This window comes from Hydrogenophaga sp. OTU3427, assembly GCF_038440225.1.
In the GTDB taxonomy this organism is placed as follows: Bacteria; Pseudomonadota; Gammaproteobacteria; order Burkholderiales; family Burkholderiaceae_C; genus Hydrogenophaga.
Genome location: NZ_JASATI010000004.1, coordinates 55,949 through 167,762 on the forward strand (window position 1 = coordinate 55,949; position 111,814 = coordinate 167,762).

Genomic DNA, 111,814 nt, shown 5'->3' on the forward strand with positions numbered 1-111,814 from the left:
GCACCGGCCTGTGGAAGGGCGGCGACCAGGGCCTGATCGAAACCGGCGTGGTCAACGCCAGCTGGAAGATCGTGGGCGCGGTGTCGGCCGTCGTGCGCAAGGTGCAGAGTGGCTACATCTACCACTACGCCATGGCCATGATCCTCGGCGTGTTCGTGCTGATGACGTATTTCGTGTGGCTCGCCAAGTAAGGAGAACAAGAACATGGGTTTGCTGAGCCTTGCGATTTGGACCCCCATCGTTTTCGGGGGTGTGCTGCTGGCACTGGGACGTGATGAACAGGCGGGCATGGTCCGCTGGATCGCGCTGGTGGGCGCGCTGGCCGGCCTGGCCGTGACGCTGCCGATCTACGGAGGCTTCGAGCTGGGCACGTCGGCGATGCAGTTCGTCGAGAAGTCGCCGTGGATCGAACGCTTCCACATCCACTACCATCTCGGCGTGGACGGCATCTCGCTGTGGCTGGTGCCGCTCACCGCCTTCATCACCGTCATCGTGGTGCTGGCCAGCTGGGAAGCGATCACCGAACGCGTCCACCAGTACATGGGCGCCTTCCTGATCCTGTCGGGCCTGATGATCGGCGTCTTCGCCTCGCTGGACGCGATGCTGTTTTACGTTTTCTTCGAAGCCACGCTGATTCCGATGTACCTGATCATCGGCATCTGGGGCGGACCGAACAAGATCTACGCCGCCTTCAAGTTCTTCCTCTACACGCTGCTGGGCTCGCTGCTCATGCTGGTGGCGCTGATCTACCTGTACAACCAGGCGGGTGGCAGCTTCGACCTGCTGACCTGGCACAAGCTGCCGTTGGGCGCCACCGCGCAGACGCTGCTGTTCTTCGCCTTCTTCGCGGCCTTTGCGGTCAAGGTGCCGATGTGGCCGGTCCACACCTGGCTGCCCGACGTGCACGTCGAGGCGCCCACCGGCGGTTCCGCCGTGCTGGCCGCCATCATGCTCAAGCTGGGCGCCTACGGCTTTCTGCGTTTTTCCATGCCCATCGCGCCCGATGCGTCGCACGAGTGGGCCTGGCTGATGATCGCGCTGTCGCTCATCGCCGTGGTCTACGTGGGCTTGGTGGCCATGGTCCAGCAGGACATGAAGAAGCTGGTGGCCTACTCGTCGGTGGCCCACATGGGCTTCGTGACGCTGGGCTTCTTCATCTTCAACGACCTCGGCATGGCCGGCGCCATCGTGCAGATGATCGCCCACGGTTTCGTGTCGGCGGCGATGTTCCTGGGCATCGGCGTGTTGTACGACCGCGTGCATTCGCGCCAGATCGCCGACTACGGCGGCGTGGTCAACACCATGCCCAAGTTCGCCGCCTTCGCGCTGCTGTTTGTCATGGCCAACTGCGGCCTGCCGGGCACGGCCGGTTTTGTCGGTGAGTGGATGGTGATCCTGGCGGCGGTCAAGGCCAACTTCTGGATCGGCCTGGCAGCGGCCTCGGCCCTGATCTTTGGCGCGGCCTATTCGCTGTGGATGTTCAAGCGGGTCTACCTGGGCGCGCCGGGCAACGACCACGTCAAAGCGCTGCTCGACATCAACGCCCGCGAATTCCTGGTGATGGCGCTGCTGGCGGTGGCCGTGCTCTACATGGGCGTGCATCCCAAGCCCTTCACCGACGTGATGGATGGATCGGTGGCGGAGTTGCTGCGTCATGTGGCCATCTCCAAACTGAAATGACGACACCCGATCGAAAGACAAAAAGCGATGATTGACAACCTGAGCTGGGTGACGGCCTACCCCGAACTGCTGCTGCTGGCCATGGCGTGTGTGATCACGCTGCTGGACCTTTCCGTCAAGACACCCCAGCGCGGCGCCACCTATGTGCTGACCCTGCTGACGCTGGGTGCGGTCGCCTGGCTGCACGCGGTGTACGCCCTGGGCGGCGAATCCATCATGGGCTTCGGCGGCATGATCGTGAGCGACCCCATGGGCCACTGGCTCAAGTGCTTCGCCGCGCTGGCCGTGATGGTCACCCTGGTCTACGGCCGCAGCTACGGTGCGCAGCGCGACATGCTGCGTGGTGGCGAATGGTTCTCGTTGTCGCTGTTCGCGCTGCTGGGCATGTTCGTCATGATCTCGGGCCACAACTTCCTGGTCATCTACCTGGGCCTGGAGCTGCTGACCCTCTCCAGCTACGCGCTGGTGGCCCTCAAGCGCGACGATGGCACGGCCACCGAGGCCGCCATGAAGTACTTCGTGCTGGGTGCGCTGGCCAGCGGCTTCCTGCTCTATGGCCTGTCCATGCTCTACGGCGCCACCGGGTCGCTGGACATCGCCGAGGTCGTCAAGGCCGTGGCGGCCGGCACCGAACGCCACCAGGTGCTGGTGTTCGGCCTGGTCTTCATCGTCGCCGGCCTGGCCTTCAAGCTCGGTGTGGTGCCCTTCCACATGTGGGTGCCCGACGTCTACCACGGTGCGCCCACCTCCATCACCCTGATGATCGGTGGCGCGCCCAAGCTGGCCGCCTTCGCCATCGTGATCCGCCTGCTGGTCGAAGGCCTGCTGCCGCTGGCGGTGGACTGGCAACAGATGCTGGCCGTGCTGTCGGTGGTGTCGCTGCTGGTGGGCAACCTGGCCGCCATCGCGCAGACCAACCTCAAGCGCATGCTGGCCTTCTCCACCATTGCCCAGATGGGTTTCATGCTGCTGGGCCTGCTGGCCGGTGTGGTCGATGGCCAGGGCGGCAACATGGCCAACGCCTACAGCGCGTCCATGTTCTACATCATCACCTACGTGCTGACCACGCTGGGCACCTTCGGTGTCATCCTGCTGCTGGCGCGCAAGGGCTTTGAATCCGAAGAGATCACCGACCTGGCCGGGCTCAACGCCCGCAGCCCGCTGTATGCCGGTGTCATGGCCATCTGCATGTTCTCGCTGGCCGGCGTGCCGCCGCTGGTGGGTTTCTACGCCAAGCTCTCGGTGCTGCAGGCGCTGATCGCGTCCTCGCACGCCGGCTACATCGGCCTGGCCGTGTTCGCCGTGATGATGTCGCTGATCGGCGCCTTCTACTACCTGCGCGTGGTCAAGGTCATGTATTTCGACGCACCGGCACAGACCGCTGCCATCGAAGCCGGCGCGGACGTGCGCGCGGTGCTTTCCGTCAACGGCGCCCTGGTGCTGGTGCTGGGCATCGTGCCCGGTGGCCTGATGGCCCTGTGCGGTCAGGCCATCGCCGTGTTGCTGCGTTGACGGCCGCTGGCTCGACGTGAACGCTTCGACGTCTGTCTGGTTGATCGTGTTGTTGGCGGTGGTGGGTGCCAACCTGCCATTTGTCAACGAGCGCTGGCTGGCGGTGTGGCCCCACGCGGGTCGCAAGGCCTGGTGGCAGCGCCTGTTCGAACTGGTGTTGTTGTACCTGTTGGTGGGCGGTGTCGGCCTGGCGCTGGAGCAGCACGAGGGTCAGATCTATCCCCAAGGCTGGGCTTTCTACGCCACCACCGGGGCCTTGTTCCTCACGCTGGCCTTTCCTGGTTTTGTCTGGCGCTACCTGATGCGCCGGCGCTGAGCCGTTCGCAGCGGACGGCCATGGACACGTTCGAGGGCAAGGACGCCCACCTGAGCGAACACACCCTGCACAGCGAAGACCTGCTGCACGGGCATTTCCTGCACATCAAACGCGACACCGTGCGCCTGCCTGGCGGCGAGCAGGCCACGCGCGAATACGTGGTCCATCCCGGCGCCGTGATGGTCATCGCGCTGTTCGACGACGGCAGGGTGCTCCTGGAGCGCCAGTACCGCTATCCCATGCAGCGGGTGATGATCGAGTTTCCCGCCGGCAAGCTGGACGCCGGCGAAACCTCACTGCGTTGCGCCCAGCGCGAACTTCAGGAAGAAACCGGTTACCGTGCCAGCGAATGGGCGCGCGCGGGGGTCTTGCACCCTGTTATCTCCTACGCCACCGAGTTCATCGACATCTGGTTCGCCCGCGGCTTGAGCGCCGGCGAGCGGCACCTGGACGCCGGCGAGTACCTCGACGTTTTCACCGCCGCCCCGGCCGAGTTGCTGGCCTGGTGCCGCGACGGCCAGGTGACCGATGCCAAGACCCTCACCGGCGCCTTGTGGCTGCAGAACGTGTTGCGCGGCGACTGGACGCTGGACTGGCAAAGCCCGACTTGACACCGTGGTGGGGGCCGAGGCGGATAATCGGGGCATGAAAGTTCTGAACCTGCGCTGCAACGCGCAGCATCCGTTTGAAGGCTGGTTCGGCTCCGAGGCCGACTTCCAGGACCAGCTCGCGCGTGGCCTGGTGGCCTGCCCGATGTGTGGCGACACCCGGATCGAGAAACTGCTGTCCGCGCCCCGCATCAACCTGGGCGCGGCTCAGCCGCCTCAAGCCAAGGGCACTGCGAACGTGGCCGCCGCGCCATCGGCACCCGTGGCCATGGACCCCGGCATGGACACCGCCGCCCATGCGCGTTTTCTGCGCGCGCTGCGCGAGGTGGTGGCCCGGGCCGAGGACGTGGGCGAACGGTTCGCCGACGAGGCCCGCCGCATGCACCACGGCGACACCGAAGCCCGCCAGATCCGCGGCCAGGCCAGCCTGGCCGAAACCCTGGAACTGCTGGAAGAGGGCGTGCCCGTCCTGCCCCTGCCGGCCGCTCTCAAGGAAACGCTGCAGTAGGCCAGTGCCAGAACCCCATCCGCGTCCGGCGCGCCAGGTGTTGGACCGGGAGACACCGCCGGGCCGGCTTTGCCGGACGGCTGGTGTCGCCCCCTTGAGGGGGGATTCGCGCTACACGCAGTGAGCGAGAAACGGGTGTGGTCAGGGATACAAGCCGCGCAGGTCGCGCGAGTGCAGGATGCGTTTGCAGGCGACGATGAAGGTGGCGGTGCGCAGGCTCACCTTGTGGTCTTCGGCCACCTGCCAGACGGCGGCGAAGGCCTCGCGCATCACCTTGACCAGGCGGGCGTTGATCTCGTCCTCGGTCCAGAAGAAGCTGGAGAAGTCTTGCACCCACTCGAAATAGCTGACCGTCACGCCGCCGGCGTTGGCGATCACGTCGGGCAGCACCAGCACGCCGCGGTCGTGCAGGATGTCGTCGGCCTGGGGCGTGGTCGGGCCGTTGGCGCCCTCGATCACCAAACGCGCGGTGATGCGACCGGCGTTGGCTTCCGTGATCTGGCCTTCCAGCGCAGCCGGGATCAGGATGTCGCAGGGCACGTCCCAGAACTTGTTTTTGTCCAGCACTTCGGCCGGTGCGAAGCCGGCCACGCCGCCGGTTTCGGCCACGTGGGCCATCAGCGCCGGCACATCTAGCCCGGCTTCGCGGTAGATGGCGCCGGTGTGGTCCTGGACCGCCACCACGCGGGCACCGGCCTCGGCAAACAGCTTGCCGGCCACGCCGCCCACGTTGCCGAAGCCTTGCACGGCCACACGCGCGCCTTTGATTTCAAGGCCGATGCGGCGGGCGGCTTCCGCGCCCACGGTGTAGACACCTCGGCCGGTGGCTTCGCGCCGGCCCAGCGATCCGCCCAGGTCGATCGGCTTGCCGGTCACCACGCCGGTGGACGTGGCACCCTCGTTCATCGAGTAGGTGTCCATCATCCAGGCCATGATCTGCTCGTTGGTGTTCACGTCCGGCGCCGGGATGTCCTTGGTCGGGCCGATGATGATGCCGATCTCGCTGGTGTAGCGGCGCGTCATGCGCTCCAGCTCGCCGCGCGACAGGGTCTTGGGGTCGACACGGATGCCACCCTTGGCGCCGCCGTAGGGCACGTTGACGGCCGCGTTCTTGATCGACATCCAGGCCGACAGCGCCATCACCTCTGACAGGGTCACGTCCTGGTGGAAACGCACGCCGCCCTTGCCCGGGCCGCGCGAGGTGTTGTGCTGCACGCGGTAGCCTTCGAAGTGGGCCACGGTGCCGTTGTCCAGGTGGATGGGCACGTCGACGATCAGGGCGCGCTTGGGGCGCTTGAGGGTCTCGACCCAGCGGGCCAGGTTGCCCAGGTAGGGCGTGACGCGGTCGACCTGCTGCAGGTAGATGCCCCAGGGGCCGAGGTGGTCGGCCTGCAGGTAGGAGGGCAGGGCGTGGACGGGAAGCACGGGGCTGGGTGCGGTCATGGGGGCTCCAGAAGTGTCGGTCTCGATGCCTTTGCATCGGGTGACGGGAGCTTAGGCTTCTGCCCGGACGCTGTCCAAGGCCAAGTTGCCATCTGGTTATGCAATAAATTTATAGTTTTGATTCAACTGTTGAACTGCAGCGCCGCCAGACCGGCGTACAGGCCTCCGAGGGCCACCAGCTCGGCGTGGCTGCCTTGCTCGACCACGCGGCCATGGTCCAGCACCACGATGCGGTCGGCCCGCTGCACGGTGGCCAGCCGGTGGGCGATGACCAGCGTGGTGCGGCCCGCCATGGCCGCTTCCAGCGCCGCCTGCACCGCCTGTTCGCTCTGCGCGTCCAGGGCGCTGGTGGCCTCGTCCAGCAGCAGCAGCGGGGCGTTCTTGAGCATGGCCCGCGCGATGGCGATGCGCTGGCGCTGTCCGCCCGACAGGCGCACGCCCCGTTCGCCCAGGAAGGTGGCGTAGCCCTCGGGCAGTTGGCGGATGAAGCCGTCGGCGTGGGCCGCCCGCGCGGCCGCCACCACCTCTTCGTCGCTGGCGTCGCGGCGGCCGTAGCGAATGTTCTCCAGAGCACTGGAGGAAAAGATCACCGGCTCCTGCGGCACGATGGCGATGCGGTCGCGCAGGCGCTGCAGGTCGACCTCGTCGATGGGCACACCGTCGAGCAGGATGCGCCCGGCCTGCGGGTCGTAGAAGCGCAGCAGCAGCGACAGCACCGTGCTCTTGCCGGCGCCGCTGGGCCCCACCAGGGCCACGGTCTGGCCCGAGGCCACGTCCAGCTCAAAGCCTTGCAGCGAGGGGTGCTGGGGGCGCGAGGGGTAGCGGAAATCGATGGCCTCGAAACGCACCGTGCTGCCTGCGGCCACCTCGGGCAGGGCGCGTGGCTGTGCCGGCGAGCGGACCGGCGACTCGTGGTGCAGCAGCTCCATCAGGCGCTCGGTGGCGCCGGCCGCGCGCAGCCAGTCGCCATAGACCTCGCCCAGGATGGCCACCGCGCTGGCCAGCAGGATCACGTAGACCACCGCCTGGCCGAGCTGGCCGGCCGTCATCTGCCCGGCCAGCACCGCCTGGGTGCCTTGGTACATGCCCCACAGCAGGAAGGCGGCGTTGGCGATGATGATGAAGGCCACCAGCACGGCCCGCGCGCGGCTGCGCCGCACGGCGCTGCTGAAGGCGCGTTGGTTCGCGTCGGCAAAACGCCGGGCCTCGTGTTGCTCGGCACTGTGGCTTTGCACCACCGGCATGGCGTTGAGGACCTCGGCCGCGATGGCGCTGGAGTCGGCCATGCGGTCCTGGCTGGCGCGCGACAGCCGGCGCACCCGGCGGCCAAACCACAGGGTGGGCAGCACCACGCCCAGCACCACCGCCACCACCTGCAGCATCACATAGGGGTGCGACCACACCAGCATGGCCAGCGCGCCGGTGCCCATGACCAGGTTGCGCAGGCCCATGGACAGGGACGAGCCCACCAGGGTCTGCACCAGGGTGGTGTCGGTGCCCAGGCGCGACAGCACCTCACCGGTCTGGGTGGTTTCAAAAAAGGCCGGGCTCTGGCGCAGCACATGGCTGTAGACGGCTTGGCGCAGGTCGGTCATCACCCGCTCGCCCAGCCAGCTCACCATGTAGAAGCGCAGGGCCGAGAACAGGCCCAGGGCCGCCGCGATGCCGAACAGCAGCGCGAAGTGCTGGCCCAGCAAGGCCTGGCCCAGCGCCTGCGGGTCGCCCGACAGGCTGCCGTCGATCAGCTGGCGCAGCGCGATCGGAAACAGCAGGGTGGTGACCGCGGCGCCGATCAGGAACACACCGGCCCAGGCGATGCGGCCCCGGTAGGGCCGCATGAAGGGCAGCAGGCCGGACAGGCTGCGTCTGGCAGGTTGGCCGGCCGGGGAGGGGAGCGTGGTGTCGGAGCGGGGGCTGTCGCGCATGAATCCAGTATCGCTCAGACCCCCGGTCCCCTGGCCCGGTCAGGGCTTGCGCGCGGCGGTGTCCTTGGTGGGCGTGGCCAGGGGCTTGGGCGCCTTGTCGCCGGCGGCGGCCGCCTTGCCGGCTGTCGTGCCAACATAGGTCGCGCCATTGACCGTGAGCCCATTGGCGGACAGTTTGGTGGCGCTGCCGGGGCCGATGCCGCTGACGCGATCGATCAGGTCGTTCCAGTCCTTGAACGGGCCGCTCTTGCGTGCGTCCATGATCTTGGATGAGGTGCCGGGTCCGACGCCCTTGACGCTGTCGAGGTCGGCCGCCGACGCGGTGTTGGCGTCGACCGCGGCCAGGCTGACCGCCCCCCAAGCCAGCAGGCCCGCGGCCATGAAGGTCCGCGCGGCATGTCGCAATGTCTTGTGCATGTTCTTCCTCCCCAGATGGTGGCGCACGGCGCGTGCGCCGAGCAGGCAAAATCGCCTGCAACCAATGTACGGCGCCGGGCGTTCGTGCGCTTGGCCTGAAAACGCGAGAATTGTCTCGATGGCCGGTGGCAACCCGCCATTGCCACGGCCCATTCAAGAAAGTTGGACATTCCCCATGGCCTTGCCCATCAACCCCCGTGACGTGCCTGTCTCGGGCATCGACTCCCACCTGGCGGCGGTGCAGGCCGAACGTCTGACCGCGCAGGGCCTGCGGGCCATTTTTGCCCGGCCGCCGTTGTGGCAGCCCGAGGTGGTGCGCGAGCCCAAGTTCGCGCAGCGCGAGGTCGCCGAAGCCGCGGTGCTGGTGCCGCTGGTGCTGCGCGAGCGCACCACGCTGCTGCTGACCCAGCGCACTGCACACCTGTCCACCCACTCGGGCCAGGTGGCCTTTCCGGGCGGGCGGGTCGATGCCGGCGATGCCGATGCCGTGGCCGCGGCCCTGCGCGAGGCCGAGGAAGAGGTGGGCCTGACGGCCGACCACATCGAGGTCCTGGGCACCCTGCCCATTTACGTGACCGGCACCTCCTTCGTGATCACACCGGTGGTGGCGCTGGTGCGCCCGGGCTTCGTGCTCAAACCCAATCCGCACGAGGTGGCGGCGGCCTTCGAGGTGCCGCTGGACTTCGTCATGAACCCGGCCCATCACCGCCGCCACGTGGCCGATTGGGAAGGTCAGCGCCGCGAATGGTTCTCCATGCCCTACGACGACGGCGGGCAGGAGCGCTACATCTGGGGCGCGACGGCGGGGATGCTGCGCAACTTCTACCGCATGCTCAGTGCCTGGGAACCCGCGAATGCCGCGGCACAGGCGCCGCGCGCCGCTATCATGCCGCCATGACATTTTTCGCGATTCTTCTCGCCCTGCTGGTCGAGCAGGCGCGTCCGCTGGCCTTTGACAACGCGGTGCAGAGCGGGCTGCGCGGCTGGGCGCGCTGGGCGCGCCGCAGTTTCGACACCGGCCAGCACCGCCACGGCAGCGTCGCCTGGGCGGTGGCCGCGGGCGGCCCGGCGCTGCTGGTCGCCGCCGTCCACCTGTTGCTGTGGCAGTTCAGCGTCGTGCTGGCTTTTGTGTGGATGGTGCTGGTGCTCTACCACACCGTCGGTTTCCGGCAGTTCAGTCACCACTTCACCGAGATCCGCGATGCGCTGGAAGCGGGCGACGAGGCCGGCGCGCGCCAGGCGCTGGCGCGCTGGCAGCGGGTCGACGTGCAGGGTGTGGCGCGCGACGAGTTGCTGCGCCACGTGATCGAACATTCGGTGCTGGCCGCCCACCGCCACGTGTTTGGCGTGCTGGTGTGGTTTCTGGCGTTGGCGCTGCTGGGCCTGGGGCCGGCCGGTGCCGTGCTCTACCGCATGGCCGAGTACCTGTCGCGCAACTGGCAGGCCCGCCCCGACGGCACGCCCAGCCCCTCGCTGCAGCGTGCCGCGCAGGCCGCCTGGCGTGTCATCGACCACGTGCCGGTGCGGCTGACCGCGCTGGCCTTCGCGGTGGTGGGCAACTTCGAGGACGCGGTCGCGAGCTGGCGCCAGGACGCGGCGCGTTTCCCTCAGCCCAACGACGGTGTCGTGTTGGCCGCCACCGCCGGTGCGATCAATGTGCGCCTGGGCGGCCGCGCCCTGGGCGAGCCGCCGCGCCTGCCGTCGGCCACGCCCGGTGCCGCCACCGCGGAAGAAGCCCCGGTGTCCACCGACGGCCGCGAGCCGCAGCTGGCCCACCTGGGCAGCGTGGTGGGCCTGGTGTGGCGCAGTGTGGTGATGTGGATGCTGCTGCTGGCGCTGCTGACCCTCGCGCGGCTGCCCTGAACCTGCACACCTCCGCGCCGCCTGCGGCGTCCCCGAAGTGGCCCCCGCCCACCGTTGCGGGTTCCGCGCCGAGACAACCACCTCAGTATCGGCTTGCGGACAACTCTTCAAACAGCATCTGGTAGATCGCGTGGCGCTGGGCGCTGATGCGTGGTGCGGCGGCCGCGCCCACCACGTCGCGTACCGCGCAGCCGGGCTCGTGCAGGTGGGTGCAGTTGTAGAAGCGGCACTGTCCCAGCAGCGGCGCGAAGTCACGCATCAGGCCGGCGAGCTTGGGCGCTTCGATGTGGCGCAGGCCGAACTCCTGGAAACCGGGTGAATCGATCAGGGCGGTCGTGCGGGCTTCGTCCACCCAGTACCAGGTGGTGCTGGTGGTCGTGTGCTTGCCGGAGTTGAGGGCGCGCGAGACCTCGCCGGTCTGCGCGCCCGCGCTGGGCACCAGGCGGTTGATCAGGGTGCTTTTGCCGGCGCCCGATGGCCCCAGCACCAGCGTGGTCCGGCCCTGCAGCCGGGCCTGCAGCGTGGCCAGCGAGGCGTCGGGCGCGTCGCCGCCCTTGAGCCCGAGCTGCAGCACCTGATGGCCCATCTCGCGGTAGGGCGCCAGCCGTTCCCAGGCGCGGGCGTAGGCCTCGCCCAGGTCCATCTTGTTGAGCACCACCAGCGGTTCGATGCCTTCTGCGTCGGCTGCGATCAGGGCCCGGCTCAGCTGGCTTTCCGAGAACTCCGGATCGGCCGCCAGCAGCACCAGCACCTGGTCGAGGTTGGCGGCGAAGGACTTGGTGCGCACCTCGTCCTGGCGGTAGAACAGGTTGCGCCGCGGATCGACTTTCTCCACCGTGCCTTCGTCCTGTGTGCCCAGCCAGCGCACGCGGTCACCCACCACCACCTGGCTCTTCTTGCCGCGCGGGTGGCAGATCAGCCGGCTGCCGTCGGGCGATTCCACCAGGCAGTGCCGCCCGTGGGCGGCGACCACCAGGCCGGGGCGCAGCGCGGGCGCGTTCAAGCGAGCAGGGCGTCTACGCGCGCCGCACAGTCGAAGTCGCTCACCGAGATGCCGTTCACGTCGTGGGTGTTGAAGCGCACGGTGCAGCGGCCGTAGCTCACCGCCAGGTCGGGGTGGTGGTCGGCGCGGTGGGCGATGTGGGCCAGCGCGTTGACGAAGGCCATGGTCTCGTGGAAGTTGGGGAAGCTGTAGCTTTTTTCGATCGCTCCATCGATCAGCTTCCAGCCGTGGGCGCTGTCGCCGTTGAGCTGGGTCAGCCGGGTGACAACTTCGGTGGCGCTGAGCGCGCGGCGGGTGGTGTTCATGGTCGTTGGGTCAGTGCGCGCCCAGGCGGGCCAGGCGTTCGCTGGCGGGCGGGTGCGAATAGTAGAAACGCGCGAACAGCGGGTCGGGGGTCAGCGTGCTCGCATTGTCCTTGTAGAGCTTGAGCAGGGCGTGGCCCAGGTCGGCGCCGCTGGTCTGGGCCACGGCGTAGGCATCGGCCTCGAACTCGTGCTTGCGCGAGAGTTGCGCGCCCAGCGGCGACAGGAAGTAGCTCAGCAGTGGCACCACCAGCATGAAGAGCAGCAGGGCCAGGGCATCGTTGGGTGCGTCCATGGACGGCACCACGCCCAGGCCGAAGTAGAACCAGGCCTGCTGGCTGAGCCAGCCCAGCGCTGCGAAGCCCAGCAGGCTGATGGCGAACAGCGTCACGATGCGTTTGAGCACGTGGCGGTGCTTGTAGTGGCCCAGCTCGTGCGCCAGCACCGCGTCCACCTCGGCCGGGCTGAGCTGCTGCAGCAGGGTGTCGAAGAACACCACCCGCTTGGCGGCGCCAAAGCCGGTGAAGTAAGCGTTGGCGTGGGCGCTGCGCCGGCTCCCGTCCATCACGAACAAGCCCTTGGCGGCAAAGCCGCAGCGCTGCATCAGCGCCGTCACGCGGGCCTTCAGGGTCTCGTCTTCCAGCGGCTTGAACTGGTTGAACAGGGGCGCGATCAGGGTCGGGTAGAGCACCAGCATCAGCAGGTTGAAACCCATCCACACCCCCCAGGCCCACAGCCACCACAAGGGGCCGGCCGCCGCCATCAGCCACAGCACCAGGGCGGCGATCGGCAGGCCGACCGCGGCGCCGATCAGGGTCGATTTGACCAGGTCGCTGAGCCACAGCGCGGGCGTGTTCTTGTTGAAGCCAAAACCCTGTTCGAGCCGGAAGGTGCTGTACCAGGACAGCGGCAATCCGATCAGCCCGCCGATCAGCGCGAAGGCGGCCAGCAGGGCCAGCTGCTGCAGCATGCCACCGCCCAGCCAGTCCAGCAGCCCGTGGTTGAGGGCGTTGAGGCCTCCCAGCAGCGTCCAGCCCAGGGCCACGGCCGCGCTCAATGCCACGTCGATCAGGCCCAGGCGGGTCTTGGCGATGGTGTAGTCGGCGGCCTTCTGGTGCGCGCTCAGCGGCACCTGGGCGGCAAAGGCCTCGGGCACGGCGTTGCGGTGCTGGGCCACGTGGCGCACCTGGCGGCCGGCCAGCCAGAAACGCACGCCCACCTGCAGCAGCAGCAGGGCACAAAAAGCCAGGGTGAACACGAGCGAGGGGGATTGCATGAGGGCAAGTCTAGCGAAACCGCGGCTGGCGGCCCCGGCATCGGCGAAAATCCACGCCATGAACATGCAATCTTCCCCTGCGGCCGTGGCCGCCGCCGCTCCGGACACCCCGCCCACGCTGGCGCGCAATGACCAGAACCTGGTCTGGATCGACTGCGAGATGACGGGCCTGGATCCCGAGGTCGAACGGCTGATCGAAATCGCCGTCGTGGTGACCGGGCCCAACCTGGAGCCGCGCATCGAAGGCCCGGTGCTGGTGATCCACCAGAGCGACGCCGTGCTCGACGCCATGGACGCCTGGAACAAGGGCACCCACGGGCGCAGCGGCCTGATCGACAAGGTCAAGGCCAGCACGGTGACCGAGGCGCAGGCCGAGGCCGAGCTGATCGCCTTCATTTCCCAGTACGTGCCCAAGGGCAAGTCGCCCATGTGTGGCAACACCATCGGACAGGACCGGCGCTTCCTGGTCAAGTACATGCCCAAGCTGGAGGACTTCCTGCACTACCGCAACCTGGACGTGAGCACCTTGAAGGAGCTGGCCAAGCGCTGGCGCCCCGAGGCCTATGCCAGCTTCAAGAAGAAGCAGCTGCACACCGCCTTGGCCGACGTGCACGAGTCCATCGACGAACTCGAACACTACCGCGAACACCTGCTGAAATGAACAACGGGGCCATCGGCCCCGTTTTCGTTTCAGCACCACAAGGCGTCAGAACAAGGTGAAGCTGATCCAGTAGGCCACGGCCGCCACAAAAGCCGATGCCGGAATCGTCAGTACCCAGGCCCAGACGATGTTGCCGGCCACGCCCCAGCGCACGGCGCTGGCGCGTTGCACCGAGCCCACGCCGACGATGGCGCCGGTGATGGTGTGGGTGGTGGAGACCGGCACCCCCAGCATGGTGGCGAGGAACAGGGTCATCGCGCCGCCCGTTTCGGCGCAGAAGCCACCCACCGGTTTGAGCTTGGTGATCTTCTGGCCCATGGTCTTGACGATGCGCCAGCCGCCGAACATGGTGCCCAGGCCGATGGCGGCGTAGCAGCTCACGATGGTCCAGGTGGGAGGCGAGGCGTCGGTCTTGGAGGCGTAGCCGGTGGCGATCAGCAGCATCCAGATGATGCCGATGGTCTTCTGGGCGTCGTTGCCGCCGTGGCCCAGGCTGTAGGCCCCGGCCGACACCAGTTGCAGGCGGCGGAACCAGCCATCGACCTTGGACGGACGCGTGCGGCGGCACAGCCAGGCCACGATCACCATCATCAGCGAACCCAGCGTGAAGCCCAGCAGGGGCGACACGAAGATGAAGGCGACGGTGCGCATGATGCCGCTGGCCACCAGCGCACTGGCACCGGCCTTGGCGATCACCGCGCCGACGATGCCGCCGATCAGCGCGTGCGACGAGCTGCTGGGGATGCCGTAGTACCAGGTGATGACGTTCCAGGTGATGGCGCCGATGAGGGCGCCGAACACCACGTGCACGTCGATCACGCTCGGGTCGGCGATGCCCTTGCCCACCGTGGCGGCCACGCTGAGGTGGAAGATGAAGATGGCTACGAAGTTGAAGAAGGCCGCGAAGACCACCGCCTGGCCTGGCTTGAGCACACCGGTGGACACCACCGTGGCGATGGAGTTCGCCGCGTCATGAAAGCCGTTCATGAAGTCGAACAACAGCGCGAGCGCCACCAGCAACACCACGACCCACAGGGCCGCCTGAACCGTCGTCATGGTCGGTGCTCCGGCTTCAGGAGTTCTCGAGGACGATGCCCTCGATCTCGTTGGCCACGTCCTCGCACTTGTCGGTGATGGTTTCCAGCAGCTCGTAGATGGCCTTGAGCTTGATCACCTCGCGCACGTCGGGCTCCTCGCGGAACAGCTTGCTCATGGCGGTGCGCATCACGCGGTCGGCGTCCGATTCGAGGCGGTCGATCTCCTCGCAGGTCTTGAGCGCGGCCTCGGCGGTCTTCTGGTCAGCGATCTTGCCCAGCATGCCCACCACGTCCTTGAGCCGCTCGCAGCACTTGACGCTGAGTTCGGTCAAGCGGGTGATCTCGGTCGTCATGTGGCGAACGTCGTACAGCGCCATGGTCTCGGCCGAGTCCTGGATCAGGTCGGCCACGTCGTCCATGGTGTTGATCAGCGAGTGGATCTGCTCGCGGTCGATGGGCGTGATGAAGGTCGTGTGGATCAGGCGGTTGACCTCGGCCGTCACCTTGTCGGCGGCACGTTCCGCGTGGTCCACTTCCTGGTTGTATTTCTCGCGCAGCTCCGCGTCGCCGTAGTTGGCCACCAGCTTCGCAAACGCGTGGGCGGCCTCGACGATGTGCGTCGCATGCTGGTCGAACATCTCGAAAAAATTGCCCTCACGGGGCAACAGCTTGCCAAACAGCATGGCTTCTCCAGAGCGTGGGAATGAAAAAAAGTCCGCATCGGCAACACGGACAGATGGGCGAATTTTACCCGGCGCTCCCGGCCGACTGGCGGAAATGTGAAGATGAATTTGGGGAAAACCCGCATTCGTGCCATAATCGTGGGCTGCCTTGCATTTGGCACGGCAGAAACTGTACATCTCCTTCATGCACCTGGCCCAAGCGCCGCAACGGGTGTCGTTCCCACAGCAACAGGGAACGGCCCGGCGACGCCACACAAGGGCCCACGCATCCCAGCAGCTGCAGTGACACGGTCGACAGGACCGCTCACCGATGAAGCTGCCGGCGCGTTGACCGTTTGATGGTTGATGTTTTGTAACCACGAACGGATCAGCGCCCGAAGGCCATACCCACAGCGGGTTGTCGGCCGGGGTGACTGCTTTCGATCAATTGCGCCCCAGGCGCATGGACGAACATGAGCGACTTTGAAGTGCGCGGCGATATCACGCCCGAAACCCTTTCCGACAACCTGGTCGAGCACACGCTGGAAGCGGCTGTCGAGACCCCGGCCGAGCCCAATGGCTTCGAGCTGCTGGGCCTGGCCCCCGAGCTGGTGCGCGCGGTGGCCGACCTCGGCTACGTGCAGCCCACGGCCGTGCAGAACGCCGTCATTCCTGACGCGATGAACCCGGGCCTGGCCGGTGGCCGCTACACCGACCTGATGGTGTCCAGCCAGACCGGCAGTGGCAAGACCGCTGCCTTCCTGCTGCCCGTGCTGCACACCCTGCTGCAACAACAGGCCGAGGCAGAAGCCGCCGAGCGTGCCGAATTCGAGCGCCTGAGCGCCGAAGCCGCTGCCCGTGGCGAGGCCGCTCCGAAGCGCCCCAAGCGCAAGAGCCCGCTGGACCCGCGCCATTTCAAGGCCGCCACCCCGGGGGCACTGATCGTCTGCCCGACCCGCGAACTGGCCCAGCAGGTGGCCCACGACGCCATCGAACTGGTGACGCATTGCCGTGGCCTGCGCGTGGCCAACGTGGTCGGCGGCATGCCCTACCAGCTGCAGATCGCCAAGCTGCAGAACGCCGACCTCGTGGTGGCCACCCCTGGCCGCCTGCTCGACCTGCAGCGCTCGCAGCAGATCAAGCTGGAAAAAGTGCAGTTCCTGGTGGTCGACGAAGCCGACCGCATGCTCGACCTGGGCTTCTCGGACGACCTGGCCGAGATCAACGAACTGACCAGCCAGCGCCGCCAGACCATGATGTTCAGCGCCACCTTCGCGCCGCGCATCCAGCAGCTGGCCTTGCGCGTGATGCACGAGGGCGGCAAACACGTCAAGCGCGTGCAGATCGACACCCCGCAGGAAAAACACGCCAACATCAAGCAGGTGCTGTTCTGGGCCGACAACGCCCAGCACAAGCGCGCGCTGCTCGACCACTGGCTGCGTGACACCTCGATCAACCAGGCCATCGTGTTCGCCAGCACCCAGGTGGAGTGCGACGGCCTCGCCAACGACCTGCAGCAGGCCGGCTTCGACGCCGTCGCCCTGCACGGCGCCCTGAGCCAGGGCCTGCGCAACCGCCGCCTGATGGCGCTGCGCGACGGCCGTGTGCAGATCCTGGTCGCCACCGACGTCGCCGCCCGCGGCATCGACGTGCCCACCATCACCCACGTGTTCAACTTCGGCCTGCCCATGAAGGCCGAGGACTACACCCACCGCATCGGCCGCACCGGCCGCGCCGGCCGCGATGGCCTGGCCGTGACCTTTGCCGAATTCCGCGACCGCCGCCGCATCGGCGACATCGAGGCCTACAGCCAGCAGCGCTTCAAGGCCGAGGTCATTCCCGGCATGGAGCCGAAGGAGCGCCCGCCCGCACCGGCCCGCGCCGAGCGCGGTGGCCGCCCCGGCGGTGACCGTGGTGGCCGTTTTGGCGGCCGTGGCGACAGCCGCGATGGCCGTGGCTTTGGCGGTTTCGGCCGCACCGACAAGGGCCGCTTCGAGGGCGGCCGCCCCGAGGGTCGCTTTGAAGGCCGCCCGGAAGGCCGTTTCGACCAGCAGCGTCCCGAAGGCCGTTTTGACAACCAGCGTCCGGAAGGCCGTTTCGAAGGCCGTGGCGACCCGCGTTTCGCGGACCGTGGCCAGCCGTCGCCTTTCGAGCGTGGCGGTGACCGTGGTGGCGAGCGCAACTTCGACCGTGGTGCCGCGCGTGGCAACGACCGCCCCGTGGCCGCCCCGCGTTTCGACGACCGTGGCCCGCGTGGCGCGGCTCCCCGCTCCTTCGCACCCGCCGGTCACCGTGGTGACCGCGGTCCCGGCGCACCCGCCGGCAAGGGCTTTGGCGGCCCGCGTGGCAACGACCGCCGCTTCGCGCGCTGAGCACTGTTCTGGCTGAATTGTCCGCCTCGGCGGGCGGTTCACCGGGACACGAACCGCCCCTGGCCCATGGCCGCGGGCGGTTTTTTTGCGCCCCTGGGGCGCAGGCCGTGTCGGTGCCGCCTCAAGGGGTCAGCAGCAAGGGCGTCGCCGACGCGGCTTGCTGCCGCAGCCAGGCCTCGAAGCGATCGGCCGGCATGGGCCGCGCGATGCGGTAGCCCTGCACCTCGGAGCAGCCGCCCTGGCGCAGTTGCGCCAGCTGCTCGTCGGTTTCCACACCCTCGGCGATGGTCTTGAGGCCCAGGCTTTGCGCGAGGTTGATGATGGCGCCGACGATCAGCGCGTCTTCCGGGTCCACGCACATGTCGCGCACGAAGGACATGTCGATCTTGAGCTTGTACACACGGAAGCGCTTGAGGTAGCTCAGCGAGGAGTAGCCGGTGCCGAAGTCGTCCACCGACATCAGGATGCCCTTGTCGTGCAGCCGGTTCATGGTGGCCACGGCGCCTTGTGGGTCGTGCATGGCCACGCTTTCGGTCAGCTCCAGCTCCAGGCAGTCGGGCGGCAGCTGGGCCTCGTCCAGGATGTCCATCACCAGCTCGGGCAGGCGTGGCAGGCGGAACTGCACCGCCGACAGGTTGACCGCCATCACCATCGCCGGCAGGCCGGCATCGCGCCAGGCCTTGAGCTGGCGGCATGCGTTGCGCAGCACCCATTCGCCGATCTGCAGGATCTGGCCGCTGCTTTCGGCCACCGGCACGAATTCGGCGGGCGACACCGGGCCCCATTCGGGGTGGTTCCAGCGCAGCAGGGCTTCGACACCGATCACCTGGCCGGTGTCCAGCGACACCTGGGGCTGGTAGTGCAGGCTCAGTTGCTCGCGTTCCAGCGCCCGGCGCAGCGCGTTGTCCAGCTGCAGGGTTCGGATGGAGCTGGCCTGCATCTCGGCCGTGAAGAAGCTGTAGCCGTTGCGGCCTTGCTGCTTGGCGCGGTACATGGCGGTGTCGGCGCAGCGGTACAGGGTCTGGTAGTCGGCGCCGTCCTCGGGGTAGAGCGCCAGGCCGATGGAGGGCGTGATGTTGAGCTCGTGCTGTTCCAGCTGGTAGGGCTGGGAGATGTGTTCCAGCAACCGCCGCGCGATGTGGGTCGCGTCGTGCGCGCCGGTGGATGGCAGCACCGCCACGAACTCGTCGCCGCCGAGGCGGGCCACGGTGTCCTGCTCGCGCACCACCGCCGTGATGCGTCGCGCCACTTCCTCGAGCAGCAGGTCGCCGATGTGGTGGCCCAGCGAATCGTTGATGTTCTTGAAGTGGTCCAGGTCCAGGAACATCAGCGTCAGCGGCTCCCGGTTGCGCTTGGCCTGGCTCAGGTCGTGGTCCACCCGGTCCTTGAGCAGGGTGCGGTTGGCCAGGCCGGTCAGCGGGTCGAAGTGGGCCAGCGAGCGGATCTGCGCCTCATGTGCCTTGCGTTGGCTGGTGTCGCTGAAGATGGCGATGTAGTGCCGCGTCAGGCCTTCGTCGTCGAGCACGCGGGTGATGGACAGCCACTCGGGGTAGACCTGCCCGTCCTTGCGCCGGTTCCACACCTCGCCCTGCCACTGGCCGGTGGTGTTGAGTTCGTGCCACATGTCGGCATAGAACTCGCGGCTCTGGTGGCCCGACGCCAGGTAGCTGGGCAGCTTGCCCATGATCTCCTCGGCCTCGTAGCCAGTGATCTGGGTGAAGGCCGGGTTGACCTTGATGATGTGCTGCTGGGCGTCGGTGATCAGGAAACCTTCGCTGCTCTTGTCGAACACGGCGGCCGAGAGCTGCAGCGCCGCTTCGTCCTGTTTGCGTTCGATGGCGATGGCCACGAAGCGGGCCGCTTCTTCGAGCAGTTGCGCGTCTTCGGGCTGCGGCATCTGCGGCGTGCGGTGGTAGACGGCGAAGGTACCGGCCACCTGACCATCGCGGGTGATCACCGGCTGCGACCAGCAGGCCGCCAGCCCCGCCGCGGTGGCCAGGTCCAGGTAGGGCGCCCAGTTGGGATGGGTGGTGATGTCGCCGACGTAGATGGGCTGCCGGGCCGACGCCGCCGCGCCACAGGAGCCCACCTCCGGGCCGATCGGCAGGCCCCGAAAAGCCTGCACGTAGGCCGGCGGCAGGCTGGGACCGTAGCCTTCGCCAAAGTGCTGGTGGCTGTCGTCCAGCAGCAGGATGGTGCACAGGCTGCCCGGCAGGCTGTCCTCGAGCTGGCGCACGGAGCGGTTCAGCAGTTCCGGCAGCGTCAGCTCCTGGGCCAGCAGGTTGAGCAGGAAGGTGCGCAGCAGCGCGCGGCGCTGGGCGCGGCGGATTTCGGTCAGGTCCTGGTGGGTGCCCGAGACCCGCACCGGGCGGCCCTTCTCGTCGTAGTGGACCAGCGCCCGGGCGAGCACCGGGATGGCATGGCCGTCGCGGTGCCGCAGGCGAAATTCCAGCGAGTAATGGGAGCGGCCCTGCGCCACGATCTCGCGGAAGTAGTCCACGCCGCGCTGGAAATCGTCCGGGTGGGTGTAGCTGTGCCAGAAGTGGGCGTCGGCCTGGATGGTGCCACGGTCGGGTTCGCCCACCATGCGCCACCATTGCGGCGACAGGTAGAGTTCACCCGTGCCGGGGCTCCAGTCCCAGGGGGCGTCGTTGGAGGCCTCGAAGGCCAGCGCCAGCCGCTCGCGGGCGGCCTCCAGCGCGACCTCGGTGCGTTTGCGCTCGGTGATGTCGCGCGCGATCATGATGAAGCGGGCAGGGCCGTCGGTGGCGCCGGGCTTGTTGGCCACCGACAGCTCGAACCAGGCCCCTCCGGGCTGGCCCGGCACCGCCAGTGGGTACTGGCGGCCGACGGAATGCCCTTGGCTGCGCGCCTCCTGCAGGGCGTCGCGCACCGCCTGCAGCGCCTCGGGCGGCAGGAATTCGTCCACCCGGCGGCCCAGGATCTCATGGGCCGGCAGCATCAGCAGTTCAGGCTGCTGGGTGTGCACATGGTGCAGACGCAGCTCGTCGTCGATCTCGAACAGCAGGTCGGGAATGGCGTCCAGCGTGGCGGCCAACTGCAACTGGCTGGTGGCGATGGTGGCGGTGCGCTCCTGCACCGTCTGCTCCAGTTGCGCCCGGTGTCGTGCCAGTGCCAGGCCCAGCTGGGTCAGGTAGGCCAGCAGGGCACTCAGCAGCAGCCCCGCGAAGGCGCCGGCGCCCAGGCGGGGCGCGCTGTACCAGCCGTCCTGCGGTGCCAGGCTCAGGGTCCATTCGGCGTTGGGCACGCGCAGCGTCTTGTCCACCGGCGACAAGGCCGCGACGGAGGCCGAGGCCGCGATGGTCTGGCGCTGGCCGGTCTCGGGGTGGTTGCGCCAGAGTTCATAGCGGTAGCCCAGTTCCTGCAGCGATTCCAGGCCCGTGGCATCCAGCGCGTCGGGGAAACGGATGGTGACGTTGACAAAACCCCAGAAGCGCCGCTCTCCCTGTTTGTCGTTGAAATAGACCGGCAGCCGACCGACCACGCCCTGGCCGCCCTGCACCAGATTGAGCGGTCCGGCCAGGGTCAACTGGCCGGTGTCGCGGGCCAGGAAGGCCTCGGGGCTTTGTTTGGGGTCCTTGAGCTGGTCGAAGCCGACGACGCTGCGGTTGGACTCCAGCGGCACGATGTGGCGGATGACCCCGCCGGGCGACAGCGACAGCGCCGTGATGCCGGGGTAGAAGGGCAGGATTTCGTGGGCGATGGACTCGAAGTCGATCACCACGCCGCGGTCCTTGCGCAGGGCGGCGGCCAGCAGGTAGGTGGTCGAAAGCAGGCGGTCGATGCGGCTTTCAATGGCCCGCGCCTGATCGGTCGCGAGGCCCAGCAGCACCGTGCGCTGCGAGGCCACGCGCTGGCGCTCCAGGTGCCAGACCAGACCGCCCGACAAGGTGGCGACCAGCACGAAGACCAGCAAGGGCAGGCTGCGGCTGGAGGCCCACGCGGTGCGGTGCGGCGTGCTCATGTCATGCCGTTGCGCTGCGCCAGCGCCACGAACAGGCCGGAATGGTCCAGTTCGCTCAGGCCGTCCTGCACCGCCTGGGCATACAGCGACTCGAACAGCTGCGTGACAGGGGCATCGAAGCCCATGGACTGGGCGGTGGCCATGGCGTTGCGCATGTCCTTGAGCTGCACCGTCATGGCGGCGCGCTTGGCGAAGTCGCGCTCCACCATGCGCTGGCCATGCAGCTGCATGATGCGGCTGTCCGCGAAGCCACCCATCAGGGCCTCGCGCACCTTGCCCATGTCGGCCCCGCCCTTGGCGGCGAGCAGCAAGGCTTCGGCCACCGCGCCGATGGTGATGCCCACGATCATCTGGTTGGCCAGCTTGGCGAGCTGGCCCGCGCCGTGGGGACCCACGTGGGTGACACGGCCCAGGGCCGCCAGCACAGGTGCGACAGCCGCCACGTCGGCCTCGTCGCCGCCCGCCATGATGGCCAGCGTGCCTTGTTCGGCGCCGACGGTCCCGCCCGACACCGGCGCGTCCACATGGCGCGCGCCGTGTTCGGCCAGGCGGGCCGCGTGGGCCCGCGCCTCGTCGGGCTTGATGGAGGACATGTCGACCACACAGGCGCCCGGGCGCAGCGCGGCCAGCAGGGCGTCGTCCAGCAGCACGGCGGCCACCGCCGGCCCGTCGGTCAGCAGGCAGATCACCACATCGGCATCCCGCACCGCTTGCGCCGGGGTGTCGGCCACCCGGCCGCCGAAGGGCAGCAGGCGCTCGGCCTTGTCGCGCGAGCGGTTCCATCCCGTGACTGTGTGGCCGGCTTCGCACAGGCGCCTGGCCATCGGGAAACCCATGAGGCCGATGCCCAGAACGGCGACCTTGGACAGAGGCGTGGGAGCGGCGGCGTGTTCGGTGGTGGGCATGGTGCGCAATGGGGCTACGACTGGATTCTATTGAGAATGTCAATTGGCTTGCGAAATCCGCGGCTTGGCTGCCTCGGGTGGCGCGGCGCGTTGTGCCAAGATGGCGTTTTCACCACGATTTCCGTCCATGGCAACCCTGCAAGCCCCCGACGCCGACTGGCTGGACCGCATGTACAACAACCGCGCCCGCGTGCCGGACCACATGCGCTATTTCGAACGCTGGGCCGCCGCCTCGGCTGCCACGCGCGCCAGCCTGCCCTGCGCGCTGGACCTGCCCTATGGCCCCTCGGCCACGGAGACGCTGGACGTGTTCCACCCGGCCAGCGCGCCACGTGGCGGGGCGCCGGTGCTGGTGTTCGTGCACGGCGGCTACTGGCGTTCGCTGGACAAGGCCGACCATTCCTTCATCGCCGCGCCCTTTGTGGCGGCCGGGGTCTGTGTGGTGATGACCAACTACACGCTGTGCCCGGCGGTGCGCGTGAGCGACATCACCCAGCAGACCGCCCAGGCGCTGGCCTGGACCTGGCGCCACATCGCCGCCCATGGCGGCGACCCCAGGCGCATCACGGTGGCCGGGCACTCGGCCGGGGGCCAGCTGGCGGCCATGATGCTGACTTGCCGCTGGCCCGAACTGGGTGCCGACCTGCCGCCGCGCCTGGTGCGCAACGCGCTGTCGGTCTCGGGTCTGTTCGACCTGGAGCCGCTGCGCCACACGCCGTCGCTGCAGCCGGCGCTGCGGCTCACCCCCGAGGAAGTGCAGCGCGTCAGCCCGGCCGGCCTGCCCGTGCCGCCGCCTTCGCGTGGCCGGGGCCGGCTCTACAGCGTGGTGGGCGGCGACGAAAGCGAGGCCTTTCTGCAGCAGAATGCGCTGATCCAGCAGGCCTGGGGCCATGCGGTGGTGCCGGTGTGCGAGGTCTTGCCGGGACTCAACCACTTCAGCGTCGTTGATGCGCTGGCCACCCCTGGTCACCGCCTGCATGGCCTGGCACGCGAACTCCTGAGTTGAAAGGGCATCTTCGATGGCTTCCTTGTTCCGACCCGGTACCGCCCTCATGGTGCAGTACGCCCATTACCACCGCGACCGCCGCAACATCGCCAGCCACTTCATCGGCATCCCGATGATCGTGTTCGCCGTGGGTGTGCTGCTCAACCGGCCTCTGTTCGAGGTCGGCGGTGGGGTCTTCCTCACGCCCGCCGTCGTGCTGTGGGCCGTCAGCACCCTGTGGTACCTGAGCCGGGGCCTGGGCCTGGTGGGCCTGAGCACCGTGGTGCTCAACCTGTGGCTGTTCTGGGCCGCCCATTTGCTGATGGACGCCAGCACGCCCGTGTGGCTGGCCTGGGGCCTGGGCGCCTTCGTGCTGGGCTGGGTCATCCAGTTCGTGGGGCATCACTGGGAAGGCCGCAAGCCCGCCTTTGCCGACGACCTGGTCGGCCTGCTGGTGGGCCCGGCCTTCGTGGTGGGCGAGGCCTTGTTCGCCGTCGGGCTGTGCAAGCCTATGGCCGAGGCGATTGAACGCGAGGCAGGGCCGCTGCGCAGCCAGCGCGCCTGACGCACCGCGCAGCGGCGGAGCCCCGGGCCGAACCCGCAGGGCGCGGAACGCAAGGGGGCTCAAGCTCACATAAAGAGGTGCTCGCCGGCGTTGTCGCCGCCCAGGACCACGTAGTTCACCTTGCGCACGTCCATCAGCCGGGTGCCGCCAGCGTAGCTGATGGAGCTTTGCACGTCCTGCTCCATCTCCACCAGGGTCTCGGCCAGCTTGCCCTTGATGGGCTCCAGGATGCGCTTGCCTTCCACGTGTTTGTACTCGCCCTTGTTGAAGTCGCTGGCCGAGCCGTAGTACTCCTTGAACAGCTCGCCGTCGACCTCGACCGTCTTGCCGGGCGACTCCTCGTGGCCGGCGAACAGCGAGCCGATCATCACCATGGTGGCGCCGAAACGCACGCTCTTGGCGATGTCGCCGTGGCTGCGGATGCCGCCGTCGGCGATGATGGGCTTGGTGGCCACGCGGGCGCACCACTTGAGCGCGCTGAGCTGCCAGCCGCCGGTGCCAAAACCGGTCTTGAGCTTGGTGATGCAGACCTTGCCCGGACCCACGCCTACCTTGGTGGCGTCGGCGCCCCAGTTCTCCAGATCGATCACCGCCTCGGGCGTGGCCACGTTGCCCGCGATCACGAAACTGGCCGGCAGTCGGGCCTTGATGTAGCCGATCATGTCGCGCACGCTGTCGGCGTGGCCGTGGGCGATGTCGATGGTGATGTATTCGGGCACCAGGCCTTGCGCCGCCAGGGTGTCCACCGTGGCGCGGTCGGGCGCCTTCACCCCCAGCGAGATGGAGGCAAACACGCCCGCCGCGCGCATGTCGCGCACGAACTGCACGTTGTCCAGGTCGAAGCGGTGCATCACGTAGAAATAGCCGTTGCGGGCCAGCCAGAGGCAGATGGCTTCATCCACCACGGTCTTCATGTTGGCCGGCACCACCGGCAGCTTGAAGCGGCGACCGCCGAGTTCCACGCTGGTGTCGCACTCCGAGCGGCTTTCCACGCGGCATTTGCGCGGCAGCAGCAGGATGTTGTCGTAGTCAAAAATTTCCATGGCGCTCAAACTCCGTGTCATTGAAGAAGAGGGCGCTTGGCTTGGACACCGGCGTTTTTGCCGCGTGTGGGCAAAAAAAACCGGGCGCCAAAAAACTTGGGCCCGGTGCTTGATTCTACTCGGGCACGCCCGTGAACCCGGATACGGCGGCGCGGATGGCCCTTATATGAAATGGGCCATGTCGCCGGCGGGGCGCCAGCGGGCTTCCTAAAATCACCCCATGACCTTGTTCCAAGACCACGCGGCGCCATCGCCCTCGCTTTCGCCCCTGCTCCAGCACCTCAACCCCGAGCAGCTCCAGGCGGTGACGCTGCCGGCCGAGCACGCCCTCATCCTCGCCGGGGCCGGTTCGGGCAAGACGCGCGTGCTCACCACCCGCATCGCCTGGCTGCTGCAGACCGGCCAGGTGTCGCCCGGTGGCCTGTTGGCGGTGACCTTCACCAACAAGGCGGCCAAGGAGATGATGACGCGCCTGACGGCCATGCTGCCGGTGAATGTGCGCGGCATGTGGATAGGCACCTTCCATGGCCTGTGCAACCGCCTGCTGCGCGCGCACTGGAAGATGGCCAACCTGCCGCAGAATTTCCAGATCCTGGACACGCAGGACCAGCTCAGTGCCGTCAAGCGCCTGTGCAAGCAGTTCAACGTCGACGAGGACCGTTTTCCACCCAAGCAACTGCAATGGTTCATCTCGGGCCACAAGGAAGACGGCCAGCGCCCGCGCGACGTGGTGGCGCGCGACGAGGAAACCCGCAAGAAGGTGGAGCTCTACCAGCTCTACGAGGAGCAGTGCCAGCGCGAGGGCGTGGTCGACTTTGGCGAGCTGATGCTGCGCAGCTACGAGCTGCTGCGCGACAACGACCCGCTGCGCGAGCACTACCAGCGGCGCTTCCGCCACATCCTGGTGGACGAGTTCCAGGACACCAACCGCCTGCAGTATGCCTGGCTCAAGCAGCTGGCCGGGCACGAGGAGAACGGCCGCTTCGTGAGCGGCGGCAACGCCGTGCTGGCGGTGGGCGACGACGACCAGAGCATCTACGCCTTCCGTGGCGCGCGCGTGGGCAACATGAGCGACTTCGTGCGCGAGTTCGATGTCCAGCACCAGATCAAGCTGGAGGAAAACTACCGCAGCCACAGCAACATCCTGGACAGCGCCAACGCCCTGATCAGCCACAACAGCGAACGCCTGGGCAAGAACCTGCGCACCGCGCAAGGCCCGGGCGAGCCAGTGCGCGTGATGGAGACCGCCACCGACTTCGAGGAGGCGCAGTGGATGGTGGACGAGATGCGCCAGCTGATCCGCAACGACGGCTACGCCCGCACCGAGATCGCCGTGCTCTACCGCAGCAACGCGCAGAGCCGGGTGATCGAAACCGCCTTGTTCAACGCCGCGGTGCCCTACCGCGTGTACGGCGGCCTGCGTTTTTTCGAACGCGCCGAGATCAAACACGCGCTGGCCTACCTGCGTCTGCTGGAGAACCCGCACGACGACACCAGCTTCATGCGCGTGGTGAACTTCCCGCCGCGTGGCATCGGCGCGCGCAGCGTGGAGATGCTGCAGGACGTGGCGCGCACGGCCAACGTGTCCCTGCAGGCGGCGGTGCTGAGCCTGGACGGTGCCGCGCGCACCAAGCTCAATGCCTTCACCGCCCGCATGGATGTGATGCGCGAAGCCACCGAGGGCAAGACCCTGCGTCAGATCGTGGAACTGGTGCTGGACCACAGTGGCCTGCTGGAACACTTCCGCGCCGACCGCGACGGCGCCGACCGGGTGGAGAACCTGGAGGAACTGGTCAACGCGGCCGAGAGCTTCGTCACCCAGGAAGGGTTCGGCCGCGACGCCGTGGCCCTGCCGGTGGACGAGACCGGTGCGCCGGTGCTGAGCCAAAGCCCGGCCAGCCAGGGCCTGGACCCCAGCCTGCCCGATCTCACCGGCCTGGCGACCACCGGCATCACGCCCGATGGCGAGACCCTGAGTCCGCTGGCGGCCTTCCTCACCCACGCCGCGCTGGAGTCGGGCGACAACCAGGCGCAGGCGGGCCAGGACGCGGTGCAGCTCATGACGGTGCACGCGGCCAAGGGCCTGGAGTTCGACGCGGTTTTCATCACCGGCCTGGAAGAGGGCCTGTTCCCCCACGAGAACTCGCTGTCCGACCGCGCCGGGCTGGAGGAGGAGCGCCGCCTGATGTACGTGGCCATCACCCGTGCGCGCAAGCGCCTGTACCTGAGCCACTCGCAGACACGCATGCTGCACGGCCAGACCCGCTACAACCTCAAGAGCCGCTTCTTCGACGAACTGCCCGAGGACAACCTCAAGTGGATCGCGCCGCGCGCGCCGGCCGGCGGCGGCCTGTCCGGTGGGTTCAAGGGGGGCGGTTCGGGCTGGAAGGCCGCGTCATCGCGTGGCACCGGCGCCACCGCGCCCTGGGCCGCGTCCGCCCCCGTGCCCCCGCGCAAGGACGACGGCAACACCGTCCGCGCCGGCATGCAGGTGTTCCACAACAAGTTCGGCGAAGGCAAGGTGGTCACGGTCGAAGGCAGCGGCGCCGACGCCCGCGCCCAGATCAACTTCCCGCGCCACGGCACCAAGTGGCTGGCGTTGAGCGTGGCGAAGTTGACGCCAGTCGAGTAAAGAATCGGGACCCCCTCGCTCCACCGCTGCGCGGGTCGCTGCCCCCCAGGGTGGGCGCGCTCCTCGCCTTGGGGCGGCCCGGCGGCGGGCCCATCGTTGTCCCGCTCCGGCGCACGGGTGGGCCTATTCCGTGAAGCTGTCTCGGAACGTGAAGTAGAACGAGCTGAAGAACATGGCCGCCATCAGCAGGGCAGCAGGGAACAGGGCCACCTGCATGGCGCCGCCGCCCAGCATCGAGGCGGCCAGGCTGACCAGCACGCCGCAGAGCACGAACACACCCATCCAGGCCAGCAGGTAGACCAGCATGGCGCCCTTGTTCTGCCAGCAGGCCATGAAGCTGAAGAACAGGCTCTTGACCGGCGAGACGCCGTGCCAATGCACCAGCGCCGGCGCATGCCAGAACAGCAGGGCCAGCGGCAGGTAGAGCGACATGCCCACCCACATGGCGGTCTGGAACTCGCTGCTCTGCACCGTCTCGGCCGTCACGTTGCCGCCGCCCAGGTACATCTGTGCGAACTGGCCGCCGTCGAACAGGGCCGAGACACCCATCACCAGCAGGAAGCCGGCGGCATAGAAGGCACCCAGCTGCAGCATGGCGTTGAGCCGTTCTTTGCCGGCGCGAAAAGCGCTGGCCAGCACCGTGGGCATGGGAAACTTGCCTTCCGAGGCCTCGCGGCTGGCGGCCATCAGGCCCAGCGTGGCGGCTGGCAGCAGGGCCAGGGCCACGGCCGTGCCCACCAGCGGCAGCACCGAGACCACCGACACCACGGCCATGAACAGGAAGAACAGGCCCGACATGGCCAGGGGCTGGCGCCAGAATGTCTTGATGCCTTCGCGTACCCACACCAGGCCGGTGCGGGCGCTCACGGGATGGAGTCTCATGCGGTGGCCGTGGTGTGGGTCGCCAGATCGGGCGCGGCCCGGTCCGCCGTGTCCAGGCCGTCCATGCCCAGCGGGTGTGCGATGCGCTGGCGCAGGACACGCTCGAAATGGGCCGGGTCGTGGGCCTTGAGCACGCTGGCTTCGCGCGGCAGGTGGAAATCCCACAGGCGCGACACCCAGAAGCGCAAGGCGCCGGCGCGCAGCATGGCGGGCAGCAGTCGGCGCTCGGCGGCCTCCAGCGGGCGCACCGACTGGTAGGCGGCCACGAATGCGCGAGCGCGGGCACCGTCGTGGGCGCCGCTGGGCAGGTCCACACACCAATCGTTGAGGCAGACCGCGAGGTCGAACAGCCAGGTGTCGACGCCGGCGAAGTAGAAGTCGAAGAAGCCGCTGAGCCGGCCGCCGTCGAACATCACGTTGTCGCGGAACAGATCGGCGTGCACCGGGCCACGCGGCAGGGCGGCGTAGGCGGGGCTGGCGGCCACGTGGTTCTGGTAGGCCAGCTCGCTGCGCAGCAGCTGGGCCTGTGCCGCGTCGACATGGGGCAGCACCACCGGCACGGTGTCGTTCCACCACGACAGGCCACGCAGGTTGGGCTGCTGGCGCGTGTAGTCTCGCCCGGCCAGGTGCATGCGGGCCAGCATGGCGCCGACCTGGGCGCAGTGGTCGGCGGTGGGGGCCAGTTCGCTGTGGCCGCGCAGCCGGTTGACCAGCGCGGCCGGCTTGCCCTTGACCTTGTGCAGGATCTCGCCCTGGGCATCGGCCACCGGGTCGGGCACCGGGATGCCGTGCGCCGCCAGGTGCCGCATCAGGTGGAGGTAGAAGGGCAACTGCTCGAAGCTCAGGCGCTCGAACAGGGTCAGCACATGCTGGTGCTGTTCGCCGTCGCGCTCCGAGGTGACGAAATAATTGGTGTTCTCGATGCCGCCGCTGATGCCCTTGAGTTCGATCAGTTCGCCCAGGTTCAGGGCTTGGAGCAGGGCGGTGGCGTCGGATGGGGTGACTTCGGTGAATACGGCCATGGCGCGCAGCTCGTGGTCGGTCTGATCGCGGGCGCGATCAGAAGTTGAACATGCGCCAGCTGGTCCGGCCGGCGCTGCCGGTGCGCTGGCCGCCCGAGGCCGGGGCCTCGTTGGCGCTCTGGGGCGCCACCTGGTAGGCGGGCACGTCGGTCTGGGTGCTGACATCGATGCGGCGGGTTTCGCCGCCCACGCGCAGCTCGTCGATCTGGCTGCCGGCGTCCTTGTGCTGGATGCGCTCGGTTTTCTGCTCCACGCCCTGTGGCGCGGTGGTGGTGGCGGGGGCAGACTGGGCCAGGGTGCCGGTGGCGGCGCAGGCGGACAGCAGCAGGGCGGAGATCGTGATTCGGCGCATGGTCCGATTGTAGGCCGGTGGCCCGTGGGCGGCCCATGGGCCCTTGGGGCGAATACCGCGACAATGGCGCGATGAACGAGAACAAGCCCACCCTGGTCCTGATTGACGGCTCCAGCTACCTGTATCGCGCCTTTTTTGCCGGTGGTGAAACCATGTCCATCACCCTGCCCGATGGGACGGTGCAGAAGACCGGCGCCATCCGCATCCTGATCAACATGGTGCAGGCGCTGCGCAAGGAGTACCCGGCGCAATACATCGCCTGCGTGTTCGATGCCAAGGGGCCGACCTTCCGCGACGCGATCTACCCCGAATACAAGGCCCACCGCGACCCGATGCCGGACGATCTGCGCAGCCAGATCGCACCCATCCATGAGGTGGTGCGGCACCTGGGCTGGACGGTGCTGGACGTGCCTGGCGTCGAGGCCGACGACGTGATCGGCACGTTGGCCGTGACGGCGGCGCGCCAGGGCGTGGAGGTGATCATCTCCAGCGGCGACAAGGACCTGGCCCAGCTCGTCAACGAGCACATCACCATCATCGACACCATGTCCGGCAAGACGCGTGACCTGGCGGGCGTGGAGGCCGAATTCGGCGTGCCGGCCCGCCTGATGCTGGACTACCAGACCTTGGTGGGCGACGCGGTGGACAACGTGCCCGGCGTGCCCAAGGTGGGCCCCAAGACGGCCGTGAAGTTGCTCAAGGAGTACGGCTCGCTGCAAGGCGTGGTGGACAATGCGGCGAACATCAAGGGCGTGGTGGGCGAAAACCTGCGCAACACGCTGGACTGGCTGCCCACAGGCCGCAGCCTGCTGACCATCAAGACCGACTGTGACCTGACCGGCTGGGTGGGCAGCCTGCCGGCGCTGGACGCGCTGGCCGGGCGCCCGAACGACGTCGGGCCGCTGCGCGAGTTTTACCTCAAGTACGGCTTCAAGGGGCTGGCCAAGGCGCTGGGCGAAGGGGAGGCCGCCGCCTCCCCGGCGGCCCCCGCCGCGTCGATGCCCCCCTCCACCCCCGGCCTGTTCGATGAACCCGCCGAGGCGGCCCCCGTCGCGCCAGCCAGCCAGCTGGCCTACGACACCGTCCTGACCTGGGAGGCATTCGACACTTGGCTGGCCAGGCTGCAGGCGGCCGATCTGGTGGCGCTGGACACCGAGACCACCTCGATCGACGAGATGGTGGCCGAGATCGTCGGGATTTCCTTCAGCGTGGCGCCGGGCGCGGCGGCGTACATCCCGCTCGCGCACCGCTACCCCGATGCCCCTGAACAACTGCCGCGCGACGAGGTGCTGGCCCGCATGAAGTCCTGGCTGGAAAATCCCGAGGCGAAGAAGCTCGGCCAGCACATCAAGTACGACCGCCACGTGTTCGCCAACCACGGCATCGAGGTGCGGGGCTACGCGCACGACACCATGCTGCAGAGCTACGTGCTCGAAGCCCACATGCCCCACGGGCTGGAGAGTCTGGCGCAGCGCCACCTGGGCCGCAGCGGCATCAGCTACGAGGACCTCTGCGGCAAGGGCGCCAACCAGATTGGTTTTGACCAGGTGGACATCGCCCGCGCTGCCGAGTATTCGTGCGAAGACTCGGACCAGACCCTGGACGTGCACCTGGCCCTGTGGCCTCGGATCGAGGCGGACGACAAGCTGCGCTTTGTCTACGAGCTGGAAATCGCCAGCAGCGAGACCCTCTACCGCATCGAACGCAACGGCGTGCTGATCGACGCGTCCACCCTGGCCAGGCAGAGCCACGAACTGGGCCAGCGCATCCTGCAGCTGGAGGCCGAGGCCTACGAGATCGCCGGCCAGCCCTTCAACCTCAGCAGCCCCAAGCAGCTCGGCGAGATCTTCTTCGACAAACTGGGCATGCCGGTCGTGAAGAAGACGGCCACCGGCGCGCGCAGCACCGACGAGGAGGTGCTGGAAAAACTCGCCGCGGACTACCCGCTGCCGGCCAAGCTGCTGGAGCACCGTGGCCTGGCCAAGCTCAAGGGCACCTACACCGACAAGCTGGCCCAGCTGGCGCTGCCGCGCACCGGCCGCGTGCACACCCATTACGCGCAGGCGGTGGCCGTGACCGGGCGCCTGTCCAGCAACGACCCCAACCTGCAGAACATCCCCATTCGCACGCCCGAGGGCCGGCGCGTGCGCGAGGCCTTTGTGGCCGCGCCCGGCCACGTGATCGCCAGCGCCGACTACAGCCAGATCGAGCTGCGCATCATGGCCCACATCAGCAACGACGCGGCCCTGCTCAAGGCCTTCCACGAAGGCCTGGACGTGCACCGCGCCACGGCGGCCGAGGTGTTCGGCGTGCCGCTAGACCAGGTCAGCAGCGAGCAGCGCCGCTACGCCAAGGTCATCAACTTCGGGCTGATCTACGGCATGAGCGCCTTCGGCCTGGCGCGCAACCTGGGGCTGGACAACACGGCGGCCAAGAACTACATCACGCGCTACTTCGAGCGCTACCCAGGGGTGAAGTCGTACATGGAGTCCACGCGCGAAACGGCGAAAAAACAGGGCTATGTCGAAACCGTGTTCGGCCGCCGCCTGCAGTTGGCCGGCATCCAGAGCGCCAAGGGCGCGCAGCTCGCGGGCCTGGAGCGCGCCGCCATCAACGCCCCCATGCAGGGCACGGCGGCCGACCTCATCAAGATGAGCATGAACGCCGTGCAGCGCGTGCTCGACGCCGAGAAGCCCGCCATCAAGATGATCATGCAGGTGCACGACGAACTGGTGTTCGAGTGCCCCGAGGCCGAGATCGACTGGCTGAAAACCGAGGTGCCGCGCCTGATGGCCGGCGTGGCCCAGTTGCGGGTGCCGCTGCTGGCCGAGGTGGGCGTGGGCGCCAACTGGGACCAGGCGCATTGAGCGCCTGCCGGGGCGCCGTCAGCGCCCCAGCAAGCCGCGCAGCATGTTGAGCGGATTGGGCAGGGCCGGCGCGGCAGGGGCGGGCGACGCGGGGGTGCCGGTGTCGCCACGTTCGCCAGCCCGCGCCGCCGGGCTGCCACCACCCGTGGATTCACCCAGCATGGCCATGGTCTGGGACTTGACGCGCACGCGCACGGCCCAGTCGGGCTCCCACGGGGCCTTGGGGTCGGCCGGGCGCGGCGGGTGGGCCAGGTGGCTTTCGTGGCCGTAGGCGATCATGCGTGCCATCGCGCCTTCCGATCCCTGGAAGATGCCGGCCGGCACCGCACACTGCTGGGTGTCGGCGGGCAGCAGCAGCTTGTCCTTGATCCAGCGGTCCACGGTGGCGTTGGGCAGGTAGTCGAACAGGCCCATGCCGCTGTCGCGCGTTTCGGCGCTGGACCACAGCACCATGTCCTCGCCCGTCTTGCCCATGGCATGCAGGTAGTAGGCCCGGGCCTGGGCCAGCGGTGTCCAGCGCAGCTGCATGGCCTGGCTCAGGGTGCCCGAGGTTGACAGGTCGATGGCCGGCAGCAGGTCTTGCTGCGCCCCCAGGCTGAAGCGCACGTTGGCCGGGATGCCATCGCCCGTCACCTGGTGTTCGCCTTGCAGCGAGCTGTCGCGCTTGAGCGTCACGGTGTTGCGCTCGTTGGGGTAGACGGCGTGGCCGGGGCCGACCCGCGCGCTGCGGTCGGGCACGTAGCGGCCGGCGAAGGCGGTGCCGAAGTCGCTGGCCTGCGCGGTCGCCAGGTTGATGACCAGCGGCTGGCCCGGGCGCACCGTGTCGCCGCAGCCCCAGTAGATCAGCACCCGACCGCGCGGGCGCTCCAGGTCGGGTGGTGTGTCGCCGGGCTCGCTCTCATGCGTGCCCGGGGGCGTGGGTTTCAGGGGCAGCAGCGGCAGGCTGGCGCCCATCAACATGCCGGCGGGAATGGCCTGGCTGGCTTCCTGGCCGGGCTTGAGGCGGTTGTAGAGAGCGATGTCCAGCAGGCGCGGCGGCGAAATGCCCATGCCGCGCGCCATGCCGTAGGTGGTGGGGGCGCCACCCATGGCGCCGCCGCGCGCACCGCCGCCCATGAGGCCGCCCAGCAGCCCGCCGATGGGGTTGCCCATGTCCATCTCGGGCATGCCGGCCATGGTGCCGGTGGACAGGTCCAGCCACAGCTGCACCTTGGGCGGCTTGACGTTCTGCGCCTGCAGCGGCGATGCCGCACACAGGGCCAGGAACACCAGGGTGGCGGCGCCGCTCAGGCGCACACGTTGGGGGCGAACTTGCATGGGACACCTCGCTGACTTGCTGGATCGCCACGTGGCCTCAACGGGGCTGGATGGCCCGGTTATTCTAGGCCTTGGGCAGCTGCCGGCGGCCCTCTGACGGCCGCCGTGCACCGTTTTCCACCATCCCTCAGGAGTCTTCATGTCCCCCCTGCATCCCGCCCCCATCCGCCCCGCGCTGCGCATCGGCATCCTGGGCTGCGCCAGGATCGCGGCCCAGTTCGCGCGCGATGTCGCGGGCAGCCCGGAGGTCGAGATCGTGGCCGTCGCCAGCCGGCAACTGGACACCGCGCGCGCCTTCGCCGCCGCCCACGGCATCGCGCGTTGCCACGGCAGCTACGAAGCGCTCCTCGCCGACCAGGCGGTGGACGCGGTCTACATTCCCCTGCCCAACAGCCTGCATGCCGAATGGGCGATCCGGGCCTGCGCCGCCGGCAAACACGTGTTGTGCGAAAAACCGCTGTCGCTGGGGCGCGCCGAGGCCCAGGCCATGTTTGACGCCGCCCGCCAGCACCGCGTGATGCTGCTCGAAGCCTATCCCTATTACTTCCAGCCCCAGACCGGCGCGATGCTGGACCTGCTGCACGGCGGCGCCATCGGCGCGGTGCGTTCGGTGCAGGCGTGTTTCGGCTTCACGGTGGGGCAGCCCACGACCAACATCCGCATGAAGCCCGAGCTGGGCGGCGGCGCGCTGCTGGACGCCGGCAGCTACCCGCTGAGCCTGATCCGGCTGGTCATGGGCGTGGCCCCAGCGCGGGTGCGTGCCGACGCCACCTGGGCCGACAGCGGGGTTGACATCAGCATGAGCGCCACCCTGTTCTATGCCGACGGCCGGCGTGCCCAGCTGTCGTGTGCGATGGACGCGGCCAACCACCGCCGAGCGGTCATCGTGGGCAGCGAGGGCACCCTGGAGACCGAATACCTGAACCACACCAGCGCCGACCCGGCCGGCGATGCCCGGGGCTACCTGCCCAGCGCGCTGCGGGTGCGGCGCGGCATCTCCAACGCCTTGCCCTTCGAGCCCGTCGAGGCCGGCACCGGCAGCGGCTTCCGCTTTGCCGCCCAGGCCTTCGCGCGTGTCTGGGCGCAGGGCGACTTCGCCGCCATCGAGCGCGCCGCCCAGGCCAGCCTGGACAACATGGCGACGCTGGAAGCACTGGCCCTGAGCGCGCGCGAGGCACGCACGGTCGAGCTGGCCTGAGAACGTGTTTACGATCTACAAGGGGTCGCGTTGGAACGCAATCTCGTTCCAACCCGCAGGGCAAGTGCCTTTTCGGGCGCTCTGCGGAGTTGCAAAGCCTCGGCGGGCCACCGGCCCGTCTGCGTTTTGCGCCTGGCAGCCCATCCCGAAAAGGCGCTTGCGCGACCTCTTGTAGATCGCAAACACGTTCTGAGAACGTCAACCCGTTCTGAGAAGGGCTCAGGTGTAGCGGCGGTGGTGCAGGTGGGACTTCATGTCCTTGAGCTGGGGCAACAGCGTGTCCACGCCGATGCGCAACGCCAGCGCGGTGGCCAGGATGTCGATCACCATCAGGTGCAGCAGCCGCGAGGTCATGGGGCTGTAGCGGTCGTAGTGTTCCGGGTGGTCGGCCGCCAGGTGGATGTCGCCGGCGCTGGCCAGCGGTGAGCCGCTGGCGGTGAGCACCAGCACCGTGGCGCCGCGCTGGCGCGCGATGTCGGCCGCGTCCATCAGGTCGCGGGTGCGACCCGAATTCGAGATCACCAGCACCACGTCGCCCGGGCGGCGCAGCGAGGCGCTCATGACCTGCATGTGGCCGTCGCTGTAGGCGATGGTGTTGACGCCCAAGCGGAAGAACTTGTGCTGCGCGTCCTGGGCCACGATGCCCGAATTGCCCACGCCGTAGAACTCGATGCGGTGGTTCTCCCGGTAGGCGCGCTCCAACGCGTCGGTGGCCCGTTCCAGCGCGCGGCCCGAGGCCTCGTTGCGGTAGCGCAGGAAGGTCGCCATGGTGTTGTCGATGACCTTGACCATCACATCGCCCATCTTGTCGTCCGGGTCGACGCTGCGGTGGATGAAGGGCACGCCCTCGCTGACGCTGCCGGCCAGCTTGAGCTTGAAGTCGCTCAGGCCGTCGTAGCCGACGCTGCGGCAGAAACGCACCACCGTCGGCTTGCTCACGTGTGAGCGCTCGGCGATGTCGGTGATGGCCAGGTTGACGAAGCGCCGGGGATCGGCGATCAGCAGCTTGCCCACCCGCTGTTCGGCGGGGGGCAGGGCGGACAGGGAGGCCTGGATTCGGTCGAGCATGGCGGGTGTCCTGGTGGAGCGGGGAGACCGGCCGACAGCACCCCTAAGTACCGGCGCACTGCGCCAGCAGCAGGCGCGCGCTGGCGAGGTTGGTGGCGCAGGGCACGTCGTGCACGTCGCAGGCGCGCACCAGTGCGTTGATGTCGGGCTCGTGGGGCTGGGGCGTCATCGGGTCGCGCAGGAAGATCACCACATCGATCTCGCCCACCGCCAGGCGGGCGCCGATCTGCAGGTCGCCGCCCAGCGGGCCGCTGAGCAGGCGCTCCACCGGCAGGCCCACCTCGTCGCGCAGGCGGCCCCCGGTGGTGCCGGTGCCACACAGGGTGCAGGTGCTCAAGAATGTCTTGAACGACTGCGCCAGCCGCACCATGTCGGCCTTTTTGCCATCGTGGGCGATCAGGGCGATGCGCAGGCTCATGGTCGGTCAGCCCGTGTTGCGCAGCCCGGCCGCGATGCCGTTGATGGAGATGTGGATGCCCTGCTTGACCAGGTCCTCGCGGCTGCCGGCGCGGTAGCGCCCGATCAGCTCGACCTGCAGGTGATGCAGCGGGTCGATGTAGGGAAAACGGTGTTCGATGGAGCGGGCCAGCGCGCGGTTGGTGGCCAGGCGCACGGTGTGCCCGGTGATGTCGGTGAGGGCGCGTTGCGTGCGTTGCCATTCGGCCTCGATCTGGCCAAACACCTTCTTGCGCAGGCGGCCATCGGGCACCAGGTCGGCGTAGCGCGAGGCCAGCGACAGGTCGCTCTTGGCCAGCACCATGTCCATGTTGGACAGCAGGGTGCTGAAGAAGGGCCACTTCTGGTGCATCTTGCGCAGCAGCGCCAGGGCCTCTGTCTCGCCCATTTCCGCGCACAGCGAGGCCACGGCACTGCCGAAGCCGAACCAGCCCGGCAGCGTCAGGCGGCATTGGCCCCAGCTGAAGCCCCAGGGGATGGCGCGCAGGTCCTCGATGCGCTGGGTGGCCTTGCGCGAGGCCGGCCGCGAGCCGATGTTGAGTTCGGCGATCTCGCGGATGGGCGTGGCGTTGAAGAAGTAGTCGGTGAAGCCGGCCGTGCCATAGACCAGGGCGCGGTAGGCCGTCATGCTGGCCTGCGACAGGCGCGCTGCGGCGTCCAGGTACCTGGCCGGCACCGTCTGGGGTGGCGGCAGCAGCGTGGCCTCCAGCGTGGCCGCCACCAGGGTCTCCAGGTTGCGCCGGCCGATCTCGGGGTTGGCGTATTTGGAGCCGATGACCTCGCCCTGTTCGGTCAGGCGGATCTGGCCACGCACCGTGCCCGGCGGCTGGGCCAGGATGGCCTGGTAGCTCGGGCCGCCGCCGCGGCCGACGGTACCGCCCCGGCCGTGGAACATGCGCAGGCGGATCGGATTCTGCGCCGAGAGCTTGTCGAACAGCGCGACCAGCGCGAGTTCGGCGCGGTACAGCTCCCAGTTGCTGGTGAAGATGCCGCCGTCCTTGTTGCTGTCCGAGTAGCCCAGCATGATGTCCTGCTCGCCGCCGCTGCGCTGCACCATGGCGGCGATGCCGGGCAGGGCGTAGAAGGCCTCCATGATGGGGGCCGACTGCTTGAGGTCTTCGATGGTCTCGAACAGCGGCACCACGATCAGCTCGTTGACCGCGCCGTCGTTCAGCGTGCCCTTGAGCAAGCCCACTTCCTTTTGCAGCACCAGCACCTCGAGCAGGTCGCTCACGGTCTCGGTGTGGCTGATGATGGCGTGGCGTATGGCCGCGCGACCGTAGCGCTGCCGCATTTCGCGGGCGGTGCGGAACACACCCAGTTCGCTGTGTGTGTGGGGCTGGTAAGGCGCGTCGGGCACGCTCAGCGGGCGGGCGTCGTTGAGCAGGCGCAGCAGCAGTTGCTGCTTGGCCGCTTCGTCCAGGGCGCTGTAGTCGGTTTCGATGCGGGCCTGGGCCAGCAGGTCGGCCAGGGCCAGCTCGTGCTGGTCCGAGCTCTGGCGCAGGTCCACCGTGGCGAGGTGGAAACCGAACACCTCGACCGCGCGCATCAGCGGGCGCAGGCGGTGGGTGGTCAGTGCCTCGCAGCGCTGGAACACCAGCGCGGCGTCGAGCACGCGCAGATCGGCCAGGAATTCGTCGGCATCGGCGTAGGCGTTTTGCGGCGCCACGGCGTGGCGCGCGGCCTCGCCGCCCGACAGGTCCTTGAGCGTGGCCGCCAGCCGGGCGTACATGCCGGTCAGGGCGCGGCGGTAGGGCTCGTCGGAGCGGTGTTCGTTGGTGTCGGGCGAGCGGTCGGCCAGGGCCTTGAGCTCGGGCGTCATCTCCACCCGCAGCGTGGACAGCGACAGCTCGGCGCCCAGGTGGTGCACCTCGGTCAGGTGGTGGCGCAGCACGATGTCGGACTGGCTTTGCAGGGCCAGGCGCAGGGTGTCGGCGTTGACGTTGGGGTTGCCGTCGCGGTCGCCGCCTATCCACTGGCCCATGCGCAGGAAAGGCGCCACCGGCTGGCCGTCCAGCGCCTGTTCGATGTCCTGGTAGATGCGCGGGATCTCGGGCAGGAAGGTGCTCTGGTAGTAGGCCAGCGAGTTCTCGATCTCGTCGGCTACCGTGAGCTTGGAAAAACGCAGCAGCCGGGTGTGCCAGAGCTGGGTGATGCGGGCGCGCATGTGGGCCTCGTTCTCGGCCAGCTCGCGTGTCAGCACCGGGTCGGCGCTCAGGCGCGGCGAGCCCGCCGCCACGCCATGGCGCTGCAGGATGTCGTCGCGCTGGCTCAGGCAGCGGGCGATGTCGCGCTCGGCGTCAAGGATGCTCTTGCGCTGCACCTCGGTCGGGTGGGCGGTCAGCACCGGCGACACGTGGCCATGCGCCAGCGATTCGGCCAGGGCGCTGGCGCCCACGCCGGCGCGCTTCATGCGTGTCCAGGTGTGGGCCAGGCTGCCTTCCTGCACGTTGCCGGCGCGCTCGTGCACCGCGCGGCGCCGGATGTGGTGGCGGTCCTCGGCCAGGTTGGCCAGGTGGCTGAAATAAGTGAAGGCGCGGATCACGCTGACCGCCTGGCTGTCGCTCAAGGTCCGCAGCAGCTTCTTGAGTGCCTTGTCGGCGGCCTGGTCGGCCTGGCGCCGGAACGCCACCGACAGCTTGCGAATCTGTTCGATCAGCGCGAAGCTGTCTTCGCCCTCGTGTTCGCGGATCACGTCGCCGAGCAAACGCCCCAGCAGGCGGATGTCGTCGATCAGCGGCTTGTCCTTGGCGGGGTCGTCTCGGCGGGTGGATTTCATGCGGACTGCTTTTTTTCCATCTGTTTGGCCATGGTCTTGCCGAGCTCCACGCCCCATTGGTCGTAGGCGTGTATGCCCCACAGGGCGGCCTGGCAGAAGACCTTGTGTTCGTACAACGCCACCATGGCCCCCAGCGAGTGGGGGGTCAGTGCCTGCAGCCAGAGACTGGAGTTGGGCACGTTGCCACGGAAAGTGCGGTGCGGCAGGAGTGTAAGGGCCTGTGCATCGGACAGGCCGGCGGCGCGCAGTTCCACGGCCGTGGCGGCGGCGTCGCGGCCCAGCGCCAGCGCGTTGGCCTGGGCGTTGAGGTTGAGCAGGGCGACACGGTGGTGTTCGGCCGCCAGCGGCAGCGGCGCGTCCTCGGTCTCGACGCCGATGAAATCGACCGGTACCCGGTGCTGGCCCTGGTGCAGCAGCTGGAAGTAGGCGTGCTGGCCCTCGATGCCCAGGCCGCCCCAGACGATGGGGCCGGTGCCGATCTCGACCGGCGAGCCATCGACGTGGGTGCTCTTGCCGTTGGACTCCATGTCGAGCTGCTGCAGGAAACGCGCGAAGTGGAACATGCGGCTGGCGTAGGCCGCGATCAGGTGGGTGGGGCAGCCGAGGAAGTTGCGGTTCCACACCCCCAGCAGCGCCATCACCAGGGGCATGTTCTGAGCCGGCGCGGCGTGCCAGAAATGCTGGTCCATGGCGTGGCCGCCGGCCAGGAATTCGCGGAAGCGGTCGGTGCCGATGGCGATGGCCAGCGGCAGGCCGATGGCCGACCAGACCGAGTAGCGCCCGCCCACCCAGTCCCAGAAGCCGAAGGTGTTGTCGGCTGCGTAGCCTTGGGCCGCCGAGACCCGGGGCGATGCGGTCACCGCGATCAGATGGGGCGCCTGCTGCGCCTCGGAGGCCAGGCCGTGGTCGGCCAGCCAGCGCTTGACCGAGGCCGCCAGCGTCAGGGTTTCCTGCGTGGTGAAGGTCTTGCTCTGGACGATGAAGATGGTCTGGTCGGGGTTGAGCCAGCGCAGGATGGCGTGCAGGGACCAGGCGTCGGGGTTGGAGATGAAGTGCACCCGCACGTCCGGGTCGCAGTAGGCGTCCAGCGCCTGCACCGCCATGCGCGGGCCGAGGTCGGAGCCGCCGATGCCGATGTTGACCACGTTGGTGATGCGCCGGCCACGGAAGCCGCGCCAGCTGCCATTGCGGATGCGTTCGGCGGCGTCCAGGAAGCGCTCCAGCTCGGTCCGCACTTCGCCGGAGATGGCGTCGCCCCAGGGCGGCTGGGCCATGTTCGAGCCGCGCAGGGCCACGTGCAGCACGGCGCGGTCTTCGGTGGTGTTGATGGCCGCGCCCCGGGCCTGGGCCCGGGCCTGGGCCATCACGCCCGATTCCTCGGCCAGCGCCAGCAGGGCTGACAGCACCTGTGGCGTGACCTGCTGGCGGCTGGCGTCCAGGCGCAGGCCGGCGACCTCGAACTGCAGGCTGGCGTGGCGGGCATCGGCGCCCGGTGCGAGCAGTTCGCGCAAGTGGGGCAGCGGCTCACGGGCGAGCTGTTGCAGGTGTTGCCAGGCGGCGCGCTGCTGCGGAGGGACAAAGGCTGATGTCATGGGACAGGACACAAATCGGTGGGTCGGGAGCGGGGCGTGTCAGGCGATGGCCTGTGCGGCCAGCGTGGCCTCGCGGGCCAGGCGGGTGATCTGGGCCCAGTCGCCGGCCTGGACGGCAGCGGCCGGCGTGAGCCAGGAGCCGCCCACCATGGCCACGTTGGGCAGGGCGAGGAACTGGCCCATGTTGGCCAGCGAGACACCACCGGTGGGGCAGAAGCGCAGGTCGGGCAGTGGGCCGCCCCAGGCCTTGAGCACCTCCACGCCGCCGAGCTGGGCGGCCGGGAAACACTTCATGAGTGTGAAGCCGGCGTCGCGCGCGGACATGGCCTCGCCGGGCGTGGCCACGCCGGGAATGAAAGGCAGGCCGGCGGCGGTCACGGCATCGAGCAGGGCCGGCGTGGCCCCGGGCGAGAGCGCAAAACGCGCCCCGGCGGCGATGACCTGGGCCACCTCGCTGGCGCGGGTCACGGTGCCGGCGCCGACCTGCATGGCCGGCACCGCGCGGGCCACGGCCTCGATGGCGGCCAGCGCGGCGCTGCTGCGCAGGGTGATCTCGATCACGTCGACGCCGCCGGCGAGCAGGGCCTCGGCCATGGGCACGGCCTGGGCGGGGTCGGTGACGACCACCACGGGCACGACGCGGGAGTGGAAGGTGGGCAGGGGGGCGGGTGTTTTCATGGTGTGCGGGTGGGAGTGTGCCAGTTGTGGTGGGCGGCTCAGTCGTTGCCAAAGAGGGCGGACGCGCCGTTTTCGGCCAGGCCCGCCTGGCGGCGGAACAGGCCGAACAGTTCGCGGCCATGGCCGGCGCCGTTGGCGCTGAGGTCGACCTCGGCCAGCGGGCGACTGGCCAGTTCGGCGTCGTCGATCTGGACCGTCAACGTGCCGCTCTCGCAGTCCAGCAGCACCATGTCGCCGTCGCGCACGCGGGCGATGTTGCCGCCGCAGACGGCTTCCGGCGTCACGTGGATGGCGGCCGGCACCTTGCCCGAGGCGCCCGACATGCGGCCGTCGGTGACCAGGGCGACCTGGAAGCCCTTGTCCTGCAGGATGCCGAGGATGGGCGTGAGCTTGTGCAGTTCGGGCATGCCGTTGGCCTGTGGGCCCTGGTGGCGCACGATGGCGACGAAGTCGCGTTCGAGCTTGCCCTGCTTGAACAGCTCGCTCAGGGCCTGCTGGCTGTCGACCACCACGGCCGGCGCCAGCACGCGCTGGTGCTCGGGCTTGACGGCCGAGGACTTGACGACCGCGCGGCCCAGGTTGCCCTGCAGGCGCTTGAGGCCGCCATCGGGCGTGAAGGGCTTGCCGACCGGGCGCAGCACCGCTTCGTCGCCCGAGGTGGCGGGCGCGGCGCGCCAGGCCAGCCGGCCGCCGTCCAGCCAGGGCTCGGCGGCGTAGCGGCGCAGGCCTTCGCCGAGCAAGGTGCTGACGTCCTCGTGCAGCAGTCCCACCGACAGCAGCTGGTCGATCAGGAAGCCCATGCCACCGGCGGCGTGGAAGTGGTTGACGTCGGCCTTGCCATTCGGATAGACCTTGGCCAGCAGCGGCACGGCGGCCGAGAGTTCCGAGAAGTCGTCCCAGTCGATGCGGATGCCGGCGGCGCGTGCCATGGCCACCAGGTGCATGGTGTGGTTGGTCGAGCCGCCGGTGGCCAGCAGGCCGACGATGGCGTTGACGATGCTTTTCTCGTTGACGATCTGGCCCATGGCCGGCCCCTGCAGGGCGCGCGCCACGGCGTGTTCGGTCAGCGCGCTGCGCAGCGGTGTGCCGGGGTTGACGAAGGACGAACCCGGCAGCTGCAGGCCCATGATCTCCATCAGCATCTGGTTGGAGTTGGCCGTGCCGTAGAAGGTGCAGGTGCCGGCGCCGTGGTAGGCGGCCTCCTCGGCGGCCAGCAGGGTGGAGCGGTCGACCAGGCCCTGTGCGTACTGCTGGCGCACCTTGGACTTGTCGTCGTTGGACAGGCCCGAGGTCATGGGGCCGGCCGGCACCATGACCACCGGCAGGTGGCCGAACTGCAGCGCGCCGATCACCAGGCCGGGCACGATCTTGTCGCAGATGCCCAGGCACAACACGCCATCGAACACGTTGTGCGAGAGCGCCACCGCCGTGGCCAGGGCGATGACGTCGCGCGAGAACAGCGACAGCTCCATGCCTTCGTAGCCCTGGGTGACGCCGTCGCACATGGCCGGCACGCCGCCGGCGACCTGGGCCGTGGCGCCCAGGCTGCGCGCCACAGCGCGGATCTGCTCGGGGTAGTGCTCGTAGGGCTGGTGGGCCGAGAGCATGTCGTTGTAGGCGGTGACGATGCCCAGGTTGGGCTGGCGCTCCTGGCGCAGCACCAGCTTGTCGTCGCCCGGCATGGCGGCGAAGGCGTGGGCCATGTTGGCGCAGCCCAGGCCGGCGCGGTAGGGGCCGGGCTTGCGCAGCCCCGCCAGGGTGGCCAGGTAGCGGCCACGCGATTCGCGGCTGCGCTCGACGATGCGTTCGGTCACGCGCCGCAGCGTGGCGTTCAGGGGGACGGAGGGGGTGGCGATGTCGGACATGGACGGCTTTCGGGAATCAGGGGGCTTGCCACACGTGGACAGGCCGGGGGGCCTGGTGCAGCACCAGGGAGATGGGCAGGTCGGCGGTGGGCGCGGCGCAGGCCTGCCGGAACACCGCGTGTTTGTTGGCCCCCGCCAGCGGCAGCACCAGGCAGCGCGCGGCCAGCAGGGTGGGCAGGGTCAGGGTCAGGCGGGCATGGGGCGCGGTGGCGGGCACGGTCCAGGCCAGCGGCCGTTCGGACAGCAGCGCCTGTGCCAGGCCGGCGGCGCCGAGAAAGAGGGACGCCGTGTGGCCGTCTTCGCCCATGCCCAGCACGGCCACGTCCAGTGGCCAGGGCAGGGCCGACAGACGCTGCTGGGCGGCATCGGTCAGGGCCAGCAGCGCGGCGCGCGCCAGACCCTGTCGGGCATCGAAGCCGGGCAGGGTGTCGAAAAACGGCAGCCAGTGCGCGGCGGCGGCCGGCCCTTGCAGCAGGTGCTGGCGCACCAGGGCGCTGTTGCTGTCGGCGTGGCCGGGGGGCACGCAGCGTTCGTCCACCAGCAGCACGGTCACCCGCGCCCAGGGCAGGGCCTGCCGGGCCAGTTGCTGGAACAGCGGCACCGGCGACCTGCCACCCGAGACCGCCAGCAAGGCCTGGCCGCGTTCGGCCACGGCTGCCCGCAAACGGCCGGCGATGTCGGCGGCGAGTGCCTGCGCCAGGGTGTCGCCATCGGGGCAGGGGTGGAGGTCGCAGCGGGCCAGGCTCATGGGTTCACTGCGCCTCGAACCACACCGCGTCCTCGCGCGCGACCAGCGCCGACGAGGCGGCCGGTCCCCAGCTGCCGGCGGGGTAGGTCTTGGGGCGGTCGTTGAGCTGCTTCCAGCCGTTCAGGATGGGGTCGGCCCAGCGCCAGGCGGCTTCGAGTTCGTCGCGGCGCATGAAGTGGGTCAGGCGGCCCTTGATGACGTCGATCAGCAGGCGTTCGTAGGCCTCGGCCCGGCGCTCGGTGAAGGCCGACTGCAGGTCCAGGTTGAGGAAGACCGGGCGCATCTTCATGCCCGAGCCCGGCTCCTTGGCCATCATCTGCAGCCGGATGGATTCCTCGGGCTGCAGGGTGATGATGAGCCGGTTGGGGTGGGCGCTGGCCGCCTGGTCCGCGAAGATGGAGAAGGGCGGATCGGAGAACTCGATGATGATTTCCGACTGGCGCTTTTGCATGCGCTTGCCGGTGCGCAGGAAAAAGGGCACGCCGGCCCAGCGGATGTTGTTGATCTGGGCCTTGATGGCGACAAAGGTCTCGGTCTGGCTGAGGGCCGGCACGTCGGCCTCTTCCAGGTAGCCCTGGGCCGGTTTGCCGTCGACCACGCCGGCGCCGTACTGCCCGCGCACGGTGTCGCGCAGCACGTCGGCCAGCTCGAACTTGCGCAGCGAGCGCAGCACCTTGAGCTTTTCGTCGCGCACGTCGTCCGGGTCGAGCGAGATGGGCGCTTCCATGGCCACGATGCACAGCAGCTGCAGCAGGTGGTTCTGCACCATGTCGCGCATGGCGCCGGTGTGGTCGTAGAAACCGGCGCGGGTGCCCACGCCCACGGTTTCGGCCACGGTGATCTGCACGCTCTTGATGGTGGGCGCGCGCCACAGGGGCTCCAGGATGGCGTTGCCGAAGCGCAGCACCATCAGGTTCTGCACCGTCTCCTTGCCCAGGTAGTGGTCGATGCGGTAGATCTGGCGCTCCTGGAAGTGCCGCGCCACCGCTTCGTTGATGGCCTGGGCCGAGGGCAGGTCGTGGCCCAGGGGCTTCTCCAGCACCACGCGCGCGTCGGCGTCGATCAGGCCGGCGTCGTCCAGGTGGCGGCAGATGTCGGTGAACAGGCTGGGCGCGGTGGCGAGGTAGAAGACCTTGGTTGCGCCTGGGCGGCAGCTGGCGTTCAGGCGCTGGTAACCGTCGGCCACGGTGGCGTCCAGGCTGACGAAGTCCAGCCGCTCCAGGAAGCTGGTCCAGGCGGTCGCCTTCAGGGCCTCGGCGTCGACGTGGGGGCGCGAGGTCTTGTCGATGAAGGCGACGTAATCCTCACGGCTCCAGTCGTGGCGGCCGACGCCGACGATGCGGCAGTCGCCGGGCAGGCGCTCGTGCAGGTGCGCCATGTAGAGCGCCGGCAGCAGCTTGCGCCAGGCGAGATCGCCGGCGCCGCCGAAGATGACCATGTCCAGGGGAGGAGTGAGAGCAGCGTTCATGAAGGGTGTGGGGCTGTGTATGTAATAAGGTTACATCAAAAAAGGCCAAAAAACAGGAAACAAGTTACATCCTGGTTTCAGGATGCCGTCCGTGCCGGTGCACACCTTCTCAGTTTTCCATCGCGCCGGAGCGCGACCCGCGACCCATGAAACGGTCGAACCGGGGGACACCGCCGGGCCGGCTTGACCGGACGGCTGGTGTCGCCCCTTGAGGGGGATGCGGCCACGCGCAGCGGGCCAGCGACGGGGCGGTCTGTTTCACTTCAGTCCGCGCGCAGTGTCAGGGATTCCAGGCCCCGCAGGTTGATCAGCGGCCGCCACCGGGGGCTGTCCTCGGCCAGCACGAGCCGGGGGTAGCGCTGCAGCAGCCGGCTGAACACCACCTCGGCCTCCAGCCGCGCCAGTGGCGCGCCCAGGCAGTAGTGGATGCCGGCGCCAAATCCCATGTGTGGGTTGGGGCTGCGCCCGATGTCGAAGCGGCCCGGGTCCGCGAACACGGCCGGGTCGCGGTTGGCGGCGCCGAGCATGAAGAACAGGGTCTGGTCGGGCGGGATCACCGTGTCCGCGACCGGGTACGGCCCGATGGTGTGGCGCGCCACCGTGGTGACCGACCCTTCGAAGCGCAGCATTTCATCGATGGCCGACGGCATCAGGTCCGGCGCCGCGCGCAGGCGGGCGAGTTCCTGCGGGTGGCGCAGCAGGCTCAGCATGCCGTTGCCGATCAGGTTGGTGGTGGTCTCGTGGCCGGCGATGAACAGCAGGATCAGGTTGCCCAGCAATTCGTCGTCGCTCATGGCGGTGTCCTCGTCGTGGGCGGCGATCAGCAGGGCCAGCAGGTCGTCGCGGCGCGGGCCGCGCCGGTGGGCCGCGATGTGCGCCAGCAGGTAACCGGCCATGGCATCGGCGGCGTCGGCCGCGGCCAGCCGTTGTGTCTTGCGCACCACCGGCTCGACGACCCAGGCCAGCGTGTCCGACCACAGCTTGGTCTGCTGGAAGTCCTGCGCCGGCAGGCCCAGCACGTCGCAGATCACGCGCACCGGCAGCGCCTGCGCCACGCTGGCCATGAGGTCGAATTCGCCCCGCGCCGGCAGCGTCGCCAGCAACTCGTCGGTGATGGCGGCGATGCGTTCGCGCAGCGCCATCACCACCGGCGGTTTGAAGGCGCCCTGGACGAGGCGCCGCAGGCGCGTGTGTTTGGGCGGGTCGTTGAACAACATCCACTGCTCTGTGGTGCGCTCCAGTGTCGACTCCGCGACGAAGGGTCGCAGCTGGGCATAGACCGGTGCGCGCCAGGGCTCGCGGCTCAACTGGCTGTTGCGCAGGCCGTGGCTGGTGTCGGCGTGGCCGAAGATGAGCCAGATGCCCAGCACGTCCCGGGCGACGGGGCCACGCTCGCGCAGCGCGCGCAGCAGTGGGTGGGGGTTGTCGCGAAAGGCCGGGTCACGCATGTCCACGGCGGGCGTGCCACTGCCGGCGGAGGTGAACGTTGTGTTCATGGCAGGCTCCAGTTCAAGCGCTGACCCGGGGCCGGCGCAGCGTGTGTGGGTCTGTGCTGGCGTCGGCGCCCAGCGCGGCCCAGCCCCGTGGGCCATGAGTATTGTGAAATTGTTTTTGTCGCATTTCACATTGGACGGTTTGCCTGCTCCCTCCTACCATTCACTCACCCCGACACGACCCGGCAAGAGGACCGGTCAGGGAACCACAAAAAAAATGGCGTGGCGGCAGGGAGTGGAGACAGGGAGAGGTCGCCGCCAGTTGGAAGGAAGAAGAAAGAGAAGAGCAGGGAGAACAGGGGAGGTGCTGGTCGAACAGCCGGGGCAAACAACCGGGCGGGCCAGCGGAAAAGCACAGGCATGCGCCTGTGCTTTTCTTTTTTGGGGCGCCCATCCGTCACGCTACACTTTCAAACAATTTCTAACATTTACAGGAGTTGGCATGCGCATGAGCACCCGGTTGGCCTGGTTGGGCACCTTGTGGACCGGAGCCGCATGGGCGCAGGTGGATCCCTGCGCCCAGGGGCAGAACAACGTCTGCGTGAGCTTCAGCACCGCACAAGGCGTGCCGCTGTCGCCCCAGGCCATGGTCTTGCTGGCCGCCATACTGGGCGTGCTGGCCTACGTGAAGCTGCGCAAGAACGCCTCCGGCCTGTGGGGCCTGGGTCTGTCGCTGGCCTTCGGCGCCTGGCTGACCCTGCAGCCCGGCGGCGCCGGCTGGGCCAATGGCTTTCACCGCGAGAATTTCAGCACCGGCAACCCGGTGGTGTCGTCCGCGAACATTTCCCCGCTGGTGGTGGTCAACAACCTGGCGCGCAACGCCACGATCACCGCCATCACCATCGACGGCTACCCGTTCAACCCGGCGCCGGGCACCTACGGCGGCTACGAGCGCTGCCACGTCGGCAAGGTGCTGGTGCCCTGGGTGGTGGGGAGCGACCCGATCGGCACCTGCGTGATCCAGTTCGTCTGAACCGGGGCGCGCGGGGCGGCCACGCATAATGGGCGGCGGTGGGGCGGTGCATGCCGCCCTTGTTACATTTCACGACAAGCATTGCCATGAGTTCCAACACCGCCCCGCTGGCCCAGATTGCTCCGCGCGACAAGGCCGAGATCCTGGCCCAGGCCCTGCCCTACATCCGCAAGTACCACGGCAAGACCATGGTCATCAAGTACGGCGGCAACGCCATGACCGACCCCGCCCTGCAGGCCGCCTTTGCCGAGGACGTGGTCATGCTCAAGCTGGTGGGCATCAACCCGGTGGTGGTGCACGGCGGCGGCCCGCAGATCGAGACCCTGCTGCAGCGCCTGGGCAAGAAGGGCGAGTTCATCCAGGGCATGCGCGTGACCGACCCCGAAACCATGGAAGTGGTGGAGTGGGTGCTGGCCGGCGAGGTGCAGCAGGACATCGTGGGCCTGATCAACCGCGCCGGCGGCAAGGCCGTGGGCCTGACCGGGCGCGACGGCGGCATGATCCGCGCGCGCAAGCTGCGCATGCTGGACCAGAAGGACCCCAGCGTCGAACACGACGTTGGCCAGGTGGGCGACATCGTGTCCATCGACCCCAGCGTGGTCAAGGCGCTGCAGGACGATGCCTTCATCCCCGTGGTCAGCCCCATCGGATTTGGCGAGCACAACGAGAGCTACAACATCAACGCCGACGTGGTGGCCGCCAAGCTCGCGACCACGCTGCAGGCCGAGAAGCTGCTGATGTTGACCAACATCCCGGGCGTGCTTGACAAGCAGGGCAAGCTGTTCACCGAACTCAGCATGCGCCGCATCGACGAGCTGTGCCAGGACGGCACCATCAGCGGCGGCATGATCCCCAAGATCGCCGGCGCGCTCGACGCCGCCAAGAGCGGCGTCAACGCGGTGCACATCATCGACGGCCGCGTGCCCCACGCGCTGCTGCTCGAAATCCTGGGCGACCAGCCCTTCGGCACCATGATCCGTTCGCACTGACGGGCCACCGCCATGCACAGCGCCGCCCTCGACACCGACGACACCCCGGCCACGGCGCCGGTGGGTCCGGAAACGACCGGGCGCAAGCGCCCCAAGCCGGGTGAACGCCGGGTGCAGATCCTGCAGACCCTGGCCGCCATGCTGGAGCAGCCGGGGGCCGAGCGCGTCACCACCGCGGCGCTGGCCGCGCGCCTGCAGGTGAGCGAGGCGGCGCTCTACCGCCATTTCGCCAGCAAGGCGCAGATGTTCGAGGGCCTGATCGATTTCATCGAGAACAGCGTGTTCGGCCTGGTGCAGCAGATCACCCAGCGCGAGACCGACCCGCGCCAGTGCGCGACGCGCCTGGTGGCCATGTTGCTGCAGTTCGGCGAGAAGAACCCCGGCATGGTGCGGGTGATGGTGGGCGACGCCCTGGTGTTCGAACACGAGCGCCTCCAGCAACGCATGAACCTGCTGTTCGACAAGTTCGACGCCGCCCTGCGCCAGACCCTGCGCGAAGGCACGCCGGGATCGGACACCCCCACGGTCGACGCCAGCGTGCTCGCGGGCGTGTTGACCGCCTTCGTCGTCGGGCGCCTGCAGCGCTTTGCCCGCAGCGGCTTCAAGCGGCTGCCGACCGAGCAGCTTGACGCCAGCCTGCGGCTGGTGCTGGCCACCGCAGGCTGAACGCTCAGTCGGCCGAAAAGCCCGAGGCCTTGACCACCGGCGTCCAGGTTTTGAGGTCGTTGCTGATGCTGCTGGTCAGGGTGTGGCCGGGCGCGGCGTCGGGCTGGGTGCCCATCTTCTGCAGGGCTTCTCGCACGTCGGGCAGGGTGACCACCTTGAGGGTCGCGGCCTCGAGCTGCTTCACCGTGGCGTCTGGGGTGCTCGCGGGCACGAACAGGCCGGTCCATTCGAGCTGGTCGAACTGCGGGTAGCCCAGTTCCTTGAGGGTGGGCACGTCCGGCAGCTGTTCGGCGCGCCGGGTGCCGTTCACCGCCAGGATCTTCACCCGCTTGCCCTGGTGCTGCACCATGTCGGCGATGGGGATGATGCCGGCGGCGAGCTGGCCGCCCAGCAGGTCCTGGGTCACGGGCGCGGCGCCCCGGTAAGGCACCGACAGCAGCTTGGTGCCGGTCAGCTCGCCGAGCTGGTAGCCGATGAACTGCGGCAGGCTGCCCGGCGCGGGCACGCCGTAGCTGGCGTGTTTCTGGTCGCCACGGGCCAGCTCCAGCCACTGCGCGACGGTGTTGGCCGGTGAGCCGATGGGCACGGTCACCGACTCGTAGAAGCTGGACAGGCGGGCCACGGGCTTGAAGTCGCGGTTGCCGTCATAGCGCACGATCTTGGTGGTCAGTTGGGCCATCACCATCATGTGGGTGGTGCCCAGCAGAACGGTCAGGCCGTCGCCCGGTTGTCCCTTCACGTAGTCGGCGGCGATGGTGCCGCCGGCGCCCACGCGGTTGTCCACCACCACCGGCACGCCGAGTTCGTCCTTGAGTTTGTCGGCGATGGTGCGGGCCAGCACGTCGGCCGAGCCGCCGGCCGGGAAGCCGACCACCAGGCGCAGGGCGCCCCGGTCCTTGGGCACCTGGGCGCTGGCCAGGCCGGCCACACAGAGCGCGGCCGGCAGCAGGGCCAGGGCGAGAAAACGACGGAGTTGCATGGGAGGCCTTTCGGGTCGGACGGGGGAGGGATGTGGTGTCACAGGGGCGCGGTGCGGTGGAACCAGGGCGCGGCGGCTTCGAGCTGCGCGGCCAGCTGCAGCAGCAGCGTGTCCTTGGCGAAGCGGCCCACCAGCTGCACCCCGATGGGCAGGCCGGTGGCAGACCAGTGCAGCGGCAGGCTGATGGCGGGCTGGCCGGTGGCGTTGAAGGCGCCGGTGAAAGGGCAGAAGCCGGCCATGGCCTGCTGGAATGCGTCCAGCGACAGCGTCTGGGTGGACAACCGCCCCAGCGGCACGGGCGGCTGGGCCAGGGTCGGTGTCAGCAGCACGTCGACGGTGTCGAAGAAGCGCGCGATCTGGCGCACTTCGCGGTTGATGACGGCAAAACGCGAGGCGTAGTGCACTCCGGTGACCTGTCGCCCCAGGGCGATGGCGGCGCGGGTCACGGCTTCGAGCTCGTCGTCCCGCGCGGCGCGCCCCAGCTGGGCTTCGCGGGCGTCGACGCTGGCGGCCAGGCCGGTGAGCAGCAGGGTGCCGCAGGCGGCGCTGAGCGCGGCCGCATCGAAGCGGGGCGCGCCTTCCTCGACCTCGTGTCCCAGGTCTTGCAGCAGGCGGGCCGTGTGTTCGACGGCGGCGCGGCATTCGGGGTCGATGGCGCGGCCCGAGAACGTGGTGGTGGTGAAGGCGATCCGCAGCCGCCCGGGGGCTTGCTGGATGGCCTGCGTGAACGGCGTGGCCGGCGGCGCGGTGAAGTAGGGCGCGCCCAGGTCCGGCCCGGCCGTGGCCTGCAGCAGGGCGGCGCAGTCGCGCACCGAACGCGTGACGGCGTGTTCGTGGCTCAGGCCGTGCGAGGCCTCGCCCCGGTGTGGCCCGGTGGGCAGCAGGCCACGCGTGGGCTTGAGGCCGACCAGACCGTTGCAGGCGGCTGGGATGCGGATGGAGCCGCCGCTGTCGGTGGCGTGGCAGGCCGGCAGGATGCCGCTGGCCACGGCCGCCGCCGCGCCGCCGCTGGAGCCACCGGCCGTGTGGTCCAGGTTCCAGGGGTTGCGGGTCGGGCCGGTCAGGGCCGGTTCGGTGGAGGCACTCATGCCGAATTCGGGCGAGGCCGTGCGGCCCAGGATCAGCAGGCCGGCGCGGCGCAGCCGGGCCACGGTCTCGCTGTCGAAGCCGTGCACGTCGTCGGCGAACAGGCGGCTGCCGTGGGTCAGCGGCATGCCGGCCACGGGGGCATGCAGGTCCTTGATGAAGTAGGGCACGCCGGCCAGCGGGCCTTGCGTGTGGGCCGCGTGCGGGGCGGCGGCCAGGGCCCGCGCTTCGGCCACGGCCGCCTCGTTCAGGTGGGTGACGGCATTGACCCGGGGGTTGACGTCGGCCAGCCGCTGCAGGGCCGCGTCCAGCACTTCCTGGCGCGACACATCGCCATGGCGGATCGCCTCGGCCAGGCCGGTGGCGTCGAATTGGCGGTAGTCGTGGAAAGGCAATCCCATGGTCAGGACCTCGCCACGGCGATGGCTTCGATTTCGAGCCGGCTGCCCAGCGCTAGCCCGCTGCTGCCAAAGGCGCTGCGCGCCGGATAGGGCGGCTGGAAGAAGCGGGTGTAGACCTCGTTGAACTGGGGCCAGTCGTTCATGTCGGCCAGCATCACCGTGCACTTGACGACTTGGCCGAGCTCGAAGCCATGGGCTTCCAGCGAAGCCTGCAGGTTGCGCAAGGCCTGCTCGGCTTCGGCCTTGAGCCCGCCGGGCGCCAGTTTCAGACCACCGGGCAGGGTGCCCATCTGACCCGACAGGTAGAGCGTGTCGCCCACCCGCACGATTTCGGAAAACGGCAGCCCCAGGGCCGAGAACGCGGGTGAGTTCAGGTGTTCGATGTCAGGCATGGGCCCACTGTAGGTGGGTGAAGGCATTCGCACAAATACAATATTTCATCGTAAGCCATACAATTTTGATATGCATTTCGACGGCAAAAGACTCCACTACTTCGTCACCGTGGCCGACACGGGCAGCCTGGGGCGGGCCGCCGAGGTGCTGCACGTGGCGCAGCCCGCCTTGTCGCGCCAGATGCGGCTGCTGGAAGACGAGGTGGGCGCCCCGCTGATGGAGCGCACCCCGCGCGGCATGGTGCTGACCGCCGCGGGCCAGGCCTTCTACCTGAGTGCGCGCCGGCTGCTGGACGACGGCCACGCCGCCGTGCACCGTGCGCGCCTGGCGGCCAGCGGCAACCTGGGCCACCTGCGGGTGGGGTTTTCCGAGATCTACCTGTGGCATCCCCAGGTGCTGGCGGCGCTGCAGGCCTATCGCAGCCAGAGCCCGGGCGTGACCTTCACGGTGGAGGCCATGCTGTCGGGCGCCATCGCCGAGCGCGTGCGCGACGGTCAACTGGACCTGGCGCTGGCCTACCGCAACCAGGCCGACGACGACAGCAGCTTGCACAGCCGGCCCTGGCTGGTGGACGAGTACCGGCTGGTGGTGCACCGGGATTCGGCCCTGGCCCGGCGCCCGCCGCGCCGGCTGGCCGACCTCAACGGCGAGGACTTCATCCTGTTCCGGCGCGACCAGTCGCCGCGCATGCACGACACCATCATCCACCACTTCCACCAGCGCGGCTTCTCGCCCCACATCGTGCAGGAAGGCACGACCCACTACACCGTGCTGGCCCTGGTGGCCGCCGGCCTGGGCTGCAGTGTCATGCCGGTCAGCGCCGCCGCGCGCATGCCGGCCGGCGTGAAGATGCTGCCGGTGCCCGACATGCAACTGCTGACCCCCATCCACGCGGTCTGGCACCGCGACAACTTCACCCCGGTGGTGCAGCGGTTCGTGGATCTGTTGTGTGAGCCCGGTCAAGTAGAGACCACCCTCTAGAAAAAAGGCCCCATGGCGACTGGGGGCCTCTGGACAACCGAGGATTTCCGTTCAGAATAGCACGATCGTTCGTTTTATTTTGAACAAGGTTCCATCGATGTCCGCCAGCACCGCACTCAAGTCGGCCGACGAGGCCCGCCAGCAGAAGGCCATGCACAAGGGCCAGCAGACCAAGGCGGCGATCGTGGACGCCGCGCTGGGCATGGCCACCCACGTGGGTGTCGAGGGTTTGAGCATCGGCGCCCTGGCCGAGGCCATGCACATGAGCAAATCGGGCGTGTTCGCCCATTTCGGCTCGCGCGAGGAGCTGCAGATCTCGGTGGTGCGCGAGTACCACAACCGTTTCGAGGACGAGGTGTTCAAGCCCGCGCTGAAGAAGGCCCGTGGCCTGCCACGCCTGCGTGCGCTGTTCGACAACTGGATGAAGCGCACCTCGGTCGAGATCGATTCCGGCTGCATTTACATCAGCGGCGCGGTCGAGTTCGACGACCGGCCCGGCCCGGTGCGCGACGCCCTGGTCGACACCGTGCTGACCTGGCACGGCGCCATGAAACGCGCCATCGCGCAGGCCAAACACGAAGGCCACCTGAACGCGGAGGTGGACGAGGACCAGACCCTGTTCGAGATCCACGGCCTGATCCTGGCGCTGCACTACGAGGCGCGATTCCTCAAGACACCCGAATCCATCGCCCGCGCGCACCGCGGCTTCGACCACATCCTGGCGCGCTGCGGCGCCCGGGTCTGACCCCCGTTTTCGTTTCCTTCATCTCACGAACCCCTAGGAGTCCCGCCATGCCCGTCTACAACCCGCCCCTGCGCGACATGCAGTTCGTGATGCACGAGGTGCTGAACGTCTGCGACGACTTCCGCGCCATGCCCGCGCACGCCGAGGTGGATGCCGACACCATCAACGCCGTGCTGGAAGAGGGCGGCAAGTTCGCCGCCCAGGTGGTGTTCCCGCTCAACATCGGCGGCGACACCGAAGGCTGCCAGCTCGACCAGGCCACCCACGAGGTCAAGACCCCAACCGGCTTCAAGCAGGCCTACAAGCAGTATGTCGAGGCCGGCTGGGCGGCGCTCAGCTGCGACCCGGCTTTTGGCGGCCAGGGCCTGCCGCTGGTGGTGAACCAGTGCATGTACGAAATGCTGAACTCGGCCAACCAGGCCTGGACCATGTACCCCGGCCTGACGCACGGCGCCTACGCCGCGCTGCACACCCACGGCACCGACGAACAGAAGGCCACCTACCTGCACAAGATGAGCAGCGGCGAGTGGACTGGCTCCATGTGCCTGACCGAACCCCACTGCGGCACCGACCTGGGCCTGATGCGCACCAAGGCCGAACCCCAGCCCGACGGCACCTACAGGATCACCGGCAACAAGATCTTCATCAGCGCCGGTGAACACGACATGGCCGAGAACATCATCCACCTGGTGCTGGCCCGCCTGCCCGACGCGCCGCCCGGCATCAAGGGCGTGAGCCTGTTCATCGTGCCCAAGTTCCACGTCAAGGCCGATGGCTCGCTGGGCGAGCGCAACGGCATCTACTGCGCCGGCCTGGAGCACAAGATGGGCATCCACGGCAACGCCACCGCGCAGCTGGTGCTGGAGGGTGCCGTGGGCACCCTGGTGGGTCAGCCGAACAAGGGCATGCAGGGCATGTTCGTGATGATGAACGCCGCCCGCCTGGGCGTGGGCAACCAGTCGCTGGGCCTGACCGAGGTGGCCTACCAGAATGCGCTGGCCTACGCGAAGGACCGCATCCAGATGCGCAGCCTCAGCGGCGCCAAGGACAAGAGCCAGCCGGCCGACCCCATCATCGTGCACCCCGACGTGCGCAAGATGCTGCTGACCGCCAAGGCCTATGCCGAAGGTGGCCGCGCGCTGGCGGTGTTCTGCTCGGTGCTGCTGGAGAAGGTGCACCACCACCCCGACGAGAAGGTGCGCAAGGACAGCGACGACATGCTCTCGCTGCTGACACCCATCGTGAAGGCCTTCCTGACCGACAACGCCTGGACCGCCACCACGATGTGTCAGCAGGTGTTTGGTGGCCACGGCTACATCAAGGAATGGGGCATGGAGCAGTTCGTGCGCGATGCCCGCATCAACATGATCTACGAGGGCACCAACACCATCCAGAGCCTGGACCTGCTGGGCCGCAAGGTGCTGGGCAACAACGGCGCCACGCTCAAGAAGTTCGGCCGCCTGGTGGCCGCGCTGGTGGAGGAAGAAGGCGTCAACGAGAAGATGGCCGAGTTCATCAACCCGCTGGCCGTGCTGGGCGAGCAGATCAACAAGTTCACCACCGAGATCGGCTTCAAGGGCTTGCAGAACCCCGACGAGGTGGGCGCCGCCGCGGTGGACTACCTGCGCGTGGCCGGCCACCTGGTGCTGGGCTACTTCTGGGCCCGCATGGCGCAGACCGCGCAACGCGCCATCGCCAGCGGCAACACCGACCCCTTCTACCCGGCCAAGCTGCAGACCGCGCGTTTCTACTTCGCCAAGCTCTTCCCCGAGACCGCCACGCTGATGCGCACCGCTCGCGCCGGCGCCAAGGTCCTGATGGACACCGACCTGGCGCTGGCCTGACCCGTTTTTTCAACAGAGAGGAGACCGCGATGAAGAACACCCTGACCCTCATGGCATTGAGCCTGTGCGCCGCTGGCGCGATGGCACAGATGAGCCCGGTGGGCACCTGGCACACCTTCGACGAGAAGACCAAGGAGGTCAAGTCGGAAATCGTGGTCTCTGAAACCAACGGGGCCGTGCATGGCCGCATCAGCAAGCTGCTGCGCAAGGAGGCCAAGCAGGACGCGGTGTGCGACCAGTGCACCGACGAGCGCAAGGACAAGCCCATGCTGGGCCTGGAGATCATCCGCGGCGCCAGGAAAGCCGAGGGCAAGGACGTCTGGGAAGGCGGCAAGATCCTCGACCCTGAAAACGGCAAGGAATACACCCTGCGCCTGACCCCCAACGAAGGCGGCGCCAAGCTCGATGTGCGCGGCTCCTTCGGCCCCTTTGGCCGCACCCAGACCTGGGTCCGTGTGAAGTAAACCCACCCCCGCCGCGCTGCGCGCAAGCCCCTCAAGGGGGCGTTGCCAGCAGGCCGGCGGAGCCGGTCCTGCGGCCACCCCGGCTTCTACCCGGGCACGCGCAGGAGCCCATCCTCAACGTGGAATATCTATGTCTCGATTTCAAGTGAAAAAAGTCGCCGTGCTCGGCGCGGGCGTGATGGGGGCGCAGATTGCTGCGCACCTGGTCAACGTCAAGGTGCCGGTGGTGCTGTTCGATTTGCCGGCGAAAGAAGGCCCGGCCAGCGGCATCGCGTTGCGCGCCATCGACAACCTCAAGAAGCTCAAGCCGGCGCCGCTGGGCGACGTGCGCGACGCCGAGCTGATCCAGCCCGCCAACTACGGCGAGCACATGGAGCTGCTGCGCGGCTGCGACCTCATCATCGAGGCCATCGCCGAGCGCATGGACTGGAAGACGGACCTGTACCACAAGATCGCGCCCTTCGTGAGCGAAGGCGCCATCGTCGCCTCCAACACCTCGGGCCTGTCGATCACCCAGCTCAGCGAGGCGCTGCCTGCCGCCATCCAGCCGCGTTTTTGTGGCATCCATTTCTTCAACCCGCCGCGCTACATGACGCTGGTGGAGCTGATCGCCACGCCCGGCACGCAGCCGCACATCCTCGACCAGCTCGAAGCCTTCGTCACATCGGGCCTGGGCAAGGGCGTGGTGCGCGCCAAGGACACGCCCAACTTCATCGCCAACCGCATCGGCATCGCCGGCATGTTGTCCACCATGAGGGAGGTCGAGCGCTATGGCCTGAGCTACGACGTGGTCGACGACCTGACCGGCAAACGCCTGGGCCGCGCCAGCAGCGGCACCTTCCGCACCGCCGACGTGGTGGGTCTGGACACGATGGCCCACGTGGTCAAGACGCTGCAGGACAACCTGAGCCTGGACACCGATCCGTTCTACGGCAGCTTCGGCACGCCCGAGGTGCTGCAGACCCTGATCGCCATGGGCCACCTGGGCCAGAAGGCCAAGGCCGGCTTCTTCAAGAAAGTCGGGCGCGACGTGCTGCGCTTCGACCTCGCGAGCAAGGACTACGTGGCCGCCGGCCAGAAGGCCGACGAGGTGTATGGCCGCATGCTCAAGAAGCCGGCCGGCGAGCGCCTCCGCTTGCTGCGCAACAGCGAGGGCCCGCAAGGCCAATTCCTGTGGGCCATCCTGCGCAACAGCTTTCACTACGCCGCCATCCACCTGGCGTCGATTGCCGACACCGCCCGCGACGTCGACCAGGCCATGCGCTGGGGCTTTGGCATGAAGCAGGGCCCTTTCGAGCTGTGGCAGGAGGCCGGCTGGCTTGAAGTCGCCAAGATGGTTCAGGAGGACATCGACGCCGGCAAGGCGTTGTGCCAGGCGCCACTGCCGGATTGGGTGTTCAAGGGGCCCGTGGCCGAGGCCGGCGGGGTGCACACCGCGCAAGGTTCGTGGAACCCTGCCAAGGGCGTGTTTGAAGCCCGCCGCAGCCTGCCCGTGTACCAGCGCCAGCACTTCCCCGAGCTGTTGCTGGGCGAGGCCGGCCCGCAGTTCGAGACCGCCGGCACCACCCTCGCCGAAGACGCCAGCCAGCGCACCTGGACCCTGGACGGCGACGTGCTGATCTTCAGCATCAAGACCAAGATGCACGCCATCAGCCCCGAGGTGTGCGAAGGTTTGATGGCTGCCATCGAGCTGGCCGAGACCGACTACCAGGGCCTGGTGATCTGGTCGGGCGACGAGCCCTTCAGCGCCGGTGCCGACCTGCAGGCCATGCTGCCCGCCTTCATGGCGGTGGGCGTGAGCGCGATCGAGGACGCCGAAGGCTTCATGCAGCAGACCATGCTGCGCCTGCGCTACGCCAGCGTGCCGGTGGTCAGCGCCGTGCGTGGCCTGGCTTTGGGTGGCGGCTGCGAGCTGGCGGTGCACAGCGCCCGCCGCGTGGTGCACATGGAAAGCTACATCGGCCTGGTGGAAGTGGGCGTGGGCCTGGTGCCTGGCGCCGGCGGCCTGACCTATATCGCCCGCCGCGCGGCCGAAAACGCCGAGGCCAGCACCGGCAAGGACCTGCTGCCCTTCCTGACCGAAGGCTTCTCCGCCGCCGCCATGGCCAAGGTGGGCACCAGCGCGCTCGAATCGCGCCAGCTGGGCTACGTGCTGCATTCCGACGTGATCGTGCCGCACAAGGACGAGCTGCTGTTCGTGGCGCTCAACGAAGCCAGGGCGATGTTCCTGGGTGGCTACCGCGCGCCACACAAGCGCCTGTTCCCGGTGGCCGGCCGCTCGGGCAAGGCCACCATCCTCGGCAGCCTGGTCAACATGCGCGACGGTGGCTTCATCAGCCAGCACGACTTCCACATCGCCAGCCTGATCGCGAACGTGGTGACCGGCGGCGACGTCGAGCCCGGCACCCTGGTGAGCGAGGACTACCTGATGACGCTGGAACGCCGCGCTTTCTGCGCGCTGATCGTCCACCCCAAGACCCAGGAACGCATCCTCGGGATGCTCAACACCGGCAAGCCCGTGCGCAACTGAGGACCCGACCATGAAACAGATTCAAGACGCCTACATCGTTGCCGCCACGCGCACCCCCATCGGCCGCTCGCACAAGGGCGCCTTCAAGCACCTGCGACCCGACGACCTGCTGGCCCACGCCCTGCGTTCGGCACTGGCCCAGGCCCCGGGCCTGGACCCGGCCGCCATCGAAGACGTGATCTGCGGCTGCGCCATCCCGGAAGCGCAGCAGGGCCTGAACGTGGCGCGCATCGGCGCCATCCTGGCCGGACTGCCCCACAGCGTGGGTGGCATCACCGTCAATCGCTTCTGCGCCTCGGGCCTGTCGGCGGTGCAGATGGCGGCCGACCGCATCCGCGTGGGCGAGGCCGAGGTCATGATCGCCGCCGGCGTGGAGAGCATGAGCATGGTGCCCATGATGGGCAACACGCCCAGCCTCTCACCCAGCATCTTCAGCAACACCGACGACGTCGAGAACTACGGCATCGCCTACGGCATGGGCCTGACGGCCGAGAAGGTGGCGCAGCAGTGGAAGGTCTCGCGCGACGCGCAGGACGCGTTCGCGCTGCAATCGCACCAGCGCGCCGTGATCGCGATGAAAAACGGCGAATTCAGCGCCGAGATCACACCGGTGGAGGTGACCGAGCGCAGCGTCGACCTCGACAGCGCCGAGGTCAGCACCAGCACCCGCACCATCAGCCTGGACGAAGGCGCGCGCCCCGACACCACGCTCGAAGGCCTGGCCAAGCTGCGCACCGTGTTCGCGGCGCGCGGCTCGGTCACGGCCGGCAACAGCTCGCAGACCAGCGACGGCGCGGGCGCGCTGATCCTGGCCAGCGGCGCGGCCGTGCAACGCTTCGGCCTCCAGCCGCTGGCGCGGTTTGTCGGCTACGCCTCGCGGGGTGTGCCGCCGCACATCATGGGCATTGGTCCGATCGAGGCGATTCCGGCGGCGCTCAAACACGCCGGCCTGAAGCAGGACGACATCGACTGGTTCGAACTCAACGAGGCCTTTGCCGCGCAGTCGCTGGCGGTGATGAACACCCTGGGCCTGGACCCGGCCAAGGTCAACCCCATGGGTGGTGCCATCGCCCTGGGTCACCCGCTGGGCGCCACCGGCGCCATCCGCTCGGCCACCGTGGTGCATGCCCTGAAGCGCCACAACAAGAAGTACGGCATGGTGGCCATGTGTGTGGGCATGGGGCAGGGCGCCGCGGGCATTTTCGAGCGCGTGTGACAGACCGGGGGGCCGCCTTGCTGGCACACTGGCGCCATGAGCAAGCCACTCCCCCACGCACATCCGTTTGACACCGCCCTGGCGTTGTCGCAGGACCCGTCAGGTCATTTTTCGGGCCACACCAACCAAGCCTACTGGAACATGGTCGGCCCCTTCGGCGGCATCACCGCCGCTGCCGTGCTGCGGGCCATCATGTTGCACCCGCAGCGTCTGGGCGAGCCACTGTCCCTGACCGTCAACTACGCCGGTGCGCTGACCGACGGCCCGTTCGAGCTGCAGGTCACGCCGGTGCGCACCAACCGCTCCACCCAGCACTGGACGGTCACGCTGCTGCAGAACGACGCGGACGGCGCGCCGGTGGTGTCGACCACCGCCACCGCCGTGACCGCCGCGCGGCGCGAGACCTGGAGTCTGAGCGATACGCCCATGCCGCCGGTGCCCGCGCCGCAGACGCTGGAGCGGCGCGTGATGTTCAAGGGCGTGGAGTGGCTCAACCGCTACGACATGCGCCCCATCACCGGTCCAGTGCCCCAGACCTGGGACGGTGGTGGCCACAGCAGCCTGTCGCAGCTGTGGATGCGCGACGAGCCGGCGCGCCCGCTGGACTTCTGCTCGCTGGCCGCCATGTGCGACGTGTTCTTTCCCCGCGTGTGGCTGCGCCGCGCCTCGCAGGTGCCGGCCGGCACCGTGGCCATCACTGTCTATTTCCACGCCGGCAGCCGCGAACTGGCCGCCGCCGGCACCGACTTCCTGCTGGGCCAGGCCCAGGCGCAGGAATTCCGCAACGGTTTCTTCGACCAGACCGCGCAGGTCTGGAGCCAGGCCGGCCTGATGCTGGCCACCTCGCACCAGGTGGTCTACTTCAAGGAGTGAGGCTGGCCTATTCGGGCTGGATGCCCGCCGTCTTGATGATGCGGCCCCAGCGCTCCGAGATTGTCACCGGCCGACCGGCTGCTGCGTGAAACCTGACGCGGTTGACATCGGGACCACGCTCCATGGAAACCCCGGGTTGTTCCATTGAGTGAAATGGACGACGGATTTGAATGGATGGGACCGGTATGCCCACGAAGAATGGGTGCTCCAGCGACCGCCATTCCATCAGGAGCCACCATGTATCTCACCCGACGCGCGTTGTTGTGTGCCGCCGCTTTGGCCGCAGGCGCCCACACCGCTCATGCACAAGTACCGGCCGACCGGTTTCCATCCGGACCCATCAAGCTGGTGGTCAATTTTCCCGCCGGCGGCAATGCCGATCTCATTGGTCGCGTGTATGCCCGCAAGCTCAGCGAAATGCTCAACGTCCCGGTGGTGGTGGACAACCGCGGGGGCGCTGCAGGCACCTTGGGCGCCGATGCCGTGGCGAAAGCGCCCGCCGATGGGCAGACGCTGCTGATCACGCCGTATTCGGTGTTCACCAACCGCAACCCTGCGATCCGGACCGCCTACAACGCGCTCGACGACTTCACGCCTGTCGCGCCCCTCACCGTGGCGCCCTTGGTCTTGGCCACTTCGGCCACCAGCCAGGTGACCGACATGCGCGACCTGGCCACTTTTGCCCAGGGCAAGCGCCTGTCCTATGGCACCTATGGCCCCATGACGACCACCCACATCGGGCAACACCGCATTGCCCGGCAGCTCAAGGCAATGGATGCCGTGGCCGTTGCCTACCGGGGCGAGGCGCCGATGCTGGCCGACCTGCTGGGCGGGCAAATCCAGATGGGGGTGTTGTCGCTGGCGACCGCACGTGAAAACGAGAAGGCGGGAAAAATCCGCCTTCTGGGCTTGATCAGCCCGCAACGCAGCGAGTTCATGCCGCAGCTGCCCACCCTGCGCGAGCTGGGCTTTCCAGGTGTGGACTGGACGGACGGCGTGGTCGTCTTTGCTTCATCCAAAGTCCCGGCGTCGACCCTGGTGCCACTGCAGGACAGTTCGCGCAAGGTGCTGCTGGACGACGACATGCTGCGCACCTTGCGCGCTCAACCCAACCAGCCTTGGCTGGACATGACGCCCCAGGCGCTCAAGGCCCAGATGGCGGCCGATACGGCCTTCTGGGACAAGGCACAGGCTGAAATGGGGTCCACACAATGAGCGCGCCCGCCATGTCCTCCTTGCCTTCGTTTGTGCCAGAGCCCGCTCGCCGCATGGTGGTGGTGGGCGGTTGTGGTGGCATAGGCCGCGCGCTGGTGAGCGCGGCACGTGCCCTGTCCATCGAGGTCAAGGTGATGGACACCGCCCGCGCCATCGACGCCACGCCGGCCCAGCCAGGGGTGGACCAGATCGCCTGCGATGTGTCGCAGGAAGATCAGGTTCAGGCGGCCTTTGACGCCATTGGGGCCACCTGGGGGCGCATCGATGCCCTGGTCAACCTGGCGGGCTACACCGGTGAACGCATTCCCGTGGCCGAGATGCCCACCCGCGAATGGGACGACATCGTCAACACCGACCTGCGGGGCATGTTCCTGGTCGCGCGCGCCAGTGCCCCCTGGCTCAGGGCCTCGGCACAACAGGGCATGGCCCCCGCCGTGGTCCTGGTGTCCTCGACCTTTGGCGTGATGGTGCCGCTTGTGGGCTACGCGCCCTACGCCACCTCCAAGGCCGGCGTGATCAACCTGGTGCGGGCCCTCGCCACCGAATGGGCGCCCGCCATCCGGGTCAACGGGCTGGCGCCAGGGGTGATCGAAACCCCCTTTCTGCAGGGCGGTACTGGGCGGGCGCAAAAAAAATCCGGACTGGACGTGAAGCACTTCCTCGGCGGCGTTCCCTTGCAGAGGCTGGGGCAACCCGAGGACATCGCGGCCCCGCTGCTCTACCTGCTCAGCCCGGCGGCGAGTTACCTCACGGGCCAGACCTTGCATGTCAACGGTGGGAGTCACATGGCATGAACACCCGCTACCCTTTTCCCACGACGCTCACCAGCTACATCGACGGGCAGTGGCAGCCACCCGGTGCCACCCTGCTGCCGGTGATCAACCCAGCCACCGGACAGACCATTGCCCAGGTGGCCCAGGCCGACGCCCAGGAGACCGCACAGGCCGTTGAAGCCGCGCGTCTGGCCCATGAACGTGGGCAGTGGGCCGGCCTGGCCACCGCAGACCGGCAGGCGGTGTTTCGCCACATCGCCGAGCTGGCGCGGCGCCACGGCGAGGAGCTGGCGTGGCTGGAGACGCTGAACAGCGGCCTGCCGCTGCGCTACGTGACCCACGGACAGATGCCCCGGGTGGCCCGCAATTTCGAGTTCTTCGCCGACTGGATGTCCCAGAACGTGGAGAAGGCCGGTACCCAGGACGCTGCCTACTTGCGCTATGTGGTCCGCGAGCCCGCGGGGGTGGCGGCGCTGATCTCGCCCTGGAACGCGCCGCTGGCGCTGGCGTCCACCAAAATCGCGGCCGCGCTGGCGTTTGGCAACACCTGTGTCGTCAAAACCGCCGAGACGACGCCATTGGCCGTGTCCCGGTTCATGGAGCTGTTGACACAAGCCGGGGTGCCGGCGGGCGTGGTCAACCTGGTCCATGGCAGCGGCGCCGTCACGGGTGACGCCCTGGTTCGCCACCCGGCCGTGCGTGTGGTGTCGTTCACCGGGGGCACGGAAACAGGCCGGGCGATTGCCACGGCCGCCGGCCCCGGCCTCAAACGGGTGGATCTGGAACTGGGTGGCAAGTCCGCCAACATCGTGACCGCTTCCGCCGACCTTGACCTCGCCCTGGACGGCGCGCTGGCCGGCATCTACTCCAACAACGGCCAGCAGTGTTTCGCCGGCTCGCGCATCCTGCTGCAGCGGGGCATCGCCGACCAGTTCGTCAGCCGCTTCGTGGCGCGGGCCCGGCGCATCCGGGTGGGCGACCCGATGGACGCGCGCACCGACATCGGCCCCTTGGCCAACGCTGCCCATCACCGGCGGGTGAGTGCCCACGTGGCCGCCGCGGTGGCCGACGGCGCCGAACTGCTCACCGGCGGTGGGTGCCCTGCCGGTTGCGAGGCCGGCTACTTCATCGAGCCGACCGCCGTGCTCGTGCCCCACAACCAGTTGCGGGTCTGCCAAGAGGAGATATTTGGCCCGGTGGCGGCCATTCAGGTGTTTGACGACTTCGACCAGGCGATCGCCCTTGCCAACGATTCCGCGTTCGGCCTGGTGTCCTACCTGTGGACGCAGAACCTCAACCAAGCCATGGCAGGCGCGCAGCGGCTGCAGGCCGGCGTGGTGTTGACCAACACCACGATGACACTGGACACACGTTTCCCCTTCGGTGGTTACAAGCAGTCGGGCGTGGGGCGCGAAGGCATCGACGGCATGCGCCACTTCTACACCGAGGAAAAAACAGTGACGGTGGCCTTGCGCCCGCCACCGATGGAGCGTTTGGGTGCGGGTGGCTGAAGGCTCAGTTCACGCTCGATGGCCTGAACCATCGAGCGCAGCGCCTGCCCGGCGCGCAACAGCTGCTGCGCGATGCCGTGTTGATTGGACGTGGTGGCGCAGTTGAAGGCAATCCGCCCGTGCGCCCCCGGCAACAACACCGACGCACCCACCCCGCTCACGCTGTCTTCGCACGAGCGCACGCGGACCACAAAACCGTCGCGCTGGTATTCGGTGATGGCCCGCTCGATACGATCCCGGACGGCGGGCCAGCCCACACCGTAGGCGCTGCGCAACTGCTGCAGGAGGGCGATGCGTTCGACCGGCTGGGCATGGGACAGGTAGGCCAGGCCCAGGGCCGTTTCGGCCATGGGCACGACCGAGCCGACCGATGTCGTGCCGACACGCGGGCCAGCGCCACGTGCGGCGTCGAGAAACACCATGCCGAGGCGGTCACGCGCGGCCATGCCGACCGTCATGCCTGTGCTGGCCGCCAGTGCCAGCATGTGCGGCTTGGCCACCACCAACAGGCCCGAGTGGTGTTGCACACAAGCCCCCAGCGCCAGCAGGCGCCCGCCCATCGCGTACTTGCGTGTGCGCTCGTCCAGACGGAGGTAGCCCAGGGCCAGCAGCGTCGCGCACAAACGCGACACGGTGGCTTTGCTCAGGCCGGTGCGCGAGGCGATGTCCAGGTTGCCCAGCAGCTCGCCGTACGCAAACACGGCCAGGACATCCAGCCCTCTGGCAAGCGTGGTGACCAGACGCTGCGACCCCAGGTCGCTGCGGTCAAGGTTGTCGACGCTGGAGATGTCGCTCGGCGACGCGGGCATGGTGGTCAGGGCAGCACGCGGACCGCACCCCTTTGCTGCAGCGCCTGCACCTGAGTCGCCGATTTGCCCAGCAAGTTGTGCAAGACCTGCGCGGTGTGTTGGCCCAGCATGGGCGGCGCCACATACGCCACGGGCGCCTGAGGCAGGCGCAGCGGGCTGCGCAGCGTGGGCACCTCCTGGCCGCTGCCATGGGGCAGGCTGAGGTGCAGGTCGCGGTGCCGGACCTGCGGGTCTTCAAAGACCTGACGCATGTCGTTGATGGCGGCACAGGGCACGGTGCGAGCCGACAGCCTATCGATCCACTCGGCCACCGGCCGGGTGAGGGTGACGGCTTCCAGGTGCTCGTGCAGCGCCTGGCGGTGGGCCAGCCGATCGATGTTGGTGGCGAAGCGCGGGTCGGTCAGCAGCTCGACGGGCAGCTCCAACACCTCCAGCAGCGCGGCGAACTGCCCGTTGTTGCCCGCCGACATCGAGAAAAATCCATCGCTGGCGCGGAAGACCTCGGACGGTGCGGTGATCGGGTTGTTGTTGCCCTGGCGTTGTGGCACCTCGCCCGTCATCAGGTAGCCCAGGGCCAGGTGGCCCATGATGGCGGTGGTCGCGTCCACCATGGCCATGTCGATGAACTGGCCCGCGCCGCTGCTGCGGCGGTGCATCAGCGCGGCGAGGATGGCAATCGCCGCATACAGCCCAGTGAAGATGTCGGCCACCGGCACGCCCGCGCGCATGGGTCCACCACCGGGCTGGTCATCGGGTTGTCCGCAGGTGCTCATGAGTCCGCACATCGCCTGCAGGACGGAGTCGTAGGCGGGGCGGCTCGCGTACGGACCGTCCTGACCAAAACCCGTGACGCTGCAATAGATCAGTCCCGGGTGTCGGGCGCACAGGGTGGCGTGATCGAGCCCGTAGCGCTTGAGATCGCCGACCTTGAAGTTCTCGACCACCACGTCGCATTGCGCCACCAACTCGTGCATCAGTGCCTGTCCATCGGGGTGGCTGATGTCCACCGCCATGGACTGTTTGCCGCGGTTGGTCCCCATGAAAAAGGCCGAGTCGCCCCGGCTGGCGGGACCGACAAACGGCCCCACGCGGCGGGTGTCGTCGCCGCCTTCAGGTTTCTCGATCTTGATCACTTCCGCGCCAAGGTCGGCCAGTGTCTGGGTGCACCATGGACCCGCCACCACACGGGTGAGGTCCAGCACCCGGATTCCATCCAGTACGCCTGCCATGTGTCGCTCCTCAGCCGATCTGCACGCGGCCAGATCTCAGCAAAACGCGGTACCCGGTCATGTCCTGCACGATCGCGTCGCGCATCTGCTGAGGACTGCCCACGACCACTCGGTAGCCCAGTTTGTTCAAGGCGGAAGCCGCTTCGGGTGAGCGCAGGGCGTTGCTCAGGGCGCGTTGCAGGCGGTCCACCACGTCAGACGGCGTGCCTGCCGCGGCGGAAAATCCCAGCCAGGGTTCGTAGCTGTATTGGGCCAGTTGCAGAACGCCTGAACGGTTGGCGGGCTTGACCTGTGGCAGCACGTCCCAGGTGTCCTGCGAGGTCGTGGCCAGCGCCACCAGCTTGCCAGCTTCGATGTGCGGTTTCGCGGCCCCTGACACCATCATCACCTGCACCTGGTTGCCCAGCAAAGCAGTGACACCTTCGCTCTCGCCCTTGTAGGGCACGTGGGTGAGCTGGATGTCCAGTCGGCGGAAAAAGTCCTCCTGCGCCAGGTGGGATGAGCTGTTGGTGCCAAAACTGGCGTAGTTCAGCACGCCCGGACCGGCCTTGGCGCGGGCGATCAGTTGCTGCAGCGACTGGATGCCCAGCGACGGATGGACACACCACACCGCCGGGGTGCGAACCGCCAGTGTCAAGGGGGCGAAGTCCTCGGGGGATTGGTAGCCCACGTTGGGGTCGAACACTGGCAGCGCCGAGAGTGCCGTGACGGAGGTGACCGCAATGGTGTGGCCGTCGCGCGGTGCGCGCAGCAGGGTCTGGACGCCGATCTTGCCTGCCGCGCCCGGCTTGTTGTCGACGGTCACTGTCGTCCCGAGTTCCTTGGACATGGACTGGGTGACGACGCGGGCCAGCGTGTCTGCCGGGCCGCCAGGGGCGTTGGGCGCGATGATGCTGATGTTGCGTGTCGGCCAGGGCGCCTGTGCGCGTGCGCTGGACCAGAGTGGCAGCGAGCTGCCAGCGAGCGCGAGTTGCAGGACGCGACGGCGGCCGATGCGTGGGGGGGTCATGACGGGTCTCCTTGAGGTGCAATGGGGGCGGCAAAGCCGTTGTTCTGCAGGAAATCGAGCAACACGGCGTTGAACCGGGTGGGGTTCTCCGCCCATCCGAAGTGGCCCAGTCCGTCCAGCGAGGCGAATTGCGCCTGAGGCATCTTGGTGGCCATTTTCTGCATCACTTCGGCGGGGGCGGTGCGGTCCAGCGCACCCGCCACGCAGAGGGCGGGTACGTTCATGGTGGGCAGCAGCGCCCGGCCTTCGTAGGTCGCGATCGCCGCCACCGCCGCGCGAAAGGTTTCTTCACGCATCTGGCTCACGGTCGCGATCAGCAGGTCCACCACGGTGCCACCGCTGCCTGGTGCCATCATGTGACGCAACATCTCTGGTGCGTAGTCGGGAATGCTGCGACCCGCATCCAGCGGCGCCACGCGCTGGCGAACGAATTCCCGCTGCCAATCGCCATCCGACTGACCGAAGGCCGCGCTCGTGGCCGACAGGACGTAACCTTGAATCAAGGGCGCCGCATAGGCCCATGCGCGCTGGGCGATCATTCCGCCCATGCTGTGGCCCATCACGACGTTGCGGACACCGCCTTCGCGCTGCAACAAGGTCGCCAGCGCCTGCGCGCAGTGGTCGATGCCGAAACCATCGGGCAACACCGACAGACCGTAGCCGGGCGCATCCCAGGCGACCACGCGGTAGCCGTGGCGGACCAGCGCCTCGACCTGTGCGCGCCAGTATTCCTTGGCACCAAAAGCCCCGTGCAACAGGAAAACCGTGGTGCCGTTGGGCTGGCCATGGGCTTGGGTGACCGCGTGGTCGGGCAGGGGGACGCTGAAGCTCATTGCACACCTCCGGCGTCCGACATGGGCATCCAGTAAGCGTGTGCACCCAACGGGATGTAGCCAGGCAGAACGACGCGGCAGACCGGACCGCGCGTGATGTCCTTGGCATCGAGCACCACACATTCGGCGCGCCGGTTCACGGTATCGGTCATGTAGGTGATCAGGTAGCCATCGTCCTCGTCCTTGGCGCCCAGCCGCGGCGCGAACGGTGCTTCGCTCACATAACATCCCGCCGGTGCACGCCAGCTCTGCGTGGCACCGGTCTTGAGGTCGTATTTCTTGAGTCCATCAAGGTGCCAGAAGCCCGGCACCATGTGGGCGTTGTACGAATACCGGTTGGGGCGGCCCTTGTAGCGACCGTTGACCATGGGGAACTCGGTGACCTCGTCGTCCAGGTCTTCCTCGTGGGTCTGGCCCGTCTTGAGGTTGAAGCGCCAGCGGTGCATGCGGGTCTCCTGCTTGTGCATGTCCAGCAGGGCGAGCATGCGCGCATACCCTTCCTTCGGGTAAGCGCTCAAGTCGGGTACCGGGTTGGTCTGGATGCAGCCTTCCATCACGATCTCGTCGCCGAGCTCGTAGCTGTTGGACAGGTGCAGGATGTAGCAGGGTTGCCCCTCGAACCAGCGCACGTCGCGGTTGCTGCCCAGGCGTGGGATGATGCCGAAGCGGGCCGGCACGTCGCGGTGGAATTTCAGACGGTGCTGCCCCTTGGCCAGGCTTTGCTGGTCAAAGAACATTGGCAGGTCGTGCAGGATGCAATGGTGTTCGGTCATGCCCATGTCGTGGGGCCAGCGTGGCCCTGGCAGGTCGATGGGCTCGTAGTGCACCAGCTCGTTGGCGGCGTTCACCACACCGTAGTTGAACAGCGGCGCCTTCTCGTGGTAGTTGAAGAACATCATCTCGCCGCTGTGTTCATCGACCTGGAAATGGGAGGAAATGCCGCGGTCGCCCAAGGCGTGGGCCCAGGCGGGGTCCGGCCCAAGGGTTTCCAGGGTAAAGGGGTCCAGGCGGTAGGGCTCGCTGCATTGGCTCATCGCCACGATGGCCTTGCCCGCGTGCACGATGATGTCGGTGCCCGCGTTGTCCTTCATCGCCCCGATCGAGCCCCAGCCCCGGCGGGTCGCGCGGCGGGGCTCGATGATGCCGGGCCACAGCGAAGCACCGGCCGCCTGTTCGGCGAGGAAACCAGTGGTGCGCACCCAGCGGTTGCGGTAGCTGAAACGGCCGTCTTCGAAACGCGCCGCGTGCACCATGCCGTCACCGTCGAATGGGTGGTATTTGCCCATGGGTGCGTGGACCTGGTTGTGGCCGTTGCGCATGTAGACGCCGTGGAGGTCGCGCGGGATCTCGCCGATGACCTGCAGGTCGGCGCCGTCGGCCGTCCATTCGGTGTCCGTGGGTTCCCAGGCGCCGTTCAGGTAGGGGTTGTCGGACGGCAGACAGGTGCGTTGAGCGCGGCTGTGGATGTCGATCATGGATGTGCCTCGTAGGGGATGTTCAATGGGGGATGCGTTCGATGACGCTGGCGGTGGCGACGCCCGCGGCGCCCGCGATGGCAACAACGCCGTAACGCAGATCGCAGCGGTCCATCTCGTCGAGCAGGCAGCTCACCAGCATGGCGCCTGTCGCGCCCATGGGGTGGCCCAGTGCGATGGCGCTGCCGTTGACGTTGAAGCGCTCCAGCGGTACGTCCAGGGCCTGCATGTAATGCAGCGTGATCGCCGCGAAGGAATCGCGCACTTCCCACAGATCGATGTCACGTGTGCCCAGTCCGGCCTGGGCCAGGGCTCGGCGTGTGGCGTCGACAGCGCCTGTCTGGGTCAGGGCCACACAGGCGTCGGCCATGGCCAGAATGCGTGCACGCGGCCGCAGGCCGGCGCGGGCCGCGGCGCTGGCGGAGCCCAGCAGCACGGCGGCGGCACCGTCGGCCATGCAGGGTGCGTTGCCGGCCGTGTGCACATGCTGGATCTGCCCCAGCCCCGGCTCTCTGGCCAGCCCCCACGCATCCAGTCCGCCGGCGCCGGCCTCGTAGACCGGCTTCAGCGTCGCCAGGCGTTCCGCCGTGCTGCTCTCGCGCGGGGTTTCGTCTCGTGCCAGCAACAAGCCACCGTCGGCGCCGTGCACCGGGCACAACGAGGGCATGGGCAGGTTGCGTCCCGCGGCCACGGCGCGCTGTTGCGACAACGCAGCGTAGCGGTCGCAGGCTTCGCGCGTGATGCCATGCCGCGTGGCCACCAGGTCTGAGGTCCAGGGAGGCGGCATGAAACCCACCGAATGGGCCAGCGCCTTGTCCGAGTAATGGGGAGCCTCGTCGCCAAACATGGGCACCCGCGACATCGTCTCGACACCTCCGCCCAGTGTCAATGCGTCCATCTGCTGCGCCTGCAGCGCGGCCCAGTGCACGGCACTCAGACCCGAGGCGCAATAGCGGTTGATCGTCACCGCCGACATCCTGGCGCTCCAGCCACCGAGCAAGCTTGCGACCTTGCCGACGTTGCCGCCTTGTTCGCCGGTCTGCGTGACACAGCCGAACACGGCGTCGATCACCTGATCGGGATCCACGTCGACCTGTTCCTTCAGGGTCCGCAGGTGGCTGCCAAGCAACTGCGCGGCGGGCAGCCTGTGCAAGGCCCCGCTGGGTTTGGCGGCGCCGCGTGGCGTGCGCAGCGCCTCGATAATGACCGGATGATCCATGCGTCTCCTTGTGAATGATGGAGGCAATCGCCTTGGTTAAACTACTTTAGACAGACCAATTGTGGGTGTTCACGCCCAGATCCGCATTGGAATAACTACTATAGACAGACAATGTCATCTGTGTTAACTCATGTGCCCATGACGATCGCTGCGCCACCGACACTGAATGCCAGCGGGGCTTCACGTGCCATCGAAGTTCTGGGCGATGCCTGGGTGTTGCGCATCCTGCGCACCAGCTTCCGGGGCGAGCGCCGTTTCAGCGACTACATGCGTGCGCTGGGCGTGTCGCGGGCCGTCCTGAGCGAACGCCTGGAGCGCATGTGCCACGACCTGTTGTTGGAAAAGGTGGAGCACCTGGGTGGCCACCCCGAATATCGGCTGACGGACAGAGGCCTCGACCTGTGGGGTGTGCTGATCGCCATGTGGCAGTGGGAGCGGCATTGGGGGACCGGTGTCGACGACCAGGCGCCGGTCCACGACCGACCGCGCAGCCGTCTGGTTCATCTGGGCTGCGGCAAGGCCATTGACCCTGTCTATGCCTGTGGACATTGCCGCGAGCCGGTCACGCCGTTTGACACCTTCGCGGCGGTGTCAATCGAGGCGGTGCCCGCCGACGCCGATGCAGCGTCACGGTCAGCCCGCAAACGCTACCGCAAATCGCGCAGCGACGATCGTGGCAGCCTGCCCACGCTCATGCGGGCCTATGGAGATCGCTGGAACAGCGCCTTGATTGCTGCCGCCCTTCAAGGCAAGCGGACGTTCTCTGAACTCTCTGAGGCCACGGGTATCTGGCCAGCCCCATTGAGCGACCGGCTTGAGGAGCTGCAGGCGATGGGGTTGATGCGGGCGAAGTCCTATGCCGGGTCGCGCCAGGAATACCGGCTCACCCGGGCCGCCATCGCCACCTATCCGATCACGGTTGAACTTCTCCAGTGGGGGGACCGTTGGTTGTGGGAGAACCGGCCGCCCATGCGGATCACACACCGCACTTGTGGCCATGCGTTGCACGCCCACTGGCTGTGCCCGGAATGCGGCGAAGCCTTGTCCCGGACCAGCGTCAAAATCGAGTAAGTCAGGCGGATGGGGGCGCGAAGCTGCTCACCCGGTTGCGGCCGTCTCTCTTGGCTTGGTACAGGGCCTGGTCCGCGCACACCAGCCAGTGGTCCGGGTGCTGGAAGTCCGTGCTGGTTTCGGCCACGCCGATGCTGATGGTGAAGCGGATGTGGCCGTGGTCCGTTTCGATGTCCAGGGCCTCGATTTTTTTCCGCAGGCTTTCCGCGTAGGCGCTCGCGCCTGGCTGGCGCGTGTCGGGCAGGATGATGGAAAACTCTTCGCCACCGTAGCGTGCGCAGACGTCGGTCTGCCGGGAGTGTTCACGCAAGGTCTGGGCGACCCGGCAGATCACCTGGTCGCCGGCCGGGTGGCCGTAGCGGTCGTTGATGGCCTTGAAGTGGTCGATGTCCATGATCAGCAGGGACGCATCCGCGCCCGAGCGCCTGTGGCGTTCAAACGCTTCTTGCAGGCGTTCCTGCCAATGGCCCCGGTTCCACAGCTGGGTCAGCCGGTCCGTGCGGCTCAGGAGCAGCAGCTTGTTCTGGGCCTCCTCCAGCTCCTCCGAGCTGAGCTGCAGGCTGCGTTCGCGCAGCGCCAGGTCACGCTCATGGTGGTCGTAGCTCGCGCTGATCCGTTGCAGCAATTCATCGAGGCCGTTCAGGAGCCTGGCGGAGCCCGGCGACAGGCCGCCGGTGCCGGACAACGCCTGCAGCTCGGCCAGGGCCTGTGTGGTGTCGGCCTCGTCGCCCAGGCGGGCCACGCGGCGGAGCTGTTGCCGCAGCAGGCGGTTCATGGGGCCGCATCCTCGCTCAGCAGCACGATGCTCATGGTCTGGTTGTGCAGCTTGCAAGCGGCTTGTCCGTCCAGGGTGCCGATCTCGCCATTCGAGTAGAAGCCGGCGACCCCGACCTCGTCGCCCAGCTGGTCGACCACCGCCAGCACCTCCTCGTCGATGCGCGCGCCCATGACCAGCTTGCGGCCCACGCAGCTCACGCACAGGGCCAGTGCCGGCCGCCCGCCATGCTGGGCCAGGCTGTCGGCGGCGGCACGCTCCGCGCCGGCGGTGAGCGCGTCGGGGCTGGCGTGCATCAGGCGCATGTAGCGCCCCTCGTTGACCGACCCGGCGAGCTGGATGCTCTGGTGCTGTTCGTCGACGCCGAGGATGGTCCGCAGGATGCCGGTCGACTGTCCCTGGCTGTCCAGGATCTCGAGCGGGAACAGCAGGCCCGCCGCCGGCAGGTCGCGCGCGTATTCGCCCAGGTACTTCTTGTAGAGCGCCAGCGCCGGCTGGTCGTCCAGGGTGTAGAGCAGGCTGTCCTGGCAGCGCGTGACCTTGCGCGTGGGGCCGAAGGCCTTCCAGCCGCCACGGCTGGACGCGCCCAGGCGCAGCTGGGGCCCATACAGCCCGAGCACCACCACGCGGTCGGTGCCCAGCCCATCGGGGCCCAGCACATGGGTGGTCTCGAAGTGGCCGTTGTCGCTGGCCAGGCCGCCCGCGATCAGGGTGCCGTGTGGCAATCGGGCGGTGAGGCCTTCCACCAGCGCGCTGCCATCGATGCCCACGCCGGGCGCCAACACCAGGACGGCACGCAGCCCGGCGGGTGGCAAGGCATGGGCCAGGCGCTGCCCGGCCGCCATGGAATCGGCCAGGCCGCCGAGCGCGGTTTCGGCCAACTGAACGTGGGTGGTGCCGGCCTCGAACCGGAGGGCCGTGAGCACCCAGGAGGCGTCGTGCACGCCATCGGCACGGATGTCACCCGAGCTGGAACAACCCAGCAAGACGGCGTCCGGGACGCTGCGCCGCAGGTCGGCCAGGAAGGGCGGTCGTGCCAGCGGCTCCCGGCCCCAGAAGGCCAGCACCACATGGGGTGCGGCAGCAGTGAGTGCCGCCATCTGGTCCGACGCCAAGGACCCGTCCCCACCAACGAATTGGACAACACGCACGCCGAGCCTCCCTGTGAGCTTGTTATGGTGCAAGTCCGGCTGCGGCCCGCCGGCTTGCTTGTGACCGTATGGTGCCATCGCAGGCCCGCCTGTCAAGCCAAGCGCCCGGCACGCCTTACCATCGGCGCATGAAAACAAGCTACATCCTCGGCGCCATCCTGGTCTGCAGCCTCCTCGGCGCGGTGGTGTCCGGTCGATCGGTCAAGACCGCCTGCCTGCTGTTGTCCGGGGCGCTGTCCCTCTACGGCCTCGCCCGCATGCTGGCTTGAGTGGGGCACCGCACATGAACCGACTGCAAGCCGAACTGCGGCGCCTGTACCTGCCCGACCCGTCCACGGCGTCGGCGTCGGCGCCGGCGCCGCACATCCCCTGGGTGATCGGTGCCGACGGCCAGGTGCGGGCCATGGTGCTGGGGCTGGCGCGACCCGCCGACTGGGGTGGCTTGGCCACCGTGTGGCAGGGCGTTCAGGCCGACCTGGAACTGCCGGCCCCCGCGATCGCGGTGACCGGTGTCGATGGCTACCAGCTCTGGTTCTCGCTCGCGGTGCCGGTGCCGGCGGCACAGGCCTTCGGCTTCCTCGATGCCCTGCGCCGGCGTTATCTGGGCCAGGTGAAGCCGCAGCGCCTGACGCTGGTGCCGGGCGAGGGCGGGCCGCAGGACACACAGGCCCTGCCCGTGCCCGGGCTGCAGGAGGCCGGTGGCCAGTGGTCGGCTTTTGTGGCGCCAGACCTCGCGTCGCTGTTCGCAGACGAACCCTGGCTGGACCTCGAACCCAGTCCGGATGCCCAGGCGGACCTGCTGTCGTCGCTCAAGAGCGTCAAGCCGGCCGAGTTCGAACGTGCCCTGGAGCGGCTCGCGCCCACCGCGGCGGCCGACGACGAGCGCCCGGGCCCGGCCGGCGTGGCCCACGGCGGTGTGCCCGGCGGCCCGCTGTCGGCGCCCGAGCGTTTTTTGCTGGAGGTCATGAACGACCCCGGCGTGGCGCTGCCGTTGCGCATCGAGGCCGCCAAGGCCTTGTTGCCCCACCTCGGGCCGGCCGCGCGATCCATCTGATCCGCTTGTTTTTCAAACCATCTGGTGATTACCCACCAGATGGTTTGTGGCGACCATCGTGGCATGCCCGTTCCCACGTTGCGCCTGCCCGCCATGACATCGCTGCTTCCCCATCTGGCCGCCGCCTGCCTGGCCGCCTGCGCTGCCTGGGCCACCCCGTCCCATGGAGCCACAGTGGCCGATTCGATCGCCGAGCGGGTGCAGGCCTGCACCGCCTGCCACGGCGACCAGGGGCGGGCCACGGCCGACGGCCACTACCCCAGGCTCGCGGGCAAGCCGGCGGGCTACCTCTATCAGCAGCTCAAGCATTTTCAACTCGGGCAGCGCCATTCGCCGTTGATGACCCGCTGGGTCGGGCGCCTGAACGACGGCTACCTGTGGGCCATGGCCGAGCACTTCGCGGCCCTGGACCTGCCTTACCCGGCGCCCGCCCGCAGCACGGCGTCGACCGCCACCCTGGTGCGTGGCCAGCAGCTGGCGCAGCACGGTGACCGCGCGAGCGGCGTGCCGGCCTGCGTGGCCTGCCACGGCGCCACCTTGACCGGACTGTTGCCCCGCACCCCTGGCTTGCTGGGCCTGTCCCGGGACTACCTGAACGCCCAGCTCGGTGCCTGGCGCACCGGTGCCCGGCGCGCGCACGCGCCCGACTGCATGGCCGAGGTCGCGCGGCGGCTGGCGCCCGACGACGTGGTGGCGGTCAGCGCCTGGCTGGCTGCACAGCCCGTGCCCAGGGCGGCCGGCCCGGGCCACGCGAGCGAGCGCCTCTCGGCCACGGCATGTGGCGGTCTGGCGCCACCACCCGAGCCTCTGCCGGCGCCAACATCTGCGCGACCGTCCATGGCGCCAGCCGAAGGAGGCCAGCCATGAGCGCGCTGTCCATCCGCCACCTCGCCGGGGCCGCCCTGGTGCTTGTGCTGGCCGCTGGCGGGACCCTGCTGGGCTGGCTGGCCTGGCCCGCCCGGCCGATCGCCGTGGGCCACGTGCCCACCACCCCGGCGGACGCCGCCACCATCGCGCGTGGCCGCTACCTGGCCCAACTGGGCAACTGCCAGGCCTGCCACACGCCGCGAGGCGGCGCGCCCTTCGCGGGCGGGTTGGGCATCGCCACGCCGTATGGCACGGTCTACGGCAGCAACCTCACGCCCAGCGCGGCCGGCCTGGGGGCCTGGAGCGCCGACGACTTCTGGCGCGCGCTGCACCACGGCCAGTCGCGCGACGGCCGCTGGCTGAACCCCGCCTTCCCTTACGCCAACACCACCCACGTCAGCCGCCCGGACAGCGATGCCCTGTTCGCCTACCTGCGCAGCCTGCCGCCCGATCCCACGCCGGCGCCGGCGCACGCCGTCCGCTGGCCTTACAACACCCAGCTCGCGCTGGCGGCGTGGCGCCTCCTGTACTTCAAGCCGGGCGATGTTCCCGCCGAGGCCCCGGTGGCGCCCGCGCCGGGGGAGACCGCCGCCGCCGTGCGCCGTGGCGCCTACCTGGTGAACGGGCTCGCGCACTGCAGCGCCTGCCACGCGCCGCGCGGTGCCCTGGGCGGCAGCCGCGACCCGCTGAGCCTGGCCGGTGGTTTGATCCCGGGCCACCATTGGTACGCGCCGTCGCTGCTCGACCCCGCCGACGGCGGCGTGCAGGACTGGGCGACGCAGGACATCGTCGACCTGTTCCAGAGCGGCCGTGGTGGCGATGCCATCGTCACCGGCCCCATGGCCGACGTGGTGCAGCACGGCACCCAGCACTGGGCCGCGGCCGATCTGGAGGCATTGGCCCTCTACCTGAAGCAGTTGCCGCGGCCGACCGCCGCGCAGCGCACGCGGTCCGCGTCCCCCTCGGGCGCGTCGCTGGACCGGGGCAGGGCGCTCTACGACCGGCACTGCGCCGACTGCCACGGTGACCAGGGCCAGGGCCGCGCGGGCGCGGATGGTCGATGGGCCTATGTGCCCTTGGCGGGCAACCGCAGCGTGGGCCAGGCATCGCCGGCGAACCTGATCCAGGCGGTGCTGGCGGGCGGCTTCGGCCCCAGCACCGGGCGCCATCCGCAGCCCTACGGCATGCCCCCCTTCGTGCTGAGGTTCAACGACGCTGAACTGGCGGATCTGCTCAGTTTCATCCGATACTCCTGGGGCAACCAGGCCCCGCCGGTGACCGAACTCGAGGTCCGGCAACTGCGGGGCCCCATCGGACCCTAGCCCCTCATGCTGCGCAGCGACACCGACGAAAGACAAACCCAGGCCCCATGGGCCACTGATTCCGGCACCGGCCTGTGGGTGGTGTGCCTGTGCGCCGAATGGTGCGGCGTGTGCCGCGACTGGCGCGGCGAGATGGCGGCCGTGGCGGCGGCCCATCCCGGTGTCCAGCTGCGCTGGCTCGACATCGAGGAGGAGGCCGATCTGTTGGACCGCCTTGACATCGAGATCGAGACCCTGCCGACCCTGCTGCTGTTCCGTGCCGGACAGACACTGTTCTTCGGCCCCATCCCGCCACGGGCCGACGCCTTGTCGCGGCTGATCCGCAACGCCCTGTCGGACGGGGTGAAACCACAGGCTGTCGAGGCCCCGGTGGCGGCCTTGCAGGCCTGTCTGGGCCGCGAGCCCGCCCGCTTGCGCGCGGTGTGAGGCGAAGCACAGAGACCGACGGACCTCAAACAACTGCGCTATTTCGTGATGGTCGCCGAGGAGCTGAGCTTCAGCAAGGCGGCGGCCAAGCTGCACATGTCGCCGCCGCCACTGTCGCAGCAGATCAAGTCGCTGGAAGAAGAGATGGGCGTGACGCTGTTCACGCGCAACCGCCGTGAGGTGAGGCTGACCGAGGCCGGGCGCGTGTTCCTGCGCGAAAGCCGCATTCTGCTCGACCAGTTCCGCTCGGCCGTCAGCGCGGCGGTCCACGCCAGCCACGCCAACGTGGGCAGCTTGCGCCTGGTCGTGGCCCAGGGCTCGCTGGACATGGGCATCGTGCACGTGCGGCCCTAGCTGTTGAGTCTCAAGAGGTTGTTCATGGTCGGGATGCGGCTCATGGGCGGCTGATGGTTCAGAGCGGAGTGTGGCCGGCACCAGTTGTAGCCGTCAATGAAGGGCTGCAAGGCAGCCTGGCGTTGGGCTGAACTCTCATGGGGTCTGGCATAGGCCCATTCGCGCAAGCTGGTCTGTAAGAAGCGCTCGGCCTTGCCGTTGGTCTTGGGCGTGTAGGGCCGTGTTCGGATGTGCCGGATGCGCAGCTCCTGGCCGGCGGCCCGAGCTGGCGCGCAGCGAGTGGCTGCCGTGGATGCGGCGCCTGCCGCAGTGCCCCAACGTGTTCGTCAAGATCGGGGGCCTGGGCACCGCCGTGTTTGGCTACGATTTTGCGTCGCGGCCGATGCCGCCTTCGTCGCAGGTCTCGGCGCCTAGGTAGCCAGCCGTGCAAGCCGTCAGGGGGCGTTGACACCCGCTCCCTTTCCGGCCACCAACCCGCCTACCATGCCCCCTTGAGGCTGCCTCGCGCCGCAGCGATGAATGCTTCACACGCGGGCGAAAGGTGCCGGTCGCGCTTGGTCACGATGTAGATGTCACGCGAGACACGCGGCTCCTGCAGCACCTTGACGACCAACTGGTCTCGGTAGGCAGACTGCAACGCGTAGGCCGAGGGCATGATGCACGGTGCCAGGCCGCAGGCTGTCATCCACAGTGAAGTGGATTGGAATGACACCTCGTTGACCACGCGCAGGCTCACGCCAGCCTGTGCCGCGCTCAGGTCCACCAGGCGGCGCACGCCATAGCCCGGCCGCCCCGTGATCACGTTATGCCCCTCCAGGTCGGCCCAGCGCACCCGGCGCGCCTTGGCCAGCGGATGATCGGGCAAACACACCAGCGCCAGATGGTCTCGCAGCAGCGTCTGCTGGTTCACGGCATTGGCGGCGTGTTCAGGCGTGCCGATGCCGAAGTCCACGTGTTCCCCCACGATGCGCGAGAGAAACTGGTCCGGCGCACAGTCATCCACGCGCAGCACGATGTCCGGATGGTCCGCGCGAAAGGCCTGCACGATGCGCGGCATCAACATGCCGGCCAGCGTGGGCGTGATCACCACGGACACCTGGCCCCGTCGCAGCTCGCGCAGGTCGCGAAAGCCACTGCTGAGCGCACCCACGTCGCGCAGGATGCGCTCGGCCAGCACGGCCGCCTCCTGTGCCGCCTGTGTGGGCTGCAGCGCGCGCGTGGTGCGCTCGAACAGGCGCACACCCAGCCCCTCCTCGAGCTGGCGGATCAGCACGCTCACCGCCGACTGGGTCACGAACAACTGTGCCGCGGCCGCGCTGAGCTTGCGCAAGCGGTAGACGGCCAGGAAGGCTTGCAGCTGACGCACGGTGGGCAGGGCCTTTTGATTCATAAAGTGACTTCAACTTGGCTTTGTAATTTTTCGATTTACGCATGAATCAGACTGCGCTCCAATCCCTGCTTTCCCCATCACGACAAGGAGACTCCATGCAGGACACAGCCCAGACGCGCGGGTATCGCCGCATCGCCACCGAAGAGGCCTGGGCCCCTGCGGAACTGGTGCAGCGTTACCTCAAGCTGCTTGAGTCCGGCACCCACAATGACCCTGGCTTCGCGAATCTGTGGGGGTTCTTTGGACAGAGCAGCTCGCCGCGCGCACGCGACCTGCTTCATCGCATCCAGGACATGGAGCAGCGTCGCCTGGCCGACATGGACGCCGCCGGCATCGATATGCAGCTGCTGATGCTCACCGCCCCGGGTGTGCAGATGTTCGACGCCGCCACGGCCTGCGACATGGCGATCTCCGCCAACGACCAGGTGGCCGAGGTGATCCGCCGCCATCCCACGCGCTTCGCTGGTCTGTGCGCCTTCGCTCCCCATGCCCCCGAGGCCGCCGCTCGCGAAATCGAGCGCAGCGTGAACCGGCTCGGCCTCAAGGGCGCGCTCGTGAACTCGCACACGCAGGGCGAGTACCTGGACGACCAGAAATACGATCCCATCTTCGCGGCCTGCGAGGCCTTGGACGTCCCGCTGTACATCCACCCCAACTCGCCCTCGCCGCAGATGGTGCAGCCCTTCTTGTCCCGCTGTCTGGACGCCGCCATCTATGGCTTCCAGGCCGAGACCGGCTTGCACGTGTTGCGGCTCATCGTGAGCGGTGTGTTCGACCGCTTCCCCAAGCTCAAGGTCGTCCTGGGCCACCTGGGCGAAGGCCTGCCGTTCTGGCTCTACCGCATCGACTTCATGCATGCAGGCATCGTTCGCTCCAATCGCAGCGAAGGTGTCAAGCCTCTGCTGCGCAAGCCGAGCGACTACCTGCGCGAGAACTTCTGGTACACGACCAGCGGCATGGCGTGGGAGCCCTCCATCCGCTTTGTTCAGCAGAACATGGGGCACGACCGCGTGATGTACGCCATGGACTACCCCTACCAGTACGTGCCTGAAGAGGTGCGGGCCATGGACAAGCTGGACCTCAGGCCAGAGCAGAAGCACCAGTTCTTCGAAGGCAATGCCGCAAAGCTCTTCAGACTCTGAGTGCTCCCTGTTGTGGTCTCCAACGGACCACCTCGCACGACAGGGCGCACAAAGCACAACAGCCAGGAGACATCCCCATGTACACCCGCAGATACGTCTTGGCGGCGCTGACCGCCGCTCCCCTGGCAGGCCTGCCCCACATCGGCCACGCACAACAACCGGCGTGGCCCACACGCCCGATCCGCCTGGTGGTGACCTTCCCACCCGGTGGCAGCAGCGACGCGGCTGCGCGCATCGTCGCCCCCAAGCTGGCCGAGCGGCTGGGCCAGCCCGTGGTCGTGGACAACAAGCCCGGCGCCGGCGGGGGCGTGGGCTTGGAGCAAGTCGCGAAATCACAGGCCGACGGATACACCCTCGTCCTGGCGGCCGCGGGCGGCCTCACGGCCAATCCCTCGCTCTACACCAAGCTCAACTACGACCCGGTACGTGATTTCGCCCCGGTCACCTCATTCGGCACCAGTCCCTTCGTGCTGATCGCCAACCCTTCGCTGCCCGCGAAGACCATCGGCGAGGTTCTCTCCATGGCCAAGCGTCAGCCCGGCAAGCTGAGCTACGCTTCTGGTGGCAATGGCACGGCCATGCATCTGTCGGGTGAACTTGTGAAATCCATGGGTGGCGTACACATCCTGCACATCCCCTATCGAGGGAGCGGTCCCGCGATGTTGTCCGTGATGTCCGGCGAGACGCAACTGGCTGTCGTGGACCTGGCCACGGTTGCCGGCCAGCTGCAGTCCACCCGTCTCAAGGTGCTGGGCGTGATGGACCGGCAGCGCTCCTCGCTGGCGCCGGACTTGCCGACACTGGCCGAGACCGGCCTCAAGGATTTCGACGCCGCAGGCTGGTTCGCCATCCTCGCGCCCGCCGCCACACCTCAACCTATCGTGACGCGCCTCAACACCGAGATCACCGCCATCCTTCGCCTGCCCGAGGTTCGGGAGCGTTTTGCTGCCACCGGCCTGGAACCCCTGCCCAGCACCAGCGATGAGCTCGCCCAGCGCATTCGGACAGAGACGACAAAATGGGCGCAAGTGATCAAGGTGTCGGGGGCAAAGCTGGATTGATTCCACCGCGGTTTCCGAACGCCTGCATCCGCGCTGCCGCGACTGGGTCCGGGCTCCAGTCTCAGAGCTGCTTCCACAGTCCTTCGCGCCGCCAGTTCTCGCACCAGTCGGGCAGGTCCGCTGCCGGCATGGGGCGGGCGATGCCATAGCCTTGCACCTGGTGGCAGCCCAGCTGGCGCAGGGCCGCGCCGTGTTCCAGCGTTTCCACGCCTTCGGCGATGACGTCGCGGTGAAACGCCTCGGCCAGCTGGATGACACCCTGCACGATGCCCAGGTCGTCCGGGTCGGTGAGCATGTCGCGCACGAAGCTCTGGTCGATCTTCAGTGTCTGCACCGGCAGCTTGCGCAGGTAGGTCAGGGACGAATAGCCGGTGCCGAAGTCGTCCAGTGAAAACGTCACGCCCAGCGCCATGCAGCGCCGCAGGATGTCCACCGCCTGCTGCATGTCGCCGATGGCGGCGGTTTCCAGCACCTCCAGTTCGAGGTGGCTGGCCGGCACGTCCGGGTGCCGGTCCAGGGCCTGGCGAAGCCGGTCGCTGAAGTCCGGTTGCAGCAGGTGGTTGGCGCTGATGTTCACGCTGACGTGCAGGGGCTGACCGAGGCGCGTCCAGGTGCCCATCTGCGCCAGCGCGGTGTCGATGACCCATTCGCCGAAGGCCGCTTCGAGTTCTTTGCCGGACACGTGTGTCAGGAATTCGCGTGGCGGCAGCAGGCCGCGCTGCGGGTGTTGCCAGCGGATCAGGGCCTCAGCCCCGATGACGCTGCCGTCGAGCAGGTTGACCTTGGGCTGGTAGTGCAGCACGAATTCCTGGTGGTCCAGGGCCGCGCGCAGCTGGATCAGCCGCTCCCGGTGCCGCTGCGCGAGGCGGTCGATTTCCGGGTCGAACATCTGGTAGCGGTTCTTGCCCGCCTGCTTGGCCAGGTACATGGCCTGGTCGGCGTGGCGCAACAGGGTGTCGGGGTCGGCGTTGTCCGCCGGGTACAGGCTGACGCCGATGCTGGCCGAGATGCTCAGCTGGTGCTCGTCGATCTGGACCGGCTGCCGCACGACGTGCAGCACGCGGTCCAGGATCAGGCCACATTCCTCGGGCGATGTCACGTCGGTGAGGATCAGCGCGAATTCGTCGCCGCCGAGCCGCGCCAGCGTGTCGTCCGCGCGCAGGACGGTCTTGAGGTGCTCCGTCACGCCGACCAGCAAGCGGTCGCCCACGGGGTGGCCATGCCGGTCGTTGATGAGCTTGAAGCCGTCCAGGTCCAGGAAACAGACCGCGCTGAGCTTGCCGCTGCGGTCCGAGCGCAGGATGGATTGCTGAAGGCGGTCGGTCAGCAGGCGGCGGTTGGGCAGCTCCGTCAAGGGGTCGTAGTGCGCCACATGATCGAGTTCCCATTCGTGGGCCTTGAGCTGGCTGATGTCGGTGTGGGTGCCGGACATCAGCAGCGGCGCGCCGTCGGCGGTTCGGGTCACGATGCGGCCGCGCGACTGGATCCACTTCCACTGGCCGTCCTTGGTCTTGCAGCGTATCTCGGCCAGGTGGCTTTCCGTTTCGCCGGCCACGTGGCGCCGGATCAGCTCCATCGTCGCGGGCAGGTCGTCGGGGTGCACCAGGTCGGGCCAGTGCTCGGTGCCGACCAACATCTCGCCGGGCGCGTAGCCCAGCATGCTTTCCCAGCGGGGGCTGACCTGGAAGGCGTCGGTCTGCAGGTTCCATTCCCAGTAGCCCTGGTCGGCCCCTTCCAGGACCCGGGCCAGCTGCTGCTGGCTGGCGCGCAGGGCGTCCTCGGCCTGCCGCCGTGCGGTGATGTCCATGCCCAGCACGTAGTAGCCCTCGATCCGGTTCTGGGCATCGTGCCGGGGCACGTAGTTGATGGCGTGCCAGACACCCGGGAACGGCTCCCAGTCGTAGCTCTGGGGCTTGCCCTGCAGCACCTTCTCGATGAACGGTGCGGCCACCGCGTAGCGCTGCTCGCCCAGCACGTCGCGCACCAGGCGGCCGGTGAGGTCCTCGCTCGTGGGCGCGAAGCGCATGCGGTAGCGCGCATTGGCGTAGGCATAACGCTGCTGCGGGTCGACGTAGGCGATCATGGCCGGCACGTTGTTCATCACGCTGCGCAGGTGGAACTGGGTTTCCTGCAACTCGGCGGTCCGCTCGTCGACGCGTTGCTCAAGCTGGCGGTTCTGGTCGCGGATGAGCTGCTCGGCGTGCCGCGCCACGCTGTCATCGCGAAAGACGATGACCACGCCGAGCACGTCGCCTTGGGCGCTGCGTATGGGGGCGGCGCTGTCGGCGATGGGCACTTCCTTCCCATCCCGTGCGATGAGCATCGTGTGCCGCTCCATGTCATGCGGCCGCCCGTGGGCCAGGACCCTGGCCACCGGCACTTCGGCGGGGGCTCGCGTGTGTTCGTGGACGAGTCGCAGCACGTCTTCGATGGGCCGCCCCTGCGCCTGCGCCACGGGCCAGCCGGTCAGGTCCTCGGCCACGCGGTTCATGCGGTTCACCCGTCCCTGCGCGTCGGTGGCGATCACCGCGTCGCCGATGGAGTGCAAGGTGGTCGCCAGGTGTTCCTCGCTGTCGGCCAGACGCTGGCGCGCGAGCGCGGTGTCGCGGGTGTGGCGCCGGATCAGGGCAAAGGTGGCCAGCAGCATGGCCGTGGTCAGCGCCGAGAGCAGGGCGCCGGACAGCAGCACCCGCTGGCGCGTTTCCAGCTGCTCCGCCACGCGCTGGCCGAGCAGTTGGCGCTCGCTGGCTTCCATGTCCGCCAGCAGCTGGTAGGCGCGCTTGCGCGAGGCTTGCAGGGGCGCCGTCGCCACGTAGGCAGAGGCGGCTTCCATGCCTTGGGTCTTGCGCAGGGCCTCCACATGCCGTGACATGGCCAGGCGTTCATCGATCACCTGGCGCAGCTCTTGCCAACGCACCAGCTGCAGCGGGTTGTCGCGGGTCTGCTCCTTGAGCTGCCGCAGCAACTGTTCCCGCGACGCGATGGTCGCATCGCGTTCCGCCAGCTGGGCCGGGTTGCCGGTCAGCCTGAAGTTCTGCGTGCTCAGCTCGATCTGGATGGAGTCGCTGCGCGTGCGCGCCAGGCTGGTGAGCACTTCGTGGGTGTGCGAAACCCATTGGGTGGCTTCCGTGGCGTCCACGCCCACCTTCCAGGTGATCCCCGCCAGCAGGACGATGCAGACCACGGCGGCCGTGAAGGCGGCGAGGAGGCGGGTTTCAAAACGGACCGGCATGGGCAAGTGCTGACTTGATGAAAATGATCTGAGCACATTGTGAAGCTGCCTTGAGCTTTTCGCGTGTTCAGGCCTGGCGAAAGGAAAAATCTTTCATGGCTGGGGTGGCTGCACCGCCTCGATCGCCTGGAATTTCAAGTGGTGCATCAGCTCCCGTACAAGAATCAGCAGGGCCGCTTCCTCTGCGGTGGCGCCCAGCGGGTCCGGACCGGCCGGATAACCCATGGCCACCGATGCCATGTGCTGGAACGCGGCTTCCACCTGTTCGACCGCCACCCCGGGCACGCCCGGCGGCTGCGCCGGGGCCAGACGCTGCAGCAGGCGCCGGATGGCAGGCTCGTCGCTGACCAGCGTCGCGCCCGGCACGTGGCCGTGTACCCGCGCCAGGGCGTCCTCGATCACGTCGATGGCCTGTTCGATCTCGCCCGGGCGTGGCGGCGCGTGCCGCAGGCACTCACGGCCCAGGCGGGCCGGGGCGAGGGGCAGGCTGATGCCCGCCTGCGCGCCGGCCGTGTGCCCCATGGCGAGGTGAATGGCCTGCGCGTCCATCCACAGCAGGGTCAACGGACCGCTGCCGTGCACCTGCGCCCGCGCGTGGGCGAAACGCGCCGCCCATTCGGCGGGAAGATCGGATGACAACATGGGGCCTCCAGGGGCAGTCGGGTGGGGGGGATGGGCTCAATGGCCGTGCAGGTGGTGCGCGTCCGGCACGTGGGGGTGGGCGTGGCGCAGGGGCTCGTGCCGGTGAGGGTGGCTGTGGGGGCCGTGGGGCATCACCACGTGGTTGTGGCCATGGTGCCCGTCGTCGTGGGTGTGGGCGTGTTCGTGCTCCATCGCCTCGTGCGCGTGTTCGTGCGCGTGCCGTTCCGCCAGGTGCAGGCGCACCCCGCCGAGCATCAACAGACCCGCCAGGCCCATCCACCACGAAACGGACCGGTCCCCCAGCGCCAGGGCGCCCAAGGTGCCAATGAAGGGCGCAAAGGCAAACACCGAGCCGGTGCGCGCCGCGCCAAACGCCCGCTGGGCCAGCAGGTAGAAACGCAGGCTCAGGCCGTAGCCGGAGGCGCCCACCAGCAACAAGGCCAGGGCGGTGGCGGCCGGCGGCACGGGCTCGCCCCAGGCCAGCGCGATGCCCGCCGTGGCCGCCGCGCCCAGCCCGCCCTTGATCAGGACCACCTGTCCCGGATCGCGGTCGGCGACGCCGCGCGACAGCGTGTTGTCCACGCCCCAGGCAACCGTGGCCACCGTGACGGCCAGCAGGCCGAGCAGTTGCACCTGCCCGGCCTGGCCCTGTTCGAACACCAGCACCACGCCGCCCGCCAGCAGCAGGGCCACCGCGGCGGCGACCCGCCGGTCCAGCGCCTCGCCGTACCAGCGCCAGGCCAGGACGGCGGTGAACACGGCCTCCAGCGTCAGCATCAGCGACGCGCTGGCGCCGCTGGTCCGCTGCAGGCCCCAGGCCAGCGCCACGGGGCCCAGCACGGCCCCCATGGCCGCCATGGACAACAGGCGGGGCAGGTCGCCCCGGCGGACCTGCGCCTCCCGGCTGGCGGGCTGGCGCAACCCGCCCGCGACCAGCGCCGCGCCGGCGTACAGCAACGCCGCGGTGGTGAAAGGCCCCAAACCCTGGCCGAAGCGCTGCACCAGCGGTGTGCTCAGGCCAAACAGGCTGGCGGCCAGCAGCGCGAACAGGGCGCCCTGGCGCGCGGGAGAAATGGGCGGGCGGGTCATGAAGGCATTGTCGCGCGGCGCGGGTGGCCACGAAGCGGCCACCCGTTTGATGATGTGGATATAGATGCTTCAATAATTGTGTCGTACATTACAAAGCATGTGGTCCATCCTCTTCATCACGCTGCCCACCCAGCCCACGGCGGTGCGCGTGCGCGTCTGGCGCGCGCTCAAGGCCCTGGGCTGTCCGGCCTTGCGGGATGGCGCCTACCTGCTGCCGGCGGCACGCCAGGCCCTGTTCCAGCCCCTGGTCGACGAGGTCAACGAACACGGCGGGTCCGCCATGGTGCTGGGCCTGAGCCCCAGCAGCGACGCGCAGCGCGACCAGTTGCTGGCGCTGTTCGACCGCAGCGAGGCTTACGCGCAGTGGCGTGGCGAGGTTGACGTGCTGGCCCAGGGGCTGGGCCGAATGGGTGAGCCTGACGCGCGGCGCCGCTGGCGGGCCCTGGCCCAGGGCCTGCAGGACATCCAGCTCATCGACTATTACCCGGGCGAGGCCACGCGGCAGGCCGACGCCGCGCTGGCGGCCCTCAAGAGCGCGTTGGACACCCATTTTTCCCAGGGCGAACCCCAGGCCCGGCCCGACCACGGCATCGCGCGGCTGGACCCCCGCAAATTCCAGGGCCGGCGCTGGGCCACCCGGGCCCGGCCCTGGGTGGACCGCCTCGCGAGCGCCTGGCTGATCCACCGCTTCATCGATCCGCAGGCCGACTTCGTGTGGCTGTCCGACGTGTCGCGCCTGCCGCGCGGCGCGCTGGGCTTCGACTTCGAGGGCGCGCGTTTCAGCCACGTCGGCGCGCGTGTCACCTTCGAGGTGCTGCTGGCCAGCTTCGGGCTCGACAGCGATGCGCGGCTGCAGCGCCTGGGCGGCGTGGTGCACTACCTCGACGCCGGTGGCATCCCCGTGCCCGAGGCCGCCGGCCTGGAGGCCGTGCTGGCCGGCCTGCGCGTGCTGCACACCAACGACGACGGCCTGCTCGCGGCCGCCAGCGCGGTGTTCGATGCCTTGCTTGCCGTCCCCACCGAATCCCACCCATCATGAACACCTCCACCCCTGTCGACCGCCCCGCGCCCGTGGGTTTCTGGGAAGCCTTTCGCTTCTGGCTCAAGCTGGGCTTCATCAGCTTTGGCGGCCCGGCCGGGCAGATCGCCATCATGCACACCGAGCTGGTGGAGCGTCGGCGCTGGATCAGCGAGAAGCGCTTCCTGCACGCGCTCAACTACTGCATGCTGCTGCCCGGCCCCGAGGCCCAGCAGTTGGCCACCTACATCGGCTGGCTGATGCACCGCACCTGGGGCGGCATCGTGGCCGGGGCCTTGTTCGTGCTGCCGTCGCTGTTCATCCTGATCGGCCTGTCCTGGGTCTACGTGGCGTTTGGCGACGTGCCGGTGGTGGCCGGCCTGTTCTATGGCATCAAGCCGGCGGTCACGGCGCTGGTGCTGCACGCGGCGCACCGCATCGGCACACGTGCGTTGCGCAACCGCTGGATGTGGGGCATCGCCGCCGCGTCCTTCGTGGCCATCTTTGCCTTCGACACGCCTTTCCCCGCCATCGTGGCGGTGGCGGCCCTGATCGGCTGGCTGGGCTCGCGCCACGCGCCCGGCGTGTTTGCCCTGGGCGGCGGGCACGGTGCCGCCCACGCGGGTTATGGCCCGGCCCTGATCGACGACGACACGCCCACCCCGGCGCACGCCCGCTTTTCGCGCGCCCACCTGCTGCGCATCCTCGCCATCGGCGGCGTGTTGTGGCTGCTGGTGATGGGCGCGCTGGTGCTGGCCCAGGGCTGGGACGCCACGCTCGCGCAGATGGGCTGGTTCTTCACCAAGGCCGCGCTGCTGACCTTTGGCGGCGCCTATGCCGTGCTGCCCTACGTCTACCAGGGCGCGGTCGAAACGCACCAGTGGCTCAGCGGCCCGCAGATGATCGACGGCCTGGCGCTGGGCGAGACCACGCCGGGGCCCCTGATCATGGTGGTGGCCTTCGTGGGGTACGTGGGCGGCTGGCAGAAGGCCGTGCTGGGCCCGGACGCGTTGTTCCTCGGCGCCGCGCTGGCCGCCACCGTGGTCACCTTCTTCACCTTCCTGCCGTCCTTCGTGTTCATCCTGGCCGGTGGCCCGGCGGTCGAGGCCACCCACGGCAAGCTGGGCTTCACCGCGCCGCTGTCGGCCATCACGGCCGCCGTGGTGGGCGTGATCGTCAACCTGGCGCTGTTCTTCGCCTACCACGTGCTCTGGCCGCGCGGCTTCGACGGCCCCTTCGATGCCGCCTCGGCCCTGATCGCCGCGGCGGCGGCCGTGGCCCTGTTCCGTTTCAAGCTGGGCGTCCTGCCCCTGCTCGGCGCCTGCGCGGCCGCCGGGCTGGTGCTCACTCTGTGGCTGCGCTGAAGGATGGACATGGAAGCTGCAATGCAACTGGCGATAGACGCCAACTTTGGCGGCCTCGGGCGCTGGCGCGAGGCGCACGCGGCCTGTGCCGGCGGCGGTCCGGCGCGGCTGGTGTTCCAGCCCAGCACCGGCACGCTGGCCTGGCGGTGCGACGGCGGCGAGGGCGACGGCGGGGTGGTGGTGGTGCTGGAGCGCGCGGCCGGCCAGCCGCTGGAGCCGGTGGACTGGGCCGAGGTCTATGCGTGTTACCAGGCAGCGGTGCTGGACACCAGCGGCGCCTGGGGCGCCTCGCACGACGACGTGGCTGGCGCGCTGCTGCTGGATGTGCGCCGCGCCGGTGTGTTCGAGCTGGCGCAGGACACCCTCCCGGGCGCGCGGTGGCGCAACCCGGCCGAGGTGGCGGCGTGGGCGGCTGACTGCCCACGGTCGCGGCCGGTGATCGTCTATTGTGTCTATGGCCACGAGGTCGGCCGCGCCACCGCCCTGCGCCTGCGTGCCGCCGGCGTGGACGCGCGCTATCTGCGCGGCGGCATCGACGGCTGGAAGACCGCCGGGCGGCCCGTGACGGCGAAGGCGCCAGGGGCGTGAAGGCGGCTTCGGGGCTTCAGTAGAATCACCGGCCCGGACGACCGGCACCCCGTGTGCCGCGTGCCTTTTCACACACCTTTCGAACACCCATGCGTTATTCCGTCTCCCACCACAAGCTCAACCAGATCCTGTCGGCCCATGGCCTCAAATCGGGTGACGCGGGTGGCATCGACCAGCTGTTTGGCGGTGCCGACGGTTACTACTGGTTCGGCACGGTGCGCGACCTGTGCCCGCCCGGCAAGACCATCTCGTGGGACAACCAGTACGCGATGGTCAACGCCATCCAGGCCCACGAAAACGCCACCGCCGCCGAGGACGAGATGAAGCCCCAGGTGCCCAGCGCCGCCAACATCGCCGCGCTGTCAAAGGTGCTGGGCGACCCGATCTGAGGCGGCCGCCCGGGCGCTGCGGTTTTCCTGGCAGGCCTCGCAGGCCTGCAGGGCGCTGGCGGCCTGTTGCTGGGTCTGGGACACCAGGAAGTCCAGGAACACCCGCGTGCGCTGCGGAATGAACTTGCGGCTAGGCATGGCGGCGTACATGGCCAGCTTGCCCGTGATCCAGGGGGCCAGCACGCGCACCAGGCTGCCCTGCATGAGGTGGGGGGCCGCCACGTCCATCGACATCGAGGAGATGCCGGCGCCATCGAGCGTGGCCCGCAGCAGCGTGTCGGTGTGGTTGGCCGTGATCACCGAGGTGACCTCGACCTCCTCGACCTGGCCGGGCGCCGCGTCCGACCACAGGCGCCACAGGCGGATGCGGCCGTTGGCCAGCTTCAGCCGCAGGCAGTCGTGCTGCGACAGCGCCTGCGGCGTCTCGGGCGAGCCGCGCCGCGCCACATAGGCCGGTGAGGCCACCAGGATGGCTTCCGACGCCAGCACCCTGCGGGCCACCACATTGCCGTCGAAGCTGTCGTCGGTGCCCATCAGCGTGATGTCGAAATCCTCGATCGGGGGCTCGGTCAGCGTCTCGACCTCGACATCGACCAGGATCTTGGGGTAGCGCAGCCGGAACTCGGCCAGCAGCGGCGCGATCACGTGGGTGGCCAGGATGGGCGGCGCGTGCAGGCGCAGCGTGCCCGCGAGTTCCTGCGTGTGGGCGCTGGCCACGGCGTGCGCCTCGTCGATGTCCTGCAGGATGCTGCGCACCCGGCTCAGGTAGGCCTGCCCGGCCTCGGTCAGCGACTGGCGCCGGGTCGTGCGCTGCAGCAGCCGGGCGCCCAGGCTGTCCTCCAGGTCGGCGATCAGCCGCGTGACCACGGGCGCCGACATGTCCAGCGAGCGGGCGGCGGCGGCGAAGCCGCCTTCGTCCACCACCCGTTCAAACACACGCATCGAAAGCAAACGGTCCATGGCGACACCTTGGGGTTGTTGTGCACGAAAATTGTTTCTAAATTAGAAACACTGCATGACACTTTATCCTGTTTTTCTTCTTTAACGGAAATTTTAAAGTACACCCATCGACGAAACGGATGTGACAACAAGCCCGCTGCCACGACGTGATCACCAGCCGAAACGACTGGGTTGTCGAGTCAATCCACACCCTGAAAGGACATCCATCATGAACCGCTCTTACGTTTCCGCCATCGCCCTGTCCCTCGCCGCACTGTCCGCTGGCAACGCCATGGCGCTTGAAGCCGGCGACCGTGGCCTGGGCCTCAGCGACGACTTCGGCCGCCCGACCACCAGCGCCGCCAGCCAGCTGACCCGCGCCCAGGTGCAGGCCGAGTACCAACGCGCCGCCGCCGCCGGCCAGGTGGCCGCCTCCGGCGACCGCGAAACCCGCGTGGGCACCGTGGCCCAGGCCAGCACCTCGGGCGTGAGCCGCGAGGCCGTGCGCGCCGAGTACCAGCGTGCCGCCGCCGCTGGCGAAGTGCTGCCGTCCGGCGACCGCGTGGTCCATCTGTGAGCCGTCAGCCGACGCCCCGACCGAACCCGTTTTCACGAACCCCATCCCTCCCTCATTTCCCTCCAAGGACATCCATCATGAACCGCTCTTACGTTTCCGCCATCGCCCTGTCCCTCGCCGCCCTGTCCGCTGGCAACGCCATGGCGCTTGAAGCCGGCGACCGTGGCCTGGGCCTCAGCGACGACTTCGGCCGCCCGACCACCAGCGCCGCCAGCCAGTTGACCCGCGCCCAGGTGCAGGCCGAGTACCAGCGCGCCGCCGCCGCCGGCCAGGTGGCCGCCTCCGGCGACCGCGAAACCCGCGTGGGCACCGTGGCCCAGGCCAGCACCTCGGGCGTGAGCCGCGAGGCCGTGCGCGCCGAGTACCAGCGTGCCGCCGCCGCCGGCCTGGTGAGCCCCTCCGGCGACCGCGTGACCCACCTGTGAGTCGCGTGCGCGGTGCTGGCGCCGTGTCGCCATAAGAACTTGTCCGTCAATTTGGCGGGGCCGCGTTGGGACGCAATCGGGATGAGTTGACCGCACAGACCCGCCGCATGGGCTCATGCCCATGCAAGGGGTTGGGTGGGCAAATCGCCCGATTTCGTCCCAACCCGAAGGGCAAGTGCCTTTTTGGGCGGTCTGCGGCGTTGCAAAGCCTCGACGGGTCACCGGCCCGTCTGTGTTTTGCGCCTTGCAGCCCATCCCAAAAAGGCGCTTGCGCGGCCCCGCCTAATTGACGGACAAGTTCTAAGCTCAGTCGCGGGGGTGACGGGCCGTGTGGCGGCAGGGCTTCTAAAGCGGGACCCGCGTTGATACCCTTGGCTGCTCCAACGATCAGGACCACGCCATGTTTGCCGACCCATCTCCCCGCACCACCGATCTGTTGAACCGCATGCGGCGGTTTTTCGATCAGCACATCTACCCCAACGAAGGCCGCTACCACGAAGAGATGGATGCCTTCCGCCGCCAGGGCAACGCGTGGCAGGTGTCGCCGCTGATCGAGGAACTGAAGCCCCTGGCGCGCGAGGCCGGCCTGTGGAACATGTTCCTGCCCCACACCCACCGTGGCGTGCCGGGCATCTCCAACCTGGACTACGCGCCCCTGTGCGAACTCATGGGCCGGGTGTCCTGGTCGGGCGAGGTCTTCAACTGCTCGGCGCCCGACACCGGCAACATGGAAACCATCGAGCGCTACGGCACCGAGGCGCACAAGGACCAGTGGCTGGAGCCGCTGCTGCGCGGCGAGATCCGCTCGGGTTTTCTGATGACGGAGCCTGCCGTGGCCTCGTCCGACGCCACCAACATCCAGTGCACGATCACGCGCGACGGCGACGCGTACGTGATCAACGGCCGCAAGTGGTTTTCCTCCGGCGCCGGCAGCCCGCGCTGCAAGATCTTCATCGTCATGGGCAAGACCGACCCCGACGCGCCGCGCCACGCGCAGCAGTCCATGGTGCTGGTGCCCAGGGACACCCCGGGCATCACCGTGCTGCGGCACCTGTCGGTGTTTGGCTACGACGACGCGCCCCACGGCCACATGGAGGTGCTGCTGGAGAACGTGCGCGTGCCAGTGGGCAACATCCTGCTGGGCGAGGGGCGCGGGTTCGAGATCGCCCAGGGCCGACTGGGCCCGGGCCGCATCCACCACTGCATGCGTTCGATCGGCGCCGCCGAGCGCGCGCTGGAAATGATGTGCGACCGGCTGCGCCAGCGTGTCGCCTTCGGCCGGCCGCTGGCCGAACAGTCGATCTGGCACGAACGCATCGCCGAGTCGCGCTGCCTGATCGACCAGGCGCGGCTGCTGACGCTGAACGCCGCCTACAAGATGGACACCGTGGGCAACAAGGCCGCGCGCGCCGAGATCGCCATGATCAAGGTGGTGGCGCCCAACATGTCCTGCCAGGTGGTGGACTGGGCCATACAGGCCCATGGCGCCGCTGGCGTCAGCCAGGACTTCTGGCTGGCCGAGGCCTACGCGCACCAGCGCACGGTGCGCATCGTCGACGGCCCGGACGAAGTGCACCGCAACGCCATCGCCAAGATCGAACTCGCCAAAAGGGTCTGAAATCCCACCCCCGTCGCTTGCCCGCTGCGCGTGGCCGCATCCCCCCTCAAGGGAGCGACACCAGCCGTCCGGCAGAGCCGGCCCGGCGGTGTCCCCCGGCTCAACCCCTTCACACCGCTAATACGCCGCCGTCCACCACCAGGGTGACGCCGTTGACGTAGCTGGCCATTTCCGAAGCCAGGAACACCGCCGGTTGCGCCAGTTCGGACGGCTGGCCCAGGCGGCCGCTGGGGATGCGCGCCATGAAACGCTGCAGCCGCTCCGGGTTGGCACGGGTGGCATCGGTCATGGGCGTGACGATCACGCCCGGCGCCAGCGCGTTGACGCGAATGCCATCGGGGCCGAGGTCGGCCGCCATCGACTGGGTCAGCATCTTGACCGCGCCCTTGGAGGCGGAATAACCCACACACCCGGCCTGCGCGATGAAGGCCGCGCCCGAGGCCACGTTGATGATGTTGCCGCGCGTGCGGCGCAGCGCCGGCAGCCAGGCGTGGATGGTGTTGAAGGTGCCGAACAGGTTGACGTCCACCACCTTGCGCAGGTGGGCGTGGGCCTGGGGGCTGTCGATGCCTTCGCGGATCAGCAGGCCGGCGTTGTTGACCAGCACGTCGAGGTCGCCGATCTCGGCGCCCACGCGCTGGGCGAGTGCGGCCGCGGCCTCGGCGTCGCTCACGTCCAGGGCAAAGGTCCAGCCTTCGCCGCCGGTCTCGCGCACCGCCGCCAGCGTGGCGGCGCAGGCCTCGGCGCTGAGGTCGGTGATGAGCACGCGGGCACCGGCGGCGGCGAAGGCCACGGCGATGGCCTGGCCGATGCCGCTGGCCGCGCCGGTGACCAGGGCCAGCTTGCCGGCCAGAAGGGGAGGTGTTGTCGACATGGAGCTTCCTGCTTCAGTGGGTGGTGTGTGCCCGGGCGGTGGGGGGCGTGGCCGCCTGGGATGGTGCGGCGCGGCGTTGCTGGCGGTCTTTCCACCAGGCCAGGTACTGGCCGACGATGCCCTTGCGGAACAGCATCACCACCACCACGAAGACGGCGCCCTGGATGATCAGCACCCACTCGGCGAAGGACGCCAGGTAGTGTTCCATGGAGATGATGATCAGCGCGCCCACCACCGGGCCCAGCAGCGTCTGCAGGCCGCCCACGATGCAGATCAGCAGGGCCTCGCCCGAGGTGTTCCAGCCGACATCGGACAGGCTGGCCAGCTGGAAGGCCATCACCTTGGTGGCACCCGCCAGGCCCGCCAGCGCGGCCGACAGCGTGAAGGCGATCAGCTTGTAGCGGTTGACCTGGTAGCCCAGCGACAGGGCCCGGGGCTCGTTGTCGCGGATGGACTTGAGCACCTGGCCAAACGGCGAATACACGGTGCGGTAGATCAGCCAGAAGCCAAACACCACCAGCAGCAGGGCCAGGTAGTACATGGCCAGGTTGTTGTCGGTCGGAATCACACCCAGGAAGTGCGGACGCGGCACCGCCTGCAGGCCGTCCTCGCCCCCGGTGAAGGGCAGGCGCAGCGCCAGGAAGTACACCATCTGCGCGAAGGCCAGGGTGATCATCGAAAAGTAGATGCCCTGGCGGCGGATGGCGAGCAGGCCGGTGAGGAAACCCAGCGTGGCGGCGATGCCCACGCCAGCGAGCACGCCCACCACGCCGTCGACGCCCCAGGTCTTGAGCACGTGGCCGGTGACGTAGCTGGACGCGCCATAGAACATGGCGTGGCCAAAGGAGAGCAGGCCCACGTAGCCGATCAGCAGGTTGAGCGACGCCGCCAGCAGGGCGAAGCACATCAGCTTGATGAGGAACAGCGGGTAGACCACATAGGGCGCCAGGCACAGCAGCACCAGGCCGGCGATCAGCAGATTGCGTTGCAGGGAGCTCATCTTGGTTCTCTCAATCAGCGCGGCCGAACAGGCCATTGGGGCGGAAGGCCAGCGTGAGGATCATGACCACGAAGATCACGACGCTGGCGCCCTCGGGGTAGAACACCTTGGTCAGGCCTTCGATGACGCCCAGACCAAAACCCGTGATGATGGAGCCGATGATGGAGCCCATGCCGCCGATCACCACCACGGCGAACACCACGATGATGAGGTTGGAGCCCATCAGCGGGCTGACCTGGTAGATGGGCGCGGCCATGACGCCGCCAAACCCGGCCAGGCCCACCGCCAGGCCATAGGTCAGCATCAGCATGCGGGGCACGTTGACGCCGAAGCTGCGCACGAGGTTGGGGTTCTCGTTGGCAGCGCGCAGGTAGGCACCGAGCTTGGTGCGTTCGATGAAGTACCAGGTGCCCAGGCACACCGCCAGCGCCACGCCGATCACCCAGACCCGGTACAGGGGCACGAAGGTCACGGACAGGTCCAGCCCGCCCTGCATGGGGTTGGGGTAGGGCTGGCCGCTGACGCCGAACTTGAGGCGGAAGGCGCCCTCCATGAGCAGGGCCACGCCAAAGGTCAGCAACAGCGCGTAGACGTGGTCCACGTGGTAGAGGTGGCGCAGGAAGACGCGCTCCATCAGCACCCCGAACACGGCCACCACCAGCGGCGCCAGGATCAGCGCCCACCCGTAGCCCAGGCCGAAGTACTCCAGCAGGCCCCAGGCCACGAAGGCGCCCATCATGTACTGCGCGCCGTGGGCGAAATTGACCACGTGCAGCAGGCCGAAGATGATGGACAGGCCCAGGCTCATCAGCGCATAGAAGGCGCCGTTGATCAGGCCGATGACCACCTGGCCGACCAGGGCCGCGAGCGGCACCCCGAAAATCGTATCCATTGTTGTTGTCTCCTAGGGGGTGGTGGCGGTCACAGGCCCAGCAGCGCTTCGATGCGTGCTCGGTTGGGGGCGATGTCGTCCTGCTTGAACTGGTCCACCACCGTGCCTTCCTCGATCACGTAGAAGCGGTCGGCCAGCTGCGAAGCGAAGCGGAAGTTCTGCTCCACCATCAGCACCGTGAAGCCGCGCTGGCGCAGCAGGCGGATGGTCTGGCCGATCTTCTCGACGATGACCGGTGCCAGGCCTTCGGTGCATTCGTCGAGCAGCAGCAGCTTGGCGCCGGTGCGCAGGATGCGGGCGATGGCCAGCATCTGCTGCTCGCCGCCCGAGAGCTTGGTGCCCGGGCTGTTGCGGCGCGTCAGCAGGTTGGGGAACAGCTCGTAGATCTCGGCGATGCTCAGGCCGCCGGGCCGCAGCACCGGAGGCAGTTCCAGGTTTTCCTCGGTGGTGAGGCTGGCGAAGATGCCGCGCTCCTCCGGGCAGTAGGCCGCGCCCAGGTGAGCGATGGCCTCGGGCGGCAACCCGGCGGTGGACTGGCCCTGCAGCACGATCTGGCCGCCGCGCTTGTGCAGCAGTCCCATGATGGCGCGCAGCGTGGTGGTCTTGCCTGCGCCGTTGCGGCCCAGCAGACAGACGATCTCGCCCTCGTGCACGTCGAGGCTGATGTCGTGCAGGGCCTGGGTCTCGCCGTAGTGGCCGGTCAGGTGGGTCACCTGCAGCAGGGGCTTGGACTCAGCCATGGGCGCCTCCCACGTAGGCGTCGATCACGCGCGGGTCCACCGACACCTCGGCGTAGCTGCCCTCGGCCAGCACCTGGCCCGACTGCAGCACCGTCACCTGATCGCACAGTTCGGCGATGACTTTCATGTTGTGTTCCACCATCAGCACGGTGCGGCCCTGGGCCACCCGCTTGATCAGTTGCATGACGGGGCCGATGTCCTCGTGCCCCAGGCCGGCCATGGGCTCGTCGAGCAGGATCAGCTCGGGCTCCAGCGCGATGGTGGTGGCCAGTTCCAGCACCCGCTTGCGGCCGTAGGGCAGTTCGGCGGCCGGCAGATCGGCCCACTTGCCCAGGCCCACCAGGTCCAGCAGTTCGCGCGCGCGGGCGTCCAGCACGTGCAGCACGCTCTGGTTGCGCCAGAAGGCGTAGTTCCAGCGCGTCTTGCGCTGCAGGGCCACGCGCACGTTCTCCAGCACCGTCATCTGGCCGAACACGGCCGAGATCTGGAAGGAGCGCACCAGGCCGCTGTCGGCCACGGTGGCCGGGTCGCTGTGCTCGATGTGGCGGCCGTTGAACCGGATGGTGCCGGCGGTGGGCTTGAGGAAGGTGCTCAGCAGGTTGAAGCAGGTCGTCTTGCCGGCGCCGTTGGGGCCGATCAAGGCATGGATCGAATGGCGGCGGACGTTGAGGTCGACGTCCTTGACCGCGTAGAAACCCCGGAACTGCTTGCTCAGTCCCTGGGCCTGGAGGATGTGGTCGGCACTGGCATTCATGGGCGGACTCGTGGTGGGGTGGGTGTCACAGGAACGCGTGGGTCACGCCGCCGTCGACCTTGATGCATTCGCCGGTGATCCAACTGCTCTCGTCGCTGGCCAGGAAGGCCACCGCCGAGGCGATGTCCTCGACCTCGCCCAGGCGGCGCATGGGCGTCTTGGCCAGGCGCAGCGCGGCCTTCTCGGGGTCAACGTTGATCTTCACGCCTTCGGTGGCCACCGAGCCCGGGCCGATGGCGTTGACGCGGATGCCACGCGGCCCCAGGTCGACCGCGGCCGAACGTGTCAGCCCCAGCACGCCGGCCTTGACGCCGCAATAGATCATGGCCTGAGGAATGCCGAGGAAGGCCGCCGCCGAGGCGATGTTGACCACGCTGCCGCCACGGTCCATGTGGGCCGACGCCGCCTGTATGCCCCAGACCACCGAGTTGAAGCCGGTGCCCACCATGCGCTGCACGGCCTCGGGCGTCAGTTCGTCGATGGGGCCGTAACGCACCCACATGGCGTTGCTGACCAGCACGTCCAGGCGGCCGAACTGCTGCTTGAGTGCGCCTGCCGCGTTGAACAGGGTGTCGCGCTGCGCCACGTCGCCGCCGAAGGCCACGGCCTGGTGGCCGGCGGCACGCAATTCGGCGGCGGCTTCCTCGGCCAGTTCGAGCTTGAGGTCCAGCACGCCCACGGTGGCGCCGCCGGCGGCCAGCCGCTCCACGATGGCGCGGCCGATGCCGCGCGCGCCGCCGGTGACCAGGGCCACGCGCCCTTCGAATGCTTGAGTCATGGTTGTTGTTCCTGTGAGGGTGTGGGTCAGAGTCCGCGGTCGTCGAAGCGCACTTCGGGCAGGCCGCGCGCACCCGTGCCTCGGATGGCCATCAGCGCACCACCGTGGGGGTGGTCGGTGCGCAGCATGTTGCCCGAGTCACGGATGCTGGTGAGGTAGAGGGTGTCGAGCTCGGGACCGCCAAAACAGGGGCAGGTCACGTAGGGCACCGGGCAGTCGATCAGGCGGTCCAGGCGGCCATCGGGGTGGAAGCGTGCCAGCTGCGCGCTCAGCACCAGGGCCACCCACAGCCCGCCCTCGGCATCGACGGTGGCGCCGTCCGGGGCCGAGTTCCAGGGGGCGATGTCGATGAAGGGCTCGCGCGGGCCGACGGCGCCGGTGGCGGTGTCGTAGGGGTAGCGCAGGATCTGCCGGCTCATGCTGTCGGCGAAATACATCCAGCGGCCATCGGGGCTGAAGCAGGTGGTGTTGGAGACGCGAAAGCCCCGGTCCACCTCGCGCAGCGTGGCGCCGCTGAGCTGGTACAGGGCCCCCAGCGGCTCGTGGCTGTGCTTGACCAGCGAGCCCACCACGAAGCGGCCGGCGCGGTCGACCCGGCCATCGTTGAGGCGGACGTTGTCGGCCGCATGCCGCATCTGCAGCAGCGGCGTGATGGTGCCGCTGCGCGGGTCCAGCCGCACGAAGCGGTCGACCAGGGCCACCAGCAGCTGGCCGCTTTCGCACAGGGCGATGGAGCCGATCTCCTCGGGCAGCGTCCAGTGCGACTGCGCGCCGGTGTCCGGCTGGAGGTGGCGCACCACATGGCGGCGCGCGTCGATCCAGTAGAGCGACTGGCTGGCCACGTCCCACAGCGGGCACTCGCCCAGCAGGTCCTGGCCGGTGGGCAGGATGTCAAACGCCAGCATGCGAGGCTCCCTGGTGTTGACGCGCCTGCAGGCGCCGCAGATCGGCGGCGTCGCGCACGGCGTCAGCGCTGGCGGCGCGCCGCGTCAGCCACATGCGGTAGGGGCGCGGCCAGTGCGCCATGCCGTTGTCCAGGCCCAGCGCGCGCTCGGCGTGCAGGGCCCAGTTGGGGTTGTACAAGGCCTCGCGGCCGATGGCGACCAGGTCGGCCTGGCCGGCTTGCAGCAGGGCCTCGGCCTGCTCGGGCACGATGATGTTGCCCACCGCCATCACCTGCACGCCGGCCTCGTGGCGCAGGCGCTGGCCGTCGTCGGCGCGGAAGTCCAGGTCGCTGCGGCGCGACTGCAGGCGGGTCGGGTAGCTGGAGATGCCACCGGCCGAGGAGGCATCGATGACGTCAACGCCACGCTCGCGCAGGGCCGCGCACAGGCCGGTCAGGTCTTCGTGGCGCAGGTCGCCGCTGTCCAGGTCGGCCAGCGAGATGCGCCAGAACAGGGGCAGCTGCCGCGGCCAGTGGCGGCGCACCGATTCGGCCACTTCCAGCGCAAAACGCTGGCGCCGCAGGGCGTCGCCGCCGTAGGCGTCGGTGCGGGTGTTGGCCACCGGCGACAGGAACTGGTGGATGAGGTAGCCGTGGGCGCCATGCACCTCCAGCACCTCGAAGCCGGCCGCGTGGGCGCGGCGCGCGGCCTGGCCGTAGGCGTCGACCAGCCGAGCGATGCCGTCCACCGACAAGGCCTCGGGTGTGGGCCAGCCCTCGCCGGTGGGCAAGGCGCTGGGGCCGACCACCGGCCAGGCCGGCTCGCCCCGCGCCGCGTCGGCCTGGTTCAGCGGGCCGTGGCCATGCCACCAGGTCTGCAGCCCGCCCTTGCGGCCGGTGTGGCCCAGCTGGATGGCCGGCACCGCGCCGTGGGTCTTGAGCGTGTGCGCCACCCGTGCCAGCGGCTCGATCTGGCCGTCGTGCCACAGGCCCAGGTCGCCGTGGGTGTTGCGCCCGCGCGGCTCCACGGCGGTGGCGCCGGCGAACACCACCCCCGCGCCGCCGAGCGCGAAGCGCGCCAGGTGGATCAGGTGCCAGTCGTTGGCCAGGCCCTCGTGCGCCGCGTACTGCTGCATGGGCGAGATGACGACCCGGTTGCGCGCCGCCACGTCCCGGCAGGACCAGGGCGTGAACAGGCGGGCCAGCGCCCCGGTGGGGGCCACGCACTGACGGCTGACGGTTTCGGTGTGCATGCGGATCGGCCTCTGGCGTGTGGCGTCGGCTTACTTCTTGACGAAGTCGCAGCCGCCTTCGGACAGCGGACGGAAGGCCTGGTCGGCCGGGATCTCGCCCTTGATGGCGTAGAGGTCGTTCTTGTTCTTGGACTCGGCCGGCGACTTGACCTGCACGATGTAGGTCGGACGCATGACCTGGCCGTCCTCGCGGATGGCCACGTTCTTGGACATGAAGTCGTTGACCGGCGTGGCCTTCATCTTGGCCACCACGGCCTGGCCTTCGTCGGAGCCGGCGGCCTGCACGGCCTTGAGGTAGTGCATGGTGGCGCTGTAGGCGCCGGCCATGATGTAGGTGGGGATCACGCCCTTGTTGCGGTCGGTGAAGCGCTTGGACCAGGCGCGGGTCTCGTCGTTCTGGTCCCAGTAGAAGGGCGCGGTGATCTGCAGGCCCTGGGCCACGTCCAGGCCCATGGCGCCCACGCTGTTGATGGTCATGCCGAACACCGTGACCACCTGTCCGCTCTTGGACAGGCGGTACTCGGCGGCCTGCTTGAGCGCGTTGGACAGGTCCAGGCCGGCGTTGAGCACCACGATGGCCTGCGCCTTGCTGGCCTGGGCCTGCAGCAGGTAGGACGAGAAGTCGGTGGTGCCCAGCGGATGCTTGACCGAACCGACGACCTTGCCGCCGGCGGCTTCGATGAACTTGGTGGCCTCGGTCTGCAGCGCGGTGCCGAAGGCGTAGTCCACGGTCACGAAATAGAAGCTCTTGATGCCCTGCTTGACCAGGCTCTGCACACCGGCCTTGGGCAGCGAGTAGGTGTCCACCAGGAACTGGAAGTTCATCGGCGAGCAGGCCTTGGTGGTGAGGTCGGAGGTGACCGTGCCGGCGACCAGGTAGGGCTTGTTGTGCTGCTTCATCATGGCGCTGACGCTCAGCGCGATGGACGAGGCCGAGCCGCCGACGATGGCATCGACCTTTTCGCTCTCGATCCACTTGCGGGCGATGTTGGTGCCGACGTCGGGCTTGTTCTGGTCGTCGGCCACCACCACCTCGATGTTCTTGCCGTTGACCTTGCCGCCGAAGTCCTCCACCGCCATGCGCACGGCGAGGGTGGAGCCGGGGCCGCCGTTGCCCGAGTAGGGCCCGGTCTGGTCGGCCATCACGCCGATGCGCACGACGTCGTCGGAAATCTGGGCGTGGGCGCCGGTGGCGGCCAGCAGGGCCAGCAGGCTGGCGGCGCTCAGGGTGTTGAGCTTGCGGTTCTTCATGGTCTGTCTCCAGTGGTTGGGGCGGATGGTGGGGACCGGCGGCGCCCCTGCCGCTGGCCGGTGGTCTCTTCTTGCGGACGTTCTCTTCTCTTCTTCTACAGGCCGTGGCGCGCCGCGTGGGACGCGCCACGGGTGTCGGTTCACGCCGGGTCGGTGACCAGGCGGTGGCCCCGGAACTGCTCGCGCAGCCGGGTCTTGAGCAGCTTGCCGGTGGCGGTGTGGGGCAGCTCGTCGACGAAGACGACTTCGTCAGGCAGCCACCAGCGCGCCACGCGTTCCTTCATGAATGCCAGCAGCTCGGCGCCGTCGATCTGCTCGCCGGGCTTGGGCACGACGATCAGCAGCGGGCGCTCCTGCCACTTGCTGTGGGGCAGTCCAATGACGGCGGCCTCGCGCACCTGGGGGTGGCCCACGGCCAGGTTTTCCAGGTCGATGGAGCTGATCCATTCGCCGCCGGACTTGATGACGTCCTTGCTGCGGTCGGTGATCTGCACGTAGCCGTCGGTGTCGATCAGGGCCACGTCGCCGGTGCTGAACCAGCCCTGCGCGTCCAGCGCCGAGCCGGCCTCGCTGCCATAGTAGGCCGACAGCACCCAGGGGCCGCGCACGCGCAGCTCGCCCATCTGCTGGCCATCGTGGGGCAGGGGCTGGCCGTCGGCGCCGAAGATCTCGACCTCGACCCCGAAGATCGGCCGGCCCTGGCGGCACTGCACGTCGAACCGGGCGTCCAGCGGCAGGCCTTCGTGCTTGGGCAGCAGGTTGCCGATGGTGGCCAGCGGGCTGGTTTCGGTCATGCCCCAGGCCTGGATCACGTAGGCGCCCAGCAGGTGTTCGAAGCGTTCGATGATGGCGCGCGGCGCGGCCGAGCCGCCCACCACCACCCGCTTGAGCCGCAGCTCGGACAGGTCCAGGCCGGCGCGCTGCTGTTCGATGTGCTGGAAGAAGCCCAGCCACACCGTGGGCACGCCGAGCGAGAAGGTGCAGCCCTCGTCGCGCATGGCGGCGTAGAGCTTGTCGCCGCTCAGGCCCGAGCCCGGCAGCACCAGCTTGGCGCCACACATGGCCGCGGCGTAGGGCACGCCCCAGGCGTTGACGTGGAACATGGGCACGGCCAGCAGCACGCTGTCGCGGGCGTTCAGCCCCAGGCCATCGACCGTGCAGGCGGTGAAGGAATGCAGCACGGTGGAGCGGTGGCTGTAGAGCACGCCCTTGGGGTGGCCGGTGGTGCCCGAGGTGTAGCACATCGACGAGGCCGTGTTCTCGTCCAGCGCCGGCCAGGCGAAGTGCTCATCGCCTTGTGCCAGCAGGTCCTCGTAGCAGCACAGGCCGGGCAGGTCCAGCGCGGGCAGCTGGTCGGGCCGGCACAGGGCGACGAAGCGCTTGACCGTGGTGAGCTGGGGCGCGATCTGGGTCAGCAGGCCGGCGAAGTCGAGGTCGAAGCAGACGATGCCGTCCTGGGCGTGGTTGAGGATGTAGGCGATCTGCTCGGGGAACAGGCGCGGGTTCACGGTGTGCAGCACGGCGCCCATGCCGGCCACCGCGTAGTACAGCTCCAGGTGGCGGTCGGTGTTCCAGGCCAGGGTGGCCACGCGGTCGCCCTGGGCCACGCCCAGGCCGCCCAGGGCACTGGCCAGGCGGCGCGCGCGCTGGTGCACGGTGCGCCAGTTGCTGCGCCGCAACTCGCCGCCGTGCAGGGTGGAGACCACCTCGACGTTGCCGTGGGCGGCCGCCGCGTGTTCGATCAGCCCCGAAATCAGGAGCGGTTTTGGCTGCATCAGTCCCAACATGGTGGGGGTCCTTCTTGTCTCGTTGTCTGTCTAATTACATGCCGGCCGGTAAGTAAAAATCGTAGCACCACCGGTCGGCGCTGTGCGGTTCAGCGTTTCATTTTTTTTTGCCAACCGGCCATGTTCACCGCACCCATCACCGTGTGCTGCAGGCCACCGTCCACCAGCAGGTCGACGCCGGTGATGTAGGCGGCGTCCTTGCCCATCAGGAAGGCCACGGCACCGGCCATGTCCTGCGGCAGGCCGATGCGGCGCAGCGGCACCCGCGCCTCGCGCTGGGCGCGGGCCTCGGGTTCGCGGTAGGCGGGGGCGGTGCCCGGCGTCACGGTCATGCCGGGCGAGACCGAGTTGACGCGTATGCCGTCCGGGCCCCATTCCACCGCCAGCTGTCTGGCCAGCATCAGGGCGGCGGCCTTGCTCGGGCTGTAGGCGCCCAGCGGCGCGGTGGCGTGGCTGCCGGAGATGGAGGCTGTGATGACGAAGCTGCCGCCGCTGGCCTTGAGCGCCGGGTGGCAGGCGCGCGCCAGCAGCCAGGGGGCGCGGGCGTGCAGGGCGAAGACCTTGTCCCAGTCTTCCAGCCGGTAGTCGAGCAGCGCGCCGGGGATGGCGGCGCCGGCGTTGCTGGCCACGGCGTCGAGGCCGCCAAACGCCTGGGCAGCGGCGGCCAGCGCGGCCGGGTGTCCGGGCTGCGACATGTCGCCCGTCACCACCCGCGCTTCGCCGCCCAGTGCGCGCACCTCATCGGCCAGCGATTGCAGTTCGTCTTCATGCAGGTCGGTCAGCACCAGCCGGGCGCCGCCGTGTTGGGCGGCATCGGCGGCGAGGCGCAAGGCGATGGCCCGGCCTATGCCTCGGGCCGCGCCGGTGACGATGGCTCGCATGGCGTTCAGCCAACCCGGCGTGGGCGGGGTTGGCCGGGCTGCCGGAGGCGGGGGACGGGGTGTCCGTGGAACAGGCCGCTGTGCATCTTTGTCTCCTTGTTCTGAGGGGTTCTGGACCCTTGAGGCACAGAATACCTGCCGACCGGCAGGTAATCAAGTTATTATTCAAATGTGTGACGCAATATCACGTATGAATTTTTTCTGGAGTCTGGACCCATGATCTCCCCCGTGAAGTCGGCCGTGCGCGTGCTCGAAATCCTCGAGTATTTCAAGCGCGAGCAGGCCCCGCGCTCGCTCAAGGAGCTGTGCACCGCGCTGGACTACCCGCAGTCGAGCTCGACCGTGCTGCTCAAGAACCTGATCGCGCTGGGCTACCTGAGCTACGACCGCAGCACGCGCCTGTACTTTCCGACGCTGCGGGTCAGCGCCCTGGGCGACTGGATCAGCCACGCGCTGTTCGGCCAGGGCGAGATCTTCGAGATCATGCGCGACGCCCACAGCGCCACCGGCGAGACGGTGTCCATCGCGCTGCAGAACGACGTCTACCTGCAGTACATCCGGGTCATCCAGTCGACCCATGCGCTGCGTTTCCACACCGAGGAGGGCAGCATGCGCCCGCTCACGCTGTCGGCCACGGGCTGGATGCTGATGTCCCAGCTGGACGACAAGAGCGTGGAGAAGCTGGTGCGGCGCGCCAACATCGCCACGCCAGCCAAGGACGACCGCCAGCCGCTGGAGCTGATGATGCAGCGCGTGGCCCAGGCGCGCGTGGACGGCGCGACCTACGCCGAGAACATCCCGCTGCTGGGCGGGGGCACGGTGTGTGTGCTGCTGCCGGTGAAGGTGCAGGGGCGCGCGGTGGCCCTGGGGATGGGCGGCGCGGTCGAGCGCATCCGGCCCAACCGCGAACGCTACACCGACCTGCTCCGGCAGCTGGCGGCGTCGCTCAAGCCTTAGAACTTGTCCGTCAATGAGGCGGCCCCGCCTCTTTGACGGACAAGTTCTTTGGTTGTCGTGGCGGCCCCCCGGCGGGCCTCATCTGGCGGCGCTGGCCAGCAGGGCGATCAGCCGCTTGGCCACCGGCGGCACATAGCTGTTCTCGCGGTAGGTCACGACCAGGCGCCGGTGCATGGTGGCCTCCTTGACGGGCACCTCCCTGAGCTGTGAGGTGGCATGGGCCTTGTCCAGGTGGTGGCGCGAGATGAAGCTCAGCAGGCCGGTCTCCGCGATCAGCGCGGGGAGCATCAGCAGCATGGTGCTCTCCACCTGCACGCGCGGGCGGGGCAGCTGCTTGCGGTCGAAGGCGTGGTCCAGCCAGTCGCGGGTCGGCGCGCCGGGCGGCTGCAGGACCCAGCGGTAGCGGGTCAGGTCGCGCAGGGTCGGCTTGATGTGGTGAATCTCGTGCCCCGCGCTGGCGGCCACGACGATGGTGTCCGCGGCGAGCACCTGGGACACGTACCCGGGTGCCTCGGCGCCCTCGGTGCCCACCATGAGATCGATCTCGCCGGCGTACAACTGGGGCCTGAGGGTGTCGACCAGGCCGACCACGGTCTTCAGCGTCACTTCCGGTGCCTGCGCCATCAGCTCTCGCGCCGCGCGCGGCAGCAGGAACTGGGCCGCGGTCGGCACGATGCCCAGCCGGATGTGGCCGGACAGCCCGAGGCCGATGTCGCCCATTTCCCGCTTCGCTTCCTCCACGTCGAAGCGCATGCGCTGCGCCCACTTCAGCAGCACTTTGCCGGCGGCGGTCAGGCGGATGCCACGGCCCGCCTTCTCGAACAGCGGCGCCCCGCAGGACTCTTCCAGGCGACGGATGCAGCTGGTCAGCGCCGGCTGCGTGCGGTGCAGCCGGGCGGTCGCCTGTCCGATGTGTTCGAGCTCGGCAATGGTCTCGAAATAGCGGAGGTCGCGCAGGTCCATGTCAAAAGCCAGATTGATGTATTTCAATAAATTATCGATTGGACTGTATCTGTTGAAAGCCCAATACTCAAGCCCATCAACGGGAAGCCGGCGAGGTTGCCGGGAACCCGACCTTGGAGACACACACCATGCTGAACCGCCGCGCCCTGGTCGCGCTCGTCGCCTTCGCCGCTTCCGCCGCCGCACACGCGCAGGCCTACCCCAACCGCCCCATCCGCGTCGTCGTGCCGTTCCCGGCCGGCGGCGGCACCGACATCATCGCGCGGGAAGTCACGCAGAAGGTCACCAGCACGACGGGCTGGACCTTCGTCGTGGACAACAAGCCGGGCGCCGGGGGCAACCTCGGGGTGGAAGCGGCGGCCAAGTCGCCCGCCGACGGCTACACCATCGTGCTGGGCCAGACCAGCAACCTGGCCATCAACCCGACGCTGTACGCCAAGATGCCCTACGACTCGGTGAAGGACCTCGCCCCCATCATGGTGGTGGCCAATGCGCCGCTGGTCATGGTGACCGGGGCCAATTCGGCGCACAAGACCCTGGCCGACGTCGTGAAGGCGGCCAAGGCCAAGCCGGGTGCGCTCAACTTCGCCTCTCCGGGCAATGGCACGGTGGCCCACCTCACCAGCGAGCTGTTTCAAGGCGCGGCATCGGTGAAGATGCAGCACGTGCCCTACAAGGGCGCCGCACAGGCGCTGACCGATGTGGTGAGCGGCAACGTCGAGCTCTACATGTCCTCCGTGCCTACCCTGATCGGCCAGATCAAGCAGGGCAAGCTCAGGGCCTTGGCCGTGACGTCGGCCCAACGCGTGGACGACCTGCCCCAAGTGCCCACCATCAACGAGTCGGGCTTCAAGGGCTTTGACGCCGTGACCTGGTTCGGCTTCCTGGCGCCCGCGGGCACGCCCAAGGAGGTGGTGGCCAAGCTGAACGCCGAGTTCAACGCCGCGCTGAAACAGCCCGACCTGCTGAAGAAGCTGGGCGAGCAGGGCGCCGACCCGGTGGGCGGCACCCCCGAGCAGTTCGCCGCCCTCATCAAGGACGACATCGTCCGTTGGGGCAAGGTCGTCAAGCAGTCGGGCGCCCGCATCGACTGAGCCTTTTCCCTTCTCGATCAATCCGCCGGCACCCGCCGGCCTTTCTGGAGATTCCCATGAGTCAAGCCGCTGCATTGCCCGACGTGGTTCGCCACATCGAACGTGTCGACGCCGAAGTCGTTGCCCAGGCCGCGAAGTTTCCATCGTCCATCCTCGCCGACGTGGCCGGGCGGCGCGGCGCGCTGCACGGGCGCATCGCGCCCCTGGCGCCCAGCATGCGCTTTGCCGGTCCGGCCATCACGGTGGAGGTGCGCCCTGGCGACAACCTCATGATCCACGCCGCCATGGCCATCGCCCAGCCGGGCGACGTCATCGTGGTCGATGGCAAGGGCGACCTCTCCAGCGCCCTGATGGGCGAAATCATGTCGCAGCAGTGTGTGGCCCTGGGCGTGGCCGCCGTGGTCATCGACGGCGCGGTGCGCGACAGCGAGGCCATCCGCGAACTCGGCTTCCCGATGTACGCCGCCGGCCTCAACCCCAACGGCCCCACCAAGTTCGTGCCAGGGCGCCTGAACCACCCCATCTCCATCGGTGGCGTCACCGTGAACCCGGGCGACCTGGTGGTGGGCGATGCCGACGGCGTGACCGTGATCGAGCGCGCCAAGGCCGCCGCCATGCTGCCGCTGGCCGGGGAAAAGGTCGCTGCCGAAACCCGGCGCATCGCCCAGATCAAGAGCCGCGAGGCGCTGGCCCCGGTCTGGCTCAACGGCGCGCTGCGCGCCGCTGGCGTCATCAAGGAAGGAGAAACGCTGTGAGCCAACGCCCCACCTTGCTGGTGACCGGCGCCGATCTGGCGCCCCAGGCCCTGGCGCTGCTGGGCGACTTCAACGTCCTCTTTGCCGGCAAGACCCCGACCGAGGACGACGTGGTGGCCCTGTGCCGACAGCATGACCCCGTGGCCATCATCGTGCGCTACAGCAAGGTCGGCGCCGCCGCCATGGACGCCGCGCCCAGCCTGCGCGTGATCTCCAAGCACGGCAGCGGCACCGACACCATCGACAAGGTGGCGGCGCAGGCGCGTGGCATCCGGGTCGTGGCGGCCGTGGGTGCCAACGCCGCCGCGGTGGCGGAGCAGGCGCTGGCGCTGTTGCTGGCCTGCGCCAAATCCGTGGTCACCCTGGACCAGCGCATGCACGCCGGCCACTGGGACAAATCGACCCACAAGAGCATCGAACTCGACGGCCGCACCGTCGGTGTGGTGGGGCTGGGAGCCATCGGCCTGCGCTTTGCCCGCATGGCCCATGCCATGGGCATGCGTGTGCTGGGCTTCGACCCCTACGCGCAGCAGCTGCCGGACTTCATACAGAGCGTCGATCTGGACACCCTGTGGCGCGAGTCCGATGCCATCTCGCTGCACTGCCCGCTCACGGCCGACAACGCCCGGTTGATCAATGCCAGCACCCTGGCGGCGTGCAAGCCCGGCGTGATCATCGTCAACACGGCGCGCGGCGGCCTGATCGACGAGGCGGCGCTGCTGGACGCGGTGAGGTCCGGGCAGGTCGGCGGGGCGGGCCTGGACAGCTTCGCCGTGGAGCCCATGAGCGCGCCGCACCCCTTCCATGGCGAGGCGCGCATCGTGCTGAGCCCGCACATCGGCGGCGTCACGGCCGATGCCTACGTCAAGATGGGCGTGGCGGCCGCGCAGAACGCGCTCGCCGTGCTCAACCACGGCTGAGCCCACCATGGCGCGGCGCTGGAAACAGGCACCCCCAGGGTCCCACTGGGGCGAGTTTGGCGACGACGACCAGCGGGGTCGCATGAACCTGGTGACACCGGCCAAGGTGCTGCAAGGCATGGCCGAGGTTCGCGAAGGGCGCACGTTTTGCCTCTCGTTGCCCCTGGATGTGCCGGGCGGCCGCGCGCTCAACCCGCGCCGCCGGCCGCCCGAACGCTTTGCCGTGCTGCGCGATGGCAAGAGCGCCGGCCAGCAAGGCTTTTGCTGGTCCTACACCGAGGAAGACCCGGACCTCACCGACGTCGTCAACGACGATGTGGTCCTGCTGGGGCTGCAGTATTCCACGCAGTGGGACAGCCTGGCCCACGTCGGTGCCCGGTTCGACGCCGATGGCGACGGTGTGCCCGAGGCCGTTTTCTACAACGGCTACCGGGCCGGCACCGACATCCGGCCCGGCACCGAAGACCCGCAGGCCACGCAGGATTTCGCGCGTTTTCCGGGCCCGCAGGCCGATGCGCTGGGCATTGAACGCCTGGCCGAACACGGGGCCCAGGGCCGGGGCGTGATGATCGACCTGGCGCACCACGTCGGCCGTGTTCGCACGGCGGTGGGCTACGACCAGCTGATGCGCATCCTGGACGCCGACGGCGTCGAGGTCCAGGAGGGCGACATGGTCTGCCTGCACACCGGTTTTGCCGACACGCTGCTGGCCATGAACCGCCAACCGGACGTGAAGCACCTGCACGACACCGGCAGTGGCCTGGACGGCCGGGACAGCAAGCTCCTGAACTGGATCGTGGATGTCCGGCTGGCCTGCCTGATCGCAGACAACCCCGCCGTCGAGCTGGTGGTGCCCAAGCTGCTCACGCCCACGCCCCTGCGCCAACCACGCCTGCCCCTGCACGAACACTGCCTGTTCAAGAACGGCATCCACCTGGGCGAGCTGTGGTACCTGACCGAGTTGGCGCGCTGGCTGCGCACCCACGGGCGCCACCGGTTCCTGCTGACCGCGCCACCGCTGCGCCTGCCGGGTGCGGTGGGTTCGCCCGCCACGCCCATCGCGACGGTGTGACGACAGAACGACGGACCGACGTTTCGGTTCAAACAACGAGGAGACAACGATGCGTATCCGATGGACAAAGGCCGTGCTGGCCAGCGTGGCCCTGGCCTCTGTGTGGGGCGCCCATGCGGCGTGGCCCGACAAACCCGTGAAGCTCGTCGTTCCCTATGCGGCGGGCGGTGCCGCCGACGCATTGGCGCGGGTGGTGGCCGCCGAACTGAGCCTGAGGCTCAAGCAGCAGGTCGTGGTCGACAACAAAGGGGGTGGCGGCGGCACCATCGGCGCACAAGCCGTGGCGCAGGCGCCCGCCGATGGCTACACCTTTCTCTACGACGCAACGTCGTTTGCCGTCAACCCGAGCCTGTTTCCTAAGCTGGGTTTTGACTATGCCCGGGACTTCACGCCCATCGCGATGGTGGCGCGCATCCCGACCCTGCTGGTGGTGCCCGCATCGTCGCCCGTGAACACGGTGGCCGATCTGGTCCAGCTGGCCCGCGCCCAGCCCGGCAAGCTGTCGTACGCATCGGCAGGCAGCGGCGGTGCTGCGCATTTGAGCGGCGAGCTGTTCAAGCAGGGCCACCGCCTGGACGTGCTGCACGTGCCCTACAAAGGTGGCGCACCCGCGCTCACCGACCTGGCCGGCGGCCAGGTCGACATGATGTTCAGCGCCGTGACCGTCTCGGCACCCCTGGTCAAGTCGGGCCGCCTCAAGGCCATCGCCACCGCGTTCGACAAACGCATCGAAGCCATGCCGGAATTGCCCACCGTGGCCGAGACCGG

At 68.6% G+C, this 111,814-nt stretch carries 102 protein-coding genes and 1 pseudogene (2 of these 103 cut by a window edge); 50 read left to right on the plus strand and 53 right to left on the minus strand.

Annotated features, from left to right (window positions below):
* The 6 genes in view from nuoL to AAHB17_RS03680 are tightly spaced (at most 34 nt apart) and all read left to right on the plus strand, a layout consistent with a single transcriptional unit that may run on beyond the window.
* A protein-coding gene (gene nuoL / locus AAHB17_RS03655; RefSeq protein WP_342129134.1) for an NADH-quinone oxidoreductase subunit L crosses the window boundary here: on the plus strand, positions 1-191 show its end. 1,840 nt of this gene lie to the left of the window's left edge; 191 of the gene's 2,031 nt are visible here — the last part of the coding sequence; the start codon falls outside the window, past its left edge; the stop codon is at positions 189-191.
* Positions 192-204: 13 nt separating this feature from the next.
* Positions 205-1,680 carry an NADH-quinone oxidoreductase subunit M gene (locus AAHB17_RS03660; RefSeq protein WP_342129135.1) on the plus strand — a complete coding sequence of 492 codons (1,476 nt, stop codon included), beginning with the start codon at positions 205-207 and terminating at the stop codon, positions 1,678-1,680.
* Positions 1,681-1,707: 27 nt separating this feature from the next.
* On the plus strand, positions 1,708-3,192 hold the full coding sequence (gene nuoN, locus AAHB17_RS03665; protein ID WP_342129136.1) for an NADH-quinone oxidoreductase subunit NuoN: 1,485 nt from the start codon (positions 1,708-1,710) through the stop codon (positions 3,190-3,192).
* Positions 3,193-3,208: 16 nt separating this feature from the next.
* Positions 3,209-3,508, plus strand: coding sequence for a DUF2818 family protein (locus AAHB17_RS03670; RefSeq protein ID WP_342129137.1), 300 nt, complete (start codon positions 3,209-3,211; stop codon positions 3,506-3,508).
* 20 nt (positions 3,509-3,528) lie between these two features.
* Complete coding sequence (locus tag AAHB17_RS03675) at positions 3,529-4,119, plus strand: NUDIX hydrolase (RefSeq protein WP_342129138.1); 591 nt, start codon at positions 3,529-3,531, stop codon at positions 4,117-4,119.
* A gap of 34 nt (positions 4,120-4,153) precedes the next feature.
* Positions 4,154-4,624: a DUF1178 family protein gene (locus AAHB17_RS03680; protein ID WP_342129139.1), complete on the plus strand. Its 471-nt coding sequence runs from the start codon at positions 4,154-4,156 to the stop codon at positions 4,622-4,624.
* A gap of 141 nt (positions 4,625-4,765) precedes the next feature.
* Here AAHB17_RS03680 and AAHB17_RS03685 read toward each other — a convergent pair whose 3' ends face one another.
* From AAHB17_RS03685 to AAHB17_RS03695, 3 genes are all read right to left on the minus strand, one after another.
* On the minus strand, positions 4,766-6,067 hold the full coding sequence (locus AAHB17_RS03685; RefSeq protein WP_342129140.1) for a Glu/Leu/Phe/Val family dehydrogenase: 1,302 nt from the start codon (positions 6,065-6,067) through the stop codon (positions 4,766-4,768).
* Between the two features lie 122 nt (positions 6,068-6,189).
* Positions 6,190-7,992, minus strand: coding sequence for an ABC transporter transmembrane domain-containing protein (locus tag AAHB17_RS03690; RefSeq protein WP_342129141.1), 1,803 nt, complete (start codon positions 7,990-7,992; stop codon positions 6,190-6,192).
* 39 nt (positions 7,993-8,031) lie between these two features.
* Entirely contained in the window at positions 8,032-8,409 is a 378-nt protein-coding gene (locus AAHB17_RS03695; protein WP_342129142.1) for a ComEA family DNA-binding protein, read from the minus strand.
* 175 nt (positions 8,410-8,584) lie between these two features.
* Here AAHB17_RS03695 and AAHB17_RS03700 point away from each other — a divergent pair, with 175 nt between their 5' ends.
* The gene (locus AAHB17_RS03700) at positions 8,585-9,307 is read left to right on the plus strand and encodes a CoA pyrophosphatase (RefSeq protein ID WP_342129143.1); all 723 of its coding nucleotides are present in this window, start codon (positions 8,585-8,587) and stop codon (positions 9,305-9,307) included.
* Complete coding sequence (locus AAHB17_RS03705; RefSeq protein ID WP_342129144.1) at positions 9,304-10,272, plus strand: CobD/CbiB family protein; 969 nt, start codon at positions 9,304-9,306, stop codon at positions 10,270-10,272. The genes AAHB17_RS03700 and AAHB17_RS03705 overlap by 4 nt, the downstream gene beginning before the upstream one ends.
* An 82-nt stretch (positions 10,273-10,354) precedes the next feature.
* Here AAHB17_RS03705 and rsgA read toward each other — a convergent pair whose 3' ends face one another.
* The 3 genes from rsgA to AAHB17_RS03720 are packed head-to-tail and all read right to left on the minus strand — an operon-like array spanning position 10,355 to position 12,853.
* A complete protein-coding gene (gene rsgA, locus AAHB17_RS03710; RefSeq protein ID WP_446719552.1) occupies positions 10,355-11,305 on the minus strand; it encodes a ribosome small subunit-dependent GTPase A in 951 nt (316 codons plus the stop codon).
* Positions 11,272-11,580, minus strand: a complete 309-nt coding sequence (locus AAHB17_RS03715; protein ID WP_342129146.1) for a 4a-hydroxytetrahydrobiopterin dehydratase — start codon at positions 11,578-11,580, stop codon at positions 11,272-11,274. The genes rsgA and AAHB17_RS03715 overlap by 34 nt, the downstream gene beginning before the upstream one ends.
* 10 nt (positions 11,581-11,590) lie before the next feature.
* Positions 11,591-12,853 carry a M48 family metallopeptidase gene (locus AAHB17_RS03720; protein ID WP_342129147.1) on the minus strand — a complete coding sequence of 421 codons (1,263 nt, stop codon included), beginning with the start codon at positions 12,851-12,853 and terminating at the stop codon, positions 11,591-11,593.
* A 64-nt stretch (positions 12,854-12,917) separates the two neighbouring features.
* Here AAHB17_RS03720 and orn point away from each other — a divergent pair, with 64 nt between their 5' ends.
* A complete protein-coding gene (gene orn, locus AAHB17_RS03725) occupies positions 12,918-13,514 on the plus strand; it encodes an oligoribonuclease (RefSeq protein WP_342129148.1) in 597 nt (198 codons plus the stop codon).
* A gap of 45 nt (positions 13,515-13,559) precedes the next feature.
* On the opposite strand, the gene AAHB17_RS03730 is transcribed toward orn, so the two are convergent.
* Positions 13,560-14,570: an inorganic phosphate transporter gene (locus AAHB17_RS03730; RefSeq protein ID WP_342129149.1), complete on the minus strand. Its 1,011-nt coding sequence runs from the start codon at positions 14,568-14,570 to the stop codon at positions 13,560-13,562.
* Between the two features lie 16 nt (positions 14,571-14,586).
* Positions 14,587-15,234 (minus strand): DUF47 domain-containing protein, encoded by a 648-nt coding sequence (locus AAHB17_RS03735; RefSeq protein ID WP_342129150.1) that lies wholly within the window; start codon positions 15,232-15,234, stop codon positions 14,587-14,589.
* A 452-nt stretch (positions 15,235-15,686) separates the two neighbouring features.
* On the opposite strand from AAHB17_RS03735, the gene AAHB17_RS03740 reads away from it, so the two are divergent.
* On the plus strand, positions 15,687-17,585 hold the full coding sequence (locus AAHB17_RS03740; protein ID WP_342129151.1) for a DEAD/DEAH box helicase: 1,899 nt from the start codon (positions 15,687-15,689) through the stop codon (positions 17,583-17,585).
* A gap of 121 nt (positions 17,586-17,706) precedes the next feature.
* Here AAHB17_RS03740 and AAHB17_RS03745 read toward each other — a convergent pair whose 3' ends face one another.
* Together AAHB17_RS03745 and AAHB17_RS03750 are read right to left on the minus strand one after the other, a co-directional pair.
* Positions 17,707-21,570 (minus strand): EAL domain-containing protein, encoded by a 3,864-nt coding sequence (locus AAHB17_RS03745; protein ID WP_342129152.1) that lies wholly within the window; start codon positions 21,568-21,570, stop codon positions 17,707-17,709.
* The gene (locus tag AAHB17_RS03750; protein WP_342129153.1) at positions 21,567-22,475 is read right to left on the minus strand and encodes an NAD(P)-dependent oxidoreductase; all 909 of its coding nucleotides are present in this window, start codon (positions 22,473-22,475) and stop codon (positions 21,567-21,569) included. The genes AAHB17_RS03745 and AAHB17_RS03750 overlap by 4 nt, the downstream gene beginning before the upstream one ends.
* Before the next feature lie 127 nt (positions 22,476-22,602).
* Between AAHB17_RS03750 and AAHB17_RS03755 the strand changes: the two genes are divergently transcribed.
* Both AAHB17_RS03755 and AAHB17_RS03760 read left to right on the plus strand, forming a co-directional pair.
* Positions 22,603-23,481: an alpha/beta hydrolase gene (locus AAHB17_RS03755; RefSeq protein WP_342129154.1), complete on the plus strand. Its 879-nt coding sequence runs from the start codon at positions 22,603-22,605 to the stop codon at positions 23,479-23,481.
* A 13-nt stretch (positions 23,482-23,494) separates the two neighbouring features.
* A complete protein-coding gene (locus tag AAHB17_RS03760) occupies positions 23,495-24,025 on the plus strand; it encodes an Mpo1 family 2-hydroxy fatty acid dioxygenase (RefSeq protein ID WP_342129155.1) in 531 nt (176 codons plus the stop codon).
* A gap of 65 nt (positions 24,026-24,090) precedes the next feature.
* On the opposite strand, the gene AAHB17_RS03765 is transcribed toward AAHB17_RS03760, so the two are convergent.
* Positions 24,091-25,068 (minus strand): GMP reductase, encoded by a 978-nt coding sequence (locus tag AAHB17_RS03765; protein ID WP_342129156.1) that lies wholly within the window; start codon positions 25,066-25,068, stop codon positions 24,091-24,093.
* 220 nt (positions 25,069-25,288) lie between these two features.
* Here AAHB17_RS03765 and AAHB17_RS03770 point away from each other — a divergent pair, with 220 nt between their 5' ends.
* Positions 25,289-27,700, plus strand: a complete 2,412-nt coding sequence (locus AAHB17_RS03770; protein ID WP_342129157.1) for a UvrD-helicase domain-containing protein — start codon at positions 25,289-25,291, stop codon at positions 27,698-27,700.
* 123 nt (positions 27,701-27,823) lie between these two features.
* Here AAHB17_RS03770 and AAHB17_RS03775 read toward each other — a convergent pair whose 3' ends face one another.
* The 3 genes from AAHB17_RS03775 to AAHB17_RS03785 are packed head-to-tail and all read right to left on the minus strand — an operon-like array spanning position 27,824 to position 29,956.
* On the minus strand, positions 27,824-28,582 hold the full coding sequence (locus AAHB17_RS03775; RefSeq protein ID WP_342129158.1) for a BPSS1780 family membrane protein: 759 nt from the start codon (positions 28,580-28,582) through the stop codon (positions 27,824-27,826).
* Entirely contained in the window at positions 28,579-29,604 is a 1,026-nt protein-coding gene (locus AAHB17_RS03780; protein ID WP_342129159.1) for a homoserine kinase, read from the minus strand. The genes AAHB17_RS03775 and AAHB17_RS03780 overlap by 4 nt, the downstream gene beginning before the upstream one ends.
* Positions 29,605-29,641: 37 nt before the next feature.
* Complete coding sequence (locus tag AAHB17_RS03785) at positions 29,642-29,956, minus strand: hypothetical protein (RefSeq protein WP_342129160.1); 315 nt, start codon at positions 29,954-29,956, stop codon at positions 29,642-29,644.
* Between the two features lie 71 nt (positions 29,957-30,027).
* On the opposite strand from AAHB17_RS03785, the gene polA reads away from it, so the two are divergent.
* A complete protein-coding gene (polA, locus tag AAHB17_RS03790) occupies positions 30,028-32,823 on the plus strand; it encodes a DNA polymerase I (protein WP_342129161.1) in 2,796 nt (931 codons plus the stop codon).
* An 18-nt stretch (positions 32,824-32,841) separates the two neighbouring features.
* Here polA and AAHB17_RS03795 read toward each other — a convergent pair whose 3' ends face one another.
* Complete coding sequence (locus AAHB17_RS03795) at positions 32,842-34,140, minus strand: hypothetical protein (protein ID WP_342129162.1); 1,299 nt, start codon at positions 34,138-34,140, stop codon at positions 32,842-32,844.
* 139 nt (positions 34,141-34,279) lie between these two features.
* Between AAHB17_RS03795 and AAHB17_RS03800 the strand changes: the two genes are divergently transcribed.
* Positions 34,280-35,338: a Gfo/Idh/MocA family protein gene (locus AAHB17_RS03800; protein WP_342129163.1), complete on the plus strand. Its 1,059-nt coding sequence runs from the start codon at positions 34,280-34,282 to the stop codon at positions 35,336-35,338.
* 219 nt (positions 35,339-35,557) lie between these two features.
* On the opposite strand, the gene AAHB17_RS03805 is transcribed toward AAHB17_RS03800, so the two are convergent.
* The 9 genes from AAHB17_RS03805 to AAHB17_RS03845 form a co-directional block, all read right to left on the minus strand.
* On the minus strand, positions 35,558-36,406 hold the full coding sequence (locus AAHB17_RS03805; protein WP_342129164.1) for a MurR/RpiR family transcriptional regulator: 849 nt from the start codon (positions 36,404-36,406) through the stop codon (positions 35,558-35,560).
* A 43-nt stretch (positions 36,407-36,449) separates the two neighbouring features.
* Positions 36,450-36,824, minus strand: a complete 375-nt coding sequence (locus AAHB17_RS03810) for a methylglyoxal synthase (protein WP_342129165.1) — start codon at positions 36,822-36,824, stop codon at positions 36,450-36,452.
* Positions 36,825-36,830: 6 nt separating this feature from the next.
* Positions 36,831-39,641, minus strand: a complete 2,811-nt coding sequence (gene ppc / locus AAHB17_RS03815) for a phosphoenolpyruvate carboxylase (protein WP_342129166.1) — start codon at positions 39,639-39,641, stop codon at positions 36,831-36,833.
* On the minus strand, positions 39,638-41,233 hold the full coding sequence (gene pgi, locus AAHB17_RS03820; protein ID WP_342129167.1) for a glucose-6-phosphate isomerase: 1,596 nt from the start codon (positions 41,231-41,233) through the stop codon (positions 39,638-39,640). The genes ppc and pgi overlap by 4 nt, the downstream gene beginning before the upstream one ends.
* Positions 41,234-41,272: 39 nt before the next feature.
* Positions 41,273-41,911 carry a bifunctional 4-hydroxy-2-oxoglutarate aldolase/2-dehydro-3-deoxy-phosphogluconate aldolase gene (locus tag AAHB17_RS03825; protein WP_342129168.1) on the minus strand — a complete coding sequence of 213 codons (639 nt, stop codon included), beginning with the start codon at positions 41,909-41,911 and terminating at the stop codon, positions 41,273-41,275.
* Positions 41,912-41,949: 38 nt separating this feature from the next.
* Positions 41,950-43,776 (minus strand): phosphogluconate dehydratase, encoded by a 1,827-nt coding sequence (gene edd, locus AAHB17_RS03830; RefSeq protein ID WP_342129169.1) that lies wholly within the window; start codon positions 43,774-43,776, stop codon positions 41,950-41,952.
* 16 nt (positions 43,777-43,792) lie between these two features.
* Positions 43,793-44,524: a 6-phosphogluconolactonase gene (pgl, locus tag AAHB17_RS03835; RefSeq protein WP_342129170.1), complete on the minus strand. Its 732-nt coding sequence runs from the start codon at positions 44,522-44,524 to the stop codon at positions 43,793-43,795.
* Positions 44,525-44,528: 4 nt separating this feature from the next.
* On the minus strand, positions 44,529-45,992 hold the full coding sequence (gene zwf / locus AAHB17_RS03840) for a glucose-6-phosphate dehydrogenase (protein WP_342129171.1): 1,464 nt from the start codon (positions 45,990-45,992) through the stop codon (positions 44,529-44,531).
* Between the two features lie 263 nt (positions 45,993-46,255).
* Entirely contained in the window at positions 46,256-47,488 is a 1,233-nt protein-coding gene (locus AAHB17_RS03845; RefSeq protein ID WP_342129172.1) for a cytochrome P450, read from the minus strand.
* 445 nt (positions 47,489-47,933) lie between these two features.
* On the opposite strand from AAHB17_RS03845, the gene AAHB17_RS03850 reads away from it, so the two are divergent.
* The 3 genes from AAHB17_RS03850 to slmA all read left to right on the plus strand — a co-directional run bounded on the left by AAHB17_RS03850 (position 47,934) and on the right by slmA (position 50,113).
* On the plus strand, positions 47,934-48,458 hold the full coding sequence (locus AAHB17_RS03850; RefSeq protein WP_342129173.1) for a hypothetical protein: 525 nt from the start codon (positions 47,934-47,936) through the stop codon (positions 48,456-48,458).
* Positions 48,459-48,544: 86 nt separating this feature from the next.
* Positions 48,545-49,447 (plus strand): acetylglutamate kinase, encoded by a 903-nt coding sequence (argB, locus tag AAHB17_RS03855; RefSeq protein WP_342129174.1) that lies wholly within the window; start codon positions 48,545-48,547, stop codon positions 49,445-49,447.
* A gap of 12 nt (positions 49,448-49,459) precedes the next feature.
* A complete protein-coding gene (slmA, locus tag AAHB17_RS03860; protein ID WP_342129175.1) occupies positions 49,460-50,113 on the plus strand; it encodes a nucleoid occlusion factor SlmA in 654 nt (217 codons plus the stop codon).
* Between the two features lie 4 nt (positions 50,114-50,117).
* On the opposite strand, the gene AAHB17_RS03865 is transcribed toward slmA, so the two are convergent.
* The 3 genes from AAHB17_RS03865 to AAHB17_RS03875 are packed head-to-tail and all read right to left on the minus strand — an operon-like array spanning position 50,118 to position 52,971.
* Positions 50,118-51,092, minus strand: coding sequence for a tripartite tricarboxylate transporter substrate-binding protein (locus AAHB17_RS03865; RefSeq protein ID WP_342129176.1), 975 nt, complete (start codon positions 51,090-51,092; stop codon positions 50,118-50,120).
* Positions 51,093-51,130: 38 nt separating this feature from the next.
* Positions 51,131-52,579, minus strand: coding sequence for an amidase (locus AAHB17_RS03870; protein ID WP_342129177.1), 1,449 nt, complete (start codon positions 52,577-52,579; stop codon positions 51,131-51,133).
* A gap of 2 nt (positions 52,580-52,581) precedes the next feature.
* Positions 52,582-52,971, minus strand: a complete 390-nt coding sequence (locus AAHB17_RS03875; RefSeq protein WP_342129178.1) for a RidA family protein — start codon at positions 52,969-52,971, stop codon at positions 52,582-52,584.
* A gap of 70 nt (positions 52,972-53,041) precedes the next feature.
* Between AAHB17_RS03875 and AAHB17_RS03880 the strand changes: the two genes are divergently transcribed.
* The 10 genes from AAHB17_RS03880 to AAHB17_RS03925 all read left to right on the plus strand — a co-directional run bounded on the left by AAHB17_RS03880 (position 53,042) and on the right by AAHB17_RS03925 (position 65,124).
* A complete protein-coding gene (locus AAHB17_RS03880; RefSeq protein ID WP_342129179.1) occupies positions 53,042-53,953 on the plus strand; it encodes a LysR family transcriptional regulator in 912 nt (303 codons plus the stop codon).
* A gap of 97 nt (positions 53,954-54,050) precedes the next feature.
* Positions 54,051-54,698 (plus strand): TetR/AcrR family transcriptional regulator, encoded by a 648-nt coding sequence (locus AAHB17_RS03885; RefSeq protein WP_342129180.1) that lies wholly within the window; start codon positions 54,051-54,053, stop codon positions 54,696-54,698.
* Positions 54,699-54,745: 47 nt separating this feature from the next.
* Entirely contained in the window at positions 54,746-56,542 is a 1,797-nt protein-coding gene (locus AAHB17_RS03890) for an acyl-CoA dehydrogenase C-terminal domain-containing protein (protein WP_342129181.1), read from the plus strand.
* 29 nt (positions 56,543-56,571) lie between these two features.
* Positions 56,572-57,006 (plus strand): DUF2147 domain-containing protein, encoded by a 435-nt coding sequence (locus AAHB17_RS03895; RefSeq protein WP_342129182.1) that lies wholly within the window; start codon positions 56,572-56,574, stop codon positions 57,004-57,006.
* A 130-nt stretch (positions 57,007-57,136) separates the two neighbouring features.
* Positions 57,137-59,536, plus strand: coding sequence for a 3-hydroxyacyl-CoA dehydrogenase NAD-binding domain-containing protein (locus tag AAHB17_RS03900; protein WP_342129183.1), 2,400 nt, complete (start codon positions 57,137-57,139; stop codon positions 59,534-59,536).
* A gap of 10 nt (positions 59,537-59,546) precedes the next feature.
* Positions 59,547-60,752, plus strand: coding sequence for an acetyl-CoA C-acyltransferase (locus AAHB17_RS03905; RefSeq protein WP_342129184.1), 1,206 nt, complete (start codon positions 59,547-59,549; stop codon positions 60,750-60,752).
* A 36-nt stretch (positions 60,753-60,788) separates the two neighbouring features.
* Positions 60,789-61,625: an acyl-CoA thioesterase gene (locus AAHB17_RS03910; RefSeq protein ID WP_342129185.1), complete on the plus strand. Its 837-nt coding sequence runs from the start codon at positions 60,789-60,791 to the stop codon at positions 61,623-61,625.
* Positions 61,626-61,862: 237 nt separating this feature from the next.
* On the plus strand, positions 61,863-62,840 hold the full coding sequence (locus tag AAHB17_RS03915; RefSeq protein ID WP_342129186.1) for a tripartite tricarboxylate transporter substrate binding protein: 978 nt from the start codon (positions 61,863-61,865) through the stop codon (positions 62,838-62,840).
* Between the two features lie 11 nt (positions 62,841-62,851).
* Entirely contained in the window at positions 62,852-63,634 is a 783-nt protein-coding gene (locus AAHB17_RS03920) for an SDR family NAD(P)-dependent oxidoreductase (protein ID WP_342129187.1), read from the plus strand.
* A complete protein-coding gene (locus AAHB17_RS03925) occupies positions 63,631-65,124 on the plus strand; it encodes an aldehyde dehydrogenase (protein ID WP_342129188.1) in 1,494 nt (497 codons plus the stop codon). Before AAHB17_RS03920 ends, AAHB17_RS03925 begins: the two co-directional genes overlap by 4 nt.
* On the opposite strand, the gene AAHB17_RS03930 is transcribed toward AAHB17_RS03925, so the two are convergent.
* Genes AAHB17_RS03930 through AAHB17_RS03955 form a run of 6 tightly spaced genes read right to left on the minus strand, consistent with a single transcriptional unit; the run spans position 65,052 to position 71,698 of the window.
* Positions 65,052-65,933, minus strand: coding sequence for an IclR family transcriptional regulator (locus tag AAHB17_RS03930; protein ID WP_342129189.1), 882 nt, complete (start codon positions 65,931-65,933; stop codon positions 65,052-65,054). The two genes, AAHB17_RS03925 and AAHB17_RS03930, sit on opposite strands and share 73 nt — an antisense overlap.
* 5 nt (positions 65,934-65,938) lie before the next feature.
* Complete coding sequence (locus AAHB17_RS03935) at positions 65,939-67,162, minus strand: CaiB/BaiF CoA transferase family protein (RefSeq protein ID WP_342129190.1); 1,224 nt, start codon at positions 67,160-67,162, stop codon at positions 65,939-65,941.
* A 10-nt stretch (positions 67,163-67,172) separates the two neighbouring features.
* Positions 67,173-68,171, minus strand: coding sequence for a Bug family tripartite tricarboxylate transporter substrate binding protein (locus tag AAHB17_RS03940; RefSeq protein ID WP_342129191.1), 999 nt, complete (start codon positions 68,169-68,171; stop codon positions 67,173-67,175).
* A complete protein-coding gene (locus AAHB17_RS03945) occupies positions 68,168-69,004 on the minus strand; it encodes an alpha/beta fold hydrolase (protein ID WP_342129192.1) in 837 nt (278 codons plus the stop codon). The genes AAHB17_RS03940 and AAHB17_RS03945 overlap by 4 nt, the downstream gene beginning before the upstream one ends.
* The gene (locus tag AAHB17_RS03950) at positions 69,001-70,479 is read right to left on the minus strand and encodes a carotenoid oxygenase family protein (protein ID WP_342129193.1); all 1,479 of its coding nucleotides are present in this window, start codon (positions 70,477-70,479) and stop codon (positions 69,001-69,003) included. The genes AAHB17_RS03945 and AAHB17_RS03950 overlap by 4 nt, the downstream gene beginning before the upstream one ends.
* A gap of 22 nt (positions 70,480-70,501) precedes the next feature.
* Positions 70,502-71,698: an acetyl-CoA C-acyltransferase gene (locus tag AAHB17_RS03955; protein WP_342129194.1), complete on the minus strand. Its 1,197-nt coding sequence runs from the start codon at positions 71,696-71,698 to the stop codon at positions 70,502-70,504.
* Between the two features lie 138 nt (positions 71,699-71,836).
* On the opposite strand from AAHB17_RS03955, the gene AAHB17_RS03960 reads away from it, so the two are divergent.
* On the plus strand, positions 71,837-72,769 hold the full coding sequence (locus AAHB17_RS03960; protein WP_342129195.1) for a winged helix-turn-helix transcriptional regulator: 933 nt from the start codon (positions 71,837-71,839) through the stop codon (positions 72,767-72,769).
* A gap of 1 nt (position 72,770) precedes the next feature.
* On the opposite strand, the gene AAHB17_RS03965 is transcribed toward AAHB17_RS03960, so the two are convergent.
* Positions 72,771-73,544: a GGDEF domain-containing protein gene (locus tag AAHB17_RS03965; protein WP_342129196.1), complete on the minus strand. Its 774-nt coding sequence runs from the start codon at positions 73,542-73,544 to the stop codon at positions 72,771-72,773.
* The gene (locus AAHB17_RS03970) at positions 73,541-74,644 is read right to left on the minus strand and encodes an FIST signal transduction protein (protein ID WP_342129197.1); all 1,104 of its coding nucleotides are present in this window, start codon (positions 74,642-74,644) and stop codon (positions 73,541-73,543) included. The genes AAHB17_RS03965 and AAHB17_RS03970 overlap by 4 nt, the downstream gene beginning before the upstream one ends.
* A gap of 179 nt (positions 74,645-74,823) precedes the next feature.
* On the opposite strand from AAHB17_RS03970, the gene AAHB17_RS03975 reads away from it, so the two are divergent.
* The 6 genes from AAHB17_RS03975 (at position 74,824) to AAHB17_RS04000 (ending at position 78,718) form a co-directional block, all read left to right on the plus strand.
* Positions 74,824-74,964 carry a hypothetical protein gene (locus AAHB17_RS03975; RefSeq protein ID WP_342129198.1) on the plus strand — a complete coding sequence of 47 codons (141 nt, stop codon included), beginning with the start codon at positions 74,824-74,826 and terminating at the stop codon, positions 74,962-74,964.
* Positions 74,965-74,978: 14 nt separating this feature from the next.
* Positions 74,979-75,749 carry a hypothetical protein gene (locus AAHB17_RS03980; protein ID WP_342129199.1) on the plus strand — a complete coding sequence of 257 codons (771 nt, stop codon included), beginning with the start codon at positions 74,979-74,981 and terminating at the stop codon, positions 75,747-75,749.
* Positions 75,750-75,842: 93 nt separating this feature from the next.
* Positions 75,843-76,616 (plus strand): c-type cytochrome, encoded by a 774-nt coding sequence (locus tag AAHB17_RS03985; protein ID WP_342129200.1) that lies wholly within the window; start codon positions 75,843-75,845, stop codon positions 76,614-76,616.
* Positions 76,613-77,938 (plus strand): cytochrome c, encoded by a 1,326-nt coding sequence (locus tag AAHB17_RS03990; RefSeq protein ID WP_342129201.1) that lies wholly within the window; start codon positions 76,613-76,615, stop codon positions 77,936-77,938. The genes AAHB17_RS03985 and AAHB17_RS03990 overlap by 4 nt, the downstream gene beginning before the upstream one ends.
* Positions 77,939-77,944: 6 nt before the next feature.
* A complete protein-coding gene (locus tag AAHB17_RS03995; protein ID WP_342129202.1) occupies positions 77,945-78,364 on the plus strand; it encodes a thioredoxin family protein in 420 nt (139 codons plus the stop codon).
* Between the two features lie 48 nt (positions 78,365-78,412).
* Positions 78,413-78,718, plus strand: coding sequence for a LysR family transcriptional regulator (locus tag AAHB17_RS04000; protein ID WP_446719551.1), 306 nt, complete (start codon positions 78,413-78,415; stop codon positions 78,716-78,718).
* On the opposite strand, the pseudogene AAHB17_RS04005 reads toward AAHB17_RS04000, so the two are convergent.
* Positions 78,715-78,981: pseudogene (locus AAHB17_RS04005) on the minus strand (integrase core domain-containing protein); the annotation flags it as partial. The gene AAHB17_RS04000 and the pseudogene AAHB17_RS04005 sit on opposite strands and share 4 nt — an antisense overlap.
* Positions 78,982-79,196: 215 nt before the next feature.
* Positions 79,197-80,108: a LysR family transcriptional regulator gene (locus AAHB17_RS04010; RefSeq protein WP_342129203.1), complete on the minus strand. Its 912-nt coding sequence runs from the start codon at positions 80,106-80,108 to the stop codon at positions 79,197-79,199.
* 95 nt (positions 80,109-80,203) lie between these two features.
* On the opposite strand from AAHB17_RS04010, the gene AAHB17_RS04015 reads away from it, so the two are divergent.
* Together AAHB17_RS04015 and AAHB17_RS04020 are read left to right on the plus strand one after the other, a co-directional pair.
* Positions 80,204-81,250: an amidohydrolase family protein gene (locus tag AAHB17_RS04015; protein ID WP_342129204.1), complete on the plus strand. Its 1,047-nt coding sequence runs from the start codon at positions 80,204-80,206 to the stop codon at positions 81,248-81,250.
* A 77-nt stretch (positions 81,251-81,327) separates the two neighbouring features.
* Complete coding sequence (locus tag AAHB17_RS04020; protein WP_342129205.1) at positions 81,328-82,311, plus strand: Bug family tripartite tricarboxylate transporter substrate binding protein; 984 nt, start codon at positions 81,328-81,330, stop codon at positions 82,309-82,311.
* A gap of 61 nt (positions 82,312-82,372) precedes the next feature.
* Here the strand turns inward: AAHB17_RS04020 and AAHB17_RS04025 are convergent, their stop codons facing one another.
* From AAHB17_RS04025 to AAHB17_RS04035, 3 genes are all read right to left on the minus strand, one after another.
* Positions 82,373-85,543 carry an EAL domain-containing protein gene (locus tag AAHB17_RS04025; RefSeq protein WP_342129206.1) on the minus strand — a complete coding sequence of 1,057 codons (3,171 nt, stop codon included), beginning with the start codon at positions 85,541-85,543 and terminating at the stop codon, positions 82,373-82,375.
* A gap of 93 nt (positions 85,544-85,636) precedes the next feature.
* Positions 85,637-86,185 carry a hypothetical protein gene (locus AAHB17_RS04030; RefSeq protein WP_342129207.1) on the minus strand — a complete coding sequence of 183 codons (549 nt, stop codon included), beginning with the start codon at positions 86,183-86,185 and terminating at the stop codon, positions 85,637-85,639.
* 36 nt (positions 86,186-86,221) lie between these two features.
* Positions 86,222-87,274: a DMT family transporter gene (locus AAHB17_RS04035; RefSeq protein ID WP_342129208.1), complete on the minus strand. Its 1,053-nt coding sequence runs from the start codon at positions 87,272-87,274 to the stop codon at positions 86,222-86,224.
* A gap of 97 nt (positions 87,275-87,371) precedes the next feature.
* Between AAHB17_RS04035 and AAHB17_RS04040 the strand changes: the two genes are divergently transcribed.
* The 4 genes from AAHB17_RS04040 to AAHB17_RS04055 all read left to right on the plus strand — a co-directional run bounded on the left by AAHB17_RS04040 (position 87,372) and on the right by AAHB17_RS04055 (position 90,633).
* Positions 87,372-88,313, plus strand: coding sequence for a chromate resistance protein ChrB domain-containing protein (locus AAHB17_RS04040; protein WP_342129209.1), 942 nt, complete (start codon positions 87,372-87,374; stop codon positions 88,311-88,313).
* The gene (chrA, locus tag AAHB17_RS04045) at positions 88,310-89,656 is read left to right on the plus strand and encodes a chromate efflux transporter (protein ID WP_342129210.1); all 1,347 of its coding nucleotides are present in this window, start codon (positions 88,310-88,312) and stop codon (positions 89,654-89,656) included. The genes AAHB17_RS04040 and chrA overlap by 4 nt, the downstream gene beginning before the upstream one ends.
* Positions 89,657-89,665: 9 nt before the next feature.
* Positions 89,666-90,244 carry a rhodanese-like domain-containing protein gene (locus tag AAHB17_RS04050; protein ID WP_342129211.1) on the plus strand — a complete coding sequence of 193 codons (579 nt, stop codon included), beginning with the start codon at positions 89,666-89,668 and terminating at the stop codon, positions 90,242-90,244.
* Positions 90,245-90,333: 89 nt separating this feature from the next.
* On the plus strand, positions 90,334-90,633 hold the full coding sequence (locus tag AAHB17_RS04055) for a hypothetical protein (protein ID WP_342129212.1): 300 nt from the start codon (positions 90,334-90,336) through the stop codon (positions 90,631-90,633).
* Here AAHB17_RS04055 and AAHB17_RS04060 read toward each other — a convergent pair.
* Complete coding sequence (locus AAHB17_RS04060) at positions 90,607-91,593, minus strand: LysR family transcriptional regulator (RefSeq protein ID WP_342129213.1); 987 nt, start codon at positions 91,591-91,593, stop codon at positions 90,607-90,609. The genes AAHB17_RS04055 and AAHB17_RS04060 overlap by 27 nt on opposite strands.
* A 208-nt stretch (positions 91,594-91,801) precedes the next feature.
* Between AAHB17_RS04060 and AAHB17_RS04065 the strand changes: the two genes are divergently transcribed.
* The 3 genes from AAHB17_RS04065 (at position 91,802) to AAHB17_RS04075 (ending at position 94,192) form a co-directional block, all read left to right on the plus strand.
* Positions 91,802-92,149: a DUF4148 domain-containing protein gene (locus AAHB17_RS04065; RefSeq protein WP_342129214.1), complete on the plus strand. Its 348-nt coding sequence runs from the start codon at positions 91,802-91,804 to the stop codon at positions 92,147-92,149.
* Between the two features lie 77 nt (positions 92,150-92,226).
* Positions 92,227-92,574: a DUF4148 domain-containing protein gene (locus AAHB17_RS04070; RefSeq protein ID WP_342129215.1), complete on the plus strand. Its 348-nt coding sequence runs from the start codon at positions 92,227-92,229 to the stop codon at positions 92,572-92,574.
* 400 nt (positions 92,575-92,974) lie between these two features.
* On the plus strand, positions 92,975-94,192 hold the full coding sequence (locus AAHB17_RS04075; protein WP_342129216.1) for an acyl-CoA dehydrogenase family protein: 1,218 nt from the start codon (positions 92,975-92,977) through the stop codon (positions 94,190-94,192).
* Between the two features lie 109 nt (positions 94,193-94,301).
* Here AAHB17_RS04075 and AAHB17_RS04080 read toward each other — a convergent pair whose 3' ends face one another.
* From AAHB17_RS04080 to AAHB17_RS04130, 11 genes are all read right to left on the minus strand, one after another.
* Positions 94,302-95,066 (minus strand): SDR family NAD(P)-dependent oxidoreductase, encoded by a 765-nt coding sequence (locus AAHB17_RS04080; RefSeq protein WP_342129217.1) that lies wholly within the window; start codon positions 95,064-95,066, stop codon positions 94,302-94,304.
* A gap of 13 nt (positions 95,067-95,079) precedes the next feature.
* A complete protein-coding gene (locus AAHB17_RS04085) occupies positions 95,080-96,066 on the minus strand; it encodes a branched-chain amino acid ABC transporter permease (protein ID WP_342129218.1) in 987 nt (328 codons plus the stop codon).
* Between the two features lie 10 nt (positions 96,067-96,076).
* Positions 96,077-96,958, minus strand: a complete 882-nt coding sequence (locus AAHB17_RS04090) for a branched-chain amino acid ABC transporter permease (protein WP_342129219.1) — start codon at positions 96,956-96,958, stop codon at positions 96,077-96,079.
* Positions 96,959-96,987: 29 nt separating this feature from the next.
* The gene (locus AAHB17_RS04095) at positions 96,988-97,698 is read right to left on the minus strand and encodes an ABC transporter ATP-binding protein (RefSeq protein ID WP_342129220.1); all 711 of its coding nucleotides are present in this window, start codon (positions 97,696-97,698) and stop codon (positions 96,988-96,990) included.
* Positions 97,691-98,452, minus strand: coding sequence for an ABC transporter ATP-binding protein (locus tag AAHB17_RS04100; protein WP_342129221.1), 762 nt, complete (start codon positions 98,450-98,452; stop codon positions 97,691-97,693). Before AAHB17_RS04100 ends, AAHB17_RS04095 begins: the two co-directional genes overlap by 8 nt.
* A gap of 25 nt (positions 98,453-98,477) precedes the next feature.
* Positions 98,478-99,230 (minus strand): SDR family NAD(P)-dependent oxidoreductase, encoded by a 753-nt coding sequence (locus tag AAHB17_RS04105; protein WP_342129222.1) that lies wholly within the window; start codon positions 99,228-99,230, stop codon positions 98,478-98,480.
* 26 nt (positions 99,231-99,256) lie between these two features.
* Positions 99,257-100,135 (minus strand): SMP-30/gluconolactonase/LRE family protein, encoded by an 879-nt coding sequence (locus AAHB17_RS04110; RefSeq protein WP_342129223.1) that lies wholly within the window; start codon positions 100,133-100,135, stop codon positions 99,257-99,259.
* A complete protein-coding gene (locus AAHB17_RS04115) occupies positions 100,122-101,366 on the minus strand; it encodes an oxidoreductase (RefSeq protein ID WP_342129224.1) in 1,245 nt (414 codons plus the stop codon). Before AAHB17_RS04115 ends, AAHB17_RS04110 begins: the two co-directional genes overlap by 14 nt.
* Positions 101,367-101,396: 30 nt before the next feature.
* Positions 101,397-102,617, minus strand: a complete 1,221-nt coding sequence (locus tag AAHB17_RS04120; RefSeq protein ID WP_342129225.1) for an ABC transporter substrate-binding protein — start codon at positions 102,615-102,617, stop codon at positions 101,397-101,399.
* Between the two features lie 140 nt (positions 102,618-102,757).
* Positions 102,758-104,404: a long-chain-fatty-acid--CoA ligase gene (locus AAHB17_RS04125; RefSeq protein ID WP_342129226.1), complete on the minus strand. Its 1,647-nt coding sequence runs from the start codon at positions 104,402-104,404 to the stop codon at positions 102,758-102,760.
* Positions 104,405-104,493: 89 nt separating this feature from the next.
* Positions 104,494-105,285, minus strand: coding sequence for an SDR family NAD(P)-dependent oxidoreductase (locus AAHB17_RS04130; protein ID WP_342129227.1), 792 nt, complete (start codon positions 105,283-105,285; stop codon positions 104,494-104,496).
* Positions 105,286-105,501: 216 nt separating this feature from the next.
* Here AAHB17_RS04130 and AAHB17_RS04135 point away from each other — a divergent pair, with 216 nt between their 5' ends.
* Positions 105,502-106,242, plus strand: a complete 741-nt coding sequence (locus AAHB17_RS04135; RefSeq protein WP_342129228.1) for an IclR family transcriptional regulator — start codon at positions 105,502-105,504, stop codon at positions 106,240-106,242.
* Between the two features lie 78 nt (positions 106,243-106,320).
* Here AAHB17_RS04135 and AAHB17_RS04140 read toward each other — a convergent pair whose 3' ends face one another.
* Positions 106,321-107,205 carry a LysR substrate-binding domain-containing protein gene (locus tag AAHB17_RS04140; RefSeq protein ID WP_342129229.1) on the minus strand — a complete coding sequence of 295 codons (885 nt, stop codon included), beginning with the start codon at positions 107,203-107,205 and terminating at the stop codon, positions 106,321-106,323.
* Positions 107,206-107,333: 128 nt separating this feature from the next.
* Here AAHB17_RS04140 and AAHB17_RS04145 point away from each other — a divergent pair, with 128 nt between their 5' ends.
* The 5 genes in view from AAHB17_RS04145 to AAHB17_RS04165 are tightly spaced (at most 56 nt apart) and all read left to right on the plus strand, a layout consistent with a single transcriptional unit that may run on beyond the window.
* Entirely contained in the window at positions 107,334-108,299 is a 966-nt protein-coding gene (locus AAHB17_RS04145; RefSeq protein ID WP_342129230.1) for a tripartite tricarboxylate transporter substrate binding protein, read from the plus strand.
* 56 nt (positions 108,300-108,355) lie between these two features.
* Positions 108,356-109,054: an RraA family protein gene (locus AAHB17_RS04150; protein WP_342129231.1), complete on the plus strand. Its 699-nt coding sequence runs from the start codon at positions 108,356-108,358 to the stop codon at positions 109,052-109,054.
* Positions 109,051-109,974 (plus strand): NAD(P)-dependent oxidoreductase, encoded by a 924-nt coding sequence (locus AAHB17_RS04155; RefSeq protein ID WP_342129232.1) that lies wholly within the window; start codon positions 109,051-109,053, stop codon positions 109,972-109,974. The genes AAHB17_RS04150 and AAHB17_RS04155 overlap by 4 nt, the downstream gene beginning before the upstream one ends.
* Positions 109,975-109,981: 7 nt before the next feature.
* A complete protein-coding gene (locus AAHB17_RS04160; protein ID WP_342129233.1) occupies positions 109,982-111,046 on the plus strand; it encodes a cyclase family protein in 1,065 nt (354 codons plus the stop codon).
* Positions 111,047-111,095: 49 nt separating this feature from the next.
* On the plus strand, positions 111,096-111,814 hold the 5' portion of the coding sequence (locus AAHB17_RS04165; RefSeq protein WP_342129234.1) for a tripartite tricarboxylate transporter substrate binding protein. 247 nt of this gene lie beyond the right edge of the window; 719 of the gene's 966 nt are visible here — the first part of the coding sequence; its start codon is at positions 111,096-111,098; its stop codon lies off the right edge, out of view.

Bases quoted from the DNA above. Each gene is read 5' to 3' on its own strand.
- AAHB17_RS03660 (WP_342129135.1), top strand. From the start codon at position 205: ATGGGTTTGCTGAGCCTTGCGATTTGGACCCCCATCGTTTTCGGGGGT.
- nuoN (WP_342129136.1), top strand. From the start codon at position 1,708: ATGATTGACAACCTGAGCTGGGTGACGGCCTACCCCGAACTGCTGCTG.
- AAHB17_RS03675 (WP_342129138.1), top strand. From the start codon at position 3,529: ATGGACACGTTCGAGGGCAAGGACGCCCACCTGAGCGAACACACCCTG.
- AAHB17_RS03680 (WP_342129139.1), top strand. From the start codon at position 4,154: ATGAAAGTTCTGAACCTGCGCTGCAACGCGCAGCATCCGTTTGAAGGC.
- AAHB17_RS03685 (WP_342129140.1), bottom strand. From the start codon at position 6,067: ATGACCGCACCCAGCCCCGTGCTTCCCGTCCACGCCCTGCCCTCCTAC.
- AAHB17_RS03690 (WP_342129141.1), bottom strand. From the start codon at position 7,992: ATGCGCGACAGCCCCCGCTCCGACACCACGCTCCCCTCCCCGGCCGGC.
- AAHB17_RS03695 (WP_342129142.1), bottom strand. From the start codon at position 8,409: ATGCACAAGACATTGCGACATGCCGCGCGGACCTTCATGGCCGCGGGC.
- AAHB17_RS03700 (WP_342129143.1), top strand. From the start codon at position 8,585: ATGGCCTTGCCCATCAACCCCCGTGACGTGCCTGTCTCGGGCATCGAC.
- AAHB17_RS03705 (WP_342129144.1), top strand. From the start codon at position 9,304: ATGACATTTTTCGCGATTCTTCTCGCCCTGCTGGTCGAGCAGGCGCGT.
- AAHB17_RS03715 (WP_342129146.1), bottom strand. From the start codon at position 11,580: ATGAACACCACCCGCCGCGCGCTCAGCGCCACCGAAGTTGTCACCCGG.
- AAHB17_RS03720 (WP_342129147.1), bottom strand. From the start codon at position 12,853: ATGCAATCCCCCTCGCTCGTGTTCACCCTGGCTTTTTGTGCCCTGCTG.
- orn (WP_342129148.1), top strand. From the start codon at position 12,918: ATGCAATCTTCCCCTGCGGCCGTGGCCGCCGCCGCTCCGGACACCCCG.
- AAHB17_RS03730 (WP_342129149.1), bottom strand. From the start codon at position 14,570: ATGACGACGGTTCAGGCGGCCCTGTGGGTCGTGGTGTTGCTGGTGGCG.
- AAHB17_RS03735 (WP_342129150.1), bottom strand. From the start codon at position 15,234: ATGCTGTTTGGCAAGCTGTTGCCCCGTGAGGGCAATTTTTTCGAGATG.
- AAHB17_RS03740 (WP_342129151.1), top strand. From the start codon at position 15,687: ATGAGCGACTTTGAAGTGCGCGGCGATATCACGCCCGAAACCCTTTCC.
- AAHB17_RS03745 (WP_342129152.1), bottom strand. From the start codon at position 21,570: ATGAGCACGCCGCACCGCACCGCGTGGGCCTCCAGCCGCAGCCTGCCC.
- AAHB17_RS03750 (WP_342129153.1), bottom strand. From the start codon at position 22,475: ATGCCCACCACCGAACACGCCGCCGCTCCCACGCCTCTGTCCAAGGTC.
- AAHB17_RS03755 (WP_342129154.1), top strand. From the start codon at position 22,603: ATGGCAACCCTGCAAGCCCCCGACGCCGACTGGCTGGACCGCATGTAC.
- AAHB17_RS03760 (WP_342129155.1), top strand. From the start codon at position 23,495: ATGGCTTCCTTGTTCCGACCCGGTACCGCCCTCATGGTGCAGTACGCC.
- AAHB17_RS03765 (WP_342129156.1), bottom strand. From the start codon at position 25,068: ATGGAAATTTTTGACTACGACAACATCCTGCTGCTGCCGCGCAAATGC.
- AAHB17_RS03770 (WP_342129157.1), top strand. From the start codon at position 25,289: ATGACCTTGTTCCAAGACCACGCGGCGCCATCGCCCTCGCTTTCGCCC.
- AAHB17_RS03775 (WP_342129158.1), bottom strand. From the start codon at position 28,582: ATGAGACTCCATCCCGTGAGCGCCCGCACCGGCCTGGTGTGGGTACGC.
- AAHB17_RS03780 (WP_342129159.1), bottom strand. From the start codon at position 29,604: ATGGCCGTATTCACCGAAGTCACCCCATCCGACGCCACCGCCCTGCTC.
- AAHB17_RS03785 (WP_342129160.1), bottom strand. From the start codon at position 29,956: ATGCGCCGAATCACGATCTCCGCCCTGCTGCTGTCCGCCTGCGCCGCC.
- polA (WP_342129161.1), top strand. From the start codon at position 30,028: ATGAACGAGAACAAGCCCACCCTGGTCCTGATTGACGGCTCCAGCTAC.
- AAHB17_RS03795 (WP_342129162.1), bottom strand. From the start codon at position 34,140: ATGCAAGTTCGCCCCCAACGTGTGCGCCTGAGCGGCGCCGCCACCCTG.
- AAHB17_RS03800 (WP_342129163.1), top strand. From the start codon at position 34,280: ATGTCCCCCCTGCATCCCGCCCCCATCCGCCCCGCGCTGCGCATCGGC.
- AAHB17_RS03805 (WP_342129164.1), bottom strand. From the start codon at position 36,406: ATGCTCGACCGAATCCAGGCCTCCCTGTCCGCCCTGCCCCCCGCCGAA.
- AAHB17_RS03810 (WP_342129165.1), bottom strand. From the start codon at position 36,824: ATGAGCCTGCGCATCGCCCTGATCGCCCACGATGGCAAAAAGGCCGAC.
- ppc (WP_342129166.1), bottom strand. From the start codon at position 39,641: ATGAAATCCACCCGCCGAGACGACCCCGCCAAGGACAAGCCGCTGATC.
- pgi (WP_342129167.1), bottom strand. From the start codon at position 41,233: ATGACATCAGCCTTTGTCCCTCCGCAGCAGCGCGCCGCCTGGCAACAC.
- AAHB17_RS03825 (WP_342129168.1), bottom strand. From the start codon at position 41,911: ATGAAAACACCCGCCCCCCTGCCCACCTTCCACTCCCGCGTCGTGCCC.
- edd (WP_342129169.1), bottom strand. From the start codon at position 43,776: ATGTCCGACATCGCCACCCCCTCCGTCCCCCTGAACGCCACGCTGCGG.
- pgl (WP_342129170.1), bottom strand. From the start codon at position 44,524: ATGAGCCTGGCCCGCTGCGACCTCCACCCCTGCCCCGATGGCGACACC.
- zwf (WP_342129171.1), bottom strand. From the start codon at position 45,992: ATGAACGCTGCTCTCACTCCTCCCCTGGACATGGTCATCTTCGGCGGC.
- AAHB17_RS03845 (WP_342129172.1), bottom strand. From the start codon at position 47,488: ATGAACACAACGTTCACCTCCGCCGGCAGTGGCACGCCCGCCGTGGAC.
- AAHB17_RS03850 (WP_342129173.1), top strand. From the start codon at position 47,934: ATGAGCACCCGGTTGGCCTGGTTGGGCACCTTGTGGACCGGAGCCGCA.
- argB (WP_342129174.1), top strand. From the start codon at position 48,545: ATGAGTTCCAACACCGCCCCGCTGGCCCAGATTGCTCCGCGCGACAAG.
- slmA (WP_342129175.1), top strand. From the start codon at position 49,460: ATGCACAGCGCCGCCCTCGACACCGACGACACCCCGGCCACGGCGCCG.
- AAHB17_RS03865 (WP_342129176.1), bottom strand. From the start codon at position 51,092: ATGCAACTCCGTCGTTTTCTCGCCCTGGCCCTGCTGCCGGCCGCGCTC.
- AAHB17_RS03870 (WP_342129177.1), bottom strand. From the start codon at position 52,579: ATGGGATTGCCTTTCCACGACTACCGCCAATTCGACGCCACCGGCCTG.
- AAHB17_RS03875 (WP_342129178.1), bottom strand. From the start codon at position 52,971: ATGCCTGACATCGAACACCTGAACTCACCCGCGTTCTCGGCCCTGGGG.
- AAHB17_RS03880 (WP_342129179.1), top strand. From the start codon at position 53,042: ATGCATTTCGACGGCAAAAGACTCCACTACTTCGTCACCGTGGCCGAC.
- AAHB17_RS03885 (WP_342129180.1), top strand. From the start codon at position 54,051: ATGTCCGCCAGCACCGCACTCAAGTCGGCCGACGAGGCCCGCCAGCAG.
- AAHB17_RS03890 (WP_342129181.1), top strand. From the start codon at position 54,746: ATGCCCGTCTACAACCCGCCCCTGCGCGACATGCAGTTCGTGATGCAC.
- AAHB17_RS03895 (WP_342129182.1), top strand. From the start codon at position 56,572: ATGAAGAACACCCTGACCCTCATGGCATTGAGCCTGTGCGCCGCTGGC.
- AAHB17_RS03900 (WP_342129183.1), top strand. From the start codon at position 57,137: ATGTCTCGATTTCAAGTGAAAAAAGTCGCCGTGCTCGGCGCGGGCGTG.
- AAHB17_RS03905 (WP_342129184.1), top strand. From the start codon at position 59,547: ATGAAACAGATTCAAGACGCCTACATCGTTGCCGCCACGCGCACCCCC.
- AAHB17_RS03910 (WP_342129185.1), top strand. From the start codon at position 60,789: ATGAGCAAGCCACTCCCCCACGCACATCCGTTTGACACCGCCCTGGCG.
- AAHB17_RS03915 (WP_342129186.1), top strand. From the start codon at position 61,863: ATGTATCTCACCCGACGCGCGTTGTTGTGTGCCGCCGCTTTGGCCGCA.
- AAHB17_RS03920 (WP_342129187.1), top strand. From the start codon at position 62,852: ATGTCCTCCTTGCCTTCGTTTGTGCCAGAGCCCGCTCGCCGCATGGTG.
- AAHB17_RS03925 (WP_342129188.1), top strand. From the start codon at position 63,631: ATGAACACCCGCTACCCTTTTCCCACGACGCTCACCAGCTACATCGAC.
- AAHB17_RS03930 (WP_342129189.1), bottom strand. From the start codon at position 65,933: ATGCCCGCGTCGCCGAGCGACATCTCCAGCGTCGACAACCTTGACCGC.
- AAHB17_RS03935 (WP_342129190.1), bottom strand. From the start codon at position 67,162: ATGGCAGGCGTACTGGATGGAATCCGGGTGCTGGACCTCACCCGTGTG.
- AAHB17_RS03940 (WP_342129191.1), bottom strand. From the start codon at position 68,171: ATGACCCCCCCACGCATCGGCCGCCGTCGCGTCCTGCAACTCGCGCTC.
- AAHB17_RS03945 (WP_342129192.1), bottom strand. From the start codon at position 69,004: ATGAGCTTCAGCGTCCCCCTGCCCGACCACGCGGTCACCCAAGCCCAT.
- AAHB17_RS03950 (WP_342129193.1), bottom strand. From the start codon at position 70,479: ATGATCGACATCCACAGCCGCGCTCAACGCACCTGTCTGCCGTCCGAC.
- AAHB17_RS03955 (WP_342129194.1), bottom strand. From the start codon at position 71,698: ATGGATCATCCGGTCATTATCGAGGCGCTGCGCACGCCACGCGGCGCC.
- AAHB17_RS03960 (WP_342129195.1), top strand. From the start codon at position 71,837: ATGACGATCGCTGCGCCACCGACACTGAATGCCAGCGGGGCTTCACGT.
- AAHB17_RS03965 (WP_342129196.1), bottom strand. From the start codon at position 73,544: ATGAACCGCCTGCTGCGGCAACAGCTCCGCCGCGTGGCCCGCCTGGGC.
- AAHB17_RS03970 (WP_342129197.1), bottom strand. From the start codon at position 74,644: ATGGCGGCACTCACTGCTGCCGCACCCCATGTGGTGCTGGCCTTCTGG.
- AAHB17_RS03975 (WP_342129198.1), top strand. From the start codon at position 74,824: ATGAAAACAAGCTACATCCTCGGCGCCATCCTGGTCTGCAGCCTCCTC.
- AAHB17_RS03980 (WP_342129199.1), top strand. From the start codon at position 74,979: ATGAACCGACTGCAAGCCGAACTGCGGCGCCTGTACCTGCCCGACCCG.
- AAHB17_RS03985 (WP_342129200.1), top strand. From the start codon at position 75,843: ATGACATCGCTGCTTCCCCATCTGGCCGCCGCCTGCCTGGCCGCCTGC.
- AAHB17_RS03990 (WP_342129201.1), top strand. From the start codon at position 76,613: ATGAGCGCGCTGTCCATCCGCCACCTCGCCGGGGCCGCCCTGGTGCTT.
- AAHB17_RS03995 (WP_342129202.1), top strand. From the start codon at position 77,945: ATGCTGCGCAGCGACACCGACGAAAGACAAACCCAGGCCCCATGGGCC.
- AAHB17_RS04000 (WP_446719551.1), top strand. From the start codon at position 78,413: ATGGTCGCCGAGGAGCTGAGCTTCAGCAAGGCGGCGGCCAAGCTGCAC.
- AAHB17_RS04010 (WP_342129203.1), bottom strand. From the start codon at position 80,108: ATGAATCAAAAGGCCCTGCCCACCGTGCGTCAGCTGCAAGCCTTCCTG.
- AAHB17_RS04015 (WP_342129204.1), top strand. From the start codon at position 80,204: ATGCAGGACACAGCCCAGACGCGCGGGTATCGCCGCATCGCCACCGAA.
- AAHB17_RS04020 (WP_342129205.1), top strand. From the start codon at position 81,328: ATGTACACCCGCAGATACGTCTTGGCGGCGCTGACCGCCGCTCCCCTG.
- AAHB17_RS04025 (WP_342129206.1), bottom strand. From the start codon at position 85,543: ATGCCGGTCCGTTTTGAAACCCGCCTCCTCGCCGCCTTCACGGCCGCC.
- AAHB17_RS04030 (WP_342129207.1), bottom strand. From the start codon at position 86,185: ATGTTGTCATCCGATCTTCCCGCCGAATGGGCGGCGCGTTTCGCCCAC.
- AAHB17_RS04035 (WP_342129208.1), bottom strand. From the start codon at position 87,274: ATGACCCGCCCGCCCATTTCTCCCGCGCGCCAGGGCGCCCTGTTCGCG.
- AAHB17_RS04040 (WP_342129209.1), top strand. From the start codon at position 87,372: ATGTGGTCCATCCTCTTCATCACGCTGCCCACCCAGCCCACGGCGGTG.
- chrA (WP_342129210.1), top strand. From the start codon at position 88,310: ATGAACACCTCCACCCCTGTCGACCGCCCCGCGCCCGTGGGTTTCTGG.
- AAHB17_RS04050 (WP_342129211.1), top strand. From the start codon at position 89,666: ATGGAAGCTGCAATGCAACTGGCGATAGACGCCAACTTTGGCGGCCTC.
- AAHB17_RS04055 (WP_342129212.1), top strand. From the start codon at position 90,334: ATGCGTTATTCCGTCTCCCACCACAAGCTCAACCAGATCCTGTCGGCC.
- AAHB17_RS04060 (WP_342129213.1), bottom strand. From the start codon at position 91,593: ATGGACCGTTTGCTTTCGATGCGTGTGTTTGAACGGGTGGTGGACGAA.
- AAHB17_RS04065 (WP_342129214.1), top strand. From the start codon at position 91,802: ATGAACCGCTCTTACGTTTCCGCCATCGCCCTGTCCCTCGCCGCACTG.
- AAHB17_RS04070 (WP_342129215.1), top strand. From the start codon at position 92,227: ATGAACCGCTCTTACGTTTCCGCCATCGCCCTGTCCCTCGCCGCCCTG.
- AAHB17_RS04075 (WP_342129216.1), top strand. From the start codon at position 92,975: ATGTTTGCCGACCCATCTCCCCGCACCACCGATCTGTTGAACCGCATG.
- AAHB17_RS04080 (WP_342129217.1), bottom strand. From the start codon at position 95,066: ATGTCGACAACACCTCCCCTTCTGGCCGGCAAGCTGGCCCTGGTCACC.
- AAHB17_RS04085 (WP_342129218.1), bottom strand. From the start codon at position 96,066: ATGAGCTCCCTGCAACGCAATCTGCTGATCGCCGGCCTGGTGCTGCTG.
- AAHB17_RS04090 (WP_342129219.1), bottom strand. From the start codon at position 96,958: ATGGATACGATTTTCGGGGTGCCGCTCGCGGCCCTGGTCGGCCAGGTG.
- AAHB17_RS04095 (WP_342129220.1), bottom strand. From the start codon at position 97,698: ATGGCTGAGTCCAAGCCCCTGCTGCAGGTGACCCACCTGACCGGCCAC.
- AAHB17_RS04100 (WP_342129221.1), bottom strand. From the start codon at position 98,452: ATGAATGCCAGTGCCGACCACATCCTCCAGGCCCAGGGACTGAGCAAG.
- AAHB17_RS04105 (WP_342129222.1), bottom strand. From the start codon at position 99,230: ATGACTCAAGCATTCGAAGGGCGCGTGGCCCTGGTCACCGGCGGCGCG.
- AAHB17_RS04110 (WP_342129223.1), bottom strand. From the start codon at position 100,135: ATGCTGGCGTTTGACATCCTGCCCACCGGCCAGGACCTGCTGGGCGAG.
- AAHB17_RS04115 (WP_342129224.1), bottom strand. From the start codon at position 101,366: ATGCACACCGAAACCGTCAGCCGTCAGTGCGTGGCCCCCACCGGGGCG.
- AAHB17_RS04120 (WP_342129225.1), bottom strand. From the start codon at position 102,617: ATGAAGAACCGCAAGCTCAACACCCTGAGCGCCGCCAGCCTGCTGGCC.
- AAHB17_RS04125 (WP_342129226.1), bottom strand. From the start codon at position 104,404: ATGTTGGGACTGATGCAGCCAAAACCGCTCCTGATTTCGGGGCTGATC.
- AAHB17_RS04130 (WP_342129227.1), bottom strand. From the start codon at position 105,285: ATGCGAGCCATCGTCACCGGCGCGGCCCGAGGCATAGGCCGGGCCATC.
- AAHB17_RS04135 (WP_342129228.1), top strand. From the start codon at position 105,502: ATGATCTCCCCCGTGAAGTCGGCCGTGCGCGTGCTCGAAATCCTCGAG.
- AAHB17_RS04140 (WP_342129229.1), bottom strand. From the start codon at position 107,205: ATGGACCTGCGCGACCTCCGCTATTTCGAGACCATTGCCGAGCTCGAA.
- AAHB17_RS04145 (WP_342129230.1), top strand. From the start codon at position 107,334: ATGCTGAACCGCCGCGCCCTGGTCGCGCTCGTCGCCTTCGCCGCTTCC.
- AAHB17_RS04150 (WP_342129231.1), top strand. From the start codon at position 108,356: ATGAGTCAAGCCGCTGCATTGCCCGACGTGGTTCGCCACATCGAACGT.
- AAHB17_RS04160 (WP_342129233.1), top strand. From the start codon at position 109,982: ATGGCGCGGCGCTGGAAACAGGCACCCCCAGGGTCCCACTGGGGCGAG.